Annotated in this window: 118 protein-coding genes (1 of these 118 running past the window's edge); 62 read left to right on the top strand and 56 right to left on the bottom strand. The window is 74.8% G+C overall.

From position 1 onward, the window contains the following. The 5 genes in view from ACI79D_RS12970 to ACI79D_RS12950 are tightly spaced (each overlapping or abutting the next) and all read right to left on the bottom strand, a layout consistent with a single transcriptional unit that may run on beyond the window. On the bottom strand, positions 1-975 hold the 5' portion of the coding sequence (locus ACI79D_RS12970; protein ID WP_456918829.1) for a lysylphosphatidylglycerol synthase transmembrane domain-containing protein. 57 nt of this gene lie to the left of the window's left edge; the window shows 975 of its 1,032 coding nt (coding positions 1-975); the start codon lies at positions 973-975; the stop codon falls past the left edge of the window. Further along, entirely contained in the window at positions 975-1,865 is an 891-nt protein-coding gene (locus ACI79D_RS12965; protein WP_456918828.1) for a hypothetical protein, read from the bottom strand. Before ACI79D_RS12965 ends, ACI79D_RS12970 begins: the two co-directional genes overlap by 1 nt. Next, complete coding sequence (locus ACI79D_RS12960; protein ID WP_456918827.1) at positions 1,820-2,911, bottom strand: glycosyltransferase family 4 protein; 1,092 nt, start codon at positions 2,909-2,911, stop codon at positions 1,820-1,822. The genes ACI79D_RS12965 and ACI79D_RS12960 overlap by 46 nt, the downstream gene beginning before the upstream one ends. Further along, positions 2,908-3,312, bottom strand: a complete 405-nt coding sequence (locus tag ACI79D_RS12955; RefSeq protein WP_456918826.1) for a 6-pyruvoyl trahydropterin synthase family protein — start codon at positions 3,310-3,312, stop codon at positions 2,908-2,910. Before ACI79D_RS12955 ends, ACI79D_RS12960 begins: the two co-directional genes overlap by 4 nt. Next, positions 3,309-4,289 carry a zinc-dependent alcohol dehydrogenase gene (locus tag ACI79D_RS12950; protein ID WP_456918825.1) on the bottom strand — a complete coding sequence of 327 codons (981 nt, stop codon included), beginning with the start codon at positions 4,287-4,289 and terminating at the stop codon, positions 3,309-3,311. Before ACI79D_RS12950 ends, ACI79D_RS12955 begins: the two co-directional genes overlap by 4 nt. A 107-nt stretch (positions 4,290-4,396) precedes the next feature. Between ACI79D_RS12950 and ACI79D_RS12945 the strand changes: the two genes are divergently transcribed. Continuing rightward, entirely contained in the window at positions 4,397-6,715 is a 2,319-nt protein-coding gene (locus ACI79D_RS12945; protein WP_456918824.1) for a CDP-alcohol phosphatidyltransferase family protein, read from the top strand. Here ACI79D_RS12945 and ACI79D_RS12940 read toward each other — a convergent pair. The 3 genes from ACI79D_RS12940 to fdxA are packed head-to-tail and all read right to left on the bottom strand — an operon-like array spanning position 6,712 to position 9,140. Beyond that, positions 6,712-7,671 carry an aminoglycoside phosphotransferase family protein gene (locus ACI79D_RS12940; protein ID WP_456918823.1) on the bottom strand — a complete coding sequence of 320 codons (960 nt, stop codon included), beginning with the start codon at positions 7,669-7,671 and terminating at the stop codon, positions 6,712-6,714. The genes ACI79D_RS12945 and ACI79D_RS12940 overlap by 4 nt on opposite strands. 24 nt (positions 7,672-7,695) lie before the next feature. Then, positions 7,696-8,781 (bottom strand): succinyldiaminopimelate transaminase, encoded by a 1,086-nt coding sequence (gene dapC, locus ACI79D_RS12935; protein WP_456918861.1) that lies wholly within the window; start codon positions 8,779-8,781, stop codon positions 7,696-7,698. Between the two features lie 32 nt (positions 8,782-8,813). Then, positions 8,814-9,140, bottom strand: a complete 327-nt coding sequence (gene fdxA, locus ACI79D_RS12930) for a ferredoxin (RefSeq protein WP_344689634.1) — start codon at positions 9,138-9,140, stop codon at positions 8,814-8,816. 158 nt (positions 9,141-9,298) lie between these two features. On the opposite strand from fdxA, the gene ACI79D_RS12925 reads away from it, so the two are divergent. Beyond that, positions 9,299-10,051, top strand: coding sequence for a GNAT family N-acetyltransferase (locus tag ACI79D_RS12925; RefSeq protein WP_456918822.1), 753 nt, complete (start codon positions 9,299-9,301; stop codon positions 10,049-10,051). Here the strand turns inward: ACI79D_RS12925 and ACI79D_RS12920 are convergent. The 7 genes from ACI79D_RS12920 to ACI79D_RS12890 all read right to left on the bottom strand — a co-directional run bounded on the left by ACI79D_RS12920 (position 10,008) and on the right by ACI79D_RS12890 (position 17,216). After that, positions 10,008-10,412 (bottom strand): hypothetical protein, encoded by a 405-nt coding sequence (locus ACI79D_RS12920; RefSeq protein ID WP_456918821.1) that lies wholly within the window; start codon positions 10,410-10,412, stop codon positions 10,008-10,010. The two genes, ACI79D_RS12925 and ACI79D_RS12920, sit on opposite strands and share 44 nt — an antisense overlap. Continuing rightward, the gene (gene mshB / locus ACI79D_RS12915) at positions 10,409-11,299 is read right to left on the bottom strand and encodes an N-acetyl-1-D-myo-inositol-2-amino-2-deoxy-alpha-D-glucopyranoside deacetylase (protein ID WP_456918820.1); all 891 of its coding nucleotides are present in this window, start codon (positions 11,297-11,299) and stop codon (positions 10,409-10,411) included. Before mshB ends, ACI79D_RS12920 begins: the two co-directional genes overlap by 4 nt. Positions 11,300-11,391: 92 nt before the next feature. After that, positions 11,392-12,459, bottom strand: a complete 1,068-nt coding sequence (locus ACI79D_RS12910; protein ID WP_456918819.1) for an ABC transporter ATP-binding protein — start codon at positions 12,457-12,459, stop codon at positions 11,392-11,394. A 55-nt stretch (positions 12,460-12,514) separates the two neighbouring features. After that, on the bottom strand, positions 12,515-13,567 hold the full coding sequence (locus ACI79D_RS12905) for an ABC transporter ATP-binding protein (protein WP_456918818.1): 1,053 nt from the start codon (positions 13,565-13,567) through the stop codon (positions 12,515-12,517). Continuing rightward, on the bottom strand, positions 13,564-14,535 hold the full coding sequence (locus ACI79D_RS12900; protein ID WP_456918817.1) for an ABC transporter permease: 972 nt from the start codon (positions 14,533-14,535) through the stop codon (positions 13,564-13,566). The genes ACI79D_RS12905 and ACI79D_RS12900 overlap by 4 nt, the downstream gene beginning before the upstream one ends. Beyond that, positions 14,528-15,451, bottom strand: a complete 924-nt coding sequence (locus tag ACI79D_RS12895) for an ABC transporter permease (protein ID WP_456918816.1) — start codon at positions 15,449-15,451, stop codon at positions 14,528-14,530. The genes ACI79D_RS12900 and ACI79D_RS12895 overlap by 8 nt, the downstream gene beginning before the upstream one ends. 145 nt (positions 15,452-15,596) lie before the next feature. Further along, positions 15,597-17,216 carry a peptide ABC transporter substrate-binding protein gene (locus ACI79D_RS12890; protein ID WP_456918815.1) on the bottom strand — a complete coding sequence of 540 codons (1,620 nt, stop codon included), beginning with the start codon at positions 17,214-17,216 and terminating at the stop codon, positions 15,597-15,599. A gap of 352 nt (positions 17,217-17,568) precedes the next feature. On the opposite strand from ACI79D_RS12890, the gene ACI79D_RS12885 reads away from it, so the two are divergent. Beyond that, entirely contained in the window at positions 17,569-17,739 is a 171-nt protein-coding gene (locus tag ACI79D_RS12885) for a CsbD family protein (protein WP_456918814.1), read from the top strand. 115 nt (positions 17,740-17,854) lie between these two features. Here the strand turns inward: ACI79D_RS12885 and ACI79D_RS12880 are convergent, their stop codons facing one another. Continuing rightward, complete coding sequence (locus tag ACI79D_RS12880) at positions 17,855-18,616, bottom strand: (deoxy)nucleoside triphosphate pyrophosphohydrolase (RefSeq protein WP_456918813.1); 762 nt, start codon at positions 18,614-18,616, stop codon at positions 17,855-17,857. A 26-nt stretch (positions 18,617-18,642) separates the two neighbouring features. Here ACI79D_RS12880 and ACI79D_RS12875 point away from each other — a divergent pair, with 26 nt between their 5' ends. The 5 genes from ACI79D_RS12875 to ACI79D_RS12855 all read left to right on the top strand — a co-directional run bounded on the left by ACI79D_RS12875 (position 18,643) and on the right by ACI79D_RS12855 (position 22,885). Further along, positions 18,643-19,125, top strand: a complete 483-nt coding sequence (locus tag ACI79D_RS12875) for an RrF2 family transcriptional regulator (RefSeq protein WP_456918812.1) — start codon at positions 18,643-18,645, stop codon at positions 19,123-19,125. Between the two features lie 44 nt (positions 19,126-19,169). Then, positions 19,170-19,721, top strand: coding sequence for an adenylyl-sulfate kinase (cysC, locus tag ACI79D_RS12870; protein WP_456918811.1), 552 nt, complete (start codon positions 19,170-19,172; stop codon positions 19,719-19,721). A gap of 234 nt (positions 19,722-19,955) precedes the next feature. After that, positions 19,956-21,626, top strand: coding sequence for a nitrite/sulfite reductase (locus tag ACI79D_RS12865; RefSeq protein WP_456918810.1), 1,671 nt, complete (start codon positions 19,956-19,958; stop codon positions 21,624-21,626). A gap of 168 nt (positions 21,627-21,794) precedes the next feature. Then, positions 21,795-22,505, top strand: a complete 711-nt coding sequence (locus ACI79D_RS12860) for a phosphoadenylyl-sulfate reductase (RefSeq protein WP_456918809.1) — start codon at positions 21,795-21,797, stop codon at positions 22,503-22,505. A 77-nt stretch (positions 22,506-22,582) separates the two neighbouring features. Beyond that, positions 22,583-22,885 carry a 4a-hydroxytetrahydrobiopterin dehydratase gene (locus ACI79D_RS12855; RefSeq protein ID WP_456918808.1) on the top strand — a complete coding sequence of 101 codons (303 nt, stop codon included), beginning with the start codon at positions 22,583-22,585 and terminating at the stop codon, positions 22,883-22,885. 22 nt (positions 22,886-22,907) lie between these two features. Here the strand turns inward: ACI79D_RS12855 and ACI79D_RS12850 are convergent, their stop codons facing one another. The 4 genes from ACI79D_RS12850 to ACI79D_RS12835 all read right to left on the bottom strand — a co-directional run bounded on the left by ACI79D_RS12850 (position 22,908) and on the right by ACI79D_RS12835 (position 26,469). Then, a complete protein-coding gene (locus tag ACI79D_RS12850) occupies positions 22,908-24,551 on the bottom strand; it encodes an endonuclease/exonuclease/phosphatase family protein (RefSeq protein ID WP_456918807.1) in 1,644 nt (547 codons plus the stop codon). Between the two features lie 156 nt (positions 24,552-24,707). Then, positions 24,708-25,220, bottom strand: a complete 513-nt coding sequence (locus ACI79D_RS12845) for a DUF3995 domain-containing protein (RefSeq protein ID WP_456918806.1) — start codon at positions 25,218-25,220, stop codon at positions 24,708-24,710. A 5-nt stretch (positions 25,221-25,225) separates the two neighbouring features. Then, a complete protein-coding gene (locus ACI79D_RS12840) occupies positions 25,226-25,618 on the bottom strand; it encodes a DUF3037 domain-containing protein (RefSeq protein WP_456918805.1) in 393 nt (130 codons plus the stop codon). Further along, entirely contained in the window at positions 25,615-26,469 is an 855-nt protein-coding gene (locus ACI79D_RS12835) for a HipA family kinase (RefSeq protein WP_456918804.1), read from the bottom strand. The genes ACI79D_RS12840 and ACI79D_RS12835 overlap by 4 nt, the downstream gene beginning before the upstream one ends. A 523-nt stretch (positions 26,470-26,992) precedes the next feature. On the opposite strand from ACI79D_RS12835, the gene ACI79D_RS12830 reads away from it, so the two are divergent. Next, complete coding sequence (locus tag ACI79D_RS12830; RefSeq protein ID WP_456918803.1) at positions 26,993-27,538, top strand: DUF1990 family protein; 546 nt, start codon at positions 26,993-26,995, stop codon at positions 27,536-27,538. On the opposite strand, the gene ACI79D_RS12825 is transcribed toward ACI79D_RS12830, so the two are convergent. The 3 genes from ACI79D_RS12825 to ACI79D_RS12815 are packed head-to-tail and all read right to left on the bottom strand — an operon-like array spanning position 27,535 to position 30,069. Next, positions 27,535-28,272, bottom strand: coding sequence for an ABC transporter permease (locus tag ACI79D_RS12825; RefSeq protein WP_456918802.1), 738 nt, complete (start codon positions 28,270-28,272; stop codon positions 27,535-27,537). The two genes, ACI79D_RS12830 and ACI79D_RS12825, sit on opposite strands and share 4 nt — an antisense overlap. A 23-nt stretch (positions 28,273-28,295) precedes the next feature. Continuing rightward, a complete protein-coding gene (locus ACI79D_RS12820; protein ID WP_456918801.1) occupies positions 28,296-29,198 on the bottom strand; it encodes an ABC transporter ATP-binding protein in 903 nt (300 codons plus the stop codon). A 58-nt stretch (positions 29,199-29,256) separates the two neighbouring features. After that, positions 29,257-30,069 (bottom strand): formate/nitrite transporter family protein, encoded by an 813-nt coding sequence (locus ACI79D_RS12815; RefSeq protein ID WP_456918800.1) that lies wholly within the window; start codon positions 30,067-30,069, stop codon positions 29,257-29,259. A 139-nt stretch (positions 30,070-30,208) separates the two neighbouring features. On the opposite strand from ACI79D_RS12815, the gene ACI79D_RS12810 reads away from it, so the two are divergent. Then, complete coding sequence (locus ACI79D_RS12810) at positions 30,209-30,907, top strand: monooxygenase (protein WP_456918799.1); 699 nt, start codon at positions 30,209-30,211, stop codon at positions 30,905-30,907. Between the two features lie 15 nt (positions 30,908-30,922). Here ACI79D_RS12810 and ACI79D_RS12805 read toward each other — a convergent pair whose 3' ends face one another. Next, positions 30,923-31,318 carry a VOC family protein gene (locus ACI79D_RS12805; RefSeq protein ID WP_456918798.1) on the bottom strand — a complete coding sequence of 132 codons (396 nt, stop codon included), beginning with the start codon at positions 31,316-31,318 and terminating at the stop codon, positions 30,923-30,925. Between the two features lie 72 nt (positions 31,319-31,390). Beyond that, positions 31,391-31,906, bottom strand: a complete 516-nt coding sequence (locus ACI79D_RS12800) for an N-acetyltransferase family protein (RefSeq protein ID WP_456918797.1) — start codon at positions 31,904-31,906, stop codon at positions 31,391-31,393. A 252-nt stretch (positions 31,907-32,158) separates the two neighbouring features. Between ACI79D_RS12800 and ACI79D_RS12795 the strand changes: the two genes are divergently transcribed. Next, entirely contained in the window at positions 32,159-33,451 is a 1,293-nt protein-coding gene (locus tag ACI79D_RS12795) for a BtrH N-terminal domain-containing protein (protein WP_456918796.1), read from the top strand. Between the two features lie 43 nt (positions 33,452-33,494). Here ACI79D_RS12795 and ACI79D_RS12790 read toward each other — a convergent pair whose 3' ends face one another. Beyond that, positions 33,495-34,211, bottom strand: a complete 717-nt coding sequence (locus ACI79D_RS12790; protein ID WP_456918795.1) for an FAD-binding oxidoreductase — start codon at positions 34,209-34,211, stop codon at positions 33,495-33,497. Continuing rightward, positions 34,204-34,812: a sulfite oxidase-like oxidoreductase gene (locus tag ACI79D_RS12785; protein ID WP_456918794.1), complete on the bottom strand. Its 609-nt coding sequence runs from the start codon at positions 34,810-34,812 to the stop codon at positions 34,204-34,206. Before ACI79D_RS12785 ends, ACI79D_RS12790 begins: the two co-directional genes overlap by 8 nt. Positions 34,813-34,981: 169 nt before the next feature. Between ACI79D_RS12785 and ACI79D_RS12780 the strand changes: the two genes are divergently transcribed. The 4 genes from ACI79D_RS12780 (at position 34,982) to ACI79D_RS12765 (ending at position 39,122) form a co-directional block, all read left to right on the top strand. Further along, complete coding sequence (locus tag ACI79D_RS12780) at positions 34,982-35,686, top strand: succinate dehydrogenase cytochrome b subunit (RefSeq protein ID WP_456918793.1); 705 nt, start codon at positions 34,982-34,984, stop codon at positions 35,684-35,686. Positions 35,687-35,700: 14 nt separating this feature from the next. Then, positions 35,701-37,647 (top strand): fumarate reductase/succinate dehydrogenase flavoprotein subunit, encoded by a 1,947-nt coding sequence (locus ACI79D_RS12775; RefSeq protein WP_456918792.1) that lies wholly within the window; start codon positions 35,701-35,703, stop codon positions 37,645-37,647. Continuing rightward, positions 37,644-38,468, top strand: coding sequence for a succinate dehydrogenase/fumarate reductase iron-sulfur subunit (locus tag ACI79D_RS12770; RefSeq protein ID WP_456918791.1), 825 nt, complete (start codon positions 37,644-37,646; stop codon positions 38,466-38,468). The genes ACI79D_RS12775 and ACI79D_RS12770 overlap by 4 nt, the downstream gene beginning before the upstream one ends. 117 nt (positions 38,469-38,585) lie before the next feature. Beyond that, the gene (locus tag ACI79D_RS12765; protein ID WP_456918790.1) at positions 38,586-39,122 is read left to right on the top strand and encodes a PaaI family thioesterase; all 537 of its coding nucleotides are present in this window, start codon (positions 38,586-38,588) and stop codon (positions 39,120-39,122) included. On the opposite strand, the gene ACI79D_RS12760 is transcribed toward ACI79D_RS12765, so the two are convergent. Continuing rightward, on the bottom strand, positions 39,119-41,410 hold the full coding sequence (locus tag ACI79D_RS12760) for a putative bifunctional diguanylate cyclase/phosphodiesterase (RefSeq protein WP_456918789.1): 2,292 nt from the start codon (positions 41,408-41,410) through the stop codon (positions 39,119-39,121). The genes ACI79D_RS12765 and ACI79D_RS12760 overlap by 4 nt on opposite strands. 127 nt (positions 41,411-41,537) lie before the next feature. Beyond that, a complete protein-coding gene (locus ACI79D_RS12755; RefSeq protein WP_456918788.1) occupies positions 41,538-41,999 on the bottom strand; it encodes a hypothetical protein in 462 nt (153 codons plus the stop codon). 178 nt (positions 42,000-42,177) lie between these two features. Between ACI79D_RS12755 and ACI79D_RS12750 the strand changes: the two genes are divergently transcribed. Then, positions 42,178-43,068, top strand: coding sequence for an acetoacetate decarboxylase family protein (locus ACI79D_RS12750; protein ID WP_456918787.1), 891 nt, complete (start codon positions 42,178-42,180; stop codon positions 43,066-43,068). A gap of 38 nt (positions 43,069-43,106) precedes the next feature. Here the strand turns inward: ACI79D_RS12750 and ACI79D_RS12745 are convergent, their stop codons facing one another. The 3 genes from ACI79D_RS12745 to ACI79D_RS12735 all read right to left on the bottom strand — a co-directional run bounded on the left by ACI79D_RS12745 (position 43,107) and on the right by ACI79D_RS12735 (position 46,432). Beyond that, positions 43,107-44,552 (bottom strand): M1 family aminopeptidase, encoded by a 1,446-nt coding sequence (locus ACI79D_RS12745; RefSeq protein WP_456918786.1) that lies wholly within the window; start codon positions 44,550-44,552, stop codon positions 43,107-43,109. 139 nt (positions 44,553-44,691) lie between these two features. Next, positions 44,692-45,690, bottom strand: coding sequence for an ABC transporter substrate-binding protein (locus ACI79D_RS12740; RefSeq protein ID WP_456918785.1), 999 nt, complete (start codon positions 45,688-45,690; stop codon positions 44,692-44,694). 121 nt (positions 45,691-45,811) lie between these two features. Then, a complete protein-coding gene (locus ACI79D_RS12735) occupies positions 45,812-46,432 on the bottom strand; it encodes a hypothetical protein (protein ID WP_456918784.1) in 621 nt (206 codons plus the stop codon). Positions 46,433-46,601: 169 nt separating this feature from the next. Between ACI79D_RS12735 and ACI79D_RS12730 the strand changes: the two genes are divergently transcribed. Beyond that, positions 46,602-47,867 carry a multidrug effflux MFS transporter gene (locus ACI79D_RS12730; protein ID WP_456918783.1) on the top strand — a complete coding sequence of 422 codons (1,266 nt, stop codon included), beginning with the start codon at positions 46,602-46,604 and terminating at the stop codon, positions 47,865-47,867. Positions 47,868-47,874: 7 nt separating this feature from the next. Here ACI79D_RS12730 and ACI79D_RS12725 read toward each other — a convergent pair whose 3' ends face one another. After that, positions 47,875-48,630: a hypothetical protein gene (locus tag ACI79D_RS12725; protein WP_456918782.1), complete on the bottom strand. Its 756-nt coding sequence runs from the start codon at positions 48,628-48,630 to the stop codon at positions 47,875-47,877. A 211-nt stretch (positions 48,631-48,841) separates the two neighbouring features. On the opposite strand from ACI79D_RS12725, the gene ACI79D_RS12720 reads away from it, so the two are divergent. Continuing rightward, positions 48,842-50,452: a M48 family metalloprotease gene (locus ACI79D_RS12720; protein ID WP_456918781.1), complete on the top strand. Its 1,611-nt coding sequence runs from the start codon at positions 48,842-48,844 to the stop codon at positions 50,450-50,452. A gap of 7 nt (positions 50,453-50,459) precedes the next feature. Here the strand turns inward: ACI79D_RS12720 and ACI79D_RS12715 are convergent, their stop codons facing one another. From ACI79D_RS12715 to ACI79D_RS12695, 5 genes are all read right to left on the bottom strand, one after another. Next, positions 50,460-51,227, bottom strand: coding sequence for a DivIVA domain-containing protein (locus ACI79D_RS12715; protein WP_456918780.1), 768 nt, complete (start codon positions 51,225-51,227; stop codon positions 50,460-50,462). After that, the gene (locus ACI79D_RS12710; protein ID WP_456918779.1) at positions 51,224-52,363 is read right to left on the bottom strand and encodes a globin domain-containing protein; all 1,140 of its coding nucleotides are present in this window, start codon (positions 52,361-52,363) and stop codon (positions 51,224-51,226) included. Before ACI79D_RS12710 ends, ACI79D_RS12715 begins: the two co-directional genes overlap by 4 nt. 270 nt (positions 52,364-52,633) lie before the next feature. Further along, complete coding sequence (locus tag ACI79D_RS12705; protein WP_456918778.1) at positions 52,634-52,957, bottom strand: PspC domain-containing protein; 324 nt, start codon at positions 52,955-52,957, stop codon at positions 52,634-52,636. A gap of 87 nt (positions 52,958-53,044) precedes the next feature. Continuing rightward, complete coding sequence (locus tag ACI79D_RS12700) at positions 53,045-53,314, bottom strand: hypothetical protein (protein ID WP_456918777.1); 270 nt, start codon at positions 53,312-53,314, stop codon at positions 53,045-53,047. Between the two features lie 55 nt (positions 53,315-53,369). Beyond that, positions 53,370-53,540: a hypothetical protein gene (locus tag ACI79D_RS12695; protein ID WP_456918776.1), complete on the bottom strand. Its 171-nt coding sequence runs from the start codon at positions 53,538-53,540 to the stop codon at positions 53,370-53,372. Positions 53,541-53,945: 405 nt separating this feature from the next. On the opposite strand from ACI79D_RS12695, the gene ACI79D_RS12690 reads away from it, so the two are divergent. Both ACI79D_RS12690 and ACI79D_RS12685 read left to right on the top strand, forming a co-directional pair. After that, positions 53,946-54,167 (top strand): hypothetical protein, encoded by a 222-nt coding sequence (locus ACI79D_RS12690; RefSeq protein ID WP_456918775.1) that lies wholly within the window; start codon positions 53,946-53,948, stop codon positions 54,165-54,167. 216 nt (positions 54,168-54,383) lie between these two features. Further along, positions 54,384-54,878, top strand: a complete 495-nt coding sequence (locus tag ACI79D_RS12685) for a hypothetical protein (protein ID WP_456918774.1) — start codon at positions 54,384-54,386, stop codon at positions 54,876-54,878. A 73-nt stretch (positions 54,879-54,951) separates the two neighbouring features. On the opposite strand, the gene ACI79D_RS12680 is transcribed toward ACI79D_RS12685, so the two are convergent. Beyond that, positions 54,952-55,749, bottom strand: a complete 798-nt coding sequence (locus tag ACI79D_RS12680) for an SRPBCC family protein (protein ID WP_456918773.1) — start codon at positions 55,747-55,749, stop codon at positions 54,952-54,954. A gap of 147 nt (positions 55,750-55,896) precedes the next feature. Between ACI79D_RS12680 and ACI79D_RS12675 the strand changes: the two genes are divergently transcribed. The 3 genes from ACI79D_RS12675 to ACI79D_RS12665 all read left to right on the top strand — a co-directional run bounded on the left by ACI79D_RS12675 (position 55,897) and on the right by ACI79D_RS12665 (position 59,289). Beyond that, entirely contained in the window at positions 55,897-56,724 is an 828-nt protein-coding gene (locus tag ACI79D_RS12675; RefSeq protein ID WP_456918772.1) for a hypothetical protein, read from the top strand. Between the two features lie 185 nt (positions 56,725-56,909). Next, entirely contained in the window at positions 56,910-58,364 is a 1,455-nt protein-coding gene (locus ACI79D_RS12670) for a hypothetical protein (RefSeq protein ID WP_456918771.1), read from the top strand. A 160-nt stretch (positions 58,365-58,524) separates the two neighbouring features. Then, the gene (locus tag ACI79D_RS12665) at positions 58,525-59,289 is read left to right on the top strand and encodes a hypothetical protein (RefSeq protein ID WP_456918770.1); all 765 of its coding nucleotides are present in this window, start codon (positions 58,525-58,527) and stop codon (positions 59,287-59,289) included. 41 nt (positions 59,290-59,330) lie between these two features. On the opposite strand, the gene ACI79D_RS12660 is transcribed toward ACI79D_RS12665, so the two are convergent. Continuing rightward, positions 59,331-59,534: a hypothetical protein gene (locus ACI79D_RS12660; RefSeq protein ID WP_456918769.1), complete on the bottom strand. Its 204-nt coding sequence runs from the start codon at positions 59,532-59,534 to the stop codon at positions 59,331-59,333. Positions 59,535-59,957: 423 nt separating this feature from the next. Continuing rightward, on the bottom strand, positions 59,958-61,031 hold the full coding sequence (gene ychF, locus ACI79D_RS12655) for a redox-regulated ATPase YchF (RefSeq protein ID WP_456918768.1): 1,074 nt from the start codon (positions 61,029-61,031) through the stop codon (positions 59,958-59,960). 235 nt (positions 61,032-61,266) lie between these two features. On the opposite strand from ychF, the gene ACI79D_RS12650 reads away from it, so the two are divergent. The 6 genes from ACI79D_RS12650 to ACI79D_RS12625 all read left to right on the top strand — a co-directional run bounded on the left by ACI79D_RS12650 (position 61,267) and on the right by ACI79D_RS12625 (position 66,056). Next, positions 61,267-61,458: a hypothetical protein gene (locus ACI79D_RS12650; RefSeq protein ID WP_456918767.1), complete on the top strand. Its 192-nt coding sequence runs from the start codon at positions 61,267-61,269 to the stop codon at positions 61,456-61,458. 39 nt (positions 61,459-61,497) lie between these two features. Further along, a complete protein-coding gene (locus ACI79D_RS12645; RefSeq protein ID WP_456918766.1) occupies positions 61,498-61,800 on the top strand; it encodes a hypothetical protein in 303 nt (100 codons plus the stop codon). Between the two features lie 61 nt (positions 61,801-61,861). Beyond that, positions 61,862-63,355 (top strand): AlkA N-terminal domain-containing protein, encoded by a 1,494-nt coding sequence (locus ACI79D_RS12640; protein WP_456918765.1) that lies wholly within the window; start codon positions 61,862-61,864, stop codon positions 63,353-63,355. Next, entirely contained in the window at positions 63,352-63,900 is a 549-nt protein-coding gene (locus tag ACI79D_RS12635) for a methylated-DNA--[protein]-cysteine S-methyltransferase (protein WP_456918764.1), read from the top strand. Before ACI79D_RS12640 ends, ACI79D_RS12635 begins: the two co-directional genes overlap by 4 nt. Before the next feature lie 58 nt (positions 63,901-63,958). Continuing rightward, entirely contained in the window at positions 63,959-65,065 is a 1,107-nt protein-coding gene (locus ACI79D_RS12630) for a DNA recombination protein RmuC (RefSeq protein WP_456918763.1), read from the top strand. Between the two features lie 229 nt (positions 65,066-65,294). Further along, positions 65,295-66,056: a DUF6542 domain-containing protein gene (locus ACI79D_RS12625; RefSeq protein WP_456918762.1), complete on the top strand. Its 762-nt coding sequence runs from the start codon at positions 65,295-65,297 to the stop codon at positions 66,054-66,056. A 25-nt stretch (positions 66,057-66,081) separates the two neighbouring features. Here ACI79D_RS12625 and ACI79D_RS12620 read toward each other — a convergent pair whose 3' ends face one another. Beyond that, positions 66,082-66,546, bottom strand: a complete 465-nt coding sequence (locus ACI79D_RS12620; RefSeq protein ID WP_456918761.1) for a nuclear transport factor 2 family protein — start codon at positions 66,544-66,546, stop codon at positions 66,082-66,084. A gap of 103 nt (positions 66,547-66,649) precedes the next feature. Beyond that, complete coding sequence (locus ACI79D_RS12615) at positions 66,650-67,609, bottom strand: 4-hydroxy-3-methylbut-2-enyl diphosphate reductase (protein ID WP_456918760.1); 960 nt, start codon at positions 67,607-67,609, stop codon at positions 66,650-66,652. A 132-nt stretch (positions 67,610-67,741) separates the two neighbouring features. On the opposite strand from ACI79D_RS12615, the gene ACI79D_RS12610 reads away from it, so the two are divergent. The 3 genes from ACI79D_RS12610 (at position 67,742) to ACI79D_RS12600 (ending at position 70,620) form a co-directional block, all read left to right on the top strand. Further along, complete coding sequence (locus ACI79D_RS12610; RefSeq protein ID WP_456918759.1) at positions 67,742-69,004, top strand: hypothetical protein; 1,263 nt, start codon at positions 67,742-67,744, stop codon at positions 69,002-69,004. A 97-nt stretch (positions 69,005-69,101) separates the two neighbouring features. Then, positions 69,102-70,322 (top strand): exodeoxyribonuclease VII large subunit, encoded by a 1,221-nt coding sequence (gene xseA / locus ACI79D_RS12605; protein ID WP_456918758.1) that lies wholly within the window; start codon positions 69,102-69,104, stop codon positions 70,320-70,322. A gap of 76 nt (positions 70,323-70,398) precedes the next feature. Continuing rightward, a complete protein-coding gene (locus ACI79D_RS12600) occupies positions 70,399-70,620 on the top strand; it encodes an exodeoxyribonuclease VII small subunit (RefSeq protein WP_456918757.1) in 222 nt (73 codons plus the stop codon). A 13-nt stretch (positions 70,621-70,633) separates the two neighbouring features. On the opposite strand, the gene ACI79D_RS12595 is transcribed toward ACI79D_RS12600, so the two are convergent. Continuing rightward, complete coding sequence (locus ACI79D_RS12595; protein ID WP_456918756.1) at positions 70,634-71,239, bottom strand: DUF4245 domain-containing protein; 606 nt, start codon at positions 71,237-71,239, stop codon at positions 70,634-70,636. Positions 71,240-71,358: 119 nt separating this feature from the next. On the opposite strand from ACI79D_RS12595, the gene glpX reads away from it, so the two are divergent. Beyond that, entirely contained in the window at positions 71,359-72,414 is a 1,056-nt protein-coding gene (gene glpX / locus ACI79D_RS12590) for a class II fructose-bisphosphatase (protein WP_456918755.1), read from the top strand. Between the two features lie 90 nt (positions 72,415-72,504). Here glpX and ACI79D_RS12585 read toward each other — a convergent pair whose 3' ends face one another. Both ACI79D_RS12585 and ACI79D_RS12580 read right to left on the bottom strand, forming a co-directional pair. Further along, positions 72,505-73,125 carry a DUF1707 domain-containing protein gene (locus tag ACI79D_RS12585; RefSeq protein ID WP_456918754.1) on the bottom strand — a complete coding sequence of 207 codons (621 nt, stop codon included), beginning with the start codon at positions 73,123-73,125 and terminating at the stop codon, positions 72,505-72,507. A gap of 133 nt (positions 73,126-73,258) precedes the next feature. Continuing rightward, positions 73,259-74,521, bottom strand: coding sequence for a hypothetical protein (locus ACI79D_RS12580; RefSeq protein ID WP_456918753.1), 1,263 nt, complete (start codon positions 74,519-74,521; stop codon positions 73,259-73,261). Between the two features lie 203 nt (positions 74,522-74,724). On the opposite strand from ACI79D_RS12580, the gene ACI79D_RS12575 reads away from it, so the two are divergent. From ACI79D_RS12575 to ACI79D_RS12555, 5 genes are all read left to right on the top strand, one after another. Then, positions 74,725-76,128 (top strand): class II fumarate hydratase, encoded by a 1,404-nt coding sequence (locus tag ACI79D_RS12575; protein WP_456918752.1) that lies wholly within the window; start codon positions 74,725-74,727, stop codon positions 76,126-76,128. Between the two features lie 144 nt (positions 76,129-76,272). After that, positions 76,273-76,992 carry a class I SAM-dependent methyltransferase gene (locus ACI79D_RS12570; protein ID WP_456918751.1) on the top strand — a complete coding sequence of 240 codons (720 nt, stop codon included), beginning with the start codon at positions 76,273-76,275 and terminating at the stop codon, positions 76,990-76,992. Continuing rightward, positions 76,973-78,682 (top strand): HAD-IIIC family phosphatase, encoded by a 1,710-nt coding sequence (locus tag ACI79D_RS12565; protein WP_456918750.1) that lies wholly within the window; start codon positions 76,973-76,975, stop codon positions 78,680-78,682. The genes ACI79D_RS12570 and ACI79D_RS12565 overlap by 20 nt, the downstream gene beginning before the upstream one ends. Next, positions 78,679-78,921, top strand: a complete 243-nt coding sequence (locus ACI79D_RS12560; RefSeq protein WP_456918749.1) for an acyl carrier protein — start codon at positions 78,679-78,681, stop codon at positions 78,919-78,921. The genes ACI79D_RS12565 and ACI79D_RS12560 overlap by 4 nt, the downstream gene beginning before the upstream one ends. Next, positions 78,911-79,507 carry a GNAT family N-acetyltransferase gene (locus ACI79D_RS12555; RefSeq protein WP_456918748.1) on the top strand — a complete coding sequence of 199 codons (597 nt, stop codon included), beginning with the start codon at positions 78,911-78,913 and terminating at the stop codon, positions 79,505-79,507. The genes ACI79D_RS12560 and ACI79D_RS12555 overlap by 11 nt, the downstream gene beginning before the upstream one ends. A gap of 25 nt (positions 79,508-79,532) precedes the next feature. Here the strand turns inward: ACI79D_RS12555 and ACI79D_RS12550 are convergent, their stop codons facing one another. Beyond that, on the bottom strand, positions 79,533-79,982 hold the full coding sequence (locus ACI79D_RS12550; RefSeq protein WP_456918747.1) for a VOC family protein: 450 nt from the start codon (positions 79,980-79,982) through the stop codon (positions 79,533-79,535). 62 nt (positions 79,983-80,044) lie between these two features. On the opposite strand from ACI79D_RS12550, the gene ACI79D_RS12545 reads away from it, so the two are divergent. The 6 genes from ACI79D_RS12545 to ACI79D_RS12520 all read left to right on the top strand — a co-directional run bounded on the left by ACI79D_RS12545 (position 80,045) and on the right by ACI79D_RS12520 (position 87,739). Next, positions 80,045-80,554 (top strand): sugar 3,4-ketoisomerase, encoded by a 510-nt coding sequence (locus tag ACI79D_RS12545; protein WP_456918746.1) that lies wholly within the window; start codon positions 80,045-80,047, stop codon positions 80,552-80,554. After that, on the top strand, positions 80,551-81,672 hold the full coding sequence (locus ACI79D_RS12540; RefSeq protein WP_456918745.1) for a DegT/DnrJ/EryC1/StrS family aminotransferase: 1,122 nt from the start codon (positions 80,551-80,553) through the stop codon (positions 81,670-81,672). The genes ACI79D_RS12545 and ACI79D_RS12540 overlap by 4 nt, the downstream gene beginning before the upstream one ends. Positions 81,673-81,781: 109 nt before the next feature. Continuing rightward, positions 81,782-83,680, top strand: a complete 1,899-nt coding sequence (locus ACI79D_RS12535) for a glycosyltransferase family protein (protein ID WP_456918744.1) — start codon at positions 81,782-81,784, stop codon at positions 83,678-83,680. A 71-nt stretch (positions 83,681-83,751) separates the two neighbouring features. After that, entirely contained in the window at positions 83,752-85,065 is a 1,314-nt protein-coding gene (locus ACI79D_RS12530; protein WP_456918743.1) for a citrate synthase, read from the top strand. A gap of 165 nt (positions 85,066-85,230) precedes the next feature. Beyond that, positions 85,231-85,434: a hypothetical protein gene (locus ACI79D_RS12525; RefSeq protein WP_456918742.1), complete on the top strand. Its 204-nt coding sequence runs from the start codon at positions 85,231-85,233 to the stop codon at positions 85,432-85,434. Positions 85,435-85,597: 163 nt separating this feature from the next. Next, positions 85,598-87,739 (top strand): NlpC/P60 family protein, encoded by a 2,142-nt coding sequence (locus tag ACI79D_RS12520; protein WP_456918741.1) that lies wholly within the window; start codon positions 85,598-85,600, stop codon positions 87,737-87,739. A 103-nt stretch (positions 87,740-87,842) separates the two neighbouring features. Here ACI79D_RS12520 and ACI79D_RS12515 read toward each other — a convergent pair whose 3' ends face one another. From ACI79D_RS12515 to ACI79D_RS12475, 9 genes are all read right to left on the bottom strand, one after another. Beyond that, positions 87,843-88,601: a hypothetical protein gene (locus tag ACI79D_RS12515; RefSeq protein ID WP_456918740.1), complete on the bottom strand. Its 759-nt coding sequence runs from the start codon at positions 88,599-88,601 to the stop codon at positions 87,843-87,845. Next, entirely contained in the window at positions 88,598-88,942 is a 345-nt protein-coding gene (locus tag ACI79D_RS12510; protein ID WP_456918739.1) for a hypothetical protein, read from the bottom strand. The genes ACI79D_RS12515 and ACI79D_RS12510 overlap by 4 nt, the downstream gene beginning before the upstream one ends. Before the next feature lie 131 nt (positions 88,943-89,073). Continuing rightward, complete coding sequence (locus ACI79D_RS12505; protein WP_456918738.1) at positions 89,074-90,174, bottom strand: flagellar biosynthesis protein FliA; 1,101 nt, start codon at positions 90,172-90,174, stop codon at positions 89,074-89,076. A 90-nt stretch (positions 90,175-90,264) separates the two neighbouring features. Next, positions 90,265-90,732, bottom strand: coding sequence for a hypothetical protein (locus ACI79D_RS12500; protein ID WP_456918737.1), 468 nt, complete (start codon positions 90,730-90,732; stop codon positions 90,265-90,267). Positions 90,733-90,934: 202 nt separating this feature from the next. Next, positions 90,935-91,240, bottom strand: coding sequence for a carbon storage regulator CsrA (gene csrA / locus ACI79D_RS12495; protein ID WP_456918736.1), 306 nt, complete (start codon positions 91,238-91,240; stop codon positions 90,935-90,937). A gap of 88 nt (positions 91,241-91,328) precedes the next feature. Beyond that, entirely contained in the window at positions 91,329-91,733 is a 405-nt protein-coding gene (gene fliW / locus ACI79D_RS12490; protein ID WP_456918735.1) for a flagellar assembly protein FliW, read from the bottom strand. Further along, positions 91,730-92,638 carry a flagellar hook-associated protein FlgL gene (gene flgL / locus ACI79D_RS12485; protein ID WP_456918734.1) on the bottom strand — a complete coding sequence of 303 codons (909 nt, stop codon included), beginning with the start codon at positions 92,636-92,638 and terminating at the stop codon, positions 91,730-91,732. The genes fliW and flgL overlap by 4 nt, the downstream gene beginning before the upstream one ends. A 4-nt stretch (positions 92,639-92,642) precedes the next feature. Further along, positions 92,643-94,079, bottom strand: coding sequence for a flagellar hook-associated protein FlgK (gene flgK / locus ACI79D_RS12480; protein WP_456918733.1), 1,437 nt, complete (start codon positions 94,077-94,079; stop codon positions 92,643-92,645). Continuing rightward, complete coding sequence (locus tag ACI79D_RS12475) at positions 94,076-94,561, bottom strand: flagellar protein FlgN (RefSeq protein ID WP_456918732.1); 486 nt, start codon at positions 94,559-94,561, stop codon at positions 94,076-94,078. The genes flgK and ACI79D_RS12475 overlap by 4 nt, the downstream gene beginning before the upstream one ends. A gap of 266 nt (positions 94,562-94,827) precedes the next feature. Here ACI79D_RS12475 and ACI79D_RS12470 point away from each other — a divergent pair, with 266 nt between their 5' ends. The 18 genes from ACI79D_RS12470 to ACI79D_RS12385 all read left to right on the top strand — a co-directional run bounded on the left by ACI79D_RS12470 (position 94,828) and on the right by ACI79D_RS12385 (position 111,022). Beyond that, the gene (locus ACI79D_RS12470) at positions 94,828-95,679 is read left to right on the top strand and encodes a sigma-70 family RNA polymerase sigma factor (protein ID WP_456918731.1); all 852 of its coding nucleotides are present in this window, start codon (positions 94,828-94,830) and stop codon (positions 95,677-95,679) included. A gap of 61 nt (positions 95,680-95,740) precedes the next feature. Beyond that, positions 95,741-96,814, top strand: coding sequence for a hypothetical protein (locus tag ACI79D_RS12465; protein WP_456918730.1), 1,074 nt, complete (start codon positions 95,741-95,743; stop codon positions 96,812-96,814). A gap of 173 nt (positions 96,815-96,987) precedes the next feature. Next, positions 96,988-98,175: a flagellin N-terminal helical domain-containing protein gene (locus ACI79D_RS12460; RefSeq protein WP_456918729.1), complete on the top strand. Its 1,188-nt coding sequence runs from the start codon at positions 96,988-96,990 to the stop codon at positions 98,173-98,175. A gap of 99 nt (positions 98,176-98,274) precedes the next feature. Continuing rightward, complete coding sequence (gene fliD, locus ACI79D_RS12455) at positions 98,275-99,639, top strand: flagellar filament capping protein FliD (protein ID WP_456918728.1); 1,365 nt, start codon at positions 98,275-98,277, stop codon at positions 99,637-99,639. Positions 99,640-99,707: 68 nt separating this feature from the next. Beyond that, positions 99,708-100,094: a flagellar export chaperone FliS gene (gene fliS, locus ACI79D_RS12450; RefSeq protein WP_456918727.1), complete on the top strand. Its 387-nt coding sequence runs from the start codon at positions 99,708-99,710 to the stop codon at positions 100,092-100,094. Beyond that, the gene (locus tag ACI79D_RS12445; RefSeq protein WP_456918726.1) at positions 100,091-100,462 is read left to right on the top strand and encodes a hypothetical protein; all 372 of its coding nucleotides are present in this window, start codon (positions 100,091-100,093) and stop codon (positions 100,460-100,462) included. Before fliS ends, ACI79D_RS12445 begins: the two co-directional genes overlap by 4 nt. Before the next feature lie 307 nt (positions 100,463-100,769). After that, complete coding sequence (gene flgB, locus ACI79D_RS12440) at positions 100,770-101,117, top strand: flagellar basal body rod protein FlgB (RefSeq protein WP_456918725.1); 348 nt, start codon at positions 100,770-100,772, stop codon at positions 101,115-101,117. 4 nt (positions 101,118-101,121) lie between these two features. After that, complete coding sequence (locus ACI79D_RS12435; protein ID WP_456918724.1) at positions 101,122-101,523, top strand: flagellar basal body rod protein FlgC; 402 nt, start codon at positions 101,122-101,124, stop codon at positions 101,521-101,523. Continuing rightward, the gene (gene fliE / locus ACI79D_RS12430; RefSeq protein WP_456918723.1) at positions 101,520-101,846 is read left to right on the top strand and encodes a flagellar hook-basal body complex protein FliE; all 327 of its coding nucleotides are present in this window, start codon (positions 101,520-101,522) and stop codon (positions 101,844-101,846) included. Before ACI79D_RS12435 ends, fliE begins: the two co-directional genes overlap by 4 nt. Continuing rightward, the gene (gene fliF, locus ACI79D_RS12425) at positions 101,846-103,432 is read left to right on the top strand and encodes a flagellar basal-body MS-ring/collar protein FliF (RefSeq protein ID WP_456918722.1); all 1,587 of its coding nucleotides are present in this window, start codon (positions 101,846-101,848) and stop codon (positions 103,430-103,432) included. The genes fliE and fliF overlap by 1 nt, the downstream gene beginning before the upstream one ends. Next, positions 103,429-104,514, top strand: a complete 1,086-nt coding sequence (gene fliG / locus ACI79D_RS12420) for a flagellar motor switch protein FliG (protein ID WP_456918721.1) — start codon at positions 103,429-103,431, stop codon at positions 104,512-104,514. Before fliF ends, fliG begins: the two co-directional genes overlap by 4 nt. Beyond that, complete coding sequence (locus tag ACI79D_RS12415) at positions 104,498-105,256, top strand: FliH/SctL family protein (protein ID WP_456918720.1); 759 nt, start codon at positions 104,498-104,500, stop codon at positions 105,254-105,256. The genes fliG and ACI79D_RS12415 overlap by 17 nt, the downstream gene beginning before the upstream one ends. Beyond that, positions 105,253-106,557: a FliI/YscN family ATPase gene (locus ACI79D_RS12410; protein ID WP_456918719.1), complete on the top strand. Its 1,305-nt coding sequence runs from the start codon at positions 105,253-105,255 to the stop codon at positions 106,555-106,557. The genes ACI79D_RS12415 and ACI79D_RS12410 overlap by 4 nt, the downstream gene beginning before the upstream one ends. 31 nt (positions 106,558-106,588) lie before the next feature. Further along, entirely contained in the window at positions 106,589-107,041 is a 453-nt protein-coding gene (locus ACI79D_RS12405) for a flagellar export protein FliJ (RefSeq protein WP_456918718.1), read from the top strand. Continuing rightward, the gene (locus ACI79D_RS12400) at positions 107,029-107,976 is read left to right on the top strand and encodes a transglycosylase SLT domain-containing protein (RefSeq protein ID WP_456918717.1); all 948 of its coding nucleotides are present in this window, start codon (positions 107,029-107,031) and stop codon (positions 107,974-107,976) included. Before ACI79D_RS12405 ends, ACI79D_RS12400 begins: the two co-directional genes overlap by 13 nt. Next, complete coding sequence (locus tag ACI79D_RS12395; protein ID WP_456918716.1) at positions 107,973-109,274, top strand: flagellar hook-length control protein FliK; 1,302 nt, start codon at positions 107,973-107,975, stop codon at positions 109,272-109,274. The genes ACI79D_RS12400 and ACI79D_RS12395 overlap by 4 nt, the downstream gene beginning before the upstream one ends. 12 nt (positions 109,275-109,286) lie before the next feature. Continuing rightward, on the top strand, positions 109,287-109,736 hold the full coding sequence (locus ACI79D_RS12390; RefSeq protein ID WP_456918715.1) for a flagellar hook assembly protein FlgD: 450 nt from the start codon (positions 109,287-109,289) through the stop codon (positions 109,734-109,736). 68 nt (positions 109,737-109,804) lie between these two features. Then, positions 109,805-111,022: a flagellar hook protein FlgE gene (locus ACI79D_RS12385; protein WP_456918714.1), complete on the top strand. Its 1,218-nt coding sequence runs from the start codon at positions 109,805-109,807 to the stop codon at positions 111,020-111,022. Positions 111,023-111,128 lie beyond the last annotated feature (106 nt).

The following is a 111,128-nucleotide window of genomic DNA, read 5'->3' as shown; positions in this document are numbered from 1 at the left end:
CGCGGCCACGGACAAGGGGAGCCGTGGCGGCGGGTCCTCGTCCGTCGCGGGACCGGCGGGACGTCGCAGCAGCAGCACCGCGGCTCCGGGGAGGCAGGAGACCAGGCTGAGGACGCCGTACACGAGCGCGACGGTGAACCCCGTCGTCGCGCCGAGGCCGGTCGCCCCGAAGCCGAGCGCGGCGACGGCCTCCCGCGGGCCCCAGCCGCCGACGCTGAACGGCAGCGCCATCGCCAGCAGCGCGAGGACCAGCAGCGGCAGCAGGTCGCCGAGCCCGGCCCGCGCTCCCGCGGCGCGCGCGGCGACGACGAACAGCGCGAGGTGCGCGGCCGTCGCGGCGGCCGACGCCAGGACCACCCCCGGCCAGGTGCCGAGGGACAACACCCCGCTGCGGACGGCGGCCAGGCCGGTCCCCAGCGCGGCCCGGGCCCGGACCGCGCGGCCGCCGCGCACCGCCGCGACCCCCAGCACCGCGGCGACGGCGAGGACGACGGCCAGGGTCGCAGCGGCCCCGCGGCCGGGGACCAGGGAGCCGGCCGCGGCCACGAGCAACTCGGGCCGGGTGAGCAGCACACCGACGGCGACGACCACCGTGACCACCAGGCCGGCCGACCGCTCCAGCGCCACCGCCAGGACGCCTCGCCCGACGTCGCCCGCCCGCCGGCCGGAGCTGACCGCCCGGTGGACGTCGCCGAGCACCCCGCCCGGCAGCACGGAGTTGAGGAACAGCGCCCGGTAGCAGTCCGCGACCGCTCCCGGCAACGGCAGGGTCAGCCCCAGACCGCGGGCCACCAGGCACCACCGGCACGCGCTGAGCACCGTGGTCAGCAGGCCGATGCCGAGCGCGGCGAGCACCGCCCTGGCCCCGATCCCGCGGAACCCCTGCACGACGGCGTCGCTGCCGAGGCGCACGAGCAGCGCCGCGACGATGCCGGCGCCGACGAGGAGCCTCAGGTACGGCCAGAGCCGGCGCATCACGGCGTCCGCGCCGGGAGGGCCAGCACGTCGACGTGGCCGACCTGCACCCGCAGCCTCCCGGCGGCGCAGGCGTCGAGCCGGCGGTGCAGGTAGGCGCCGGCGACCCGCGCCAGGTCCGGCTGCTGGGCGCAGGCGGCGCCGATCCACCCGCGCAGCCACTCCTCGGCCAGCGCGGCCCGGTCGGCGCCGAGCAGCCACGGGCTGGGGCGACTCGCCACGGCCGCGCCCCGCCGGACGAAGGCGTCGACGACTGCCGGGCCGGCGTCGGGCCCGAGCAGGCGCCGGCCGCCGGCCTCGCGCCGCTGGTGGGCATCGAAGGCGGCGGCGAACGCGGCGTCGAGCGGATCGGCCGGGGTCAGCCGCACGCGCCCGGTCACCGTCAGGGTGAGGAGGGCGGGGGCGCCCGCCTGCGCGCACGCGGCGGCGAGCGCGTCCACCTCCGCGGCGGTCAGCAGGTCCAGCAGGGCGGAGGCGGTGACCAGGGCCGTGCCGGACAGGTCGGACCCGCGCAGGCCGGTGAGGTCCCCCCGCGACGTCCGGACGGTGACCGGGGCGCCGTCGGCCGCCGGGCCCGGCGGGCGCGTCGCCGCGGCGGCGAGCAGGTCGGGGTCCCGGTCGTGCAGCACCCACACCTGCGGGCCGGGCAGCCGACCGGCGAGCCAGCGGCCCATCGAGCCCGTGCCGCAGCCGAGGTCCCGGACCAGCACGGGAGCGCCGGGCCGGGCCGCGGCCGCCAGGTGTGCGCGCAGCGGCGCGACCAGGTCCGCCGCGCGGGCCGCGGCGTCGGCGTCCTCGCGCAAGGCCAGCCAGGCCGGCGCGCACTCGGGTGCGCCCGGACGGCTCAGCCGGGCGTCCCACGCAGCCGTTCCAGCACCCCGGTCAGGCATCCGACCGTCGCCTCCCACCCGCTGAGGCCGGCGCGGCGTGCCCGCGCGGCCGAACGCAGTTCCTGCCGCAGGCCCGCCTCGCCCAGCCAGCGGCGCACGGCGGCCGCCAGGGCCGGGACGTCGGCCGGTGGCACGAGCAGGCCGGGCACCCGGCCGTCCGGGTCCCGGCCCAGCGACTCCAGCACCCCGCCGGCGGCCGCGGCCAGCACCGGGATACCCCGCGCGAGCGCCTCGGTCACGACCATCCCGTAGGACTCGGCGCGCGAGGGCAGCACCAGCAGGTCGGCGGCGGCGTAGGCCGCCGCCAGGTCCGCCCCCGTCCGCGGCCCGGCCAGCCGCACCCGCCGGTCCAGCCCGGCGCGCTCCACGGCCCCCCGGACGGCGGCGACGTGCGCCGGGTCCCGGCGCAGCGACCCCACCAGCTCGCAGGTCCAGGGCAGGTCGGCGGTGGCGGCGAGGGCCTCGACGAGCAGGTCCTGGCCCTTGGTCGGGGTGACCGCGCCCACGCACAGCAGCCGGCCGCCGCCGTCGGTGCCGGGAGCCGGCGGCGCGGGGTCGACGCCCGGCGGGGCGACGCAGACCCGCCCGGCGTCGAGTCCGTGCTGCTCGACGAGGCGCTGCGCGGTCCACCGGCTGGGCGCCACCACCGCGGCGGCGGCCTGCAGCGTCCGTCGTTCCAGCGCCGCGAGCTCCGCCGCGGACCCGGCCGGCTGCCCCACCTCGTCGCCGAGCGGCAGGTGCACGAGGACGGCGAGGGCCAGCCGGCGGGCCTGCGGGACGACGACGTCGGGGACCCCGCAGCCGACCAGGCCGTCGACGAGCACGGGCGCGCCGTCGGGCAGGGCGGCCAGCGCGCCGGCCAGCGCCGCCCGCGCGGCCGCGTCCGGCCGGGGCCACGTCCCGGGGACGGCGCGCTCGTCCACCGACCAGCCGGCGGCGGCCAGTCCGCGGCCGGCGCGGCGGTCGTACACGTTGCCGCCACTGGGCACCTCCCCGTCGTCGACGTCCCCCGGGACGACGAGGCACACCGAGCGCGGCGCGGTCACAGGGCGCGCTCGTAGCTGGCCCACGCCAGGTGCGACTCGTGCAGCACGACGGTGATCCCGGCCAGGGCGCTCGCGCCCTCCCCGAGGGCGCCCGCGTGCACCCTCTCGGCGAGCCGGTCGGCGACCACCCGGGCGAGGAACTCGGTGGACGTGTTGACCCCGGCGAAGGCCGGCTCGTCGTCGAGGTTGCGGTAGTCGAGGTCGGCCAGCACGGCGCGCAGCTGCGCGGTGGCCAGCCCGATGTCGACGACGATGCCGTCGGCGTCGAGGTCGGCGCGGCGGAACGTCGCGTCCACCACGTACGTGGCGCCGTGCAGCCGCTGGGCCGGGCCGAAGACCTCGCCCCGGAAGCTGTGCGCGATCATGACGTGGTCGCGAACGGTGATCCCGAACACCGTCACCCCTCTCCGTACGTGACCCGCACGCACAGCGCCCGGAGCCCGCCGTCGGCGAGGCGGGGCATGAGCGCGGGCAGGTCCTCGAACCGGCACTCCTCGCTGATCAGCGCGTCGAACGCCGGCTCGGCCAGCAGGCGGAGGGCCAGCGCCAGCCGGTCGCCGAGGCTGCGCCGCGCCCGCCGGGCGGGGGCCACCGCACCGACCTGGGTGCTGCGCACCGCCAGCCGGCGGGAGTGGAACGCCTCGCCCAGCGGCACGGCCACCCGGCGGTCGCCGTACCAGCTCAGCTCGACGACCTCGCCCTCGAAGGCGAGGAGCTCCAGGGCCCGGGCGAGCCCGGCCTCCGTGGCGCTGGCGTGCACCACGAGGTCGCACTCGCCGACCGCCTCGTCCGGGAGGGCGAAACGGACGCCGAGGGCCTCGGCGACGGCCGCCCGCGCGGGGTCGACGTCGACCAGCTGCAGCTCGACCCCCGGGAAGCGGGCCAGCAGCGCGGCGACGCTGCACCCCACCATCCCCGCACCGACGACGGCGATCCGGTCGCCGATCCGCGGAGCCGCGTCCCAGAGCGCGTTGACCGCGGTCTCCACGGTCCCGGCGAGGACGGCGCGCTCCGGTGGCACCCCGTCGGGGATCGGCGTCACCGCCGCGGCCGGCACCACGTAGCGCGTCTGGTGCGGGTACAGGCAGAAGACCGCCCGGCCCCGCAGGTCGGCGGGGCCGTGCTCGACCACGCCCACGTTGAGGTAGCCGTACTCCACCGGCCCAGGGAACTCGCCGACCTGGAACGGCGCCCGCATCGCCGTGTGCTGGCTCTCCGGGACCCCGCCGCGGAAGACCAGCGTCTCGGTGCCCCGGCTCACCCCCGACCACAGGGTCCGCACCTCGACGTCGCCGTCCGCGGCCGGGGGGACGGCGACGGTGCGGATCTCGCCCTCGCCGGGGGCCCGGAGCCAGAAGGCGCGCGCCGTCCGATCCACGTCGCTCCTCCCCGGAGGGGTCGTGGACCCACGCCTCGGATCCGTGTCCGGCAGTGTGTCCGTGCCGACGCGCTGTGACTAGAGTCACACCGATGATGCCCGGCCGGGTGCGGACGGAACTGCAACTGTCCGCCGCGGTCGGCGCCCTGGGGGTCCTGCTCGCCGCGCTCTCGGCCGGGGCCGGGCTGGGGCCGGCGGGGTGGGTGGCCGGCGGCGTGTACGGCACCGGCCTGTGGGTGCTGCTGGCCGCCGCCGCCCGGCGGGCCGGCACCGCCACGCTGGGACCGGCCGACCTGGTCACGCTGGCGCGCGCGGTGCTGGTGGGGGGCGCCGCCGCCCTGGTCACCGACGGTCTCCGGGACGGCGACGTCGCTCGCGCGGCGCTCGTCCTCGTCTCCTCGGTCGCGCTGGCCCTCGACGCCGTGGACGGCCGGGTGGCGCGGCGCAGCGGGACGACGTCGGCCCTCGGCGCCCGCTTCGACATGGAGGTCGACAGCGTCCTCGTCCTGGTCCTCAGCGTCGTCGTGGCCACGGTGCTCGGCCCGTGGGTGCTCCTCATCGGCGCGATGCGCTACGCCTTCGTCGCGGCGAGCTGGGCCGCGCCGTGGCTGCGGGCGCCGCTGCCGACGCGGCACTCCGCCAAGGCCGTGGCCGCGCTGCAGGGCGTCGTCCTGGTGACCGCCGCCGCCGACGTCCTGCCCCGTCCGGTCGCAGCCGCGCTGGTGGGGGTGGCGCTGGCGCTGCTGATCTGGTCCTTCGGCCGGTCGGTCCGCTGGCTGCGGCGGCACACCCGTTCCCCGGCGCCCGCCGAGGACCCTGGGCCCGCGGTGTGGCGCCGGTTCCTGGCGGTGGCGGTCACTGCGCTGGCCGCCGGCCTCGTGCTCGTTGCCCTGGTGGCCCCGCCCGAGCCGGCGTCGCTGACCCCCGGTGCCTTCGTGCGCATCCCGGTCGAGGGGCTGGTCGGCGCCGCCGTCCTGCTGGTCGTGCCGGGCCGGTCCCGGCGGGTCGTCGCCGTGCTCGGCGGGCTGGCCCTCGGTGCGCTGGCCCTGCTCAAGGTCCTCGACGCGGGGTTCACCGCCTTCCTCGGGCGGCCGTTCGACCCGGTCGTCGACTGGACGACGATCGGCCTGGCGGTGGCCTACGTCGACGGGTCGAGCGGCCGCGCCGCGGCGACCGGCGCCGTGGTGGCCGCGGTCGGCACCGCCGCCGCGGTGCTCGTGCTCCTGCCGGCCGCGGTGCTGCGGCTCTCGCGGCTGCTGCGCCGTCGGCGGTCGGCCGCGGCGCGGACCCTGGCCGCGCTGGGCACCGCGTGGGTGGTCTGCGCCGTGCTGGGCGCCCAGCTCGTCCCCAACGTGCCCGTCGCGGCCGCCACCGCGGCGGCCATGGTCCACGACCGGGTGGCGCAGGTGCGGGCGGACCTGCGGGACCGGCAGGCCTTCGCCGCGCAGGTGGGGGTGGACGCCTTCGCCGGCGTGCCCGGCGACCAGCTGCTGACCGCGCTGCGCGGCAAGGACGTCGTCCTGGCCGTCGTGGAGAGCTTCGGGAGGGACGCGGCCCAGGACCCCGGCGTCGGCGCCGCGCTGGACGAGGGCACCGGGCGGCTGGCCGCGGCCGGGTTCTCCGCCCGGAGCGCCTTCCTCACCTCACCCACGACCGGCGCCTACAGCTGGCTGGCGCACTCCACGCTGCAGTCCGGCCTGTGGGTCGACGACGAGGAGCGCTACCGCACGCTGGTGGCCGGCGACCGGCTCACCCTGACCGGCGCCTTCCACCGCGCCGGCTGGCGCACCGTCGCGGTCATGCCGGGGACCACCCGGGCGTGGCCGGAGGCGGCGTTCTACGGCTACGACCGGGTGTACGCCGCTGCCGACCTGGGCTACCGCGGCCCGGACCACGGCTGGCCGACCATCCCCGACCAGTTCACCCTGGCCGCCTTCGAGCGCCTGGAGCACGCCGCGCCGGACCGCCCGCCGCTGATGGCGGAGGTCGTCCTCACCACCAGTCACGCGCCCTGGCAGTTCATCCCCCGGATCGTCGGCTGGGACGAGGTCGGCGACGGCTCGGTCTTCGACGGCATGCCGGCCGAGGGCGAGCCGGACGTCCTCTGGCGGGCCGACCGGGCCCGCCTGCAGGACGCCCACCGCCGGTCGGTCGAGTACACCCTCGGCTGCCTCGTCTCGTTCGTGACCGCCCGCGGGGACGACGACCTCGTGCTCGTCGTCGTCGGCGACCACCAGGCCCCGCTGGTCACCCCCGCCGACGGCGACGCGGACGTGCCGATCACCGTCGTGACCCGGGACCGGGCCGTTCTGGACCGGGTCGCCGGCTGGGGGTGGCAGGAGGGGCTGCGGCCGGGGCCGGGCGCGCCCGTGGCGCGGATGGACACCTTCCGCGACCGGTTCCTCACCACCTTCGGCCCCGGCTAGTTGAAGGACCCCGTCCTCCCCACCCCTCGCAAGCTCGGGGCGGTGCCCTGGACGGGGCCACCACCGCGCCGGCTCAGCGCGCCGGCCAGGGCCGCCAGGTGCGGGTCGGCGCGGCGGTGGTCCTGCGCGGTCCACACCAGCCCCACCGCGGCGCTGACCAGCCCCCAGCCCCGGGCCCGCTCCGCCGGCACCCCCAGCGCCGCGGCCAGCAGCGCGACCCGGCGGTCCACGAGCGCGGCGAGGTCGGGCAGCGCGGCCCACGGTCGCGGTGGGTTGAGCAACGCCGTCCCCGCGTCCAGCGCGGGCTCGGCCCACACGCCGTGCGGGTCGACCGCCACCCAGTCCTCCCCGTCGCGCAGCACGTTGGCCGGGTGCAGGTCGCCGTGGCAGAGCACCGGGGCGGCCGCGGTGGCCAGCAGCCGCTCGAGCACGTCGGCCGCCCGCGCGGTCAGCCCCGCGGGCACCAGCGGGTGGCCGTCGCGCAGCAGGGTGATCCGGCGCCGGGCGTCGGGCACGCCGTCCGGTCGTGCCGCACCGCTGCCGTGCAGCCGGCGGGCGACCGCGGCCAGCACGGGCAGCGCCCGGTCGTCCGGCAGCGCGCACAGGTCCGTGCCGGGCCGGGCGGCGCGCAGCAGCAGCGACGCGGTCCCGCCGTCGTCGGGCACGGCGGCCAGCAGGTCGACCGCGCCGCAGCCGCGCCACGCGGCCAGCGTCGCCGCCTCCGGGTCGAGCGCACCGGCCGGGGCCAGCTTGAGCACGACCGCCGCGCCGTCGGACCGGACGGCGGGGGCCACCCAGGCGGAGGTCGCCGGGTAGGGGAGCCCCACGTCGAGCGCCCAGCGCGCCGCCGCCCGCCCGACCGCGGCGGGCAGGCCGGCGAGCCACGCGCGCCCGGCCGCACCGTGGACGTCGCCCACCGCCGCGGCCAGCGCGGGCGGGACCACGACGGCGGTCATGCCGTCAGGCTCGCCCCGCGGAGCTCAGCCCGCCAGGCGCTCCACCGCGGCGGCGATGCGGTCGTCGGTCGCGGTCAGCGCCATGCGCACGTGGCGGGCCCCGGCCGGCCCGTAGAAGGTGCCCGGAGCGGCGACGATCCCGAGACCGGCCAGCCAGTCGATCGTCGTCCAGCAGTCCTCGTCCCGGGTGACCCACAGGTAGAGGCCGGCCTCGGAGTGGTCGATCCGGGCACCGGCCCGCCGGAGCGCGGCGGCCAGCTGCTCCCGGCGCGCCCGGTACCGCTCCCGCTGCGCGTCGACGTGCGCGTCGTCGGCCAGCCCGGCGGTCATGGCGACCTGCACGGGGGTGGGCACCAGCAGGCCGAGGTGCCGGCGGACCTCCCACACGGTGCGCACCAGCGCCGGGTCCCCGGACAGCAGCCCGGCCCGGTACCCCGCCGCGGTGGACTGCTTGGACAGCGAGTGCACCGCCAGCAGGCCGGTGTGGTCGGGCCCGGCGACGTCGGGGTGCAGGATCGAGCGCGGCGCGACGTCCCAGCCGAGGGTGATGTAGCACTCGTCGGCGACGACCGGGATGCCGTGCGCCCGGCCCCACGCCACCCACGCCCGCAGCTGGTCGTCGGTCAGCACCCGCCCGTGCGGATTGCCCGGGGAGTTCAGCCAGGCCAGCACGATGCCGGTCGCGTCGTCCGGCGGCGTGTCGGTGCGGCGCACCGCGAGGCCGGCCAGCACCGCGCCGACCTCGTAGGTCGGGTAGGCGACCTCGGGGACGACGACGGTGCCCCCGCCGCGCAGGCCCAGCATGGTGGGCAGCAGCGCGACCAGCTCCTTGGAGCCGATGGTGGGGATCACCGAGGGGTCGGCGCCCAGCGGGTCGGCCAGGTGGACGCCGAGCCGGCGCCGCAGCCACTCCGCCGCCGCCGTCCGCACGTCGGTGGTGCCCAGCGCGGTCGGGTAGCCCGGGGCGTTGCCGGCACCGGCCAGCGCCGCGGCGAGCACCTCAGGGGTGTCGTCGACCGGCGTCCCGATGGAGAGGTCCACGACGCCGCCCGGGTGCCGGGCTGCCTTGGCCCGCGCCCCGACCAGGGAGTCCCAGGGGAAGTCCGGCAGCCTGCCGGCCGCCGTCCCCTCGACGGTGGTCGTCAGTGCCCTTCCGCCTGGGGCGGCAGCGCGGCCACGAGCGGGTGGTCCTTGGCGATCTTGCCGGTCTTCGCGGCGCCGCCGGGGCTGCCCAGGTCGGAGAAGAACTCCACGTTGGCGTTGTAGAAGTCCTTCCACTTGTCCGGGACGTCGTCCTCGTAGTAGATGGCCTCCACCGGGCACACCGGCTCGCAGGCGCCGCAGTCCACGCACTCGTCGGGGTGGATGTAGAGCATCCGGTCGCCCTCGTAGATGCAGTCCACCGGGCACTCGTCGATGCACGCCTTGTCGAGGACGTCGACGCAGGGCTGGGTGATGACGTAGGTCACGGTGGTTCCCTCCCGGGGACGCGCAGGCAGTGACCGCCGGATCGCCGGGGTCGTCGTTCGCGAGATCAGTATGGCGCGTCGCCTGCGTGCCGGGCGCGACGGGTGGTCCGCCGCACCCCCGCGGGGGGAGGCCCGCCGCGGGGCAGCAGGATCGGGCCATGGGACAGAGCCGCTCGCCCCTCGACGTCGCCGACCTCGAACGCCTCGCGGCGCGGGGCTGGCGCGCGCCGGAGGAGGCCGCGCTGGGCGAGTGGCTGCTCCGCGCCGCCGGGGGGTTCACCGGCCGGGCCAACTCCGCCCTGGTCGTGGGCGACCCCGGGCTGCCCCTGCCCGACGCCGTGGCCGCCGTCGCCGCCTGGTACGCAGAGCGGGGCCTCCCCGCGGTCGCGATGCTGCCCGGCCGCCAGTCCCGGGCCGCCGACGCCGCGTTCGCCGACGCCGGCTGGGACCGGGACGAGGACGTGCTGGTGCTGACCGCGGCGCTGTCGGTCCCCCCGGCGGACGGCGTCCCCGTCGACCTCTCCCCCACGCCCGACGACGCCTGGCTGGCCGGCTACCGGCACCGCGGCCGGCCGCTGCCGCCGTCGGCCCCCGCGGTCCTCACCAACGCCGAGGACGTCGTCTTCGCCTCGGTCCGGCTCGACCCCGCGCCGGCACCGCTGGCCGCCGTCGCGCGCGGGGTGCTCACCGACGGGTGGCTGGGGGTCTCCGCGGTCACCGTCGAGGAGGAGCACCGCCGACGCGGCCTGGCCACCGCGGTCATGGCCGCCCTGCAGCGCTGGGCCGCCGGGCGCGGCGCCCAGTGGGTGTACCTCCAGGTCTCGGCGGACAACGCGCCCGCCCGGGCTCTCTACCGGAAGGCCGGCTTCATCGAGCACCACCGCTACCACTACCGCTCCGCGGCCGGCTGACCGGCGCGGCGAGCACCCGCCCCACGGCGAAGGCGGCGGCGACCACGCCCAGCAGCAGGAACGCGAGGTTGACGAAGCCGGAGAACCCGCCGCCGGTGATCAGCAGGTCGCCCTCGGGGCGCCGGATGCTGGCCGCGACGGCGACGGTGAGCCAGACCAGCGCCGGCAGCGCCGCGAGGACCCGGGACCCGGTGAGCCGGGCGGCCAGCGGCACGAGCAGCAGGTTGCCCGCGACGGCGGCGGCGACCGACACGGGCACCAGCACCCCGGCCACCCGAAGCGGCAGCCAGAACACCTCGACCAGCGCCAGCCACCCGGCGAGCACCGCGACCAGCAGCGCGCTCCCGGTGCGGCGGATCATCCGGGGAGACCGGCGAACAGGTCGTCCTCCCAGCCGTCGGGTCCGACCGGGCCGCGCTCCCCGCGGACCAGCCGGTAGTACTCGGTGCCCAGGACCTCCTGGCCGAGGTTGTTCGACAGCGCGAAGAACGGGCCGTCGACGGTGATCTGGGTGGCGTGCGCGCGCATCGCGGCGTCCTTGCGGTCGGCGTACGCCTTGCCGTCCACGGCCGCGGCGACCAGCTCGTCGGGGACGGCGAACGGGATCTCGTCGACCTCCCCGAGCGAGTCGAACGGGGACGCCTCGCCCAGCGCCCGCATCGCCTCGATGCCCTGGCGCAGCACCGAGCGCGGCATGCAGCACCAGTAGACCTTGGCGACCTCCCACGCGGGGCCGAGGTCGGGGCGGAAGCCGGGGTCGGCGGCGGCCTCCACCGCGCGCATGGCGACGCGGTGGGCCTGGATGTGGTCGGGGTGGCCGTAGCCGCCGTTCTCGTCGTAGGTCACCACGACCTGCGGCCGCACCTCCCGGACGACGGCGACCGCGTGCCCGACCGCCTCGTCGAGGTCGGCCCGCCAGAAGGCGCGGGGCTTGTCGTTCGCCGGCGTCCCCATCATCCCGGAGTCCCGGTAGCGCCCCGGGCCGCCGAGGAAGCGCCAGTCGGTCACCCCGAGGGCCGCCATCGCCGCGCCGAGCTCGCCGATCCGGTACCCGCCGAGCTGGTCGGCGTGGTCGGGGGCCAGCAGCTCGAGCTCGGGGACGAGCACCTCGCCCTCCTCGCCCAGGGTGCAGGTCAGCAGCGTGACCGCGGCCCCCTCGGCGACGTAGCGGGCCATCGTGGCGCCGTTGTTGATCGTCTCGTCGTCGGGGTGGGCGTGCACGAGCAGCAGGCGTCGGTCAGCGGTCACGGTCGGCCATTCTCCCCGGGTCCAGACGAGCCGCGATCATGGCCCCGGGACCACCCCGGGAGTGGTTCCGGCGCCGTGATCGTCGGGTACTGCTACTCCGCGTCGACGGGGACGACCATGCGGGCCTCGGCGAAGTGGCACGCCGACGGGTGGCCCTGGCCGCGGTCGACCAGCGCCGGGGCCTCCTCCGCGCAGATGTCCTGGGCCTTCCAGCAGCGGGTGCGAAACCGGCAGCCCGAGGGCGGGTTGGCCGGGCTGGGGACGTCGCCCTGCAGCAGGATCCGGTCCTTCTGCCCGCGCAGGGCCGGCTCGTGCAGCGGCACCGACGACAGCAGCGCCTGCGTGTAAGGGTGCGACGGCGAGGTGTAGACCTGCTCGTCGGTGCCCTCCTCGACGATGCTGCCGAGGTACATCACCGCGACCCGGTCGGAGATGTGCCGCACCACCGACAGGTCGTGCGCGATGAACAGGTAGGACAGGCCGAAGTCGTCCTGCAGGTCCTCGAGCAGGTTGACCACCTGCGCCTGCACCGAGACGTCGAGGGCCGACACCGGCTCGTCGCAGACGATGATCTCCGGCTGCAGTGCGAGGGCCCGCGCGATGCCGATGCGCTGCCGCTGGCCGCCGGAGAACTGGTGCGGGTAGCGGTTGACGTAGTCGGGGTTGAGCCCGACCCGGTCGAGCAGCTCCTGGGTGCGCTGCAGCCGGCCCTTGCGCGGGGCGACGTCGGAGTGCACGGCCCAGCCCTCGGCGACGATGTCCCCGACGGTCATCCGCGGGTTCAGCGACGCGTACGGGTCCTGGAAGATGATCTGGACCTCGCGGCGGTAGTCCTTGAGCGCCCGGCCGCCGAGCTTCGCGACGTCCTTGCCCTTGTAGAGGATCGACCCGGCGGTCGGCTTCTCCAGCGCGACCAGCAGCTTCGACACCGTCGACTTGCCGCAGCCGGACTCCCCCACCAGGCCGACGGTCTCGCCGCGGCGCATGGTCAGGTTGACGCCGTCGACGGCGCGGACGTGACCGATGGTCCGCTTGAAGACCACGCCCTGGGTGAGCGGGAAGTGCTTCTTCAGGTCGCGGATCTCCAGCAGCGTCTCGCCGACGGCGCCGCGCCGGCCCGCGGGCGCGGCGGCCGTGCTCCCGGAGCCGTCGTCAGGCACCGCGCTCCGGTGCGCTCCTCGCTCGTTGCTCGCTGCGGTGCTCCCGGAGCTGGCGTCAGGCACCGAGGACCTCCTCGCTGTAGTGGCAGGCCGCCTCGCGGCCCGGGACGACCAGGCGCAGCGGCGGGACGTCGGTGGCGCACTCCCGGCCGGGGGCCGCGTCGGCACCCAGCCGGCGGCGCGAGCACCGCGGGTGGAACGGGCAGCCGCTCGGGATCGCGGCGAGGTTCGGCGGCTGGCCGGCGATCGGCAGCAGCCGCCCGCCCTTGGCCTCCACCTGCGGCACCGAGCTCATCAGCCCGTCGGTGTACGGGTGCGCCGGGTCGGAGAAGACGTCGTCCACGGTGCCCCGCTCGACGATCCGCCCGGCGTACATGACCGCGACGTTGTCGGCGACCTCGTTGACCACGCCCAGGTCGTGGGTGATGAGGATCAGCCCCATCCCGGTCTCCCGCTGCAGGTCCTTGAGCAGGTCCATGACCTGCGCCTGCACGGTGACGTCGAGGGCGGTCGTGGGCTCGTCGGCGATGAGCACCCGGGGGTCGAGGGCGATCGCCATGGCGATCATGACCCGCTGGCGCATACCGCCGGAGAACTGGTGCGGGTAGTCGTTCACCCGGGAGGCGGCCGCCGGGATGCGCACGCGGTCCATCAGCTCGACGGCGCGCTTCTTGGCGTCCTTCTTCGACATCCCGCGGTGGGCGCGGAACATCTCGCCGATCTGGTAGCCCACGCTGTACACGGGGTTCAGCGACGACAGCGCGTCCTGGAAGATCATCGAGATCCCCGGGCCGCGCACCTTCCGCTGCTCCTCGGGGGACTGCTCGAGCAGGTCCTTGCCGTCGAACCAGATCCCGCCGCCGGTGATCACCGCGGGCGGGGTGTCGAGGATGCCCATGATCGCCTGCGCGGAGACCGACTTGCCGGACCCGGACTCGCCGAGGATGGCCAGCGTCTCCCCCGCCGCCAGGCTGTAGCTGACGCCGTTGACGGCGTTGACCACGCCGGACCGGGTGCGGAACTCGACGTGCAGGTCGTCGACCTCGAGCACCGGGGCCCCCGCCCCGGGCGCCGGGGCGGTCGCGTCGGACAGGTCGGAGTGGGTCATGCGCGCTGCCTAGGGTCCAGGGCGTCGCGCAGGGCGTCGCCCATCATGATGAAGGCCATCACGGTCAGGGTCAGGACGATGCTGGGGAACAGCACCAGGTGCGGGGCGCTGCGGATGGAGTCCTGGCCGGTCGCGATCTGCAGCCCCCAGGAGATCGCCGGCCGCTGTAGCCCGACGCCGAGGAAGGTCAGTGTCGCCTCGGCGGCGATGAGCACCCCGATGGTGATGGTCGTGTAGACGAGCACCGGGGCGACCGCGTTCGGGAGGATGTGCCGGACCAGGATCCGGCTGTTCGACGCCCCCATGGCCCGGGCCGCGGCGACGTAGTCGGAGCTCTTCACCGCGATGACCTGCGAGCGCACCAGCCGCATGGCCGTCATCCAGCCGAACAGCGCCAGGGCCAGCGCGACCGCGCCGGGACCCCGGCTGTTGATGATCGGGATGCTCGTCTCGGGGCCCACGCGCAACAGCACCAGCGCGCCGAGGATGAGCGGCAGCGCGTAGAAGATGTCGGCGATCCGCGACAGCACCCCGTCGGTCAACCCGCCGAAGTAGCCGGCGATGGCCCCGACGATGACGCCGAGCACCAGGACGACGAGGACGGCGAACACGCCGATGATCAGCGAGTTGCGGGCTCCGTAGACGACGTTGGCCAGGTAGTCGCAGCCCTGCACGTCGTAGCCGAACCAGTGGTCGGCCGAGGGCAGCGCCTTGGAGTTGGCCAGGTCGCAGGCGCGGGGGTCGACGCCGCGGGCGAACAGCTGCGGCACGATCGCCATGAGGACGAAGACCAGGCACAGCACGGCGCCGATCCAGAACAGCGGGTTGCGCTTGAGCTCGCCCCAGGCGTCGCTCCACAGGCTGTTCTGCCGCGACTCGGTGACGTCGACCGACGGCGCGGCCAGCCCGGTGGTGGTGCCGGCCTCGACCTCGTCGTGCCGCAGGTCCATCTGCTGCTGATCAGTCATAGCGGATCCTCGGGTCGAGGACGGCGTAGAGCACGTCGACCACCAGGTTGAAGAAGATGAAGAAGAAGACCATCAACGTCACGATGCCGACGACGACCGCGCCCTCCTGGGAGCGCACGGAGTCGAAGACCTCGCGCCCGATGCCGGGCAGGTTGAAGACCGTCTCGGTGACGATCGCGCCGCCGAGCAGCGTGCCGATGTCGGCGCCGATGAAGGTGACCACCGGGATGAGGCTGTTCCGGAGCGTGTGCCGGACGATCACCGTCCGGTTGGGCAGGCCCTTGGCCTTCGCCGTCCGGACGTAGTCGGCGCGCAGGTTCTCCGCGACGCTGGTGCGGGTCAGCCGGGCCACGTAGGCCAGCGAGCCGGAGGCGAGCACCAGGCCCGGGAGGATGTAGCTGTAGAGGCCCTCGCGGGTGCCGGCGATGGGGAACCAGCCGAGCTTGAGGCCGAACAGCAGCTGGGCGATGAAGGCCAGCACCAGGATGGGGATCGAGACCACCAGCGTGGTGGACACCAGCACCAGGTTGTCGAAGAAGCTGTTGCGGCGGATGCCGGCGAGCACGCCGGCGACGAGGCCGATGACCGCCTCGAAGACCACGGCGACGACGGCGAGCTTGACGGTGACCGGCAGGGTCCGCTCGATCGTGTCGAGGACCGGCCGACCGCGGAAGTCCGTGCCCAGGTCGCCCTGGAAGAGGCCCTTGAGGTACTCCCAGTACTGCACCCACAGCGGGTCGTTGAGGTGGAACCGCTCACGGAGGACCTCGACGACCGCGGGTGAGACGGGGCGGTCCCCGGCGAGGGCCCGGATGGGGTCGCCCGGGAGGGCGTACACCATCCCGAAGATCAGGAAGGACGCGCCGAGCAGTACCGGGATGGTGAGCAGCAGGCGGCGCGCGACGTAGCGGCCCATGTTCCCCCTCGCGTTGTCGTGCCAGCGCGGGATCGGCCGGTGGCACGGGGTCCATCGTGCCCCGGTACGGGGCACGTGCGCCGCCGGGGGCGACCGTCCTGCTCGGACGGGCGCCCCCGGCGGGTGGTGCGGTCCTGCTCGGGTGTCAGCCGGTGACGGTGACCTCCGACCACACCGGCCGCTGGAACAGGTCGATCCGGACGTTGTCCACGTTCTCGGTGTGCACCGTCTGGATCTTGGTGAAGAACATCGGGATGTTCGGCATGTCCTCGGCGATGAGGTCCTCGGCCTGCTGGTAGGCGGCGATGGCCTCGTCCTCACTGGCCGCCGAGTCGCCCTGGGCGATCAGGGCGTCGACCTGCGGGTTGGAGTAGAAGCTGTAGTTCGAGCCGATGGGCGGGAACGACGACGGCGAGAACAGCGGGGTCAGGTAGCTCTCCGCGGCCGGGTAGTCGAAGCTCCAGCCGTACCGGAAGGGACCGGTGAAGCCCTTCTGCTCACCCAGCGGCAGGTACTGGGCGAAGTCCAGGTTCCCCTGCAGCTGGAAGTCCACGCCGAGGTTCTGCCGCAGCTGGTTGCCCACCGCCTCCATCCACGCGTCGTGGCCGGCGCCGGCGTTGAACCACAGGTTGACCGGCTGGCTGCGGTCGAACCCGGCCTCGTCGAGGAGCTGGTTGGCCCGGTCGACGTCGAAGGTGCAGTAGGCGCAGGCGCCCTCGCGGTAGCCGTCGACGACCGGCGGGACGAACGAGTCCGCCGGGGACCGGGTGCCGGAGAAGATGGCGTCGGAGATGGCCTGCCGGTCCACGGCCATCGAGATGGCCTGGCGGACCCGCTTGTCGGCGAAGCGCGGGTCGTAGGTCGGCATGCCGAGGTAGGTGATCTGCGAGACCTCGGTCTCGATGAACCCGTCCCCGAACGCGTCCCGGGCCGACTCGATGACATCCGGCGGGATGACGTCGACGATGTCGACGTTGCCGTCCTGCGCGTCGGTGTAGGCGGTGGCCGAGTCCGCGTAGACGACGAACTCCATGCCGTCGGCCTGGGCCTTGTCGTCACCGGCGTAGTCGTCGTACCGGGTCAGGGTGATGCCCTGGCCGGGGACGTACTCGCTGTCGGCCTGGAACGGGCCGTTGCCGATCGGGCGGGTGCCGAAGGCCTCCGGGTCCTCGAAGAAGGCGTCCGGCAGCGGGTCGAACGAGTTGTAGCCGACGACCGCCGGGAAGAGCCGGAACGGTGCGCTCAGCGCCACGGTGAAGGTGCGGTCGTCGACGACCGACAGCCCGCTCAGCTGCTGCGCGGCACCGTCCTGGAGCTCCTGGAACCCGGCGATGCGGGACAGGTAGGAGCCGCCGTCCTGCGCGTTGGCGGGGTTGGCGGTGTAGTTCCAGGCGTCGACGAAGGACTGCGCGTCGACCGGCGTCCCGTCGTGGAACGTCCAGCCGTCCTTGAGCGTGATCGTCCAGTTCTGGTTGTCGTCGGACTCGATCGACTCCGCGACGCCGTTGTACTCGACCTCACCCTCGGCGGAGTACGTGACCAGGCCGGTCCAGAGCGCGGCGATGACCTTGGCGCCCTCGCTCTCGGTGGTGTTGCCCGGCACGAGGGGGCTCTTGGGCTCACCGATGTAGGCGGTGAACGTGCCTCCGCCCGCGCCGCCATCGCCGGATCCGCCACTGTCGTCGCTGCCGCCACAGGCGGACAGGACCATCGCGCCGGTCAGACCGACGGCGATGAGCGCAGCAGAGCGCTTGCTCAACTTCACGTGCAATGCCTCCCTCGTCCCGCTGCGCGGGGGGAACGGACTGGTTCTCCAGCAGCCAGCGCCTCAGGCCGGCCGCCGGGGGTAGTGCTGACAGGTACCGAGAGTCTGGCCGGTACGTCGCCGGACCCTAGGCGGGCCCCGCGAAGAGCGTCCACGACCGTCATCGACTTGTGACCTCTGCTCAGGATCTCACAGGGTGGAATCTCACTTGCAGAGACCAACCCCCTCTCCACCCACAGGAGTTGCGGCCGAGGACCGCCGCCGCCGCAAGACTTACGCCGCGCAGGCGCCCGGGTGTCGGGATCGCCCGGTCGGGGTAACACCCCCACTCGACCGAGGAGAGGAGACCGACATGAGCGGCATGGACAAGATGAAGAACAAGGCCGAGGAGTTGTCCGGCAAGGGCAAGGAGGCCGTCGGCAACGCGACCGGCGACCGGGACCTCCAGGCCGAGGGCCAGGCCGACCAGGCATCGGGCAACCTCAAGCAGGCCGGCGAGAAGGTCAAGGACGTCTTCAAGTAGCAGGAGGACCCCGCGGCCCCCCACGCCTCGCAGGCTCGGCGCGGGTCCCTGCAGCGGGGCCGTTCCGGCACGTCACCAGGGCGCCGTTCCTCACCGGGACGGCGCCCGCGGCGTGTCAGAGGCGGGCGAGGAGGGCGCGGACGGCGGGCAGCAGCGGGCGGTCGGCCGGGATCCAGTCCAGCCCCTCGAGCTCGCCGGCGGTCAGCCAGCGCAGCTCCGCGTGCTCGTGCGCGGTGAGCTCCTGCCCCTCGGCGATCCGGCCCCACCACACCCGCAGGGTCGACGCCCCCGGCAGCCCCCCGGCCACCACGCCGTCGAGGACGACCTCGCCGAGGAACGCCTGGGGGACGACGGCCACCCCGAGCTCCTCGGCGATCTCGCGCACCAGCGCCGCGAGGTCGTCCTCCCCCGGCTCCACCTTGCCCCCCGGGAACTCCCAGAAGCCGTCGTAGGGCCCGCCGGAGCGCTGGGCCACCAGGACCCGGTCGCCCTCGACCAGCGCGGCCCCGACCACCTGGACGACGTCGAGCGCCCGCCGGGCCGCCGCGGCCGCGTAGGCGTCGAGGTGCGCCTGCATCGCGCGCAGCACCCGCCGCCGCAGCAGCCGGTCGAGCACCCAGCCCAGCGGCCCCGGCAGCGTGGTCGCCCAGTCGACCTGCTCGTCGACGCGCGTTCCCGCGCCGGTCGCGGTGAACCGCCGCGAGTGGGTCAGCCAGCGCCATCCCCGGCCGGGGGCCGCGGCGTACACGTCCCGCAGCGGCCGGACCGAGACGACCTCCTCCAGCGGCTCGCGCCACGGGCGGCCCAGGGAGCGGGCGACGTCGAACGCCACGGTCAGCGGCGCCTCCACCAAGGTGGTGAATCGCAGCTGGGACACGGGTCAACACTGGCAGACAGGGCAGGATGGCCCTCGTGCGCATCACCGCCCGGGTGGACTACGCCGTCCGCGCCGCCGTCGAACTGGCTGCGGCGGCGCCTGGCGCCCTCACCTGCGACCGCATCGCCACCGCGCAGGACATCCCCGGCCGCTTCCTCCAGTCCATCCTCGGCGACCTGCAGCACGCCCGGCTGGTGACCAGCCAGCGGGGCCGGGAGGGCGGCTACCGGCTCGCGCTGCCGCCGGAGGAGATCTCCATCGCGCGGGTCATGCGGGTCGAGCAGGGGTTCCTCGCCGAGGTGCACGGTCAGCGGCCGGAGGACGTCGAGTACCCGGGCCACGCCGCGCCGCTGGCGTCGGTGTGGGTTGCGGCGCGCGAGGCCTACCGGCGGGTGCTGGAGGAGGTCACCCTCGCCGACGTGGTCGCCGGCAAGCTGCCCGGGCCGGTCGCCGAGCTGGCCGCGCTGGAGGAGGCGTGGCGGTCCTTCGCCCAGGACCGCCCCGAGTGAGCCCGGGTCCACGGCCCTCCCGGCAGCTGGGTGAGACTGACGGCATGGCAGGCACGCAGCAGCGCGGCGTCACCGTGTTCCTCACGGGGCTGTCCGGCGCGGGGAAGTCCACCATCGCCGACGCGCTCGTCGCCGACCTGGAGGCCGAGGGCCGACCGGTGACCGTCCTGGACGGCGACGTCGTCCGCACGCACCTGTCCAGCGAGCTGTCCTTCTCGCGCGAGCACCGGGACCTCAACATCCGGCGGATCGGCTTCGTCGCCGGCGAGGTCGTCAAGCACGGCGGGACGGTCGTCGTCGCGGCCATCGCCCCGTACGAGGCGGCCCGCGAGGAGGCCCGTGCGCTCGTCGAGGAGCACGGCCGGTTCGTGCTCGTCCACCTCGCCACGCCGCTGGAGGTGTGCGAGGGCCGCGACGTGAAGGGCCTGTACGCGCGCGCCCGGGCCGGGGAGATCCCGGGCTTCACCGGGATCGACGACCCGTACGAGCCGCCGGTGCGCGCCGAGGTCGTCATCGACACCTCGGTGACCCCGCTGGCGGAGTCCGTGGCCCGCATCCGTGCCGCCCTCGACGAGACAGCCGCGACTGTCTCCTGAGTCACACTCCTCCGGTCCCGCCGGGTGTGGGACCATGGAGTGCGTGACCGATCGCCGCCTCCTGCTCGTGGCGCGCCGTCACATCGATCTGGCGCTGGTCAGCAGCGCGGTCTGTCGCCTCGCGCGCTGACCCCGGCTCCCCGCGCAGCGATCGGCTGCGCCCCCGATCTGGCAGCGCCCACCCCCCGTCCCGGTCCCGGCGCCCGGACGGACGGCGCAGAAGGAAGTGCCCTCGTGACCACCCCCCGCACCAGCAACCGCCCGCAGCGTGGCCAGGGCCAGTGGGCACTGGGCTACCGCGAGCCGCTCAACCCCAACGAGCGGATGAAGAAGGACTCCGACGGCCTCGAGGTCCGTCAGCGCATCCTCGACATCTACGCGCACACCGGCTTCGGGGGCATCGACCCGAGCGACCTGCGCGGCCGCATGCGCTGGATGGGCCTCTACACCCAGCGGGCGCAGGGCATCCCCGGCGGCAAGACTGCCGTGCTGGAGCCCGAGGAGCTCGAGGACTCCTACTTCATGATGCGGGTGCGCACCGACGGCGGATCGCTGACCAGCGCGCAGCTGCGCACCATCGGGGGCATCAGCACCGAGTTCGGCCGCGACGTCGCCGACGTCACCGACCGGCAGAACATCCAGTACCACTGGATCCGCATCGAGGACGTGCCCGAGATCTGGCGCCGGCTCGAGGCGGTCGGCCTGACCACCACCGAGGCGTGCGGCGACACCCCGCGCGGGATGCTCAACTGCCCGCTGGCCGGCGTCCTCGAGGACGAGGTCATCGACGCGAGCGACGTCATGGCGCAGACCGTCGCCAAGTACGTCGGCAGCCCCGAGTTCAGCAACCTGCCGCGCAAGTGGAAGACGTCGATGTCCGGCTGCGTCGACCACTGCACCGAGCCGGAGATCGACGACGTCTCCTTCGTCGGCGTCCGCAACGAGGCCGGCGAGGCCGGCTACGACCTGTGGGTCGGCGGCGGCCTGTCCACCAACCCCATGTTCGCCCAGCGGGTCGGCGTCTTCGTCCGGCCCGACCAGGTGACCGAGGTGTGGGCCGCGTGCACCTCGATCTTCCGCGACTACGGCTACCGCCGGCAGCGCAACCGCGCGCGGATCAAGTTCCTCATGGCCGACTGGGGCCCGGAGAAGTTCCGTCAGGTGCTGGAGGAGGAGTACCTCCACCAGCCCCTGCCCGACGGCCCGGCGGCCGCGGCCCCGAAGCACGCCACGCGCGACCACGTCGGCGTCGCCCGGCAGAAGAACGGCCTCAACGCCGTCGGGTTCGCGCTGCGCACCGGCCGGATCAGCGGCAGCCTGCTGACCCGCATCGCCGAGCTCGCCGACGAGCACGGGCAGGGGCGGACCCGGACGACGACGCAGCAGAAGATGGTCATCCTCGACGTGCCCGACGAGCGCGTGGAGGCCCTCGTCGCGGCGCTGGCCGAGCACGACCTGCTGGTGCGGCCGAGCGCATTCCGCCGCGGCACCATGGCCTGCACCGGCCTGGAGTTCTGCAAGCTCGCGATCGTCGAGACCAAGCAGCACGCCCAGGACCTGTACGCGGAGCTGGAGAAGCGGCTGCCGGACTTCGACGAGCCGATCGGCATCAACGTCAACGGCTGCCCGAACAGCTGCGCCCGGTTCCAGACCGCCGACATCGGGTTCAAGGGCTCGATGGTGCGCGACGACTCCGGCGAGATGGTGGAGGGCTTCCAGGTGCACCTGGGCGGCCACCTCGGCGTCGGAGCCTCCTTCGGCCGCAAGTTCCGCGGCCACAAGGTGACCAAGGCCGAGACCGCCGACTACTGCGAGCGCGTGCTGCGCGGCTACCTCGAGCGGCGGGAGGACGGCGAGACCTTCGCCGCCTACGTCGCCCGTGCAGAAGAGGCCTGGCTGCTCTGAGATGGAGGAGCAACCGCGGGAGGGAAGGACACGGGACCTGCCCGTGTTCTTCTGCCCGTACTGCGGGGACGAGGAACTGACCCCGCACGGGGACGGGAGCGAGTGGCACTGCGCCGCCTGCCTCCGGACCTTCACCGTCCGCCTCACCGGGACAGGAGTGCACCACCCATGACGACCGCCGTCCGGCCCACGCCGGAGCTCGCCGCCGAGGCCGACGCCCGCTTCGAGGGCATCGCCGACCCGGTCGAGCAGGCGCTCGCCGTGCTGCGCTGGGCCGGGGAGACCTTCGGCGACGACTTCGCCGTCACGTCGTCCATGGCCGACGGGCTGCTGGCCCACCTGGCGAGCCGGGCCGCCCCCGGGGTGCACGTGGTCTTCCTCGACACCGGCTACCACTTCGCCGAGACGATCGGCACCCGGGACTGGATCAGCGCCGTCCTGCCGATCACGCTGGTCAACGTCACGCCGCCGCAGACGGTCGCCGAGCAGGACGCCGCGCACGGACCGCGGCTGCACGAGCGCGACCCCGATCTGTGCTGCTCGCTGCGCAAGGTCGCCCCGCTGGCCCGGGTGCTGGCCGGGTACACCGCGTGGGGCTCGGGCGTGCGCCGGGACGAGGCGGCCACCCGCGCGGACACCAAGGTGGTCGACTGGGACGCCAAGCGCGGCATGGTGAAGGTCAACCCCCTCGCCGCCTGGACCCAGGACGACGTGGACGCCTACATCGCCGAGCACCAGGTGCCGGTCAACCCGCTGCAGGAGATCGGCTACGCCTCGATCGGCTGCGCGCCCTGCACCCGTCCGGTGGCCCCGGGAGAGGACCCGCGCGCCGGTCGCTGGGCCGGCCGGAACAAGACGGAGTGCGGCCTGCACCTCTGACGAAGGACCTCGTTCCACCCCGCGCCACGCTCCGCGCGCCGCGGGACCCTGGAACGAGGCCGTTCCAGCACGGCAGGATGACCGGCGTGCCCCGACCGCCGCGCCTGTCCCCCGACGAGCTCACCGCCGCGCTCCCCGCACTGCCGCTCTGGAGCGGGGACGGCGAGGGCATCCGGCGCAGCGTCGAACTGCCCGGCTTCCCGGACGCCGTCACCGCGGTCGTGCGCATCGGCTTCGTGGCCGAGCAGATGGACCACCACCCGGACGTCGACCTGCGCTGGCGCACCCTGCACCTGACGCTGGCCACCCACTCCGTCGGCGGGGTGACCGAGCTCGACCTCGAGCTGGCCCGCCGGATCGACGCGCTCTACCCCGGCTGAGGGCCCACTCCCCCGCGAGGCGTCAGCGGATGCCGACCTCCGCCCACTGCAGGTTGTGGTCCGACCCCTGGTAGGCGCGGTCGAAGCGGCCGTCGACGAGCACCAGCTGGTTGCTGTACTTCCACGCGCCCGGCGAGTTCTTGATCATGATGTAGTCGATGCGCGGCGCCGGGTACTGGTAGACGTAGGGCCGGGTCGGGTAGCCGCGGATGCCCAGGTTGTCGACCTGCCGGGTGATGTTGGCGGTGCTCACCCGCGGGTTGGCCCGGCTGGGCGCCGCCGAGGTGTCGTAGTAGCCGCGGGCGCGCAGCTGCTGCTCCGGCCCGGTGGGGACCTCGGCGAAGCTGGAGTTGAGGTCGCCCATGAGCAGCACCGGCCGGCCGCCCGCCAGCCCGGTCAGGTAGCGGTCGATGGCCACGGCCTCCCGGTTCCGCAGGGCGGCGTAGCTGGTCGTCCCCGCGTCGGCCGGCAGGTGCACCGCGGCGGCGTAGAAGGTCGCGCCGGTCGCCTTGACCCGGAACCGGGCCCAGGAGAAGTACCGGTCGGTCAGGCCGGACGGCCACGCGATGTCCAGCTCGTCCCGCGGCGAGACGAACCCGCCGGCCTCCCGCGCCACGACGTCGGGGTCGTAGAACAGGTGCGCGCCGACGGTGGTGTTCTGCGCGCCGTTGCGGGTCGCGCTGGTCACGCTGTTGGCGATGGCGTAACCGCCGTTGGCGGGCTTGGCCAGCAGGTCGCGCAGGTCCTCCCACTGCCGGAGACCGTTGCCCAGCCCGGCGTCGGCCGTGGTGGCCTCGAGGGCCGCGACGACGGAGGCACGCGAGTAGGCGATCTCCGCCGCGACCCGGCCGCGCCGGTCCTTCCAGGTGTAGCCCCGCAGCGACGCGCTGGCCGCCACGCTGTGGACGTTCAGCGACGCCACCCGGAGCCGCGCCCCGGTCGGGGTCGTGGTGCCCGCGTAGGCGTACGTGCCGGCCGGCGAGAGCCGGTAGGAGGCGGCCTCGTTCTTGACGGTCGGCATCGCGGTCCCGGCCGTCATCGAGTTGTAGACGGCGACCTTCACGAAGATCGGGTTCCCGGAGCCGGTGCCGAGCTCTTCGCGCAGGGCCGTGGGCACGGTGACCACGACCGACGTGGTGGTCGCGGGGTACCAGCCCGTGTGGAACGGCATCCGCGTCAGGCTGCCCTCCGCCCCGGCCAGCACGCCGACCTTCGTCGCCCGGCCCTGACCGGTCCAGCTGACCCGGATGGCGTGGGCGCCCGCCGGGACCGCGGTGACCTTGAGCTCGGCGGGGTAGCCGTCGTCCGGCACCGCCGACAGCACCCGGCTCACGGCCTTGGCCGTCCCGGCGCGCGCGACGACGCGCGTGTAGTACCTGGTGCCGTTGCGCAGGTTCTTCACGAACAACGACGAGCGGGTCCCGGCGTCGAGCGTGACCGGCCGGCTGAACGACGAGCTGGTGCTGTACTGGACCTGGTACCCGGTGGCGCCGGTGACCTTGCCCCAGGCCACGGTCAGCGAGCGGTCCCCGTAGGCCAGCTTGATCGACGGGGCCGCCATCGCCGCCGCCGCGGGGGGCGCGGTCGCCAGGGTGGCCGCACCGCCCACGACGAGCAGCACCAGCACCAGGCCGAGCCGGACCGCGACCTGTCGCAACCGGGTCATGACACTCCCTCACCGCACGAGACTCGTTCTCGGGTCTCGTCGGCACGCGAGGGCGCCGACTGGAGCGCCGGCGGGCACACTCACCCGTTGGTGGGCACCGCCGCCCCCCGGATGCGTCCGAGGAGACGCCGGGAGCGGGATCGGCGCGCGGCGGGGTCAGGCGCTGCCGCCGTCCTCACCCCTCCCCGGTCCGGGGAGGGGCCGGGGGCCGCGCCGCACCGGCAGGGCGGCGGCCACCAGCAGGACGCCCCACAGGAAGAACCACGGGTCCCAGAGCGCGACGTGCCAGCGCAGCGGGGAGGGATCGGATGGCAGCGGGCCGAACACGCCGGCCAGCGCGAGCCCGCCGACGAGCACCAGGACGCCGCCGTAGAGCGCGAGCAGGGCGCCGCCGAGCAGCGCGGTCCCGCGCAGCAGCCGTCCGGGCAGCCGCCGGCCCCACGGCCGGACGAGCGCCAGCGCCAGGGCACCGCCGGCCAGCTTGAGCACGACGGTGAGCGCCCCGACGGCGACCGCGGCCGCGCTCCGTTCCCGGGCCAGCTCCTCCACGCCGCCGCCGACCGTGGCCAGCAGCGCGGTGCCACCGGCGGTCCAGTAGGCGCTGACCAGTGCCGAGGTCGCGGCCAGCAGCGCCGCGCCGTGGGCGGCCACCGCGCGCCCCCGGACCACGACGGTCAGGCCTGGACGGGGAGCACGAGCAGCCGCAGCAGCCGGTCGGCCTCGGCGGCCGGGTCCTCGGTCAGCCCGGTGTGCACCGGCCCCGGCTGGACGACGGTGCTGCGCGGCGCGGTCAGCCAGCGGAACCGCGACCCCAGCGCCTCGCGGCCGGCCGCGCCGGACGCGGGGTCGGCCGCGCAGACGTCGGCGGCAGCCTGCAGCGCCCCGCGGATCGCATCGGCGTCGGCGGTGGGGTCCAGCGCGCGCAGCCGGTCGACGTCGAGGTGCACCCGCGACCCCAGGTAGTCGCGCTGCCGGCAGTAGACCAGCACCCCGGCGTTGAGCGACTCGCCCCGCTCCACGCGCGGGACCACCCGCAGCACCGCGTACTCGAAGGTCTCCCGGCTCATCGCTGGGTGACCCCCTCCGGCGGCGGCGGACCCAGCCAGGACGGCCGGTTCTCCCCGCGCGGCGTCCGGCGGCGGGACCCGCCCGCGGCCGCGGTGGCCACCAGCGGCGGCAGCCAGGCGTCCCGGGCGGCCAGCCGCGCCAGCAGCTGGTCGGCGTAGCGGGCGCGGACGGCGTCCGGGCCCTCCTCCGGCGTCGGCCCCTCCAGCCACTCGTCGGGCACCTGCCGCAGCACCGCCTCGAGCACCGGCCGGGTGACCCGCGGCGCGAGGGCGGCGTCGGCGTCGGCCACCTGCGGCTCGCACTCGACCAGCGCGTGCTGTCCCGCGTCGTAGGGCCGGGCGACCGCGGCCGCGGCACCGGGCCAGTGGTGGTGGAAGGTGAGCGCGGCGCCGTGGTCGATCAGCTGCAGCCGGCCGTGCCAGAAGAGCATGTTGGGGTTGCGCCAGGAGCGGTCGACGTTGCCCACGAGTGCGTCGAACCACAGCACCCGGCCGGCCAGCTCCGGCTCCACCGAGGCGACGCCGGCCTCGAAGTCCAGCGCGCCCGGCAGGTAGTCCAGGCCGAGGTTGGTCCCGGCCGAGCGCTGGAGCAGCTCCTGCACCTCCGGGTCGGGCTCCCCCACGGCCAGCTCGGGGGCGACGTCCACGGTGACCAGCGCCGGCACCGGCAGCGACAGCGCGCGGGCCAGCTCGCCGCACACCACCTCGGCGACCAGGACCTTCACGCCCTGCCCGGCGGCCCGCCACTTGACCACGTAGGTGCCGAGGTCGTCGGCCTCCATGAGCCCGGGCAGCGAGCCACCCTCGCGCAGCGGGGTGACGTAGCGGGTGGCGGTGACGGCGGGCAGCACAGTGAGCCCAACCTACGGGATTCCGCCGGGACGTCCCGGCGCCGGACGCCGGCCGGCGCCGCGAGGCAGAGGACGGCGGTCAGCAGCACCAGCCCGATCGGTGCCGCGGCGCTCAGGGCCTCGGTCGGCAGCGCCCCGACCTGCCGCAGCACCAGCCCCGCGTCCCCGCGGACGGCGGCCGCCATGACGCCGGTGCTGAGCCCGGCGGCGGTCGGCAGCAGCGCCGAGGCGGCCGCCGTCACCACGAGCCCCCTACCCCGCCGGCGCGCCCGGCTCACCCCTCTGGCGAGGACCAGTTCGGCCCGGCCGGCCTCCTCCCCGCCGGGCAGGCGCAGCACGGAGGCGACCGCGTCGGCGGGGGAGCCGGAGACCACGCCGAACAGCAGCAGCGCTGCGGCCCGGCCGGTGACCGTCGCCCGGTGGAGGCGCGCGGGCAGCCCGGTCGCGCCGGAGAGCCGTGCGGAGGCGGTCGCCGGGCCCTGGCACGGCAGACTGACCGGGTGACCGACGGCGAGCTCCGTTGATGGCCCTCCTCCGCGCCGCCGACCCGGCCGCGTACGCCACCACCCCGCTGACCTATCCCGAGGTCGGCGCGACACGGCACGCCGACCTGCCGGCGGGGTACGACCACGTGGAGCGCTCGGTGGTCGTCGGCTCGGGCCCCGACGTCTTCGAGCGGGCCGTCGCCGCGGTGTTCGACTGGCGGGCGCAGCGCGGCGTGGGCCTGCGGGTGCGGGCCACCGGACCGGCGTCCCAGCCCGGCACCGTCGTCGTCCTGACCGCCGGCCTGCCGCGGCTGGGCTACGACATCCCCTGCCGGGTGGTCTGGGCGCAGACCACCGGGGACGAGCGGGGCTTCGCCTACGGGACGCTGCCCGGTCACCCGGAGAGCGGCGAGGAGGCGTTCGTCGTCCGCCGGACGCCCGGCGGGGAGGTGGTGTTCGGCCTGCGGGTGTTCGCCCGGCTGGCCTCTCCGCTCGCGCGCCTGGGCGGCCCGGTCAGCACGGTCGTGCAGCGGCTGGCCACGGCCCGGTACCTGTCGGCGATCCGCGCGGCCGCCCGGGGCTAGACGTCGCGGCGCTCGAGCAGCACCGCGCCGATCGCCCAGGCGCCCACCGCCCACGCCCCGCAGACCACCAGCCCGACCGGCCAGCTCGTCGGGACGGCGAGGAACGGGTCCTCCCCCACCCGCAGCGCCGGGAGAGCCTGCGAGGCACGGGAGGCGACCGCACCGCCGGCCAGCGCGAGGATCGGCGGGAGCATGAAGACCAGCGCGACTCCGAGCCCGACCCCGCCGGCGGTCGAGCGCAGCACCGCACCCAGGCCCACCGCCAGCACCGTCACCAGCGCCGCCGAGGCGACCTGCAGCCCGAGCGCGCGCAGCACCGCGGGGTCGGTGAGCGGCACGCCGCCGGGGACGGCGGTGAGCGTGCGGGCGGCCAGCCAGCAGGAGACCGCGAGCACGGCGCTGAGCAGGACCACCCACGCCGTGACGACGACGGTCTTGGCGGCCAGCAGCCGGGTGCGCCGCGGCACCGCGGTGAGCGAGACCAGCGCCGACCCGGTCGCGAACTCCGCCGAGACCGCCAGCACGCCGAGCACGACGAGCACCAGCTGGCCGAACCCGAAGCCGGTGAGCGCCACGCCCACCGCGAGGTCGGCGCGCACCGACGACGCCGTGCTCGCCGCCGCGAGCCAGCCGAAGGCCGCCACGACGAGCAGGTAGACCACCGTGCACCACCACGTGGAGCGGACCGAGCGCAGCTTCGTCCACTCGCTGCGCAGCACCGCCCGCACCGGCACGCCCCGCCTCGTCCCGGTGGGGCTCACGCCACACCCGCCCGGTACTCGACGTCCTCGCCGGTCAGCGCCAGGTAGGCCGCCTCCAGGGAGGCCACCACCCGGGTCAGCTCGTGCACCCGCACCCGCGCGTCGAACGCCACGTCGCCGACCTCGGTCAGGCCCAGCCCCTCGACCCGGAGCGCCCCGTCCAGCTCCAGGGAGACGTGCGCGCCGGCCTCCCGCAGCGCCACCGACAGCAGCGGCGCCTCCGGACTGCGCACCCGGACGGCGGCGTGCGCGCCGAGCAGGTCGGCCATCGACACGTCGGCCAGCAGCCGGCCGCGGCCGAGGACGACGAGGTGGTCGGCGGTGTCCTCCATCTCGCTCATCAGGTGGCTGGAGACCAGCACCGTGCGGCCCTCGGCGGCCAGGCCGCGCAGCAGCCCGCGCACCCAGCGGATCCCCTCCGGGTCCAGGCCGTTGACCGGTTCGTCGAGCAGCAGGACCTCCGGGTCGCCGAGCAGCGCCGCCGCGATGCCCAGCCGCTGCCCCATGCCGAGGGAGAAGCCGCGCACCCGCTCGTGCGCCACGCTGCCCAGGCCGACCAGCTCGACCACCTCGTCGACCCGGCGCATCGGCAGGGCGTTGCTCTGCGCCAGGACGGCCAGGTGCGCGTACGCCGTCCGCCCGGGGTGGCGGGCCCGCGGGTCGACCAGCGCGCCGACCCGGCGCATCGGGTGGTCCAGCTGCCGGTAGGGCACGCCGAGCACGGTCGCCGTCCCGGCGGTGGGGCGGGTCAGCCCGAGAACGCAGCGCATCGTCGTCGTCTTGCCCGAGCCGTTGGGGCCGAGGAACCCGGTCACCCGGCCGGGCTGGATGCGGACGGTGAGGTCGTCGACGGCCACCCGGTCGCGGTAGTGCTTGGTGAGGCCGTCGACTTCGATCACGGGCGACAGCATGGCGATTGCGAGCCCTCCCGCGCGGGAGGCTCGGCGGACGGCGTCGTCAGCCGGCGTGGGCCGCCCGCTCGCGCTGGATGAGCTCCTTGCTGCGCACCAGCCGCAGAAAGGTGACCACCAGCAGCCCGCCGGCGACGTTGAGCAGCGTCGTGTACCAGAACCAGGCCAGCCAGTCGCCGTAGCCGTATGGCGCTCCCGCGTGCAGCGCGCCGAACAGGATCAGCGAGTCGAGGATCGAGTGGAACAGGACGAGCCCCGCCAGCAGGAACGCCCCGGCGACCGCCGCGGCGAGCTTGCCCGCCTCGGACGCCGCGCCGTGCTGCATCCGGGTCATCAGGGTGATGAAGGCCCCGGCCAGCACGGCCAGGCAGACCGCCCGCAGGTCCAGCGGGGCCTCCACGAAGGTCCGGCCCGACTCGATCGCCGCCGTCCCCAGGCTCGGCAGGGCGTGCACGACCAACCACATCACCAGCCAGCCGCCGACGAGGTTGGCGACCAGCGTGCCCGCCCACAGCTTGCCCAGCTGGCCCAGGCCGGCCCGCCCCGCGGCCACCGCGGTGACCGGGACCAGGAAGCCCTCCGTGAACAGCTCGCTCTTGGCCAGCATCAGCGCGACGAAGCCGATGCTGAACGCCAGGCCGGCCAGCAGGTGGCTGCCGGTCTCGGTGTAGACGGCGAGCAGCGCGACCACGCCGGTGGCGACCTCCAGCCCGCCGGCCAGCCCGGTCGTCAGCACCTCTCGCCAGGAGCGGTGCAGCCGCTGAGCGCCCTCGTCGACGATCCGGTCGAAGGCCAGGGCGACCTGGTCCTCGGCGGGGGCGTCGGTCTCCCCCAGCTGCTCCCGCACCGACTGCGCCACGGCGGCCTCCCTGTCCGGCGGCCCGCCGCCCGCCCGGCTGCTCGAGTGCCGGCAGGACCGCGCCGGGGCTACCCCGCCGACCTGCGGGTCCACACGTCCGGGACGGGCGCGCCGGGGGCGGCGCGGGGAGGATCGAGGCGTGACGTCGCGACGGGTGGCCAGCCTGCACGTGTGGGGCGTACCGCGCCGGGCGGTGCCCGCGGCCCTGGTGCGGATGGCCGCCGACCGCCGTCCGCTGCGCCGCACCCCCGGCCTGCGCTTCGCCAAGCTGCTGGGCACCGGGTCCGGGCGCACGTTCACCCTCCGGGACGCCGACCCCCGCCGCTGGGCGCTGCTCGCGGTGTGGGACGACGCCCGCGCGGCCGACGCGTTCGCGGCCGACCCCCTCGTCGCTCGCTGGCAGCGGATCGCCGACGAGCAGTGGACCGCCCGGCTGCGCCCGCTCACCTCCCGCGGCCGCTGGTCGAGGGAGGAGCCGTTCGGCCGGCCGTGGCCGCAGCGCTGGGACGGCCCGGTCGCCGCGGTCACCCGCGCCCGGCTCACCCCGCGCAAGGCGGTGGCCTTCTGGCGCGCCGTCCCGCCGGTCTCCGCCGACCTGCACGCCAGCCCCGGGCTGCGCCTGGCCCTCGGCATCGGTGAGGCGCCCCTCGGCCTGCAGGGCACGTTCAGCGTCTGGGACTCCTCCGCCGCGCTCAACGCCTTCGCCCACGCGCGCGCGCCGCACGTCGACGTCGTCCGGCGGACCGCCGAGGAGGGCTGGTACGCCGAGGAGCTGTTCGCCCGCCTCGGCGTGCTCGCCGCCGACGGGACGATCGGCGGCCGCGACCCGCTGGCCTGAGCCGGCGCCCGGCGGTCAGCCGTCCGGCGGCTGCAGGGTGTAGAAGCGGACCTCGATGCCGTCCGGGTCGTGCAGTCCCGGCAGCAGCGAGAGCCCGTGCCCCTCGACGATCTCGCCGTGCGGCTCGCCGAGGTCGTCGAGCCGTCGTCCCCAGGCGACGAGGTCCTCCCGCGCCGGGACGCCGAGGGCCAGGGGGTCGAACCCGGCCAGGGCTGCGGCCCGCTCGGGCTCGTGGCGGACGGCGATCGCCAGCGTGCGGCCGCCGTCCCGCAGCGCCACCCCCATCAGGACGCCGTCCTCGACGAACTCCAGGTCGACGGCCAGCCCGAGGACCTTGCAGTACCAGTCCCGGCTGCGGGCGACGTCGCTGACCGGGAGCTTGACGTGGTGGAACCCCTGCAGCGCCGGCACGGCCACCTCCCCGAGGTCTTCCCCAGCAGGGTCCGGCGGGAGCGGGCCCGCCGACAAGCCCCGGCCGGTCCGCTACAGCCGGCAGGTCAGGTGGATCTCCTCGCGGTCGTCACCGGGCGCGACCCGGATGGCACCGGGCATGCGGCCGAACTCGGTGTAGCCCAGGCCCTTGTAGAACTGCTCGAGCCCGGTGCCGCCGCGCGCGGTCAGGTGCAGGAACTCCAGGCCGCGCTGCCGTGCGATGTCGTGGACGCCGGTCATCAGCACCCGGCCGAGCCCCTGCCCCTGCCGGCTGGGGTGCACCTGCACCCGCAGCACCGTGGCCCAGTGCTGCCGCAGCGGGCTGACCGACAGCGACAGGACGGCGAACCCCGCGACCTCGCCGTCCACCCGGAGCAGGGCGACGATCTCGCGCCCCTCGTTCACCCGGGCGACGAGGGCGTCGAGGAACGGCGCGACCTCCTCCTCCGTGACCGGCGGGACGAAGCCGACCGCGCCGCCGGCGTTGGTCACCTCGGTCCAGCAGCGCAGCATCCGGTCGCGGAGCTCCGCGTCGACGCACTCGACCGGGGCGACCTCGCTGCGCATGGGCCCATTGTCCCGCCGCGCCTCGGCCGTCCCGGACACGGGGAGGTCGGCGGCCGGCGGGGCGGTAGCCTGACCGGGCGGCGTACCCCACGCCAGACCCTCTGACCGGTTGCCCACGCCTCCGGCCGTGCGAGGGCGCAGGGGATCGAAGTCCTCGGGGAGCTCGACCTGCGGCAGACGAGCCTCTTCGCAGCGGCCGGGCCGGGTGACGCGTGGGGTCGGCCGGACCCACGCCGCGCCGAGGAGCTCCCGATGACCCGCCAGAAGCACCTGAAGGCCGCCGTCCGCGCCCGCATGGCCCGGACCGGCGAGCGCTACACCACCGCCCACCGCAACCTCACCGGCGCCGCCGCGGCGGCCACCGCACCCCCGCCCGAGGTGGGCGGCGGGCGGCTGCACGACAGCGCGGTGCTCACCCGGGTGCTGGCGGCCGCCGGCGTCGTCGCCGACACCGACGGCCGCCCGCTCGACGAGCCGGTCGTCGCCGGTCTCGCGGGCGGCATCGGGTTCATGTACTTCTCGTTCTCCTACGCCGGCGCGCTGCCCACGATGACGATCGTGCCGCGGATCCACCCGCGCCCGTTCGTCGTCGGCGCGCTGGAGCGGGCCGGGGTCGGCCACCGGGTCGTCGAGACCACCAGCGCGGCCAAGGCCGCCCGCGAGCTCGACGCCGCGCTGGCCGCGGGGCGCACGCCGGTCTGCACCGTGGACCGCGCCGCCCTCCCCGCCCAGGCGTGGGCCGACGACCTCGCCGGCGGCGCGCCCCACGACGTGACCGTGCTCGGCCGCCGCGACGGCACGGTGCTGCTCGACGACGACTGCCTGGCCCCCGACGCGCTCCCCGAGGATGCCTTCACCGCGGCGCGGTCGGCCCACCGGCAGAGCCGCCACCGCATGGTCGTCGTGGAGCCGACCGGTGCGCCGGTCGCCCTCGCGCCGGCGGTCCGCGCGGCGCTGGAGGTGACCGTCCACGACCTCACCGAGGACGTCATGCCGAACGACTTCGCCGGCAACTTCGGCCTGCGCGGCCTGGCGAAGTGGGCCGACGCCGTGGCCGACCGGCGCCGCAGGACCGGGTGGGCGCGGCTGTTCGGCAGCGGACCGGCGTTCGGCACGGCGATGCGCCGGCTGCACGACTGCCTGACCACCGACCACTCCTCACCGGGCGCCGTCCGGCCGCTCTACGCCGACTTCCTCGACGCGGCGGCCGGGCTCCTCGACGTCCCCGCGGCCGCGGAGTGCGCCGGCCTCTACCGCCGCGCCGGAGAGCTGTGGAGCCGCATCGCCGAGGAGGCCGTGAGCGGCGGGATGGCGCTCTACCGGGAGCTGGTCGAACGCCGCTGGGAGCTGCTGTTCGAGCGCGGCGGCGCGGCGGCGGCCGACCTGCAGGAGCTCGCGCGCCGGGCGAGGGCGCTGACCGACGCCCTCGACGTGTCCGAGGGCGACCGGCGCGCGCAGCTGGACCGGATCGCCGCCCTGGCCGCCGAGGTGCTCGCCGTCGAGCGCGAGGCCTGCACGGTCCTGACCGAGGTCGCCCGCGGCTGAGCCACCCCGCGGCCGCCCGGGGCACCCTCGCCCGGGGCGGTCCTCAGCCGCTGGGGCCGAACCGCTCGACGCGGATGTCGGCGGCCGGCACACCGGTGTCGACGAGCAGCTGGCTGGCCGCCTCGGCGAAGGACGGCGACCCGCACACGTACGCCGTCCGCCCCGGCTCCCACAGGTCGGCCACGTCGGCGGCGGTGATCCGGCCGGCCGCGCGCCCGCCGTGCGGCTCCCGGGTGGTGACCACCCGGGCCCCCGCCGCCAGCAGCTCCTGGGCGTAGGGCAGCTCGGCCAGGGTGCGGGTGGAGACGGCGGTCCGCAGCCGGTCGGTCGTGCCGAGGGTGTGCCCCGTGCGCAGCATCGACACCAGCGGCACCACGCCGGTGCCGCCACCCACCAGCAGCGCCGGCATCGCGCCGTCCCACACGAACCAGCCGCCGATCGGGCCGCGCACCTCGAGCTGGTCGCCGGGCTGCACCACGTCGGCGAGGTACGTGGAGACCTCACCCTCGTGGAGGCGCTCGACGAAGAGCTCGACCTGCGGGTCGCCGGGCGCCGACGCCACGGAGTACGACCGCTGGGCGCGGTACCCGTCCGGGGCGGTGAGCCGGACGACGTAGTGCTGCCCGGCCATGTGCTCGACCCGGTCGGCGACGTCGAGCCGCAGCCGGACGGCGTCCGTGAGGGGGTGCTCCACGTCGGTCACGGTCGCCGTCCGCCAGCCGCCGCTGGGCGCCTGCGGACGGTGCGGGAGCTCAGTCACCCTGGTAGCGCTGCTCGCGCCAGGGGTCGCCGCGGTCGTGGTAGCCGTTCTGCTCCCAGAAGCCGGGCTGGTCGCGCTGCAGCAGGGTCAGCCGGGTGACCCACTTGGCGCTCTTCCAGAAGTACAGGTGCGGCACGAGCAGCCGCACCGGGCCGCCGTGCTCGGTCGGCAGCGGACCGCCGTCGTACTCCCACACCACCCAGGCCTTGCCACCGGTGACGTCCTCCAGCGGCAGGTTGGTGGTGTACCCGGTCTTCGACGTCGCGATGACGAAGTGCGCGTCCGCGGTCGGGCGGGCCGCCTCGAGCAGGGTGTCGACGCTGACCCCGGCGAACCAGGTGTCGAACTTCGACCACGTCGTCACGCAGTGGATGGCGCCCCGGTACTCCGACCGGGGCAGCCTGTGGGCCTCGTCCCAGGTCCAGGTCGTCGGGTTCTCGACCCGCCCGTCGACGGTGATGCTCCACGTCGCGGGGTCGATCCGCGGGGTCGGCTCGGCGGTGAGCACCGGCCAGTCCCGGCCGGCGTCGTACTGCCCGGGTGGGAGGCGGGGATCGCGGTTCTGGCGGCGGCCGAGGAAGCCGCGGGTGGGTCCGACCATGTGGTTGTCCTCCCCCTCTGGGGTGCCCGGGAACCACCGGTCGGGCAGCTCCGAGCGGCGCGGCCGAGCGCACCTTAGCGGTTCTTCGCGGTTAGGGCACCCTTACGAGAGCTGAGTCACCTCGCGTTAACTTGGCCGTCTCAACGGCAACGACCTAGCGTTGGCACACGTGGCAACGGTGACGCAACCGGGTCAGCGCCGGACCCCGAAGGCGGCGAAGACCAGTTCGGTCTTCAAGAAGATCGTGATGGCGATCAGCGGCATCATCTTGGTGCTGTACCTGATCGCTCACATGATCGGCAATCTCAAGGCCTTCACGGGCCGCGAGGGCTTCAACCACTACTCCGAGTGGATCCGCACGATCGGTGAGCCGGCGGTCCCGGCGCAGACGACGCTGTGGATCATCCGGGTGGTCCTGCTGGTCGCGGTGGGCGCGCACATCTGGGCGGCGATCTCGCTGTGGCGCCAGGCCAAGCGCGCCCGTCCCAACGGGTACGTCACCAAGAAGCCGGTGGCCCAGAGCTACGCCTCGCGCACCATGCGCTGGGGCGGCGTGATCGTCCTGGCCTTCATCATCTACCACATCCTGGACCTGACGCTCGGCGTCGCGAACCCGGACGGTCCGGGCACGACCCCCTACGACCGCGTGGTCGCCGGCTTCTCCAACCCGATCGTGGTCATCGCGTACGCGATCGCGCTGATCCTGCTGGGTATGCACCTGCGGCACGGGATCTGGAGCGCCACGCAGACCCTCGGCCAGAGCAACCGGCGCCGTGAGAAGACCGTGAACCTCTTCGCGCTCGCGTTCTCCGTGGTCCTCATCGGCGGCTTCCTCCTCGTGCCGCTCTCCGTCCTCTTCAACATCATCGACTGAGGAGCTCCACCGCGATGCCACTCGACCTCTTCACCGTCGGTGACCCGATCGCCGACACCAAGGCACCCATGGACGTGCCGATCGGCGAGCGCTGGAGCACCCGCCGCTTCCGCGGCCGGCTGGTCAACCCCGCCAACCGCCGCAAGATGACCGTCATCGTCGTCGGCACCGGCCTGGCCGGCGGCTCGGCCGCCGCCACGCTCGGCGAGGCCGGCTACAAGGTCAAGTCCTTCTGGTACCAGGACAGCCCGCGCCGCGCGCACAGCGTCGCCGCGCAGGGCGGCATCAACGCCGCCAAGAACTACCGCAACGACGGCGACAGCGTGCACCGGCTGTTCTACGACACCGTCAAGGGCGGCGACTTCCGCTCGCGCGAGAACAACGTGCACCGGTTGGCCGAGGTCAGCGTCAACATCATCGACCAGTGCGTCGCCCAGGGTGTCCCGTTCGCCCGCGAGTACGGCGGCCTGCTCGACAACCGCTCCTTCGGTGGCACCCAGGTCTCGCGGACCTTCTACGCCCGCGGCCAGACGGGCCAGCAGCTGCTGTACGGCGCCTATCAGGCGCTGGAGCGGCAGATCGCGGCCGGCAACGTCGAGCAGCACGCCCGCACCGAGATGCTCGACCTGATCGTCGTCGACGGCCGGGCCCGCGGCATCGTGGCCCGCGACCTGGTCACCGGCGAGATCAGCACGCACTTCGCCGACGCCGTCGTCCTGGCCTCCGGTGGGTACGGCAACGTCTTCTACCTGTCGACCAACGCCAAGGGCTCCAACACCACGGCGATCTGGCGGGCGCACAAGCGGGGCGCGTACTTCGCCAACCCCTGCTACACCCAGATCCACCCGACCTGCATCCCGGTCAAGGGCGACTACCAGTCCAAGCTCACGCTGATGAGCGAGTCGCTGCGCAACGACGGCCGCGTGTGGGTGCCCAAGGAGCGCGGCGACACCCGCGACCCGCGGGACATCCCCGAGAGCGAGCGCGACTACTACCTCGAGCGGATCTACCCCTCGTTCGGCAACCTGGTCCCCCGCGACATCGCCTCGCGGCAGGCCAAGAACGTCTGCGACGAGGGCCGCGGCGTCGGCCCCGGGGGGCTGGGTGTCTACCTCGACTTCGCCGAGGCCATCCAGCGGATGGGCCGCCCGGCCGTCGAGGCCAAGTACGGGAACCTGTTCGACATGTACGCCCAGATCACGGGCGAGAACCCGTACGAGACGCCGATGCGGATCTACCCGGCGGTCCACTACACGATGGGCGGCCTGTGGGTCGACTACGACCTGCAGTCGACGATCCCCGGCATGTTCGTGATCGGTGAGGCGAACTTCTCCGACCACGGCGCCAACCGGCTCGGCGCCAGCGCCCTCATGCAGGGCCTGGCCGACGGCTACTTCGTGCTGCCGGCGACCATCACCGAGTACCTGGCCGACGCGCCGTTCGAGCGGATCGACGACAGCCACCCGGCCGCCGTCGAGGCGCTGCAGGGCGTCCAGGCCCAGGTGCAGAAGCTGCTGAGCATCAACGGCACCCGCAGCCCCGCCTCGTTCCACCGCGAGCTCGGCAAGCTGATGTGGGACCTGTGCGGCATGGAGCGCTCCGAGGAGAGCCTGCGCAAGGCGCTGGACCGGATCCCGGAGATCCGCCAGGAGTTCTGGACCAACCTGAAGGTGACCGGCACCGAGGGCTCCTTCAACCAGACCCTCGAGCACGCCGGCCGGGTCGCCGACTTCATCGAGCTCGCCGAGCTCATGTGCGTCGACGCGCTGCACCGCAACGAGAGCTGCGGCGGCCACTTCCGCGCCGAGAGCCAGACCCCCGAGGGAGAGGCCCTGCGCGACGACGAGAACTTCGCCTACGTCGCCGCGTGGGAGTGGACGCCGGAAGGCGCTCCGCCGGTCCTGCACCGCGAAGCCCTCGAGTACGAGTACGTCCACCTCGCCCAGCGGAGCTACAAGTGACAGTCACCGACCAGGGCGCCATCCGCACCGCCGGCGCCACGGGTACGCCGAGCGAGAAGCGCGGCATGACGCTGACCCTGCGCATCTGGCGGCAGAACGGCCCGCGCGACAAGGGGAAGGTGGTGACCTACAAGGTCGCCGACATCTCCCCCGACATGTCGTTCCTCGAGATGCTCGACGTGCTCAACGAGCAGCTCATCCAGAACGGCGACGACCCGGTGGCCTTCGACCACGACTGCCGCGAGGGCATCTGCGGCATGTGCGGCGTCATGATCAACGGGATGGCGCACGGTCCGCAGCAGACCACCACGTGCCAGCTGCACATGCGGTCGTTCAAGGACGGCGACACGATCACCGTCGAGCCGTGGCGCGCGACGCCGTTCCCGGTGATCAAGGACCTCGCCGTCGACCGGCGGGCGTTCGACCGGATCATCCAGGCCGGCGGCTACATCAGCGTCCCGACCGGGACCGCCCCCGAGGCGCACTCGGTGCCGGTGCCGAAGAAGGACGCCGACGCCGCGTTCGACGCCGCGACCTGCATCGGCTGCGGCGCCTGCGTCGCGGCCTGCCCGAACGCGTCGTCGATGCTGTTCACCGCGGCCAAGGTCACCCACCTCGGGCTGCTGCCGCAGGGTCAGCCCGAGCGCAACGAGCGCGTGGTGAACATGGTCGCCCAGCAGGACCGCGAGGGCTTCGGCGGCTGCACCAACATCGGCGAGTGCTCCGCGTCCTGCCCGAAGGGCATCTCGATGGAGACCATCTCCCGGCTCAACCACGACCTGCTCGGCGCCCTGCGCGCCGGCGCCCGGCCGAAGAGCTGAAGAAGGACCCCGGCCTCCTCCGGCCGGGGCGGTGGGCGACAGTGGGCGGGGACCCTTCGGGGTCCCCGCCCGCTGTCGTCTGCACCACCGCTGGGTTCGATGTGCGAACCTAGACCGGTGACGATCGAGGAGACCGGGACCCCCTCCCCCGCCGCCTGGGGCGAGCCGCGCTCGCGCACGGTGAGCTGGCACGACCCGCGGGTCGTGGCGGCCGGCGCCCTGGAGCGCAGCGGCCTGCAGACACTGGAGGCCATCCGCGACGGCGTCCTGCCCCCGCCGCCGATCGCCCGGCTGTTCGCCATGGACGTCGTGGCGGTCACCGAGGGGCGGGTGGAGTTCCGCTGCGCGGTCGACGAGTCGGCCTACAACCCGATCGGCGTCGTCCACGGGGGCCTCGTGTGCACGCTGCTCGACACCGTGGCCGGCTGCGCAGTGCACTCCACCCTGCCCCGGGGCACCGGCTACACGTCGATCGAGATCAAGGTCAACTACCTGCGGTCGGTGCACGCGGCCAGTGGGCCGCTCACCGCCGTCGGCACGGTGGTCAAGCCGGGCCGGCGGGTGGCGTTCGCCGAGGGCGAGGTGCGCGACGCCGAGGGGCGGACGGTCGCCACGGCGTCCAGCTCGCTGCTGGTCTTCCCGCTCCCGGGCTAGCCGACCAGGTCCGCGGGCCGCCACTCGTCGAGCCACTGCTCGAGGCGGTCCGCAGGCAGCGGCCGGCTGAGGTGGAAGCCCTGCACGACGTCGCAGCCGAGGGCGGCCAGGGCGTCCACGGTGGCCTGGTCCTCGGCGCCCTCGGCCACGAGCGACAGGCCCAGGGCGTGCGCCAGCTGCAGGGTCGAGGTGACGATCGCCGCCGACCGCGGGCTGCCGGTCAGCGCGGCGACGAAGCTGCGGTCCAGCTTGAGCTCGGTCACCGGGAGCACGGCGAGGTAGGCCAGGCTGGAGTAGCCGGTGCCGTAGTCGTCGATGGAGACGCCGACGCCGGCCTCGCGCAGCCGGGTGAGCACGCCGACGGCCCGCTCCCGGTCCTGCACGAGCAGGCTCTCGGTCACCTCGAGGACCAGCGCGTCCGCCGGGACGCCGTGGCGGTCGAGCAGCCGGGCGACCGCGTCCGGGAATCGCTCGCAGACCAGGTCCGAGGGGCTGACGTTGACCGACACGGTGAGCTCGCGGCCGGCGTCGGCCCAGGCGCGGCGCTGGGCGAGGGCCAGGTCGACGACCGTCGTCGTCAGCTCCGACATCAACCCGGCGGACTCGGCCAGGTCGATGAAGGCGTCCGGGTGCAGGAGCCCGCGCGTCGGGTGCTGCCAGCGCACCAGTGCCTCCACGCCGTCGACCCGGCCGGTCGCCAGGGTCAGCTTGGGCTGGTGGTGCAGCACCAGCTCGCCGCCGCTGATCGCCCGGCGCAGCTGTTCGACGGCCTCCAGCCGGTGCCGGCCCTCGCCGTGCCGCTCCTCGTCGTAGACGGCGGCGCCGCTGCGCGTGCTCTTGGCGCAGTACATGGCCAGGTCGGCCATCTGCAGCAGCTCCTCGGCCGACCGGGAGTGCTGCGGGCCGACGGCGATGCCCACGCTGGCGTCGACGGGCAGCGCCATCCCGCCCAGCCGGATCGGCTGCTGCAGGGCCCCGCACAGCCGGGCCGCGAGGGCGAGGGCGCCGGTGTCGTCCAGGTCGTCGGCGAGCACGACGAACTCGTCGCCGCCGAGCCGGGCGAGCAGGTCGCCGCCACGCAGCTGCGCGGACATCCGCCGCCCCACCTCGCGCAGCAACCCGTCGCCGACGGCGTGGCCGAGGGAGTCGTTGATCTCCTTGAACCGGTCGAGGTCGACGACGAGCACCGCGGTGGTCCCGCCGGCGGCCAGGTGCGCCTCGACGCCGGCCATCGCCTCGAACACGTGCCGACGGTTGGGCAGCCCGGTGAGGTCGTCGGTGCGGGCCTGGCGGCGGCTGTCGGCCAGCGCCCGCACGTCGCGGAAGGTGAGGGCGGTCCGGGCGAGGGCGGCCAGGACCGCGCCGAGCGCGAGCACCCCGGCCAGCCGGTCGTTGGCCTGCGAGTAGCCGGCGAAGAGCAGCCCGAGCGCGACGAGCGAGCAGACGCCCGGGACGGCGAGCGCGCCCAGCCCCTCCAGCCGGCTGGTGGCACCCCGGCGCGGCGGGTAGCAGGCGGCCAGCCCGAAGCAGCCGAAGGCCAGCCCCCAGCCGACGTCCAGCGCGGAGCCGGGCGTGAACGAGTCGTGGACGATCTCGTAGGCGTACACGGTGTCGGTCACGACGAACAGCGCCATGCCACCGGTCAGCCACCACCACACGCCGCCGGCGCCGCGCCCGACGACCGCCAGTGCGCCGGCGAGGAGCACGAGCAGCAGGAGGTCGGCGACCGGGTAGGCCGCCGCGGTGACGGCGGCCGCGGGGGGACCTTCGGCCATCCGCAGGAGCCCGCCCAGCGCGAGCGCCGCCCCCAGCGCCGCGGCGGTGAGCCCGCTGACCACGCCGTCCAGCCACATGCTCGACGTCAGCCGGCGCACCCGGGCCCGCAGCAGGAGGAACAGCCCGACGTAGGCGAACGGGTACAGGCCCATCCAGCCGAGGTCGGCCCAGGAGGGCCGCGGCACGACCGGCAGGTCCGCGTAGTGCACCTGGTGCAGCAGGGCGCCGGTCAGGTAGGAGGCCACCGCCGCGGCGAAGCAGAGCCAGGCACCCCGGTCCCGGGGCGAGACGGTCGCCCGCACCGCCAGCAGCGCGGCCAGCCCGGCGAGGAACACCAGCTTCCCGTTCCCGGCCAGGACGGCGAGCCGGCCGGTGGCCCCGAGCGCCGAGGTGACCAGCGACGCCGCGTAGGTCGCCCCGAGCACGGCCGCGGCCACGCGCACCACCCGCAGCGACCGGTCGGTGCGCTGGCGGCTGCGCGCGCGTCGTTGCGCGTCCGGGGCGTGCTCCACCACGTCCATGGCATCGGCCGCGGGGGCGCCGCACTCCACCCCAGACGCGAGCCGGACGCCTCGGTTTCCTCCGCCGGGGGGAGATCACGCCCACGACGGGGCGTCGGACTGCCGTCGCACACGGGGATCAGCCGCGGGGAGGGTCGGCCTCCACCACGTGCTCGACCGGCAGGCGGGCGGCCCGCTCCAGCCGCCCGGGCAGGTCCCGGCGCAGCCACCGGGACAGGCCGAGCGGCAGCGTCGAGACGATGACCGAGTCGGCCGGGAAGCGGGCCAGTGCCGCGGTCGCGGCCACCAGCGGGTCCGGGTCGCCGACCTCGCCGGCGGCCTCCGCCCCGAGGTCCCGGAGCTGCGCCAGCGCCCGGTCCAGCCGTTGCTGCGCGAGCGCGAAGGCGCGCTGCGAGGCCGCCAGCACGCCGTCCTCGGGGTCCTTGCCCGGCGCCGGGCGCTGGTCGCTCAGCGGCGTGGCCGGCACCACGACGAGGAACTCGTGCTCGGCGTCGGCGATCCGCCGCCGGACGGCGTTCATGAGCCCCTCGCCGCACAGGGTCTGGTTGGCCAGGACGAGGCACCGTCGCTTCTCCGCCACCCGCCGCTCCCTCTCGAGCACCCGAAGGTGCCCTCACCGTTGCCCGGCCGGGTCACGGACAGGCGAACGACCGGCATCCGGCGGGCGCCCGGCGGGTGAACAACGAGACGGCGACCGAGCCCACTGGACACGGCGGCGCGGCCGGGCAGGCTGGGGGCAGCCGCCGGAGGGAGCCGCCGTGACGCACCGGGACGACCCCGACGGGTGGGCCGGGCCGACGCCGGAGGTGCGGATCGGCGACCGGTCGTTCCGGCTGCCGCTGCGCTACTCCGACAACGCCTGTATCGCGTCGGTGCACACCGCCTCCTACGCGGCGGTCGCCGCCGCCCTGCCCGCCGGTCCCCTGCGGCCGGTCCGCTGGGCCGACGGACGAGCCCTGCTGTCGGTGACCGCCTTCCGCTACCGCGCGGTGACCACCGCCGACGACCCGCCCGGCCTCCTGGCCCCCTACGGCGAGCTCTCGGTCGCGGCCGTGGTGACCCGGGGCCCGGCGCCGCGGGTGCTGCCGCTGCTGCGCCGCCGGCTGCCGCTGTTCGTGCTGCACCTGCCGGTGACCACCGCCGAGGCCCGGGACGCCGGGGCCACGCTGTGGGGGTTCCCCAAGTTCGTCGCCGACATGGACTTCACCGAGCACCGGACGACCCGCGGGGTGGCCGTGGCCGACGGCGGGGCCGCGCTGCTGTCCCTGACCGTCCGGGCCGCCGGGCCGGTCCTCCCCGACCGCCGGCCCGCGGTCGTGTACAGCGAGCGCGACGGGCAGCTGGTGGAGACACGGGTGCCGATGGCCGGCCGGCTGCGGCTCGGGATCGGGCCCGCCTCCGGCGAGCTGCAGCTGGGCGAGCACCCCGTGGCCGGGCAGCTGCGCCGGCTGGACGTCTCACCGGCACCGCTGGCGGTCTTCGACTACCTGGAGCACCGGAGCCTGCTGCCGGCGGGGCGGGCCGTCGGGCCGGTCGCGGCGTACCAGGGGCACCGTGGCGAGCAGCGGACCCGCGGCCGGCTCACCGTCGGCTACCCCGGCACCCCGCCGCTGGACCTGTACGCGCCGCCGGCGCCCGCACCGGCCTGATCCCCCCGACGCCGGCGCCGGACCCGGTGCCGTGCCGGTCACCTCCCGGCGGCCTCCACGTCCGCGCGGTCCAGCGCCCCGGCCTCGACCAGCACGTCCACGGCCGGCTGGAGACCGGCCAGGGCGCGGACGAGGTCCTCGGGCCGGGCGATGGTCCACGCCTGGGTGTCGACGTAGCAGCGGACCGCCTCGTCGAAGGCCGCCGCCCCGGCCGCGTCCCGGGCCGCCAGCAGCGCAGCGGCGCCCTTCGAGTAGACCCGGCGCTCGTAGTCGTCCTGGTCGGCGAACTCGGCCATCGTGCCGGCGACGTCCCCGCCGCGGTCCAGGTCGTCCTCGTCGTGGCCCCCGTCGTCGGCGACGGTCTCGGCGTAGGTCGCGAACGCCTCGTCGAGCCAGGGGTCGCGGAACTGGGAGTTGCCGACCATGCCGTAGAACCACATGTGGGCGACCTCGTGCACGACCAGGCCGAAGTTCGCACTGCCCAGCAGTATCGACGAGGCATACTCCTCGCCGCCGCCGTCCCGGCCGTCGGAGACCAGCGGCACGGTGAGGGTCGGGTAGGGGAAGGGCCCGAAGCGGGCCTCCAGCAGCGTGATCGCCGCGGCGGTGTCCTCGGCGAGCTCCTCGGCGGAGGTGTCCGCACCGGGCAGCACGGCCGCGGTCACCGTGGTGTCCCCCGCCTGCGCCTGCGCGCTCTCGAACTCCCCCGCCGCCACGCTGACGTCCCGGGCGACCGGTTCGTGCGACTCCCACACCCGGCGCCCGCCGGCCTCCGGCCGCGGCGGCTCCTGGGCGCCGCTCATGACGACGGTGAGCTCCTCGGGCGCCGAGACACGGATCGTCGTGTCGGCGACCGTGGCCGCCGTCGTCTCGCCGCTGATCTCGCTGAACGGGTCGCGCGCCCAGCCGTGCCCGGGCTCCCAGGTCAGCAGCGGGAAGCCGCTGGCCCACCAGGTGACGTCGTCGTCCACGCCGAGCCGGTCGAAGCCGGCCGGGGTCCGGCCCGTGGTGAGCCGGAGCGTGAAGTCCAGCTCGACCGACACCGTCCGCCCGGCCTCGACCGGTGCCCGCAGGTCGACCCGGTAGAGGCCCCCGGGGGTGCCGGGCGCGGCCTCGGCGTCGACGTGCCGGCCGCCGGCCACGTCCTCGCCCCGCACCGCGTCGACCCGCAACTCGTGGCCGGCCGACTGGGGGGCGTTCGGGATCAGCCGGAACCACAGCTCCTCGACCTGCCGGTCGGGGGTGAAGGCGACCGTCTCCGTCCCGGTCACCGTGCGGCGGTCGTCGTCGAGCCGGAAGTCGAGCCCGACGACCGGCCGGTCGGGGTCGGGGGCCGCCCGCTCCGCCGTTCCGCAGTCGGCAGCCGGACCGGCCTCCTCGGCCTGCTCGGCGGGGGACGCCGTGCAGGCGGCCAGGAGGAGGACGGCGCCGCAGCCTGCGGCCCACCGGCGTCCGGACGTCCGGCGGTCGGTCCCGTCGAGCATGGTCTCTGCCCACCCGTCAGGTGCGGCCGGGCCCGCGCTCGACGGGTCTGCTCGCGACCGTCCCCGCTGCGACGCAATCTAGGCAGTTCCCGTGCCGACCGGCACCCCGATCGGCACGGGAACTGCAATCGTCAAGGAGTCAGCTCTCCGGCTGCCAGAAGAACTCCTCGATCGAGGGCACCTCGCCGTCCAGGATCCCGTACTCGGCGGCCTTCTCCGGCGCCGCCCGGAACTCCTCCTCGGTGAGGTCGGACTTGAACAGCGGCATCGTCAGCCGCGCCACCAGCGAGGGGTCGATCTCGGTGTACTCGGGGATCTGCGCGCGCCACTCGTCGGGGTGCTCGCGGGCGTAGTCCAGCGACTCGAGGATGCCGGCCCGGATGCCCTCGAACAGCTGGGGGTCGGCCTCGATCTGGTCGGTCGTGGAGAAGTAGACGCCGGAGAGGCCGATGCCGTCGGGCACCAGGTCGAGCCAGTCGTCGGCGATGACCCGGGCGCCGGCGTCCTGGGCGAGGGTGCAGAACGGCTCGCCGCACACGAAGGACTGGATCTGGCCGCTGCCCAGCGCGGTGACGGCGTCGGGCAGCGACATCTCGACGAAGTTGACGTTGTCGGGGTTGCCGCCCGCGACCTCGATCGAGTTGCGGGCGAGTGTCTCGACCTGGCTGTTGAGGATGTTGAGGGCGACCGTCCTCCCCTCGAGGTCGCCGGCGTCCTGGACGGCCGGGTCGCTGGCCATGAGCGCGTTGATGTGCTGTCCCTGCTGGCCGTTGCTCCACGACGTGGGCGCGATCGCGGTGACCGGGAGGCCCTGCTCGCGGGCCTGCAGGATCGAGACGATCCCGCTGAAGCCGAAGGCGTACTCGCCGGTCACGACGGCGGGCACCAGTGCGGCGCCGCCCTGGCCGAGGTTGAACTCCAGGCGGATGCCGCGGTCGGCGAAGAAGCCCTGCTCCTGGCCGAGGTGCAGGATCGCGACGTCGCTCACCGGGATGATGCCCACCTGGACGGTCTGCACCTCGCCGTCGGCCTGCCCGCCGCCGCCGTCGGCTGCCGGGTCGTCCCTGCCGCACGCGCTGAGCAGCAACGCCAGCGCGGCGGTGAGGGAGGCGGCACGGGTCCTGGTCGATGTGCGCAACGGTCCTCCTGCGGTGCGGGAACGTGTGCGGCATCCGAACGCGAGTGCGCTTCCCGGACGCCCGAGCGATCGGAACTTAGGTGATGGCCATCACACGGTCAACCGCCCGCGCCGGTGGGCGTCAGCGGCTCTGCAGCGCGTCCAGCGCCACGGCCAGGGACGCCGCCACGCGGAAGTCCAGCCGCGGGTCGGGCACCGTCACCAGGTAGCGGTCCCGGATGCTCTTCTGCCGCTCGCTGACCAGCACCGTCGCCCCGGTCGTGGCGTCGACGAAGTCGAAGTGGAAGACGAACGGGATCCACACCTCGCCGACGTACGGGATCAGCTCCCAGATCCGGCGCAGGATCGCGATGAGCGGGCGACGCTCCCGGCCGACGGCGGTGATCCCCGGCGCGGTGAGCTCCCACGTGGAGCGCAGCAGGCTGGCCCCGAACCGCTTGCGGAACGTGCCGAGGGGGGTGCCGTGCTCGTCGAACACGTCGTGCTCGGCGCGGACGTCGAGCCGCTGGCGCGCCTTGAACGAGAAGACCCGGCGGCTCCTGTTCGCGTCGGCGTAGAAGACGACCTCCTCCTTGAGCTTCATGCGCTTCTGCTCGGCGAAGGCCAGCGTGCGGGTCTCGGTGCCGTCCGGGTCGGCCGCGATGACCTCGTAGCGGTTGACCACCAGCGTCACCTGCTGCTTGACGACGAACGCCGGCACCGCCATCGGCGCCGGCAACGGGGATCCTGGGGCAGCGGTCACGACGGGCACTCCTGGGGTCGGCCGGGCGGAGGGACGCCCATCCTGGCCCACCGCTGGACGGCGAGGGCGACGCGCGGACGGGCGGAATGCGCGGCGGGCCGGCCGACTTGTCGACGTCGTACGTGGCCGACGAGGGCCGTGTCGACGCCGTCCGAGACGAAGGACCCCCGTGACCGCCACCCAGGACCCCACCCGCGAGACCCCGGCCACCCTCGCCCCCGCGACCCCGCCCATGGGCCGCGGGCTGCTGGCCCTGGTCCTCGGCGCCTTCGTCGCGGTGGGCCCGCTCACCATCGACATGTACCTGCCGGCCCTGCCGACGATCACCGCCGACCTGCGGACGACGTCGGCGACGATCCAGCTGACACTGACCGGCACCCTCGTCGGGCTCGCGCTCGGCCAGCTGGTGCTCGGGCCGGTGTCGGACGCCCTGGGACGCAAGCGGCCGCTGCTGGCCGGGACGGCGCTGTACGTGGTGGCCTCGCTGCTGGTGCTGGTCGCGCCGAACATCGCCGTCCTCGGGGTGCTGCGCGTGCTGCAGGGCGTGGGCAGCGCCGCCGGCGCGGTGATCGCGATGGCCGTCGTCCGCGACCTCTACACCGGGCGCCCGGCGGCGACCATGCTGTCGCGGCTCTTCCTGGTCCTGGGCGCAGCACCCGTGCTGGCCCCGACGATCGGCGGCGAGGTGCTGCGCTTCACCTCCTGGCGGGGGATCTTCGTGCTGCTCGCCGTCTACGGCCTGCTGCTGCTCGCCGTGGGGGCGCTGGCGCTGCGCGAGACGCTGCCGGTGGAGCGCCGGTCCAGCGCGGGCCTCGCCGGGACGCTGCGCACCTACCGCGGGCTGCTGCGCGACCGCACCTACGTGGGGCTGGTCCTCGTCGCGGGCCTGACCATGGCCGGCCTGTTCAGCTACGTCTCCGGCTCGTCGTTCGTCTTCCAGCGCCAGTTCGGGCTCGACGAGCAGCAGTTCGGGCTGCTGTTCGGGGCCGGCGCGTTCTGGCTGATCGCCGCCACCCAGCTCAACCCCCTCGTGCTGCGCCGCTGGAGCTCCGCCCAGGTTCTCGTCGCGGGGATCCTGACCGGCGCGGTCGCCGGCGCGGTGCTGCTCGTGCTCGCGCTCACCGACACCGGCGGGCTGACCGGGGTCGTGGTGCCGCTGTGGGCGGTCCTGTTCGCCGGCGGCCTCGCACTGCCGAACGCGCCCGCCCTCGCGCTCACCCGGCACGGGGAGTCGGCCGGCGCGGCGGCGGCGCTGCTGGGCGCCGTCCAGTTCGGTGTCGGCGCCTCGGTGGCCCCGCTGGTCGGCGTGCTCGGCAACGACGCCGCCGCGATGGGCACCGTCGTGGTCGGGGCCCTCCTCGTGGCGATCGCCGTCCTGGTGACCGTCGTCCGGCCGTGGCGGCTGGCCGAGCCCGAGGGCGCCCCCGTCGGCTGACCGAGGGTCAGGCCTGCTGCTGGGCCGCGAAGGCGTCCTCGAACAGCCCGGTGAAGGCGGCCTCGTCCAGCGGCGCGGAGTTCGTGCCGGTCTGCTGAAGGAACAGCGCCCGCTGCCCGTCGATGGCCACGGCCATCAGCGAGGGCACGGTGATGCTGGTGCCGTCCGCCCCCTGCACGGCGGTGGTGAACGCGATCCCGTCGCTGGCGTCCCCGAGGGCTGGGACCTCGAAGTCGCTGAACGTGACGGTGGCCGTCGAGCCGTCGGGTGCCGCCACCGTCACCTCCGGGCACTGCTCGAGCAGCTCGCCGAACTGCGCCGCCTCGCCGTCGACCTGCTCGCTCTCGGCCAGCACCTGGGCGGTCACCGCGGCGGAGGAGGTGGCGGTCTGCGCCACCATGACCCCGAAGTCCTCCGGGGTGAGCTGGGTGGACCCGACACTCTGCCCGCACTCCGGCGGGGTGATCGACCCGCCGGGCGGCAGCCCGCCGGTCCCCGAGGAGGCCAGCTGGCGGACGTCGACGGTGAGGACCTGGGCGTCCGGCCCGAACGCCTCGGGCGGTAGCAGCCCGGCGGCCAGCTCGTCCTCGGTGCTCAGCTCGGCCTCCTCGGCCGCCGGGCTGGTGGCGGCCGGGCCGGCACTCGAGGACGGGGCCGCGGCCTCGCCGCCGCGCTCGGCGCAGGCGGAGACGGCCGTCAGCACCCCCAGTCCGGCGAGCACGACCGGCAGGCTGCGGCGGCGGGAGCGCATCGAGGCGATCATGTTCCGACACTGGCGGATGCCTCCGGCCGTCGCGCTCCGTGACGTGGGCGTTCGCCCGATCGGGTGACGTCGCCTCGCCGGGGTCCTGGGGCGGTGGTCTCCTGGCCCGGCTCCCAGGACCCGGAGGCGTCGTGACCGGCTACGTGCTGGCCGCTCGGCGCTCTCGCTCGGACTGCTGACGGCGCTGCTCGCCGCGGCCGGTGCCCTGCTGGTGGCGTGGGGCGCCCCGGTGTGGCTGCCGTTCCTGCTGGCGGTCGTCGTGGTGACCGCGCAGTGGGCGCTGTCGCCCTACCTCGTCGCGTGGCTCGTCCCGGCCACGGAGCTGCCCCGGCGCGGCGACGGCTACGACACCGGTCGCGCGCCCTCCGCGGAGCGGCTCGCCGGCATCGTCGCGCACCGCTGCCGCGAGGCCGGGGTGGCCCCGGTGCGCCTCGGCGTCGTGGACGACGGCACGCCCAACGCGTTCACCTTCGGGCACACCCGGGGCAACGCCCGGATCTACGTGACCCGCGGGTTGCTCGAGCGGCTCGACGAGCGGGAACTCGACGCGGTGGTCAGCCACGAGGTCGGGCACGTCCGGCAGAACGACGTCCTGGTCATGGCGATCGCCGGGACCGTGCCGCTCGTCCTCTACTACGCCTTCCTCGCGCTGCGGGACAGCCGCAACCAGAGCACGGTCGTGCCGGCGATCGTGGCCTACGCCGGCTTCCTGCTCTCCCAGCTCGTGGTCCTCGCCCTGAGCCGGGCGCGGGAGCTGGCCGCCGACCACCACAGCTGCCGGGTGACCGGGCACGGCGACGCCCTGTGCAGCGCCCTGGTCACGGTGGGCTACGGCATGGGCCAGGTGGACGCCGAGCGGGCCGCCCGCGCCGCCGCGGCCCGCGAGGGCAAGGACGAGGACGCCCAGCGGGCCGCCGCCAAGGAGGAGCGGCACGCGCACCGGATGCGGGCGGCCGGGGTCCTCGGCATCGCCGACCAGCGACAGGGAGCGACCGTGCTGGCCGCGGCCGAGCGGGGCCTGGAGGCGCGGGAGGTGGTCGGCGCGCTGCGCTGGGACACCTGCAACCGCTGGGACACCTGCAACCCCTGGGCGCGGTTCAGCCAGCTGTTCTCCACGCACCCGCTCGTCGTCCGGCGGATCGCGGCCCTGGAGGACAGCGGCCTGCCCGGGGCGCCGCGGAAGTGGAGCGCGCGGGAGGTCGAGTCGTCGTGCGAGGGACCCGACCTCGCCCGGGCCCGCCGGCGGTTCCTCCCCGAGCTGCTGGTGCGGTACGCGCCGGTGGCCGCGCTCGTCATGGGCCTGGTGGCGTGGTCGCAGGACGCGTACCTGCTGCTCGCGCAGGCCGCGACGGTGCTCGGGGTCACGCTGTTCCTGCGGACGTCGCTGCAGCGTCCGCTGCGCGCGGCCGTGCCGGTGCCGCGGGTGGCCGGGCTGCTCCCCCGCCTCGACGCCGGCCCGGTGAGCGGGCTGCCCGTCGAGGTGCGGGGACGCGTCATCGGGCGCGGCACCCCGGGCTACGTCTTCTCCCCCGACCTCGTCGTCCAGGACGACTCCGGCTTCGTCCCGGTGCTCTACCAGCAGCCGTGGCCCTTCGCCCGCAGCCTGTTCGGCCTGCTGCGGGCACCGGACCTGCTCGACCAGGACGTCACCGTCAGCGGCTGGTACCGCCGCAACCCCGCGCCGGTCCTCGAGCTGCGGCGCCTCGTGCCCGCGGAGGGGCGCCCGGTCCGCGGGTTCGGCTGGGTGGCCGCGTACGTGCTCTCCGTCGTCCTCGCGGTCGTGGGCGGCGGCGCCTGGCTGGTGCTCGCCCTCGCCGCCTGAGGCGCGCTCAGGTGCGCCGGCTGACGACCCCGCCCCCCTCGCCCCCGCTGACCTGCCGGTGCTCGCTGGTGCTGTCGTCAAGCGGCACCTCACGGGCGACGTTCCGCGAGATCGCCGGGGTCTCCGTCCGCGCCCCCGGGCCGCGCGCCGGCAGCTGCTGGAGCGACGCCGGGTCGGCCTTGCCCCACTCGGTCTCGACGTCGACGAGCAGGGCCTCCAGGTAGGCCCGCAGCTGCACCCGGCAGGCCTGCGCGAAGGCCTTGAGGTAGGCGACCTGGTCCTCGAGGTCCTGGGTGGTCGCCCGCTCCCCGGCCTCGGCCGGGACCGGCTGCCCGCTGCCGCCGACCATCCGCGCCGCGGCCTCCTGCGCCGCCTGGATGATCTGCCCGGCGTTCTCCCGGGCCCGGCGCAGCGCCTCCTCGTACTGCGCGCGGGCGTCGGCGGTCATCTGCCGGCTGAAGTCCTCCGCCTCCGCGACGTAGCTGTCGGCGGTCTGCTGCGCGGTGGCGAGGATGCGCACGGCCTGCTCGCTCGGCGGCGCCACCTCCTGGACGTCGGCCGCCTGCTCGCGCAGGGCGTTGAGCTCGTCGCGCAGCTCCGCCTTCTCGGCGTGCAGGGCGGCCAGCTCCTCGGCCACCCGGTCGAGGAACCGGTCGACCTCGACGTCGTTGTACCCGGGACGCAGCATGGTGCCGCGGGCGAAGTCCACGGCGCGGACGTCGCCCGGGCTCAGCCGGCGCTCCCGGTGCCCCGGTGCGGACTGCTCGGTGGTCATTCGGTCACCTCTCCGTCGAGACTGGGGCCCAGTCTGCTCGGTGCGAACACCTCGCTGCGGATGCGCTCGGGCCGGACGCCGTCCTTGACCAGCCGCGTGGTCGTGTCCTCGACCATCGGCGCCGGCCCGGCGACGTAGACGTCCCGGCTCGTCCAGGGGCCGTGCCGGGCGACGACCTCACCGACGTCGCCCTGCTCCAGGTCGGACAGGTCGTCGCCGGAGACGGCGAAGGTCACGGTCAACCACGGGTGCTCGGCGGCGAGCCGCTCGAGGTCCGCCCGATCGTAGATGCGGTCCTCGGTGCGGGAGCCGACGAACAGGTCGACCCGCCGGGGCGGCCCGTAGCGCGCGACGTGGTCGACCAGCGCCTTCAGCGGCGCGAGCCCGGTGCCGCCGGCGACCAGCAGCAGGTCGCGGTCGGACTCGGCGTCGTAGTGGATGTGCCCGATCGGCGGCCCGAGGTGCAGCACGTCCCCCGGCCCGACGCGGCGCACGAGCGCGGTGCTCACCGGGCCGCCGTCGTAGGCCCGCACGTGGATCTCCAGCAGGCCGTCGGGACGCGGGGCGCTGGCCGGCGAGTAGTAGCGCCACAGCTTGGGGCGGACGTCGCTCTCCACGGAGACCGACTGGCCGGCCTCGAACGGGAACTCGGGCTGCGGCCGCAGCCACATCACCGCGGTGTCGATGGTGCGGCGCTCGTGGGTGACGACCTCGGCGTCCCACCACGGCGGTGAGTCCGCGGCCTCCTCGGCGGCGTCGATCATCACCTTCGCGACCAGCTGGTAGGCCGCCGTCCAGTCCTGCTCGAGTGCGGGGTTCCAGCCGGGGTCGAAGTGCTTGAGGGTGGCCAGCAGGCTGGCGCCCACCGCCGGGTAGTGGGCGGCGACCGTGCCGAACTTGCGGTGGTCGCGGCCCAGCGCCTGCAGGATCGGCACCAGCCGGTCGAGGTCGTCGACGTAGGCCACGACGTCGCCCAGCGCGCTGAAGAGCCGGTCGCGCTGGTGGGCCATCGAGACGGGGAACAGCTTGCGGGTCTCGGGATGGCTCAGGAACAGGTGGGAGTAGAAGTACAGCGGGGCCTCGTCGCCGGCCGCGGCGGCCTTGGCGAAGCAGGCCCGCATCGCGGGGATGTCCATGCGCGGTCCTCGTGCGGCTGCTGCGACCCGGGGGTCTCAGCGGGCCTCGCGGGTCCGGGCCCCTGCGGGCCGTGCGTGGATGGACATCAGCACCTCCGTTCCCCCCGTGCCGGTCCGGGTACCGCGGGAGGTGCCGCCTGCGCGGGGCGCGACGGCGGCCCTCCCCCGGTGCACGGTCCAGCCTCGCTCGCTGCTCTACGAGCGGTCACTGGACTGTGGCTGTTGGCAACCGTAGCGAGCGGCGGGCCGGCCCGCGATCTGCGGGGTCGCTCAGCTGTGCGGCGTCCTCGCCCGGGAGCCGTTGATCGCGGCGTGCAGCCGGCGGACGAGCTGCTCGATCGGGCTCAGCGCCTCGTCCGGGCGGGAGGGGCCGGCGGGCACGAGCACCCACAGCAGCAGGTAGAGGACGACGCCCGCACCGCCGGCGAGGGTGAGGCCGACGAAGCCGACCCGCCACAGGACGGGGTCGACGCCGGAGTAGTCGGCGAGGCCGCCGCAGACCCCGCCGGCCATCCGGTCGGTGGTGCTGCGGCGCAGCTGCGGGCGGGTGGGGTGCGGGGTCGGGGCGGCGGGGACGGACGGTGTCGATGTCATGACACGAGCCTGTCGGCGCCGGCCGTCCCGTTCCATCGGGGAAGGCCCGGATCCGACCCCGGTTCCGCCACTCGGGGAGGCCCCCGGTCAGAGGCTGAGGAAGTGGCCGAGTGCGCCGGTCACCACGCCGATGACCAGCAGGACGACGGCGGCCCCGCGGTCGAACGAGCTGCCGAGCAGGTCGCCGACGAGGCCGGGGAGCTCCGCGCGCTGCCGCGGGTCGGCCTCCTGCCAGCGGCGCAGGACGCTGCTGCTGCGCCGTCCCTCCCGGGCGAGGAGGGCGAGGGCGGTCAGCTGGGCGAGGGCCGCCACGGCGTAGCAGACGACCGTCAGCGCGACCTGCGCGGTCTCGTTCATGGCCGGAGCGTGCCCGATCGCGGGCGCTCCCGGTCGGCGCGACGGCGGGCCGACCTCAGCCGGCCGGCGGTGCCGCCCGCCACCGGGCCCGCCACTCGGGTGCCGCCCAGGGGTCCATGGCGCAGGCCGTCTCGCGGACCACCCGGTCGCCGCGGAACTCGAGGATGTCGACGCCGTTCTCCCAGGGCCCACCGTCGTAGCGGAGCCGCAGTTCGACGACCCACACGTCGCCCTCCCCGCGCACGCGCCGGATCTCGAAGTCGACCTGCGACGGGTACTCCGCCCGCCACGCCAGGGAGTTCGCGACGCCGTCGAACCGCTCCCCCGACTGCGGGAACTCCAGGACGGCGTCCTCGCGTGGATCCGGTGCGCGACCTCGCCCTCCCCGGCCGCGGTCGAGTCGATGTAGTGCTGCAGCGCCGCCCGCGCGCCTGCCTAGTCCATGCGGGGACCCTGCCACCGCAGGACGGCGCCGCACGTGTCGCGCGATCCGGTACCGCGAACGGACCGCGACGACGCGCCCGGGAGACCACGACGCGCCCGATCGGTGTTGACGCTCGTCCCCGGAGGCGGGTTGGGTTCTGGGTGTCGGGTGCCGATCAGGGGCACCCCGAGCCCGGGGGAGCATTGCATGCCGGTGTGGGCGGTGCAGGTCGCGATCGGCGACGACGAGCGGGTGGAGGCGGAGGTGCTGGTCACCGAGGGCGGCGCGCTGGTCGCCCTGGAGGAGGACGGCCTCCTGGTGCGCGCGTGGGCCCCCGGCGAGTGGCGGACCGCGCGACACGTGGACCCCGATCCGCTGGACGCGGTCCGTGACCGGGACGGCGTCCTGGTGGGGCTGCCCCGCGCCTGACCTCGACAGCCTCCGGGCGCACGGCGGTGCGTGCCGGCGCAGGCCCCGAACCCGCGCCGGCACACGGCACCGCCGCAGGCCCGCTGCGCCCTCCGCTCCCGGCACGTCTCCTCCCCGCGCGAGCCGATCCGCGTCCCCCCGCCGACGGCGGTGCGGCCGCTCCCCCACCGACGCTCGTCGCCGAAACCGCGTTGACCCGCGGCCGACACTGCGGTCGTGCGGATGACGTTCCGGCGGATGGCCGACCGCCGTCCGGTGGAGACGCTGGTCGAGCGGGACGACGGGGTCGTGTTCGCGATGCGCGGCGCGGGCGGCGGCGCCGACCTGCCGCACGACCTGGTGCACGCGGTGGTCGAGGCCGCGCTGCAGGTGCGGGACGGGATCTGGGGCTGCGTGGCCGACGGCGTCGTCTGGCGGAGCATGCGGCACGTCTCCGGGCGCCGTCCCCCGCACGCCGCCGAGCGATCCGAGCGGCTCAAGCGCGAGCGGGCGGCGCGGATCCAGCACGCGGAGGGGCTGGCCGACCTGGTCGGCCGGCTCGCCTCCGGCGGGGAGGTGGTCCCCGGCGAGCTGGCCGCCGCGGCGTTCCCGCGGGAACGCCTGGACGCCGCCGCCGGGGCACTGCGGGAGGCGTCGCACCGGTGGGCCCGCCTCGCACCGGGCGAGACGTGGGTGGTCGACTGGCCGCGCCGTCCGGGTCGCCCGCGCTGAGTTCTGTCGGACCCCGCGCTCCGTCCGGCTGGGGAGACGCGCCCACTCCCGGTCCCCCCGCCGGCCGCAGGGGTCAGCGGTTGCCACCCCCGATCATCGGGTCGTCCCCGGTCGGGCGCGTCCCCTGCTCGACGCCCTCCGTGGACGGCGGAGCGGTGTAGCCCTCCGGGTTCGACTCCTCGATCAGCACGTCGTCCCTGATCACCCCCGCGGGTGGCTGCCGGACGACGGTGACCTCCTGCTCCTCCTGCTCGGCCTGCTGACCGCTCGTCGAGGTGGCCGCTGCCACACCCGCCACCGCGGCACCGGCCACGGCCGCTGCACCGGCCGCGACGGCCTTGCCCGACACCCCGGCTTTGCCGCTGTCGCCGTGGGAGGCGAAGGCGGTGTCGGCCGTGGGGGTCCCGACGTCGATGTGCTCGTTGATCGCGCCCCGCCAGGCGCCGCTTTCGTAGCCCTCGCTCTCGACGAGCGCCTTGAACCGCTCGAGGTCCGACCGGACCTGCCGTTCGACGATGCCGAGCTTGTCGCCGACCTGCTCCACCAGGCCCTCGGGCTCGTAGTCCAGGGACAGGTACACGATCGTCGATCCCGCGCCTGCCGGCTGGAACCGGACGGCCCCGGCGTTGGTCGCGCCGCTGGTGGCCGCCCAGGCGATCTTCTGGTCGGGCACCTGCTCGAGGATGGACGCCTCCCACTCACGCCTGACGCCCGCGATCTCGGCGACCCAGTGCAGACGACGGTCGTCGAGCTGGCGCACCTCCTTGACCCCACCCATGAAGTGGGGGAAGTCCTCGAACTGGGTCCACTGGTTGTAGGCCGTGCTGACGGGCACGTCGACCTGGATCGACTTCTCCACCTGAGTGCTCATGCCTGGTCCTCCCTCGTCGCAGGACACCGCTCGGACAACGAGCCACGGCGTTACCCGCACTCCGGACGGGTGAAGCCCGCGGCCGCGGTGCACCGGTCCTGTCGGACCCTCCGCCTACCGTCCGCCCCGGAGGCTGAGGAGGGCGGAGTGGCGGGCGAACTCGTGTGGGCGGTGACCGACGGGCCGGTGGGCACGCACGCGGTCGAGCTGCCCGGGAGCCCCGCCGAGGCGCGGCGGCTGGAGCGGCACTACGGCGGCGGGTTCTGGTGTGCGCGGGAGGCCGGCGGGTGCGGCTCGCGCCTCGTCGTCTCGGTGACCGACGGCCGGCCGTCCTTCCGCCACGTCGGGGAGGCGCCGTGCGCCTTCACCCACCGGGAGTCCGGCGCCGGTCGTGCCTACGAGCACCTGCGGTACCAGCACGGCCTGACCGCGTGGCTGGCCGGACAGGGCCACGGCCCGCGGGTCACGCGCGTGCCCGGCCCCGACGGCGTCGCGGACCTGCACGTCGTCGTGCAGGAGCTGAGCCACGCGATCGAGGTGCAGCTCTCGCCGCTGTCGGACACCGCCTGGCGGGCGCGCGACGACCGCTCCCGCGCCGCGGTGCGGCACGTCACCTGGCTCTTCGGGCCCGCCGCCGAGGCCGCCTGCGCCACCGAGGCCGCGGTCCGTGGGGTGTCCCTCGCGGTCCGGCGCCAGGGTGCGGGGCTGTCGGTCGGCGTCCGGGACGTCGACGACCGGACCCGCTGGGTACGGCTGGGCGCCTGCCGGCTGACCGCGGACGGCCTCGCCGCGCCGGGCACCGACGAGGCCCGGGAACTGCACGCGCTGCGTGCCGCCGAGCGGCAGGAGACGGCCCGACGGGTGGCGCGCCGGGCGTCGACCGGGTCGCGGGCGCTTCCCGGCCACGGGGGCAGGCGGCCGGCCGGGCCCGCGCCGTGGGACTCGCTGCTGACCCCGCTCCCCTTCCCGGGGTAGCCCACGAGTGGGACGGGGGCCGTGGTCGCGGCGGGGCGTCCGTGGCCCGCCGGCGCCTGAGCGGCCGGGCTGGTCCCGGTGTCCGGCCGACAGCGCGAATCGACGCGCCAGGTACCGGGTAGCTGCGGGCAACGGACGTCGACGCGGCGACCCGGGCGCCCGGCGGCTCAGACCAGGGAGCAACGATGACACTGCCCGATCGGGACGCGACGATGGACTGGATCGGCCGGACGGTGGTCGACCCGAGCGGCGCCGAGATCGGGGTGTGCGCCGCCCTGTTGGCTGACGAGGCCACCGGGTTGCCGGAGTGGATGTACGCCGAACGCGACGAGGTCACCGTGGTGGTCCCGCTTCTCGACGCGACCGAGAGCGGTGGCCGGGTGCAGGTCACGGTCGCCCGGGCCGACGTCGACGGCGCCCCACGGTTCGGTCCCACGCGTCAGCTGTCCCAGGCCCAGGAGGCATCGCTCTACCGCCACTACGGGATCGAGTACTCGACCGCCATCTCGGACAGTGTCCTGCCCGCGGAGGCAGAGCCGACCGGGGTCGAGCCGACCGAGGCGGAGTCGGTGGCGGCCGAACCGACGGAGGCCGTACCGGACGCGGTCGTCGGTCCGTCCGCCCAGCGCGGCGCCCCGCGGCGCGGTCGCTGGGTGGCGGCTGCCGTGGTCGTGCTCGCGGGCGTGGCGGCAGCCGTCGTCGCGGCGGTCCGCCTGCGCCGGGCGCCGACCCTCGGGTCGCAGTGGCTGTTCCGACGCGCGGCTCCCCCGCCGAGGTCGGCCACGCGCCGTCCTCTCGCCGGCACGCGCGCCGCCCGCGCTCGAGCCGTGCAGGTCGCAGCGGCGGCCGGGCCGGTGATGGGAGCCTCGAGCCGCCTGGCACAGCGTGCAGCGTCCGCAGGTGCCCGGTCGGTCCACCGAGTGGCCGTGGATGCCACAGGGTGGGGCCGCGCGGCGTCGACGGCGGCGAGGACCTGCACCGACGTGGCCACGGCGCGGGTGGCACCGCAGCTGGCCACGGCCGGACAGGCGGTCTGGCGTGCCGCCCGTGCCGGAACGGACTCGGCCCTGCAGGTCACCGATGCAGCGACCCGGGCGGTCGTGGCAGCCGTCCCGCGTGTGGCCGCGGGCGCCGTCCGGGCCGGGGGGACGGGTCTGCGTGCCGTGCTCACGGTGGGCGCGGCAGCCGAGGCGGTGCCCGAGGTGGTGACCGAGGCGGGTGAACGACTGGAGAAGGGCTGGCGAAGAGGCATGGGCAGGTTGTCGTTGGGGCTCGGCTTCGGTCTCGGCTACGTGCTGGGCGCTCGCGCCGGACAAGCCCGGTACGAGCAGATCAGGCGGGCCGCAGCCGGAGTGGTGGAGCGACCGGAGGTCCAGCAGGTCCTCGAGAAGGCCAGGACCGCCGCTCCGGCCCCACTGCAGGGCAGCATCGACAGACTGTCCGGTCGTGCGTCCGGCCGCCGGGAGCCCGATGCTGACACGGTCGCCATCGACGCGGTCATCGTCGAGGAGGTCGACGTCGTCGTGACGCCACCCCCACCGGCGTCCGGCGCGGGCGCCCCCCGCGGAACGGACGCTCCCCTGCCGGACCCGCTGATCCCACCCGCCAAGTCGGGCGACGACCCCACCGGACAGCCGTGACCACGGTGTAGCCGTACCGGCCGTCGCGGGTCCCGACCGCCATCCACACCGTGCGGTCGAGGGGTGTGCTCGCCGGCGCCGCGCGTCGGATCGGCGAGGACGTCTCAGTTGCCCTCGTGGCCGTGCCGGCGTGGACCGCCGACGGACAGGAGACCCACACATGACTGGCGGTTTCAGCTTCCCGAAGCCGGAGTTCGACATCGAGTCGACGGTCGAGCGTGCCATGGCGGTGATCAACCGGACTCTCGAACCGTCCCTCGAGGAAGCCCAGAAGGTCGTCGACAAGGCGCGTGCGAGCAAGCCGCTCGTCGCGCCGAGGGACCTCGTCAACCAGGTGACGCGCGGAAACCGGATCAGGGCGGCGCGGGCGGTCTCCTACTCCCTGCCCTCGATCCTCCCGGGTTACGGCACGGCGATCTCGGCTGCCGCGCTCCCCGTCGCCTTGAGGGAGGTCCTGAAGGAGGCGGTGAGTGCGGCGATCAAGGTCGGGCTGCTCCACGACAGGGACCTGGCCGACCCTGAACTGACCCGCATCGCCGTCCTCCTGGTCCTCACGGAGGGGGCGGTCAAGCTCGACAAGACCGGCAGGATCCGTCCCGACGCCATCCTGGGACCCCACGCGTCGCTGTTGGGGGAGGCCGCTTCGTACGACGCTCTGGCAGCCCTGACGGCGGAGCAGCGGCAGGAGGTCGCCGCCTCGCAGTCGGAGATCCTCCGGGCATGGGCGTTGGCGGTCGGACCGCCGCTCCTGGCCGGGCTGTTGCCCTTCGGCCTGGGTCCCATGGCCGCCGCGAACTACCTGCAACACGTCCTGAAGGGCACGATCACAGCCGCCGCGAGGGTCTTCGGGCCCGCTGCACCGGTGCCGGTTGCCGTCGACGACGTCGCCGAACGCGAGGTCCGGCAAGACGGTCCCGGAGCCTGAGCCGGCACGTCAGCCGTTCCTGGCGAGGTCCGGCGAGAGGATCACTGGTCCGACGTGGCCTGCGAGACCGGTCCACCGCACAGCGCGGTGGCGTCAGGCGAAGGCCTCGTCCATGACGTCCGGGTCCGCCAGGGCTCGTGCCAGCGCACGTGCTCCCCGAACAGGTCGTCGAGGGCGGTGAAGTCGCCGTTCGCAAAGGCCGCGTCCCCGTCCCGCAGGTGGGCGACGTCGGGGTGCTCGGACACGGCTGCCTCCTCGCTCTCACTTCGGTGCGGGTAGGGAGGACCACCTGGGTGCGTCGGCCAGCGGTCCTGACGGGATCGCCGGCGACGCCCGCACTGCGAGAGCGTCGACCCACCGGACAACGGTCGGAACAGGTACGGCGACCGGCCGGTGTGGCCGTGGCTCGTGGTCAGGGCGGGACACGAGGGGGCCGGCGGCGGGCACGGCGCACCGCCCCCGTCCGCGCCCCCGGGAGCCGGGACCCATCGGGACCAGCCAGGTCCGGTGAGCGGAGGTTCTACAGGGCCGGAGACCGCGACGGTGGTCCCCCCGACGTGCGGCCACCTCGTGCCGGACGCGGAGGAGCGCACCCTGGGAGCTGTCGATGAGGCGTGGTGCGCCCTCACCGTGCCACCGGAGCAGGCAGCTGGGAGAACAGGCCACGATCAGACGTTGAAGCGGAACTCCACGACGTCGCCGTCCTGCATGACGTAGTCCTTGCCCTCCATGCGGACCCAGCCACGGGACCGCGCCTCCTGCAGGGAACCGGCCTCGACCAGCTGGTCGAACGACACGATCTCGGCCTTGATGAAGCCGCGCTGGAAGTCGGTGTGGATGACGCCGGCGGCCTGCGGGGCGGTCGCGCCGACCGGGATGGTCCAGGCGCGGGCCTCCTTGGGGCCGGCGGTCAGGTAGGTCTGCAGGCCGAGGGTGGCGAAGCCGACCCGGGCCAGCTGGTGCAGGCCGGGCTCCTCCTGGCCGATGCCGGCGAGCAGCTCGGCTGCCTCGTCCTCGGGCAGCTCGGCGAGCTCGGCCTCGATCTTGGCGTCCATGAGGATCGCCTCGGCCGGCGCGACCATGGCCCGCAGCGAGGAGATCAGCTCCTCGTTGGCCAGCTCCTCCTCGTCCACGTTGAACACGTAGAGGAACGGCTTGGTCGTCAGCAGGGTCAGCTCGCGCAGCGGCTCGGGGTCGACGCCGGCGGCGAAGAGGGTCTTCCCCTCGTCGAGCACGGCCTGCGCGGCGCGGGCGGCGTCGAGCAGCGCGGCGCGCTCCTTGTCCTTCTTCGCCTCCTTCTCCAGCCGCGGGATCGCCTTCTCCAGCGTCTGCATGTCGGCGAGGACGAGCTCGGTGTTGATCGTCTCGATGTCGTCGGCCGGGCTGACCTTGCCTTCCACGTGGACGACGTCCGGATCGCTGAACACCCGGATCACCTGGCAGATCGCGTCGCTCTCGCGGATGTTCGCCAGGAACTTGTTGCCCAGCCCCTGCCCCTCGCTGGCGCCGCGCACGATGCCGGCGATGTCCACGAACGACACCGTCGCCGGGATGACCTTCTGCGAGGAGAAGACCTCCGCGAGCTCGTCCAGGCGGGGGTCCGGGACGCCGACCACACCGACGTTGGGCTCGATGGTGGCGAACGGGTAGTTCGCCGCCAGGACGTCGTTCTTGGTCAACGCGTTGAACAGCGTCGACTTGCCGACGTTGGGCAGCCCGACGATGCCGATGGTGAGACTCACGGGAGTCCAGGGTACGGCCCCGCTCCCGCGCTCGGCCGGGGCCGACGACCCGCGGGACGGACGCGGCGGTGTGCACCTGCGGCGCACCGCCTGCCCGGAGTGCGCCACCCCCGCACATCACCCGCGCGGCGGACAACGGAACACGACCGCTGGTCACGACGGGGGCACACCGCTACGGTCCGTGACCCGCACCACAGGTCGGGGGGCCTGCGGGCGGCGGTCGGGAGGACGCGACGTGCAGCGAGTGATGTGGGCGGCGCCGGCGGCGTGCGTCCTGGCGATCGGCGGCACGGCCAAGCTCCTCCACGCGGTCTTCCTCCCGGAGACCCGGCCGCTGACGCTCGTCGGCGGCGCCGGCCTGGTGCTCGTCGCGCTCGCTCTCGGCCTCTCCGCGCGGTGGAGACGCCGGGGGCGGGCCACGCGCTGACGCGCTGCCGACGACGCGCCGCCGTCCTAGCCTGCCCAGGTGGCCGACAACGCGCTCCAGCAGCTCGTCCGGAGGCGCCTGGCGGAGCTGGGCGGGACGGTCGAGGAGGCCTCCCGGCGCTCGAGCTGGGCCATCGCGCCGCAGACCATCGCCCGCATCGCCTCCGGCCGGCACTCCGGGATGGTCAGCGAGCGGCTCGCAGCGGCCCTGGCCCGCGCGATCGACGTCCCCGAGAACCGGGTCCGCCGGGCGGCCGGCCTGCCGTCGGTCGAGGACTCCCGCGCCGACGTCGCCACCGGCCCGCACCTGCGCGTCGTGGGGGACGACGGACGGCTCCACTAGCCCGCACGGCGGCGTCCGAAAACCGCCAGTCGTCGACGCCCCGCGGTGCCATGCTCGCTGTATGACACCGCCGCTGGACCCCGAGCGCTGCTACCGCGCGGTCGCCAGCCGGGACGCCCGCTTCGACGGCTGGTTCTTCACCGCCGTCGCGACCACCGGCATCTACTGCCGCCCGTCGTGCCCGGCCCGCACGCCGCTGGCCCGCAACGTCCGCTTCTTCACCACGGCGGCCGCCGCCCAGGGCGCCGGCTACCGCGCCTGCCGCCGGTGCCGCCCCGACGCGGTGCCCGGGTCACCGGAGTGGGACGTGCGCGCCGACGTCGTCGCCCGCGCCATGCGGCTCATCGCCGACGGCGAGGTCGAGCGCTCCGGCGTCCCGGGCCTGGCCGCCCGGCTCGGCTACTCCGACCGCCAGCTGCACCGGCTGCTGGTCGGCGAGCTCGGCGTGGGGCCGCTCGCCCTCGCCCGCGCCCAGCGCGCCCAGACCGCACGGCTGCTCATCGAGACCACCGACCTGCCGATCGCCGACGTCGCCTTCGCCGCGGGCTTCGCCAGCATCCGCCAGTTCAACGACACCGTCCGCGAGGTCTTCGCCACCACCCCCACCGAGCTGCGCCGCGGCGCGCCGGGTCGGAACGGGGCGGCGCCCGGCGAGCTGACCCTGCGGCTGGCCGCCCGGGCCCCCTACGACGCCGCGGAGGTGCTGCTGTTCCTCGGCGCGCACGCCGTCCCGGGGCTCGAGGAGTGGGACGGCACGACGTTCTCCCGCGTGCTCGACCTGCCGCACGGCCCGGCCGTCGTCCGGCTCTCCCCCGCGGCCGGCGGCGGCCCCGCGGTGACCGCGCGGCTGCGGCTCACGGCGCTGCGCGACCTCGGGGTCGCCGTCGCCCGCTGCCGCCGGATGCTCGACCTGGACGCCGACCCGGCCGCGGTCGACGACGTGCTGTCCGCCGACCCGGCCCTCGCGGCGCTGGTCGCCGCCGCACCCGGCCGGCGGGTGCCCGCCTCGCCCGACGCCGCCGAGCTCGCCGTCCGGGCGGTGCTCGGTCAGCAGGTGTCCGTGGCCGGCGCCCGCACGCTCACCGCCCGGCTGCTGACCGCGGCCGGCACCCCGCTGCCCGAGCCGGTCGGCACGCTCACCCACGCCTTCCCCCGGGCGGCCGCGCTCGCCGCAGCCGACCTCACCACGGTCGGGCTGACCGGGGCGCGGTGCCGCACGGTCGCCGCACTGGCCGGCGCCCTGGACCGCGGTGCCGTCGCGCTGGACGCCGGAGCCGACCGCGAGGAGGCCGTCGCCGGGCTGCGCGCCGTCCCCGGCATCGGCCCGTGGACGGCGGCGCTCGTCGCGATGCGCGGCCTCGCCGACCCCGACGTGTGGTTGCCCGGTGACTTGGCGTTGCGGCGCTCGCTGGGACAGCTGGGCAGCTCCGACACCGATGCCGCCACCCGCTGGCGCCCGTGGCGTTCGTACGCGGTCATGCACCTGTGGGCAGTGGCCGTCCCCGACCTCTTCCGACGCCGCCCACCGTCTCTTCCCGATCGGAGCGCCTCATGACTCCTCCATCCGCCCGGTACGCCACCGTGGAGACACCTCCCGGGCCCTTCACCGTGGTCGTGACCTCCGACCCGCACCGCCCCGACACCGTGCTCGCCGCCGGCTGGACCGACGACGCCTCCGACCTGCTCCCGCTGGTGCACCGCGCGCTGCGCCCGACCTGGGTGGAGCGGGCCGACCGGCTGCCCGTCCTGGACGCCGTGGACGCGTTCGTCGCCGGTGACGTCCGCGCGATCGACGACGTGCCCGTGCGGCAGCGGTCCGGCCCGTTCCTCGAGGACGCGTGGGAGGTGCTGCGTACCGTGCCGCCGGGCGAGCCGGACACCTACACCGAGTTCGCCGCGCGCTGCGGCCGTCCCTCCGCGGTGCGCGCCGCGGCCAACGCCTGCGCGCGCAACGCCGCCGCCCTGTTCGTGCCCTGCCACCGCGTCCTGGGCTCCGACGGGGGGCTGGGCGGCTTCCGCTGGGGGACGCCGGTCAAGCGCTGGCTCCTCGACCACGAGGCGGCGTCGGTCGCCCGGCCCGACCTGACCCTGGTGGTCTGAGCCGCCGTCCGCCCGGCCTCCACGGAACTGTCGGACGCGTCCTGCACCCTCGTTCCCCGTGGACGCCGCCTCCCTGCTCATCGGACTCCTCGTCGGCGCGCTGCTCGGCGCCGCCGTCGCGCTGGGCGTCGTCGCGCTGGTCTCCCGGCGACGCCCGGCCGACGACGGCCTGGAGCCGGTGCACGAGTCGCTGGACCACCTGCACCGGCTGCTGGCCGGCATCGAGCGGGCCCGGGCCACGGCGCACGGGGAGCTCCGCGAGCAGATGGGCACCGTCGGGCAGGTCTCGACGCAGCTGCGTCAGGAGACCGCGGCGCTGGTCACCGCACTGCGCACCCCGCACGTGCGGGGCCGCTGGGGCGAGGTGCAGCTGCGCCGGGTCGTGGAGGTGGCCGGGCTGCTCGAGCACTGCGACTTCGTCGAGCAGCCCAGCAGCACCAACGACGCCGGCGCGGGCGTGCGGCCCGACCTGGTGGTGACGCTGGCCGACGGCCGGCAGGTGGTCGTCGACGCGAAGGTGCCGTTCACCGGCTACATCGAGGCGGTCCAGGCCGAGGACGTCGCGGTCCGCGCGGAGCGGATCGCCGCCCACGCCCGCCAGCTGCGCGCCCACGTCGACGCGCTCGCCGCCCGCCGCTACCCGACCGCGTTCCGTCCCGCGGCCCCGTTCACCGTGCTGTTCGTCCCCTCCGACGGGTTCCTCACCACCGCGCTGGAGGCCGAGCCCGGCCTGCTGGAGTACGGCTTCGCCCGGGACGTGGTCCTGGCCACGCCGAGCACCCTGCTGGCGCTGCTGCGCACGGTGGCCTACTCCTGGCGGCAGGAGCGGCTGGCCCGGGACGCCGACCAGGTGCTGGAGGTCGGCCGCCGCCTGCACGCCCGGCTGGGCACCCTGTCGGGCCACCTCACCCGGCTGGGCTCGGCACTGAGCTCGACGGTGACCCGGTTCAACGACGCGGTCGGCTCCTACGAGAGCTCGGTGCTGGTGGCCGCCCGCCGCTTCGACGACCTCGGCGTGGCCGAGACGCCGGTGCCGAGCCCCGCGCCGATGGAGGCGACGGTCCGCACCCTGCGCCCGACCGAGCTGCCGCCGCCCCCCGAGCTGCCGCTGCCCGGCGAGTGCGCGGCCGAGGTGACCGGCGACCGCGACGGCACCACAGGTTGACTCGTCAGCTTTTCGCAACTCGACCCACATCAGCCGTCGCCGCAGTACCGTTTCGTCACAGAGGCACCCGGAGACACGGGGTGTCCTCACGGGCGGTGGTCGACATTGGCACTTCTGCACAGCACTCCGTCGCTGCGTCCTCCCCGCTCCGGCCTTCCACCGTCGTTACCGTTGCCCGAGACAGCGGCCCCCTCCACGGGGGTCCAGCACGAGGGACGGGAGGTGCGCCATGGCGGCGAGCACGGCCGACACCTGGCGGGAGTCCGGGGTCCGCGCCGAGCGGCGCGCCCCTGCCCGGGCCGGCCGGCCCGAGGGCGACGAGCACGTCGCGCGCGTCCCCCGGCCCCCGGTCCCGCCGCTGCCCCCGCTCCCGGCGCGGGGCGGTGCCGCCCGGCCGGTGCGCTCCACCGACATCCCGCCGCTGCCCGAGCACCTCGCCCGGATCAGCCGCGGCCCGTCCGACGAGGAGCCCCCCATGGCTGCCCGGAGCTCCGCCGTCCGCGCGTCCGAGCACGGCCGGCACGAGCGCCGGCCCGTCGAGCGCACCCGCCGTCCCGCCGAGCGCGAGGACGTCGAGGCGCGGCGCGGCAGCGCCCGGCCGGCCGAGGCCCGCGCGGCCGGCCGGGAGGCCCGGCAGCCGGAGAGCGGCCGCCTGCGCGGCGCCGTGGCGGTCCTCGCCGTCTTCCTGGTCACGCTGGCAGCGGCCTGCCTCGAGTCCGTGCTGGGCGCGGGGCTCGGGCTGATCACCCTGGTGGCACTGGCCGGCGCCACCGCGGGCGCCGCCCTGACGGTGCGCCGCCGCGACCTGGTGTCGGTGGTGGTGGCCCCGCCGCTGCTCTACGTGCTCGCCGCGTCGATCACGACCGCGCTGTTCGGCACGTTCACCCTCGCCGGCGTGGCCACGCTGCTGATCCGTGGCTTCCCGGCGATGGCCGTCGGCACCGGGGCCGGCCTCGTGGTCGCGCTCATCCGCTGGGCCGCCCGCCGCTGACGAAGGGCCCCTGCAGGGGCCCGGGTCACTCCCCCGGCGTCGCCCCGCCGCGGCTCACGGCGATGTGCTTGGCCGTGTCGGCGTAGTGCCGGAAGCGGGCCACCCGGCCGGTGTCGTCGAAGGTCCACAGGTGCAGTTCCTCGTCGTCGAGGCGCGCTCCGTTCGGCAGCTCGAACGACCCGCTGATCTCCGCGACGACCTGACGACCGTCGCCGACGATGTCGAGCACCTCGAAGCGCAGCAGCGTCCAGGTGCCGACCAGCTCGAAGAAGCCCGCGACCTCCGCCGGTCCCTGCCGGGGCGTCAGGTGCTCGACCCCGGCCCGCTGCGCGGTGTTGTCCGCCCACTCCTCCCAGCGGACGTCCTCGGCCAGCGCCGCAAGGATCGCGGGGACGTCGCCGCGGCCGAAGGCGGCGTAGATCCCGGCGACCGTGGCGGCGTTTCCGGGCCCGGTCGTCTCGGTGGACTGGGTGGTCGGGCTGCTGCTCATGACGGGCACCTCCGGGCGGGCCGACGCACGCACGCGAGCCTTGCGTCAGCCCACTCTCGCCGACCAGGGACCTCCGACCCTGGTCAGGCCCGCTCCCGTTTGGTCAGGCCCGCTCGGCCCGGCCGGGGCGCAGCTCGTGCGGCAGCGCGAACACCAGTCGCTCCTCCGCGGCCTTGACCGTCTCGACGTCGGCGTAGCCGCGCTCGGCGAGCCAGTCGAGCACCTCGCTGACCAGCACCTCGGGCACCGACGCGCCGCTGGTGACGCCCACGGTGGCGACGCCGTCCAGCCAGGTGGGGTCGATCTCGGAGGCGAAGTCGACCAGGTGGGCCGCGCGGGCCCCGGCCTCCAGCGCGACCTCGACCAGCCGCACCGAGTTCGAGGAGTTGGTGGAGCCGACCACGACCACCAGGTCGCAGGAGGGCGCCATCTGCTTGACCGCCTGCTGCCGGTTCTGGGTGGCGTAGCAGATGTCGTCGCTCGGCGGGGACTGCAGCGTCGGGAACCGCTCCCGGAGCCGGTCGACGGTGCTGAGCGTCTCGTCGACCGACAGGGTGGTCTGCGACAGCCACACGACCTTGTCCGGGTCGCGCACCTGCACGGCGGCGACGTCGTCGGGGCCGTCGACCAGCTGGATGTGCCGGGGCGCCTCACCCGAGGTGCCCTCGACCTCCTCGTGACCGCGGTGGCCGATCAGCAGGATGTCGTAGTCGTCCTTCGCGAACCGCTTCGCCTCGGAGTGCACCTTGGTCACCAGCGGGCAGGTCGCGTCGATGGTCCGCAGCTGCCGCGCGGCGGCCTCCGCGTGCACCGCCGGGGAGACGCCGTGGGCGCTGAAGACGACGACCGCGCCCTCGGGCACCTCGTCGGTCTCGTCGACGAACACCGCGCCCCGGCGCTCGAGGGTCGCCACCACGTGCTTGTTGTGGACGATCTGCTTGCGGACGTAGACCGGCGCCCCGTGGATCTCCAGGGCCCGCTCGACCGCGACCACCGCCCGGTCCACGCCGGCGCAGTAGCCCCGGGGATCGGCCAGCAGGACGCGTCCGCGCTGATCAGCCATGGACCCATGGTAGGTGGGCAGCCCGTCCCGCCCCGGCGGCGCGAGGAGACGCCCGTCACCTCCTGCGCCCGACCGGGTGGCGTCGGTCGAGGTGAGGCTGCCATCCGCGCACGGCTGGGGCAGGCTTGGTGCATGTCGCGTGAGATCCCGCAGGCCATCCGAGCCGTCGCCGGCCTGGCCGCCACCGTCCTCGACGAGGCCCGCCGGCTGCCGCAGACGCTGCCGGCCCTGCCGGTCCGGGTGATCGGCCTGGCCATGCAGGCCACGATGAAGATCCAGCAGCACTACGCCGGCCTGGTGGCCCGGGGTGACGAGGTCTTCACGGGAGTGCGCGGCGAGGACGAGCCGGGCCTGGCCACCTTCGACGAGGACCTCCCGGCCACCTCGGGCAACGGGGTCCGGACGTCGGCCTTCGACCGCGCGGCCGAGACCGTCCCCGACGAGGAGCTCGCCGAGGAGGTCGCCCAGCTCATCGACGACGAGGTCTCCGGCCTGCCGCCGGAGCCGGCGCCCGAGGAGGTGGTCGAGGCGCTGCAGGACATCACCGACGAGGTCACGGCCGCGCAGCTGGACCTGGCCGAGCCCGGGCTGACTCCCGAGGACGCCCTCGAGACGGCGCTGCTGGAGGCCGACGGCGCCCCCGACAGCGCCCTCGTCGACGGTGGCACGACCGAGGGGTCGGTCGACACCGACCTCATCGCGGAGAGCCCCGCGCCGGTCAGCGAGGAGGCCCCGGAGTCCGCACCGGCCGAGCCGATCGCCGACCTCGACGCCGCGCCCACCGTCGAGACGGCCGACGTCGCGACCGACGTCGACGTGATCACCCCGGACGGCGAGATCGCCACGGTCGAGGCGACCGTCACCGACGAGGGCGTCGCCGCCCCGGAGACCGCCGAGGAGGCACCCGCGACCCCTGCCGGGACGACCGGGACAGCGACCGGGACCCCCGAGACGCTCGCCACAGAGGCGACCGAGACGGCCGAGGCGGCTGAGGCACCCGCCGCGGAGCCCGAGGCGCCCGCCGCGGAGCCGGAGGCCCCCGCGGACGCCACCGAGCAGGTGCTCGCCACCGACGAGGGCGGTACCACGGTCGCCGCGGCCACCGGCCACCGCACCGACGTCGAGGAGACCACGCCTGCCGAGGCCGACGAGGCCGCGGACACCGCCGGCGCCGCGGCGGCCGGGGCCGCGCCGGTCGAGGGCTACGACAACTTCACGATCGCCCAGCTGCGCGGCCGGCTGCGTGGCTACCAGCTGGCCACGGTGCAGGACCTGGTGGCCTACGAGGAGGCGACCCGCAACCGCGAGCCGTACCTGCGGATGCTGCGCAACCGCCTGGAGAAGCTCGAGCGGCAGGCGGTGGAGGCCAGCCCGCTGGCCCCGCGCGGCATGTGAGAGGCAGGACCCCGTCCTCCTCGCCGCTCGCGAGCTCGCGGCGACCCTCTGGGCGTGGCCACACGGGCCGTCGTCCCTGCCTGGCACCCTCGGGGGCATGACCGCGCCGTCGTCCCCCGAAGCCCCCTGGCCGGTCCGCACGGTGGCCCGCAAGGTCGCCGAGTGGATCGGGCGGCTCGGGGAGGTGTGGGTCGAGGGGCAGATCGCCCAGCTGTCCCGGCGCGGCGCGGCGACGGTCTTCCTCACCCTGCGCGACCCCGCCGCCGACCTGTCGGTGCCGGTCACCTGCGCCCGCGACGTCGCCGACCGGCCCGGGCTGGAGCTGACCGAGGGCGCCCGGGTCATCGTGCGGGCCCGGCCGGACTACTACATCGCCCGGGGCTCGTTCTCCCTGCGCGCCACGGAGATCCGCGCCGTCGGCCTCGGTGAGCTGCTGGCCCGCATCGAGCGGATCCGCCGGCTGCTCGCCGCCGAGGGCCTGTTCGACGCCGCCCGCAAGAGGCCGCTGCCCTTCGCCCCCGCCGTCGTCGGGGTGGTCACCGGCCGGGACAGCGCCGCCGAGCGGGACGTGCTGGTCACCGCGCGGCGCCGGTGGCCGGCCGTCCGCCTCGCCGTCCACCACAGCCTGGTGCAGGGGCCCAGCGCGGCCGCCTCGGTCATCGACGGGCTGCGCCGGCTGGACGCCGACCCCGCGGTCGAGGTCATCGTCATCGCCCGCGGCGGGGGCTCGGTGGAGGACCTGCTGCCCTTCTCCGACGAGGGTCTCGTGCGGGCGATCGCCGCCTGCCGCACGCCGGTGGTGACCGCCGTCGGGCACGAGACCGACACGACGCTGGTCGACCACGCCGCCGACGTCCGGGCGGCGACGCCCACCGACGCCGCACACCGGGTGGTCCCCGAGATCGGCGAGCAGCGGCGGCTGGTCGACGGGCTGCGCGCCCGGTCCCGGCACCTGCTGGCGACCCGGCTCGAGCAGCAGGAGCGGTGGCTGGAGAGCGTCCGCAGCCGTCCGGTGCTGGCCTCGCCCGACCGGCTGCTGCACGGCCGCGAGGAGGACGTCGCGCAACTGCGCACCCGGGCCCGGCGCACGCTCACCCACCGGCTGGAGGCCGCCGACCGCGACCTCGAGCACGCCCGCGCGCGGGTGGCGGCGCTGTCGCCGGCGGCGACGCTGCAGCGGGGCTACGCCGTCGTCCAGCGGGCCGACGGTTCACTGGTCCGCGACCCCGCCGAGGTGGCCGACGACGAGCGGCTGTCCGTGCGCGTGGCGGGTGGCCGGCTGCCGGTGCGCGTGGACAGGGAGGATGGGCGACCGTGAGCGGACAGGCGCGCAAGCACCGCAGCGCGGCACGAGCGAGGAGCGGAGCGCTCCGCGGAAGGGGACCGAGGACAGCGTGAGCGAGGCGACCGAGCAGCCGACGACGACCTACGAGCAGGCCCGCGAGGAGCTCGCCGACGTGGTGCGGCGGCTGGAGGCCGGCGGCCTGACGCTCGAGGAGTCGCTGACCCTCTGGGAGCGCGGCGAGCAGCTGGCCGAGCTGTGCCAGCACTGGCTCGACCGTGCCCGCGAGCGGCTGTCCGCGGCCGCCCCGGCCGACGGCGCCGACCGGGGCTGACGCCGGTCCGGGCTCAGCCGGCCGGGACCGGCTGCACCGCCGCGGCGACCTCCTGCAGCTCGTCGTCCTCCGCCGAGCCGGTGACCAGCACGGTGACCCCGCCGTCCGCGCGCCACAGCACCGTCTCCCCGCGCTCGGTGGTGGAGCGGGTCCACGACTGCCCGGCGAGGTCGACCGTCCCCTGCTCCTGGGCGCCGCCCAGTACCCGGGTGACCGGCTCGGCCCGGGCGTCGTCGCTGACGACGAAGCCGGCGTACTCCTCCGCCGGCGTCAGGTAACCGATCTCGAGGGTGACCGGGTCGCCGACGGCGGCCCCGCCGGCGTCGGTGCGCGCGCTGGTCGGGCGGTAGCCGTCCGCCAGCCCGGTCGGGGCCACCAGCGGGTAGTCGGCGCGCTCGGCGGCCAGCCGCACGCTGGTGCTGGGGTCGACGACGAGGACCCGCTCCTCGCCGGACTGCCGGAAGGTCACCCAGCCGACGATCAGCAGGCAGATCACGACCAGCGGCGCCAGCGACCGGACCATGTTCGCCGCACTCATCCGGTTGGCCCGCTCGATCGCGGGGGACGGGGCGGGTCGGTCTTCCGTGGGGCGCTCGGTCGTCGGGCGGGGTCCGGTCATCCCCCTAGGATGGCAGGACTGCTCCCCCATCCCGCCGCCCCGGCGCTCGTGGCCGCCTCCAGGGCGTCCGCGAGCCAGCGAGGGAACCAGGAGGGGGGACCGTCCACCTGGAGGTATGCGTGTCCCTGCCCCTGCCCGACGGCCCCACCAGCAGCGGGAGCACGTTCCTCGCCGACCGTCCCGCGCCCGACCGCAACCTCGCCCTGGAGCTCGTCCGGGTCACCGAGGCGGCGGCGATGGCCGCCGGCCGCTGGGTGGGCCGCGGCGACAAGAACGGCGGCGACGGGGCCGCGGTCGACGCGATGCGCGCGCTCATCGGCACGGTGAGCATGAAGGGCGTCGTCGTCATCGGCGAGGGCGAGAAGGACCAGGCACCGATGCTCTACAACGGCGAGCAGGTCGGCGACGGCAACGGCCCGGAGTGCGACGTCGCCGTCGACCCCATCGACGGCACGACGCTGATGGCCAAGGGCATGCCCAACGCGATCGCCGTCATGGCGGTGGCCGACCGCGGGGCGATGTACGACCCGTCGGCCGTCTTCTACATGGAGAAGATCGCCACCGGCCCGGCCGCGGCCGACGCCGTCGACATCACCGCCCCGGTCGCGGAGAACATCCGCCGGGTGGCCCGGGCCAAGCACTGCTCGGTCGAGGACGTCACCGTGTGCATCCTCGACCGCCCGCGGCACGAGCGGCTGGTGCACGAGGTCCGGGAGGCCGGCGCCCGCATCAAGTTCATCACCGACGGCGACGTCGCCGGGGCCATCGCCGCCGCCCGCGAGGGCACCGGCGTGGACCTGCTCATGGGCATCGGCGGCACGCCCGAGGGGATCATCGCGGCCTGCGCGCTCAAGTGCATGGGCGGCGCGCTGCAGGGCCGGCTGTGGCCCAAGGACGACGACGAGCGGCAGAAGGCGATCGACGCCGGCCACGACCTCGACCGGGTGCTGCAGATCGACGACCTCGTCCGCGGCGACGTGTTCTTCGTGGCGACCGGCATCACCGACGGCGAGCTGCTGCGCGGCGTCCAGTACCGGGCCGGGGGCTGCACCACGCAGTCGCTGGTGATGCGCTCCCGCTCGGGCACCATCCGCTCGATCGAGAGCCTGCACTCGCTGCAGAAGCTGCGCGCCTACTCCGCGGTGCCCTTCGACCGCGGCCCGCACGAGGACTGAAGAAGGACCCGTCCTCCCCACCCTTCGCAGGCTCAGGGTGGGGCCGGGGACGGGGCCGCGGGGCGTCGGGGAAGCCGGGGCCGGCCGGGGTCAGGGCAGGGGCGGTACGGGCGGCGGGGGCGGGAGGTGCCGCTGGGCGAGCCGGTCCATGATCGCCCGCCAGCGGCTCGGCGACTCCCCCGGGGCGAGGCTCCGCAGCCGCAGGTCACCGAAGACCGTCCGGGCGCGGACGACGACCCGCGGCGTCCCGGCCACCCGCGGTACCGGCGCCAGCTGCGTCCTCCGGTCGCCGAAGACGGTCCACCCGGAGATCTCGGCGTCCACCCCCTCGGCGACGATCACGTCGACGTCACCGAAGACCGTGCCGAGGACCAGGTCGATCCGGTCGGCGTCGGTGCGCACGTTGCGCAGGTCCAGCCGGATGTCGCCGAACACCGTGGAGGCCTGCCGCGGGACGTCGGCGGTGCCCTCGACCTGGACGTCGCCGAAGACCGAGGTCAGCGTCTCGGGCACGCGGGTGCCGACGATCTCGACCGGCGGCGGGGCGTCGGCGGGCAGGTCGGCCACCAACCGGTCGAGGTCGGCGGTGCTGACGGCGGCGTAGGCCCCCTCCACCCGCTCCCCGAACTCGTGCAGGTCGATCCGCCCCTCGCCGAGCGCCTTCTGCAGCCGGGTGACCACGGCCTCGCGGTCGGTGTCCGAGGCCCGCACGGGGGGCTGTCCTGGGTCGGGAGCGGCGTCCGGGATCACGGCCCGAACCTAACCGAGCGGCGGGCACCCCCGGGACGACGGCGGCCCCGCCTCGCCGTGCGTCCGGGACGAGCGCGGCCGTCGTCGGGGCGGGTCAGGCCGGGTAGAGCTCGACGCAGGAGGTGTCGGTCGGCTCGTTGCGGCCGCCGCAGGTGAGCCCGTACTCGCCGTAGGGCTGCAGCGACGGGTCACCGCCGACCGCGGCCAGCCGCAGGATGTCGCAATAGGCCACGATGCCCTGCTCGCAGCCGTCCGCGACGGCCTGGACGTCCTCGTCCGTCGTCCCGGTGGGCGCCGGGGTGGCCGGCGGCAGGTCGGCCGGTATGCCGCCGGGGACACCGCCGGCCCCGCCCGGGGCGTAGCGGTCCTGGCAGCCGCCGAAGACCGGCTCGTTGCGCCCGCCGCACGTCTCGCCGTAGCTCTCGTACTCGCTGCCGACGTCGCTGTCGGCGTACAGGGTGTCGCAGGCGGCCCAGTCCCCGGTGAAGCAGGCGTCGGCCAGGCCGTCGAGCACCGGGTCGTCGCCGAGCGTGCCCGGCGGCTGCCCCGGCGGCGCTTCCTGCGCCCCACCGGAGGAGGGCTGCGGGGCGGAGGGCCCCTCCGACGCGGACGGGGCCTCCTCGGAGGGCTCGGTGGAGGACGGCGGGGTCTGGGACGCCGGGGTGTCGGTGGCGCTCGGCGCCGTGCCGGGGTCGTCGCCCCGGAGCAGGAAGAACAGCCCGACCGCGACGGCGGCGAGCACGACCACACCGGTGACGACCAGGGCGACCACCTTGGTCCGCCTGCCGGCTCCGGGGCGGCGGCCGGAGCCCGGTCCGCCGGGGCTCCCCGGGCCGCCGTGGCCCGGTGGACCGTAGGGGGGCTGGCCGTACGGCGGCTGACCGTAGGGCGGCTGGCCGTAGGGCGGGGGCTGACCGTAGGCCGACGGCTGACCCCAGCCGGGATGCTGGCCGTACTGGGACGGCGGGCCGTAGGGCGATTGGCCGTAGCCGGGCGGCTGCCCGTACGGCGGCGGCACGCCGTACCCGGGCGGCGGGGCGCCGTACGGGGGCTGCCCCTGCTGCGGCGACTGACCGTAGGAGGGCTGCTGGCCGTAGCGAGGCTGTTGGCCGTAGGGCGGCTGCTGGCCGAACCATGACTGATCGAGCCGGCGGGTGTCCTGGCGCTCCCCGGCCGTCGGCGGCGGGCCCAGTTGCTGCGTCGTGTCGTCCGGCCCGCCGGGGACGCCCGGCTGTGCGGCGTCGTCCGGCCGGCCGGGCCGGCCCCGGTCCCGTGGACCGATCTCCCGGGTGGACTCGTCGGGCCGGTCGCCTGACGGGCCCTGGCCGCCCTGCGGCGGGTACGGCGGCTGGGACATGCTCGGGAGGCTCCTCGGTCCGGGTACCGGACGTCGGCATGGTAGGGGTCCCCCACTGCCACGACCAGGACCGTCGGCCCGGCGCTGACCGGCTTCCCGGCGGCCCGGGTCACGGCCCGCGCCGGAGCGGTCCTGAGGCGGCCCTCAGCGGCATCTAGGGTCGGCGCAGCACTGGTCACCACACACCACACCGGGAGCGCAGCGTGGTCGCACAGCAGGACGGCACGGACTACCGCGTCGAGCACGACTCGATGGGCGAGGTACGGGTCCCCGGGTGGGCGAAGTGGCGGGCGCAGACGCAGCGCGCCGTCGAGAACTTCCCCATCTCCGGCACGCCCCTCGAGCGCGAACTCATCGCCGCCCTGGCCGCGATCAAGGGCGCGGCCGCGGAGGTCAACGCCTCGCTCGGCGTGCTGCCGAAGGAGACCGCCGAGGCCATCGGCACCGCCGCCGCCGCCGTCGCCCGCGGCGAGTGGGACGAGCACTTCCCCATCGACGTCTTCCAGACCGGTTCCGGGACGTCGAGCAACATGAACACCAACGAGGTCCTCGCCTCGCTGGCCACCGAGTCCCTCGGCTCGGCGGTGCACCCGAATGACCACGTCAACGCCTCGCAGTCGTCCAACGACGTCTTCCCCTCGGCGATCCACGTCGCCGCGACCAAGGCGATCGTCCGCGACCTCATCCCCGCGCTGCGGCACCTCGAGGCCTCCCTGGCCCGCAAGGAGGAGGAGTTCGCCGAGGTCGTCAAGAGCGGCCGCACCCACCTGATGGACGCCACCCCCGTCACCCTCGGCCAGGAGTTCGGCGGCTACGCGGCAGCGATCCGCTACGGCGTCGAGCGGCTCGAGGCCTCCCTGCCGCGGATCGGCGAGCTGCCGCTGGGCGGCACCGCCGTCGGCACCGGCATCAACACCCCGCCCGGGTTCGCCGCCGCGATCATCGAGCGGCTCGCCGCCGACCTGGACCTGCCGCTGACCGAGGCGCGCAACCACTTCGAGGCGCAGAGCTCCCGGGACGCCCTGGTGGAGGCGTCGGGCCAGTTCAAGACGATCGCGGTCGGCCTGGTGAAGATCGCCAACGACCTGCGCTGGATGGGCTCGGGGCCGCGCACCGGCCTGGGCGAGATCTTCCTGCCCGACCTGCAGCCGGGCAGCTCGATCATGCCGGGCAAGGTCAACCCGGTGATCCCGGAGGCGACGATCCAGGTGGCCGCCCAGGTCATCGGCAACGACGCCGCGGTGACCTTCGCCGGCTCCACCGGCAACTTCGAGCTCAACGTGACGCTGCCGCTGATGGCGCGCAACGTGCTCGAGTCGATCCGGCTGCTGGCCAACGTCAGTCGGCTGCTGGCCGACCGCTGCGTCGACGGCATCACCGCCAACGTCGACCGCTGCCGGGAGCTGGCCGAGTCCTCCCCCTCGATCGTCACGCCGCTGAACAAGTACATCGGCTACGAGGAGGCGGCAAAGGTCGCCAAGCAGTCGCTGGCCGAGCAGAAGACGATCCGCCAGGTCGTCGTCGAGCGCGGCTACGTCGAGCAGGGCAAGCTCACCGAGGCCCAGCTCGACGAGGCCCTCGACGTCCTCTCGATGACCCACCCGTGACCGGGGGCCGGTGGGACCGGACCGGACGGTCCCGTCCCACCGGCCGGGCACGTCCCGGGACGCCCGTGGCGGGTGTGGCGGGCTGCCCGCGCGTCGGCCGCCGGCCTCCGGAGCGGGACGGCCGGCGTTGGCACACTCCGATACGTGACAGTCACGGACCGAAGTGAGCTGGAGCGGCTGGAGTCCATCGCCGAGGACAGCTGGTACGCCGCCGGCCCGATGCCGACCAGCCTGCGGTACCTCACGGGCGTGTTCCGCCGGCACTGGCGCGGTGAGCGGTGCCTGGAGCTCGGGCCGGCCGAGGGGCTGATGACCGAACAGCTCGCCGAGGCCTTCCCCCGCCTCACCCTGGTCGACGGGTCCAGCGCCTTCTGCCGCGACCTCGCCGCCCGGTTCCCCGCGGCCACCGTCGTCCACGCGCTCTTCGAGGAGTACGCCCCGGAGGGGCAGTTCGACACCGTCGTCCTCGGCCACGTGCTCGAGCACGTCGTCGACCCGGTCGGGCTCCTCGCGCGGGTGCGGCAGTGGCTCGCCCCGGGTGGCGTGGCGCTGGCCGCGGTCCCGAACTCGCACAGCCTGCACCGGCAGGCCGCGGTCCTCATGGGTCTGCTGCCCACCGAGGACGCGCTCAACGAGACCGACCTGCACCACGGGCACCGCCGGGTGTACGACCTGCCCGGCCTGCAGGCCGACTTCGCGGCCGCGGGCTGGACCGTCACCGCGACCGGGGGCTACTGGCTCAAGACGCTGTCCAACGCGCAGACCGCCGAGCAGTGGACCCAGGAGATGCTCGACGCCTACATGCAGCTCGGGGAGCGCTACCCCGAGTCCGCCGCGGAGATCTATGTTGTCGCCGAGCCCTGAGATCGTCCTGGAGGACTCGCTCCGCCGGGTCGAGTGGCAACCGGTCGTCCTGAGCGAGACGCCGCGGCGGCTGGACCTGCTGTCGCTGGCCGCCTCCTGGCCGACGCGCGAGCTGCGCGTCCGGGTGCACCGGAACACCGCCGTCGAGTACGTCGTCTCGCTGCTCCCGCCGTTCCTGGCCTACGCGGGCCTGTCCGCCACCGTCGAGTACAGCGACTACGACGACTCGCTCAGCACCGTGGGCTCCGGGGACGCGCGCGCGGACGTCGAGGTGGTCTGGCTCGACTTCGAGCGCTACGCGGGCACCGATCCGGCCAAGCTCGCGGACTGGCTGCGGGAGCGGCTGGCCGCCCTGCGGGCGCGGACGGTCGCGCCGGTGCTGGTCGCGGACTGGCCCGGGACCAGCACCGCCGCCGCGGCGTTCAACCGGCAGCTGGAGCGGTGGCGCCAGGACGTCCCGGGGCTGGCCGTCGCCGACCTCTCCGCGATCGCCGAGCGCGTCGGTCCGGGCTTCGTCGACCTCCGGGGCAGGGACGTCGCCGGCACCCGGATGAGCGCCGGCGCCGCCGTCCTCGCCGCGCAGCGGATGGGCCTGCGCTGGCTGCCCGCGCTGGTCGCGCCGCGCCTCAAGGCCCTGGCCGTGGACCTGGACATGACCCTGTACCAGGGCGTGCTGGGCGAGGACGGGCCGGCCGGCGTGGTCCTCACCGACGGACACCGGGCCCTGCAGCAGCGGCTGCGCGACCTCGCCGACGACGGCGTGCTGCTGGCGCTGGTCTCGCGGAACGAACCGGCCGACGTCGAGGCCCTGTTCGCCACCCGCACCGACTTCCCGCTCCGGCTCCAGGACTTCTCCGCGCGGGCCATCGGGTGGGGCCCCAAGAGCGGCGGGGTCGCCGCCGCGGCGGGCGCCCTGCGGATCTCCCCCGAGGCGGCGGTCTTCGTCGACGACAACGTCGGGGAGCTGGCCGAGGTCGCCGCGGGCGTGCCCGTCGGCGGACTGCTGCACGCCGCCGACCCCGGGGCGACGGCCACGGCGCTGGCCCTCTTCCCCGGGCTGCACGGCCACCCCCGGACCGACGAGGACGCGTTGCGGGCCGCCGACCTGGCCGCCGCGACCGAACGCGTGCGGCCGTCCGGTGGCGACAGGGACGCCTACCTGCGGTCCCTGCGGGTGCGCCTCCGGCTCGCCCTGGACGACCCCGGTCAGGTCGCCCGGATGGCCGCGCTGGCGGCGAAGACCAACCAGTTCAACACCGCGCTGCGTCGGACGGCCCCCGCGGAGTTCGGCTCCTGGCTGGCCGGCGGCGACGTCCACGTCGTCACGGCCGCGCTGGGTGACCGGCTCTCCGACAGCGGCGTCGTCGCCGTCGTCGCCGGACGCCGCGGCGCGGGTGACCGCCTCCTCGTCGAGGAGCTCTGCATCAGCTGCCGGGCGCTCGGGCGGGACGTCGAGGACGTCCTGCTGGCCGCCGCCCTCGGCCGGCTGATGGAGGCGACCGGCACCGGGTCCGCGGCGGTGGTCTACACGCCCGGTCCCCGCAACGAACCCGCGCGCGCCTGGCTCGAGGAGCACAGCAGCACACCCGTGGACGCGCCCGGCGAGGTCTCCCTCCCGTGGGACCCGGCCGCGTGCCGCGCTCTCGTCAGCGGCTCCCCCGTCGCTGTGACCTGGGAAGGACAGGAATGACCCGCCACGACGTCGAGGCACGCGTCAACCACGTGCTCTCGCTGGTCCTGAAGCTGCCGAGCCCGCCCGAGGCGCCGCTCGTGCGGACCGAGGTCCCGGAGTGGGACTCGCTGAGCCACATCGAGATCATCTACGCCGTCGAGGAGAGCCTCGGGATCACCTTCTCCGAGGAGGAGATGGCAGCGCTGGACGGCTCGGCCGCGATCGTGACGGCGGCGGAGCGGCACCTTGCGGCATGACCTCCGGCTGGAGGGGCCGGCGTTCCGGCTGAGACCGGTCGAGCTCTCCGACGCCGCCGAGATCCTGCGGCTGCGCAGCGACCCGAGCCGGTCCCGCTTCATCCACACCACGGCGCCCTCGGTCGAGGCGCAGGAGCGGTGGCTGACCGACTACTTCGCGCGCGACGGCGACCTCTACTGGGCCGTCGAGCGGCACGACGGCGACGTCGAGGGCTTCGTCGGCATCTACGACATCGACGGCCCGACGGCCGAGTGGGGTCGCTGGGTGCTGCGCACCGGCTCCCTGGCGGCACCGGAGAGCGCCTGGCTGGTCCACGAGGCGGGCTTCACGCTGCTGGCCCTGGACACTCTGGTCACCCGCACGCTGGTGGAGAACCGTCCGGTCGTCGCGTTCCACGCCCGCTACGGAGCCGAGGTCGTGCGCACCATCCCCGGCTACGCCCGGATCTCCGACGAGGTGCACGACGCGGTCGAGGCCCGCATGACCGCGCAGCGGTGGGCGACCGCCGGCCCGCGCCTGATGACCATGGCCGAGCGGGCCGCCGGCCTGCTCCGCCGGACGGCGCCCCGCCTGCACGAGGTCTGACCGTGCGCCGTGCCGCGCCCGGTGGTCAGCGCTGCAGCAGCTCGACCAGGCCCCGGCTGCGGAGCATGGCGAAGGCCACCGGGCGGCCGTCGAAGGCGACGGCGGGCGCGGGCGCGGACACCACGCGGTGACCGGCGCTGCGCAGCCGGGCCAGCGCGCCGTCCAGGTCGTCGGTCTCGTAGCAGACGTGGTACATCCGCACACCGCGGTCCAGCCAGGCGATGACCGGCGACCGGTCGTCGAGCGGCTCCAGGAGCTCGACCCGGAACGCGCCGAGGACCTGGAAGGAGCCCCGGATCCGCTGGTGCCGGTCGACGAAGACCGGTCCCTCCGGCGCGTAGCCGAGCTCGGCGTGCGCGGCCGCCTCCGCTGCGAGGTCGCGGCAGGCCAGCCCGACGTGGTGGAACGACAGCCCGGCCAGCGGTGCGGGACCCGTCGCCCCGGCGTCCTCGTCCCCCACCCGTAGCTCCCTCACCGGCCGGCTCCCGTCCCCCGTCGTCCGTGCCGGTAATCCTGCCCCCTGCCGATGGAGAAGCTGTGACGTCCCTGTTCGACACCCGCCACGACCGGCGCACGCGCCTCCCGGGTCGCCGGGCGACCGACTGGAACCCGCCGCGGGAGGGCAACGGGGCCGGTTGCCGGATCGTCGACCTGCCGCGGGTGACCGACCCCCGGGGCAACCTGACCTTCCTCGAGGGCGGCTCCCAGGTGCCCTTCGACATCGCCCGCGTCTACTACCTGTACGACGTCCCGGGCGGGGAGTCGCGCGGCGGGCACGCCCACCGGGAACTCGAGCAGCTGATCATCGCCGCGGCCGGCAGCTTCGACGTCGTCGTCGACGACGGCACCGAGACCGCGCGCTTCCACCTGAACCGCTCCTACTACGGCCTCTACCTCCCCCGCCTGACCTGGCGCGAGCTGGGCAACTTCTCCAGCGGCAGCGTCTGCCTCGTCCTGGCGTCCCAGCGGTACAGCGAGGACGACTACTACCGCGACTACGACGAGTTCCTCGCCGCCCGTCGACTGGCCGACGGGGGCGGGCGGTGACCGGGGCGCTCACCCGCCGGACGGTGCCGTTCCTGGACCTGCGCGCCCTCCACGACGAGCTGCAGGCCGAGCTGGACGACGCGGCGCTGCGCGTGCTGCGCAGCGAGCGCGTGCTCCTCGGCCCCGAGCTGGACGCCTTCGAACAGCGGTGGGCCGGGTACGTGGGCGCCGCGCACGCCGTCGGCGTGGGCAGCGGCCTGGACGCGCTCACCCTCGGGCTGCGCGCCCTCGGCGTCGGTCCGGGGGACGAGGTCCTGGTCCCGTCGCACACGTTCGTCGCCACGTGGCTGGCCGTCGTCCACGCCGGGGCGGCGCCCGTGCCGGTGGACGTCGACCCCGTCACCGGCGCGTGGGAGGCCGACGCGGTCGAGGCGGCGATCGGCCCCCGCACGCGGGCCCTCCTCCCCGTGCACCTCTACGGCCACCCCGTGGACCTCGACCCACTGCTGGTGGTGGCCGAACGGCACGGGCTGGCGGTCCTGGACGACGCCGCCCAGGCGCACGGCGCCCGCCACCGGGGGCGCCGGGTCGGGGCGCTGACCTCCGCCACGGCGTGGAGCTTCTACCCCGGCAAGAACCTCGGCGCGGTTGGCGACGGCGGTGCGGTCACGACGTCGGACCCCGGCGTCGCCCACCGCCTGCGGTCCCTGCGCAACTACGGCTCGACGGAGAAGTACGTCAACGACGAGGTCGGCTGGAACAGCCGGCTCGACGAGCTCCAGGCCGCGTTCCTGTCGGTGAAGCTGTCCCGGCTGGAGGAGTTCAACGCCCGGCGGGCGCACGTGGCGCGGCGGTACGACGACGGCCTGTCCGGAACGGAGCTGGTCCTGCCGTCGACCGCGCCGTGGGCCACCCCGGTCTGGCACCTGTACGTCGTCCGGACACCGGAGCGCGACGCGCTGCGTGCCCATCTCGCCGAGGCGGGCGTCGAGAGCGGGGTCCACTACCCCGTTCCCCCGCACCGGCAGCCGGCCTTCGCCGGGACCCCGCTCGCCCGGTCCTCCCTGCCGGCCGCGGACACGCTGGCCCGCGAGGTGCTCAGCCTGCCGATGGGGCCGCACCTGTCCGAGGCGGACCAGGACCACGTGATCGACGCCGTCAGGTCGTTCCGCCCCTGACTGGCGCCGGGACGGACCCGTTCCACCTGACGGGTCCCCTGCCGATATCAGCAGGAGAAGGCGGCAGGGCGTCCGCCGATGCCGCCGTGCCGACAGGAGGCAGACCACGATGCACCGAGCTCCATCCGGGGCCCTCGCCCGCCTGCGCGAGAACCGCGAGCGGTACCTCCAGGCCGTCCGGGTCGTCCGTCACCGAGCGGAGGACGCTGATCTGGAGGGGGTCCTGCGGAGCGCCACCCTGGCCGCCAACTTCGCCTGGCGGGCACCCATCGGGATGCTCAACGACCCGGAGCTGGAGCAACTCGTCGTCCGGTCGGTGGGCGGCGGAGCAGGCCGGACGCAGGTCGACGGGAGCCGGACGACCGGCCGGGTGCTGCACGTGCTGTCGGAGGCCTACGAGCTCGGTGGGCACACGCGGCTCGCATGGCGGTGGATCGCCCGCGACCCCCGACGCAGCGACGTCGCCCTTACCAACCAGCAGACTCCGCTGCCGGAAGGGCTGCAGTCGGCTGTGACCGCGGCCGGCGGCCGGATCCACGACCTGCGCAGTGAGTTCCCCCAGCTCGCCGCTCGGACCGCCGAGCTGCGGGCGTTGATGGCCGACGCCGACGTCGTCGTCTACCACGTGCACCCGTACGACGCCGTGGCGTTGGCGGCGGCGAACCTGCCCGGAACGCGGCCGCCAGTGGTCTACGAGAACCACGCCGACTTCGGCTTCTGGCTGGGACTGGGCTGCACCGACGTCGTCAGCGACTTCCTCGCCCGGGGTCAGGAGTGGTCCCGCGCGTTGCGCGGCATCCGCGCCGACCGCCTCGCGTTGCTGCCCCTCCCGGTGGACGAGGTGTCCCCGGCCATCCCGGCCGCTGAGGTCCGCCGCCGCCTGGGCGCGCGGCCCGACGACGTGGTCGCGCTCTCGGTCTCTTCCGCGGCCAAGATGACACCGGTCTGGGGCCAGGGCTTCGACGGGCTGCTCGCCCAGGTCCTGGCCGCTCACCCCCGGCTCAAGGTGGTCCTGGCGGGAGTCGCGCCGACAGGGCCCTGGGTGCCCCTGGTACGCCGCTTCCCCGGGCGGCTGGCCCTCCTCGGACCCGTCGCGGACCCCTACTCCCTGTACGCCGCCGCCGACATCTACCTCGAGTCCTACCCCGTGCCGGCCGGGACGTCAGTGCTCGAGGCCGCCGTGGCGGGGCTGCCGGTCCTGAGCCTGCGGGATCTCACCGAACGGCACGGTCTCGCGCAGATGTTCCACGCCGACTCCCCCGGTCTGGCCGAGATCTCCCATGCCGTCGCCACCGAGGACGACTACCTGAGCCGGCTCCGTAAGCTGATCCGAGACCCGGCGCTGCGCTCGCAGCGTGGCGCGGCGGCGCGGGAGGCGGTGCTGGCGGCGCACGCCGGGACCGGCTGGGCGTCCGCGCTGGAGGAGCTGTACCGGCGGGCGCGCGCTGCGGTCGCGGCGGACCTCGACGAGTACCCGGAACCGATCGTCGACCTGGACTACGGGGCGATGCTGCTCGGGTTCGTCGCGCAGGCGGGTCCGGCGCCGGAACTGGTCGAGATGGGGACGACGCTCGGACCGCAACTGGACGACCGTCTGGTCTGCGACCTGTTCGTGGCGAGCAACCAGGACAGCGGGTCCACCTTCTCTGTCCGTGTCAGCCCTGGTTGGGAGGACCGACCCGACTGGACCAGGCGGCTGCTCGCGCTCGCCGCGCGGCATCCGCGCCTCGCGGTCAGCCTGCCCTTCACGGCGGGGGACGACGCGTCCGGCTCGCGGAGCGTGGCGCACGTGACGCAGCTGCTCTCACTGAACGGCAACACCACCGAGGACTGCGGCAGCGTCAGCCTGGACGCCCGTGCGCCCTCCTTCCCCGGCCTGTGTGCGACGGGAGAGCTCCCGCTGACGCTCGACGCCCTGGACAGGGTCGAGGCCGTGGTGTCGTCGCCCCTGTGGGACACCGCGGCCGAGGAGGCGCTCCGCGTGGCCGCCGTCGCTCCGGCCACCTGACGCCGGCACCGGCCCAGAATTCGGTGGCCGCCGTGCCGCCAGGAACGAGAAGGCAGTAGCGTCCGGGGTTGATGAGCGAGACAGCGAGCGCACCCGCCGGCACCGCCGACGTATCCCTGCGCTATCCCGGTGGAGAACTGCCCCTGCGCGTGGTCCCGGCCACGGAAGGGGCCGACGGAATCGACACAGGCAAGCTGTTGTCGACGACCGGAACGGTCGCCCTCGACATCGGCTTCGTCAACACCGCGTCCTGCACGTCGGCCATCACCTACATCGACGGCGACGCCGGTGTCCTGCGGTACCGCGGGTACCCCATCGACCAGCTCGCCGAGAAGGCCAGCTTCATCGAGGTCAGCTACCTGCTGATCTACGGGGAGCTGCCCACGGCCGAGCAGCTGGCCGACTTCGACTCCCGGATGCGGCGGCACACCCTGCTGCACGAGGACCTCAAGCAGTTCTTCAAGGGCTTCCCCCGCGACGCGCACCCGATGCCGGTGCTCTCCTCGGCGGTCAGCGCCCTGTCGACCTTCTACCAGGACTCGCTGGACCCGTTCGACGACGAGCAGGTCGAGATCTCCACGCTGCGGCTGCTGGCCAAGCTGCCCACGATCGCCGCGTACGCCTACAAGAAGTCGGTCGGCCAGCCGTTCCTCTACCCGGACAACTCCCTGGGCCTGGTGGAGAACTTCCTCCGGATGACCTTCGGCTTCCCCGCGGAGCCCTACGAGGTCGACCCGGACATGGCCAAGGCGCTGGACATGCTGTTCGTCCTGCACGCCGACCACGAGCAGAACTGCTCGACCTCGACCGTGCGGCTGGTGGGCTCCTCGCAGGCCAACCTGTTCGCGTCGGTCTCGGCCGGCATCAACGCCCTCTTCGGGCCGCTGCACGGCGGCGCCAACCAGTCGGTGCTGGAGATGCTCGAGGCCATCCAGCGCGACGGCGGGGACGTCGACCGGTTCGTCGAGCGGGTCAAGAAGAAGGAGCCCGGCGTCAAGCTGATGGGCTTCGGACACCGGGTCTACAAGAACTACGACCCGCGCGCGGCGATCGTGAAGAAGACCGCCGACAACGTGCTGGCCAAGATGGGCGGCAACAACGAGTTGCTCGACCTGGCGCAGCGGCTGGAGGAGATCGCGCTCAGCGACGACTACTTCATCCAGCGCAAGCTCTACCCGAACGTCGACTTCTACACCGGGCTGATCTACCGGGCGATGGGCTTCCCGACCCGGATGTTCACCGTCCTGTTCGCGCTGGGCCGGCTGCCCGGCTGGATCGCCCAGTGGCGCGAGATGATCGCCGACCCGGCGACCAAGATCGGCCGGCCCCGGCAGGTCTACACCGGGGAGAAGGAGCGGTCGTTCGTGGAGATCGCCGACCGCTGAACCGGCCCTGCTGCAGGGTCCCGCCGCGAGCTTGCGAGCGGTGGGGGGCAGGAGGGTCCTTCCGCCGAGGTCCCGTCGTCCGCCCGGACGGCGGGACCTCGGCGTCTGCGCACCCGCTCTGCCAGCATGAACGACGCCTCGCCGCTGCCCCCGGGAAGGAGTCCCATGGCCTCGTCCGACGACGACCTGGTCCTCCCGCCGGTGCCGCTCGCCACCGGCGGCGTGGTCCGCCTCGACGGCGCCGACCGGCGGGTCGCCTCCGTCGAGCTCGTCGTCTCCACCGAGGACGGCGGACAGCTGCGCATCCCCCTCGAACACCACCACGGCGCCTGGTGGCCGCCGCAGGACCCGACCCCCGGCACCGACTGACGCGTACGCCGAACGGGTGTCACCACTGATCCACCCTCCCCCGGAGGGGTGAGGCCGTCCCCCGGCCCTCTCCGGCGCCACCCCCGCTCCGTCGATACGACGGCCGAGAGCTCCGCACGCCGCGGAGCGGCCGCGTACGACGAGACCGCCCGGGGGACCCACAGTGCCTGCACCACGCACGAAGGCGTCCCGCCCGGGCACGGCCCGCGCGACCACGGCCCGGGAGAGCACGGCCCGGGAGAGCACGGCCCGTCAGGCGGCCGTCCGCGAGGCCGCGCTGCGCCAGACCGCGCTCCGCCAGGCCGCCCTCCGCCAGACCGGCACCGCCGCGGCGCCCGCGAAGGCCGGCTCGCCGTCCCGCGGTGCCGCCCGGCGACCGGTTCCCCGGGCCGGGATCACGGCCCGGCCGCCGCTCACCGCCCAGGAGGCCGCGGCCCTGCGTGCGGCGCTCGCCGCCCGCACCGCCGGCACCGCCTCCGGGACACCCGCTCCGGGCACCCACCCGGCCCTCCGTCCCGGCGCGACGGCGGCCCGTCGTCCCGGTCCGTCCGCGGCTCGCCGTCCCGCCGCCGGCTCTGCGGCCCGTCGGAAGGCCGCCGGCACGCGCCCGCGTCGCCGCCGGACCCCGGTGGACCGGCGCCGCTGGTCGACCCGCGTCGCCCTGGCCGCCCTGGGGCTCGTGCTCCCCGTGCTGGCCGGGCTCCTCGCGCCCGGCACCCAGCCGGCCGGCACCGCGGCGGAGCCCGCCGACACCGCGGGCCTCGCCCTGGCCGCCCAGGGGTCCATGCTCGACAGTGCCGACCGCTACCGGAGCCTCCAGCAGACCCTGGCCGACCGGCGGGCCGAGCTGGACCGCGCCCGGGAGGCCGAGGACACCGCGCGGGAGCACCTGGCGACCGCGCAGGCCGCCGTCGGTGCGCGCGCCGCCACCCTCTACCGGGCCTCGGCCGAGCAGCGTGCGCCGCTGCTCGGCCTCAGCGCGGACCGCCCCGCGGCGACCTCCGACGTCCTGTACGCGCAGGGCGTCGCCGACCTCGACCAGCGCGACCTGGCGACCACCGTGGCCCGGGCCGACCGCGCTGCGGCCGACGTCGCCGTGGCCGTGGACCGGGTGACCACCGCCGAGGCCGCCGTCGCCGCCGTCTCGGGGCAGGCCACCGCCGTCCTCGACGGGCTCCGGAGCACCGTGGCCGGGCTGGGCACGGACGTCGTCGCGGCGCTCGCCGGCCTGGGCACCGGCCCGGCGACCGGCGCCCAGCAGGAGACCAACCAGCGGGCCCTGCGCCGGTGGCAGGACTACCTCGCACAGCTGTCCGGCGCCGGGATCGAGCCGCCCTCGGCAGCCGACCTGGCCGACCCGGCGGCCCTCCCGGCGGGCCTCTCCCCCGCCCTGGACGGCTCCGGCCGGCCGGTCCCGGGGGTCGCGTGGGCGGTCGTGGGCAACCAGCCGGTGACCGTGCTGCCGGCCGAGACCATCGCAGCGGTGAGCAGCGCCCTGGCCCAGGTGGGCGAGCCCTACGTGCCCGGCGTCGCCGGTCCCGACGCCTACGACTGCGGCGGGCTGGCGTCCGGCGCCTGGCTGCTCGCCGGGTACGCGCTGCCGTCCTGGCCGGCCGACCAGTGGGCGGCCGGCGCGGCGGTGCCCCTCACGGAGCTCCAGGTGGGCGACCTCGTCTTCGCCGACGGCGGCACCGACGTCGGCATCTACCTCGGCGCGGGCCAGGTCGTCGCGGCCTCCGCGGCCGGGTACCAGGTCGGCGTCCGGACCATGTCCGACGTGACCGGGGCGGTGCGGGTCACCCTGCCGGCGCCCGCACAGCCGAACGGCCTCCTGCCCACCGGGACCGCCGGCCGGGGCGCGTGCGGCGCTCCCCCGGCGCCGGCGGGTGGTGCCAGCCCGGCGTGGGGCGGGTGGTCCAACGGGCTGATCCCGTCGGGTGCGCTGTGCTCGATCGCCCGGGGCCACGCGCTGCGCTGCGACGCCGCCGCCGGCTACGCGGCGCTGGCCGACGCCTTCGCGGCCGCCTTCGACCGCCCGCTGTGCATCACCGACAGCTACCGTTCCCTGGCCGTCCAGGAGACCGCGTTCCGGGTCAAGCCGGAGCTGGCGGCGGTGCCCGGCACGTCCAACCACGGGTGGGGCCTGGCCGTCGACCTGTGCGGCGGCATCAACGTCGCCGGGACCCCCCAGTCGGCCTGGATGGCCGCCCACGCCGAGCGGTTCGGGTTCATCCAGCCCGACTGGGCCCGGCCGGGCGGCGAGAAGCCCGAGCCCTGGCACTGGGAGTTCGGCCACCTGGCCTGAACGCCCCCGCTGCAGGGCCCCGCCGCGAGCTCAGGAGCGGTCGGTCGGCCCCGCTGCAGGGCCCCGCCGCGAGCTTGCGAGGGGTGGGGGGCAGCGGGGTCCTTCAGAGCCAGCGAAGGGTGGCGAGCTGGCGCCAGGGCAGGCGCACGCACGCCTCGCCGGTCTCGCCGGCCAGCCGGGCGGCGACGGCGGCCCCGGCACAGGCGACGGGGGAACCCGGCGTGACGACGACGTGGACGTCGTCCGCCTCGAGGCCCGCCGCCGCGATGCGGTGCAGCAGGGACTCCGGCGCGGCCAGGAGTGCGGAGGCGAACAGCGGCACCTCGGGGTGTGACCACAGCGCCACGGGCCCCTCGACGCGCAGCACGCCCTCGACCGCGGCGGCACGGCCGGCCGCGGCGCGACGGACGCGCTCGACGGTGCGCCGGTCGGCGCCGGGCGACGGGGTCCAGGGCAGCGCCGAGCGACCGCGACGGACGGCGACCCGCCAGCCGACGGCGGTCTGCCTGCGGTCGGTCCAGTCCAGGACGGCCACGCCGGCCTCCGCCGCGACGGTGTCGGGCACCGGGCGGGTGTCCAGCCAGGCGACGAGGGCGGCGGCGACCGCCTCGGGCCCGCCGCCCACGCGGGCGTCGGTCAGGTCCTCGGCGAGGTCCCGCAGCGGCACGCGCAGCCGCCGTTCGGCCTCCTCGACCACGAGCAGCGGCCCGTCGACGCGGTCGTCGACGACGGCCAGGCGCAGGTGCGCCGTGGCCAGTGCCGGGACCACCTCGTCGGCGGCGCGGCGCAGGTCGGCGACGGTCACCGGCGCGGGCCGCAGCCGGGCGAGCAGGCCGGACCCGCCGAAGGAGCCCGGGGTCACGCGCGTCCCCGGCCGAGCGCGCGCGCCAGCGGCGCCGGCAGCCCGGGGAGTCCCAGCACGCTGGCCAGTTCGCGCGCCGACAGGCGGACGGGCAGCACGTCGGCCGCCCAGCCGGTCACCCGGCGCACGCGGGCGGCGGTGTCCGGCCAGACCGCGTCGCGCGCCGCGGCGACGTGCAGCTCGGTGAGCACGTCGGCCAGGTGGACCGCGGCGACCGGGTGCACGGAGGCGTCGTCGATCGCGGTCCGGACCACCTCGGCCAGCAGCTCCCGGTCGGCGCCGGTCAGCCAGTGCGGCACGAGGACGTCGGGCACCGGCTCCCCGGCGGCGAGGGCGCTCACCGGGCGCCGTCCCGGGCCGGCACGGTCCCGCTCGCTCGGCGGTTCCCCGTGCAGCTGCTCACGGAGGACTTATCGGCAGGCGCGCACCGCAATCGACCCGTGTGCCGGCCATTTCGGCCCAACGGAACGAGTCAGTCCGCGAGCTCGGCCAGCCGGTGCTTGAGCGCCTTCTCCACCCGGTCGGCGTGCACGTTCATGTTGCGCACCGAGGTCCCCAGGTCGGCCGACAGCTGCGTCTTCGTCCGGCCGCCCCACGTGGTGAGGTACCAGGTCGCCCAGCCCAGCACGTTCGGCTGGCCGGCGCGCTGATCGGGCCGCGCGGTCGGGTCCGGCGCGCAGGCGGCGGTCAGCGCGTGCGACAGCATCGTCTGCTCGGCCTCACCCATGATCTCGTCGGGCGCCTCGTGCGCGTCCGGCAGCATGATCTCCGCGGCGTCGGGACCGCCGTCGAGGGTCTGCAGGTTGCGCAGCCCGTTGAGCGTCGCCACGGTCTGGGAGTTGCGCCGCAGGGTCGCCACGCTCTGCCCCATGTACGCGGCCAGCTCCTTCTCGCTGGGCTTGCGCTGGTTCTCGGCGAGGAAGGCCGCGATCGCCTTCTGCTGCTTGTTCTCCGTGTCCGCCGCGGTCCGGCCGTGCGCGTTGCGCCCCAGGTCGTGCACCCACTTGGACAGCTGCGTGGCCAGGAACGCGCCGAAGGGCACGCCCTTGGTCTCGTCGTACTGGCCGACGGCCTTGAGGATCCACTCGCTCACCTGCTGGGTGAGGTCGTCGGGGTCGGGCAGGTGCAGCCGGATCGTGCTCATGTTGCGCTGCAGCCGCTTGAGGCTGACCGGCAGGTAGTGCCGGCACAGCTCGTCGAGGTAGGCCGGCGGCAGGTCCCGCGGGGCGCGCCGGCGGACGTCGGTCTCCGCGCGCAGCCCCACCGTGGTGCAGCCGCGGCCGGCGCACCAGGCGCGCACCCAGTCGGCGAGCACCTGCGCGGTGCCGCAGGCGCCGTCCACCCGGTACAGGCCCTCGCCCTCGTCGTAGCTGACCGTCACGCCCTCGGGGAGCTCCCGGCGGAACTCGGCGATCGGCACCTCGCGGTCGACCCGGAAGTGCACCCGGTCGCGGGGGGTGATCGGGGCGAGGGCCCAGCCCTCGGCCTCCGGGATGCCGCCGAACACCAGCGGTGCGCGGAGGCGCGCGGCGGTCGGGTCGGTGGGGACGTCGATGGTGGTGCGGTGGTTCACCGGGACTCCTGGGCGACTGTGGGGAAGACAGGCGACAGCACCGTCCAGAGGCTCACCGCGGGCCTGCGAGCCTCAGGACGGCGTCCTTCTCTACGCCGGGATGCGCTCGGCCGCGGCGGGCTGCCGGGGCGCGGGGACGACGGCCTCGCCGCCGGTGGACCCGTCGAGCCGGGCCATGAGGTCGGCGGCCGCGGCGCGCTCGGTCTCGCTCGGCTCCACGGTGTAGACCGGCATGTGGTCGTACAGCGTCGTGAAGACCTCGCTGACGAAGGCGTAGGCGGCCTGGGCCTGCGGCGAGAACCGGGCGACCGCGGCGCGCGGGCCGAGCTCCACGCCGACGGTGACGCGGACGACGCGGTCGTCCTTGCTCAGCCCGGTGAGGGAGAACGACACCGAGGGGTGCTCGCCGGCCAGCTCGGCCAGTGCGGCCAGGCACCGCCGCGTCGAGCCACGGCGCGGCCGCAGCTGGACGTGGACGACCACGGTGTCGGCGTCGAGGCCGAAGCCGTCCGTCGTCGGGACGTCCGCGCCGGACCCGTTGACTGCGCTCTGTTGCATGCTGATTGCCCCCTGTGACGTGCTTGGGGCAACTCTCGCGCATCGGGTGCGCGGCAAGGGCACAACACTCGCTGTGCCGAACGCGATTGTCAGGCCATGTCTTCGGCAGGTCTTGCCCGTGTCGCGCCCTGGCCAGAGGGCGCCGATGAGGTCGTCGGCAGGATCCGCCAAGCAGGAGGGGGCGGATCCCGGTCAGTTCTGCTCAGCCCGCGGCGTCCTCCGTGACCGGCTCGTGACCTGCGGCCTGACCGGCGGGGGCCGCCGAATCCTGGGCCGGGGCCGCCGCGGGGGCGAAGGCGGCCAGTGCGCCCAGCGTGTCGGCGGTGACCTGCGCCGCCAGGAGGTTGGCCTCGGCGATCTGCCGGTACACCTCCTCGCGGTGGATGGTCACCTCCCGGGGGGCCTTGAACCCCAGTCGGACGGTGCCGCCCCGGACCTCGACGACATGGACCTCGATGTCGTCGCCGATGCGGATCGTCTCGCCGACGCTGCGGGTGAGTGTGAGCACGTGTACCCCTCCATGGGTGTGTGGTGGCCGTCCGTGGCGTGTGGGTGGGAACGGCTGGTGCGGGCGGCCGACGGGGCCGCCAGTCCAGTTATCGGCGCAGCGGACGCCGGATGGGATGGGCGCTGTCGAGCAGCACGACCTGCGTGGCCCGCCAGTTCGTCGGGTTGACCACGATCGGCGCGCGCAGGTTCGCCGTCGCGGCGGCCGGCCCCTCCGGGGGCACGGTGAGCAGGCAGTACACCCGCGCCTCGGCCGGGTCCTCGAGCTCCAGGTCGGCGCAGACCGTCCGCGGCAGCACCGGCGCGTACTCCGGGAAGTACCGGGCCGGGTCGACGGCGAGGAACCGCGGCCCCTCCGGCGCCATCGACTGGAGCCAGAACAGCCGGCCGTCGCCGTCGGCCGTGACGAGCACGTAGTCCCGGTGACCCGGGAACCCGGGCAGGGCCTCGGTGAGCGACAGCAGCGGCAGCGTCGCGACGGCCGACAGCGTCATCGCAGGAAGTCCACGAGGGTGGGCTGGATGACCTTGGCGGTGGCCTGCAGGGCGGCCTGGTAGGCCACCTGCTGCTGGCTGACCTCCATGATCGTCCTGGTCAGGTCGATGTCCTCGACGTCGGTCAGCTGCGACTTCAGGGTGAGCTGCAGGTCGGTGTTGACCTGCGCGGCGGCGTCCAGCCGTGCCGACCGCGCACCGACCGCCGACGTGGCGCTCAGCAGCCGGTCGTAGGCGGTGTCGAGGTCGGCGAGGTCGCTCGACAGCGCGTCGGGGTCCGTCAGCACGTTGTCGGCGATCCGCGCGATGACGGCGAACAGGTCGTCCCCGTCGGCCGGGTCACCGAACGCCTCCGGGCCGGTGATGTCGATCCGCACCTCCTGCGTGTTCGACACCCGCCGCATGGTGGGCACGACGTCGACCCCGTCGGCACCGCCGACGCCGACGTAGGCGCCGGTCACGGTGTCGTAGGCGGTGCCGCCCGTGGTGACCCCGCCGAAGAGCGGCCGCCCGTTGAGGGTCTGGTTGGCCACCCCCAGCAGGCTCTGCCGGAGGGCCTCGACCTCGACCTTGATCGCCTCGGCGGAGCTCCCGGACGTGGAACCGGTGTTCATCCCCTGCACGGTCAGGTCCCGCACCCGGCGGACCTGGCTGATCATCGTGGTCAGCGCCGTGTCCGTGGCGTCGAGCCGGCTCTGCCCGTCGGAGATGTTGCGCGCGTGCTGCAGCGTCGCGCTCTGGTCCTGGCGGACCTGCATCGCCTTGTTCGTCCCGGTCGGGGAGTCCGACGGGGCGCTGATCTGCTTGCCGGAGGTCAGCTGCTGCTGGAGCTTGCTCAGCGCCGACTGGTTGCTGTTGAGGCCGAGCAGCGCGGTCTGCGTGACGGCCCGGTGGGTGATGCGCATCAGGTCACCGCCCCACGATGCCGGTGCCGTTGATGAGCTTGTCCAGGGCCTCGTCGATCGCCGTCACCATGCGGGCGGCAGCGCTGTAGGCGTGCTGGAACGAGAGCATGTTCGTCATCTCCTCGTCGAGGTTGACCCCCGACACCGACTCGCGGGACGCGTCCACCTGCGTGGAGATCACCGACTGCACCGTGAGGTCGCGCTCGGCGACGGCGGACTCCACGCCGAGCGCGACGACGAGCGCCCGGTAGGTGGTGTCCACGCCTGCCGGGTCCAGGCTCAGCCGGAAGAAGGCGTCGGCGTTGCCGCCGTCCCCGGACACCGCCCCGTTCAGGTCCGCGGGCGACTTGGTGGCCGCGGCCAGCTGCTCCGGCTCGGTGATCCGGAGGGTGATGGACGCGGCGGTCACCTTCGACAGGTCGACCGCAGCGGGGCCGGGGCCGTCGCCGAGCAGGGGCTGCCCCGGGTTGCCGGCGGCGTCGAAGCCGGTGGTCTGGACGCCGTTGAGGCTGGTCACGAGCTGCTTGGCCACGCCGTCGAGGGCGGCGCGGTACTTCGGCAGGATCCCGGTCAGGGCCTCCGCCTGCCCGCCGCCGGTGCCGCCGAGGTCGAGGGCCGTGCCGCCGGGGACGGTCACGACCCGCGGGTCGTTGCCGGCGCCGACGGCGTCGAGCGAGTCCACCCCCGCCAGGGCCAGCGAGAAGGAGTCCCCGCCGGAGACCACCGTGGTCCCGCCGACGAGGACGTTGAGCATGCCGTCCTTGCCCGGCTGGGTGGTGCCGCCGACCTTCTTGGCCAGGTCCATGACCAGCGCGTCCCGGCGGTCCGACAGCTCGTTGACCGGCAGCCCGGCCTGGCCGGCGGACCGGATCTCGCGGTTGAGGTCGGCGATCGACCGGGCGGTGCTGTTCACCTCGGTGACCAGGGCCTGCAGGTTGTCGCGGGTCTGCGTCCACTGCTGGTCCAGCGTGGCGCTGGTGGTGCGCAGGCCGGCCGCGAGGATGTCCAGCCGCTCGAGGACCTGGCTGCGCGCGGCCGGCTCGGTCGGGTTGTTGGCCAGGTCGCTGAAGCCGCTCCAGACGTCGGCCAGCATGCTCTGGATGCCGCTGTTCCCGGGCTCGCGCAGGGCCGTCTCGACCTGACCGAGCGCGTCGCTGGCCACGGTGAGCCGGGCGGTGCGCGCCGACTCGACCTGCGCGCGGCCCTCCAGGAACGCGTCCCGGATGCGGACGATCTCGTCGGAGCTCACGCCCGACCCGACCTCGCTGGCCGTCGACCAGATCGCCGGGACGGCGGTGCCACCCACGGCCTGCAGCGAGACCCGCTGGCGGGAGTAGCCGTCGGTGTTGACGTTGGCGATGTTCTGGCCGGTGACGTCCATGCCGCGCTGAGCGGCCCACAGCGCCGTCGTCGCCGTGTTCAGCCCGCTGAACGTGCTCACAGGGCACCGTCCAGGGTCACCGCGCGGTGGGCGCGCTCGTCGCTGCGACCCGTGGCCCCGTAGGTCCCGGCCGAGGGGGCCTTGACCGACAGCAGCGCATCGCCGATGGCGGCCAGGCCGCCCTCGATCAGCTCGCGGTTGGCGTCGGAGAGGCTGCGCAGCTCGGTGACGAGCACCAGCAGCGCCTCGTGGTGCTTGGCGTACAGGTCGTTCCACGGCGCCGGCGCGGCCTCGACCAGCTTTCGCAGTGACGGATTGGCGCCCACCCCCAGACCCTCGGCGAGCACCTCGGTCGTCGCGGCGCGCTCGACCTCGAGGGTGCGCAGCTGGTCGAGGATCACCTCGATCTCGTGCGCGATGCGCGCCAGCCAGCGGGTCTTGCCCGTGACGATGAGGTACTGCTTCTCCTCCGCCTTGAACAGCAGCAGGTCGAGCAGTTCCTGCTCCCGCCACAGCAACGTCGACAGGTGCTGGTAGTCCACGGCCCTCACCGTCCTCCCGATCTCTCCCCGGCCGGCCGTCGTCCTGGTGCTGCCAGCGGGTTCTCAGGGACAGCCATCGGCACCTCCGGGGGACCCCTCAAGCCGAGGCACTCAAGTCGGGCGTGATTCGTGCCGAGGAGTAGGTCCCGTCCGCGCCCCGGGCTGCCGAGAGAAGGGGCGTGAGACCATCGCGCGCTCCGGCGATCGAGCGGCCCGCCGCCCCGCGGCCCCTCCCCGCCCCTGAACGGGACCTCCCGGTTCGCGACGTGCCCACCCGGGACGTCGACGCCCTCGTGACCGAGCACCTGCCGCTCGCCGCGTTCGCCGTCAACGCGGTCGCGTCGCGGATCTCGCTGCCGGCCCACGTCAGCCGCGAGGACCTCCTGTCCTGCGCGAGGGTGGCGCTGGTCGAGGTGGCGCGCCGCTTCGACCCGTCGGCGGGCGCCTCCTTCGCGACGTACGCGCTGGCCCGGCTGCAGGGCGCCGTCCTCGACGAGCTGCGCTCGGGTGACTGGGCCAGCCGCTCGGTCCGCGCCGCCGCGCGCCGGACCGACGCCGCGGCCGACGCCCTGGCCATGCAGCTGGGGCGTCCCCCGACGCGCGAGGAGCTCGCCGGCAGCCTGGGCATGGCGACCAGCGAGCTGGACTCGCTGCAGGTCGACGTGCACCGGGCGGTCATGGTCAGCATCGACGCCGACACCGGCCCGGACGGCGCGTCGCTGGACCTGCCCGACACCGGCGAGTCCCCGGAGCGCGCCGTGCTGCGCGGCGAGCGCAGCCGCTACCTGCACGAGGCGATCCGCGCGCTGCCCGACCGCCTGGACGAGGTGGTGGAGCGCAACTTCTTCGGCGGGGAGTCGCTCACCGACATCGCCGCCGACCTCGGCGTGACCCTCTCCCGCGTCTCGCAGATGCGCGCCCGCGCACTGACCCTGCTGCACGCGGCGATGAGCGAGGTCTGGGAGGGCACGCCGGTGCCCGCCGGCGGTGGGGTGCGGGCGCGCAACCAGCAGCGTTCCTACGTCGACCAGGTCGCCGGCCGCAACGCTCCCCCGCCGCTGCCCCACCCGCGCGGCGCGCAGGTCGCCAGCCGGTACGGAGCGGCGCGCCCCGCCTGACCCTGGCAGCCGCCGTGCTCCCCGCCCTCCCGGGGCGACCACCGACAGAGAGGACAGCCCCGTGAAGGTGCTGATCATGCACGCTGGGCAGGACGCCCAGGACTACTACCGGGTCCGTGAGCCCGCCGCGGCCATCGAGGCGGCAGGCCTCGGCGTGGAGATCGAGACGACCCGCGGCATCGAGACGATGGTCCGACCGTCCCCGGACGGTGGTGAGGGCGAGGTCTACGCCGCCGATGCGCGCGGTGCCGACGTCGTCGTCCTGCAGTTGCCGAAGACCGTCGCGATGCTGCAGACCATCCGCGTCCTGCAGGCCGACGGTGTCGCCGTCGTCGTCGAGATGGACGACCTGCTCACGAGCATCCCGTTCGGCACCCCGAGCCACGAGCTCCTCGTCCGCAAGGGCATGGCCCGCCGGGCTGCCGAGTGCGCCCGCGAGGCGGACCTGGTGACCACGACGACGCCGGCGCTGCTCCAGGAGTACGCGTCGCACGGCCGGGGTGCGGTGATCCCGAACGCGGTGCCGCGCCGCATCGCCGAGCTGCCCCCGGCCTACGCACGGGACCCCGAGGTGGTCACCGTCGGCTGGACCGGCAGCGTCTTCTACCACCCCTACGACCTCGAGGAGGTCGGGTCCGGGCTCCAGCAGGCGCTGGACCGCACCGCAGGGCGGAGCCGGTTCACCGTGCTCGGCCAGAAGGGCAACGCCCGCACCCGCCTCGGCCTGTCCGAGGAGCCCGGCGAGGTGCCCTGGATCGACGGCGTCGACGCGTACGCGACGGCGGTCGGCGAGCACTTCGACATCGGGATCGCGCCCCTGCGGCTCGACCGCTTCAACACGTCCAAGAGCTGGCTCAAGGCACTGGAGTACTCGGCCCGGGGGGTCTGGTTCGCCCGCTCCCCCAGCGCGGAGTACGAGCGGCTGGGCCTCGGCTGGCGGGCCCGGAACGCCAAGGACTGGGCCAAGGCCCTCACGGCCGCGATCAACGACCCGGACCGGCGCCGCGAGCAGGCCGCGCAGAACCGCGACGCCGTCCTCGCCGGCCACCTGACCGAGCACACCGCCGAGCGGTGGGTGGCCGCCTGGCGACAGGCGCTCGACGTCGCCGCCAGGAGCCGGCGCCGGTACGCCTGACCCCGCGTGCGTGCCCCGGCCGGACCGGCACCCGCCCGGTCGGGTGACCCCACGGAGAAATCCCGTCCCGTTCGCCTCAAGTCCCGGGCAGCCGGAACCGAAAGAACGAGGGCAAGGCCCGCAGCACGGATGCAGCGGGATGAACACCAGGACCCCGTCCAAGGAGGAACACCATGGGTCTCAGCGTCAACAACAACATCGCGGCGATGAACTCGTACCGCAACCTGTCGATCACCGACGGGCAGATGAGCAAGTCGCTGGAGAAGCTCTCCTCCGGCTTCCGCATCAACCGTGCGGCGGACGACGCCGCGGGCCTGGCCATCTCCGAGGGCCTGCGCTCGCAGATCGGTGGCCTCAAGGTCGCCGTCCGCAACACCCAGGACGGCGTCTCGGTCGTGCAGACCGCTGAAGGTGCGCTCACCGAGACGCACAAGATCCTGCAGCGCATGCGTGACCTGACCGTCCAGGCCAGCAACGGTGGTGGGCTCAACGACGACGCCAAGAAGAACATCCAGTCCGAGATCAGCCAGCTCAAGAACGAGCTGACCCGGATCCAGGACACGACGACCTTCAACGGCACCAAGCTCCTGGACGGCAAGTACGACGGCAAGTTCCAGGTCGGCGCGAACGTCGGCGAGGCCATCAACGTCAAGGTCGGCACCGGCATGGGTGCCAAGGGCCTCGCCGTCGACGGCGTCGACATCACCAAGACCGGTGTCGGCAACGTCAACGTCACCCCGACGACGGCCGTCGCCGGCTCGGCTGCGGGCGCCAACGGCACCGCCGCCTCGGCGACGATCTCCTCGCTGGACCTGACCAAGTCGGAGAACTTCGCCAAGCTCGACGGCTCGCTCACCTACAACGGCAAGACCCTGGACCTCTCGTCCATCGTCTACAAGGCCGACGCGGACGTCGCCGCCCGCAAGACCGCCGTCGAGAACGCCGTGAGCAACGTCTTCGGCACCTCGGTGAGCGTGGACTGGGCCACCTCGGCCAGCGGTGTGGTCTTCAAGGGTGAGACCCCGGTGGGCACCGACGCCACCGAGCTCGCCAAGAAGCAGATGACCTTCACCCAGGCCACCGGTGCCGACGACGCTCTGAAGAAGATCGACGCCGCCATCAAGACCGTGTCCAACACCCGCGCCGATCTGGGTGCCATCCAGAACCGGTTCGAGCACACGATCAACAACCTCAACGTGGCGGTCGAGAACCTGACCGCCTCGGAGAGCCGGATCCGCGACACGGACATGGCCCAGGAGATGACCAACTTCACCCGGAGCCAGATCCTGACCCAGGCCGGCACCGCCATGCTGGCCCAGGCCAACCAGGTCCCGCAGGGTGTCCTGAGCCTGCTCCGCTGATCCACCCGCACCACCTGAGCACCACCAGGTGAAGGGGGGAGGCCTCCGGGCCTCCCCCCTTCCCGCTCGATCACCCCCCTCAGCCCAGGAGGCCCCGGCATGGCAGGCATGAGCACGAGCGTCGGCCTGATCTCGGGCATGGACACCGCCAGCCTCATCAGCCAGCTGATGCAGGTCGAGGCGAACCCGCAGACCCTCCTGAAGAACAAGCTCGTCTCCACCAACAGCGACGCCAACGGCTACCGCGCGGTCAACCTCCGGTTCGACTCGCTGCGCAGCGCGGCCGCAGCGCTGTCCGGCGACGCCGCGTGGACGGCCGCCAAGGCGACCAGCTCCAACGCCACCGTCACCGCCTCCGCCGGCTCGAGCGCGCTCGCCGGCTCCCTCACCTTCACCGTCGAGCAGCTGGCCACCACCCACTCGATGCGCAGCGACACCGTGTTCGCCGCGCCGGCCGGGAAGACCGCTGCCGACACCGACTTCACCGCCACCTCGATCGCCGTCAAGGTGGGCACCACCACCACGACGATCGACCTCGACACCGACGACAACGGCACCGCGACGCTGACCGAGGCGGCCGCCGCGATCAACGCGAAGAAGGACCTGGGGCTCACCGCCTCCGTCGTCCAGGTCGCCGAGGGCAAGTACCGGATGCAGCTGACCACGGCGACCTCCGGCGCCGCCGGGACGTTCTCGATCACGAGCGGCCCGGCGTTCAGCGACCTCACGACCGGAGCGGACGCGAAGCTGAAGATGGGCTCCGGCACCGGCGCCTACGAGGTCACCTCGTCCAGCAACACCTTCACCGGCCTGCTGCCCGACACCTCGATCACGGTGTCGAAGGCCGGGGAGACGTCGACGGTCTCGGTGGGGCGCGACACCGACGCGACCGCGGCCAAGGTGCAGGCCCTGGTCGACGCTGCCAACAGCGCGCTCCAGGTGATCTCCGACTACACCTCGAAGGACAGCACCACCGCGACGCTGCAGGGCGACAGCACCCTGCGCGACCTGGCCGGCCGGGTCCTGGACATCGTCTCCTCCGGCATCGGCGGGAAGTCCGCCGCCACCTACGGCGTCCAGCTGACCAAGGACGGCCAGCTGAAGTTCGACAAGGCCACGTTCACCAGTGCGCTGGCCGCGGACCCCGCCGCCACCCGCACCTTCTTCACCGCGACCACCGGCTCGGGCGCCACCGTCAAGCCGGTGGGGCTGGCCGCGCAGATCGAGGCCATGGCCAAGGCTGCATCCGATGCCACGACCGGCTCGCTGACCCTGCTGGCCAACGGCAGCGACAGCGTCGCCAAGGACCTCGAGGACCGCATCGCCGACTGGGACGTCCGCCTCGCCCTGCGCAAGGAGACACTGACCCGCCAGTTCACGGCGATGGAGACCGCCCTCGGCACGCTCCAGAACCAGTCCTCCTGGCTGGCCGGACAGATCAGCAGCCTGCCGTCCTGGTCCTGAGCCGTCCGCTCCCCCACGTCCCCCACCGACGCCGCTCCCCCGACGTTGTCCCTGGAGACCCGCACCCCATGAGCACTGCCTCGCTCCGCGCCCGCTACCTCGGTGACACCGTCACGACGGCCTCCCCGCAGCGGCTGCTCGTCATGCTCTACGACCGCCTCGCCCTCGACCTCGAGCGGGCCTCCGGCGCGTTGGCGACCGGCGACCGCGAGCAGGCCGGCGAGCAGCTCCAGCACGCGCAGGAGATCGTCCTCGAGCTGCGCACCAGCCTGAAGGTCGACGCCTGGGAAGGCGGTCCGCGGCTGGCCGCGCTCTACACCTGGCTGCTCGGCGAGCTCGTGCAGGCCAACGTCAAGGGCGACCGCAACCGGGTCGCCTCCTGCCTGCAGGTCGTCGAGCCGCTCCGGGACGCGTGGCGGCAGGCCGCGGAGTCCTTGGCCGCCGCGTCGGCATGACCGGCGCACGCCCGCCCCGCGGCGGGGACGGGGCGAAGCCCGGCGACTGGGCCACGGTCCTCGACGACCTGGAGGCCGACGTCCTCGCCGCCGAGGCGACCATCAGCGGGAGCGACCTGACCGACGAGCAGGCCGACGCGGTGGACGCCTGGCGGCGCGGCGTCCAGGACTGGGTCCCCCCGTCCGGGCTGGGCCCCCTCCCCCACGACCTCCGTGACCGCGCCGCGCGGCTCCTCCAGCACCAGCTGGCCGTCGCCGAGGAGCTCGTCGAACGGATCATCCAGTCGCGCCGGCAGCGCGACGTCGCCGCGCGGATGTCCTACGCCCCGTCCCGTCCCGTGGCCGGCTTCATCGACCAGGCCCTCTAGCCCCGCCTCCCCCGCACCCGAGCCCCCGTCGCGCCTCCCGGCGCGACGGGGGCTCTCGCGTTCCCGCGCCGGGCGCGGCGCCGTTCCGACCGGTCGTCACACCAGTCCCTGCCACCCCGTGCGCCGACACCGGTCACTCCCGTCGGGGACGCCGGTCAAGGGAGCCCACGGGGCCGCCGATGAGGGGGGAGCACGGACAGCACCACCTTCGCCACGGATCGGCGGCCCCCTCACTCGCTCGCGAGTGTCTCCTGCGTACCCGGAGGCCGATCGTGTCCTGCTGCCCTGCCCACGTGGCCGTCGCCCGATGATCGGCGACGTCACCGCGACGACGCTGCACGCCGCCCTGTCCGGGCTGGCCCAGCGGCAGCGCGTCACCACGGACAACATCGCGAACGTCAACACCCCGGGCTTCCTGGCCGGCCGCGTCGACTTCGAGTCGAGCCTGCGCAGCCAGCTCACCAGCGGGCAGACCCCGACGGTCAGCGGCGGCACGGTCGCGCGCTCGCTGGAGCCGACGAACACGAACGGGAACAACGTGAACCTCGACAGCGAGACGGTCATCGCCACCGAGACCGGCCTGCGCTACCAGCTGGCCCTCAACGCGCTCGACGGCAAGTACAGCGTCCTGCGCACGGCCCTGCGGACGGCGTGAGCCCGTGTTCGACAGCATCAACGTCGCCGGTTCCGGCCTGCTCGCGCACCGCAAGTGGCTGGACGCCGTGTCGGACAACATCTCCAACGTCAACACGGTGACCAGCGCCGACGAGGACGCCTTCCAGGAGCGCTTCGTCGTCGCGCAGGCCGTGGACTACGGCTCCGGTGAGGGCGGCGTCCGCGTGGCCCGGGCCGAGCTCGGCAGCGCCGAGGGCCGGCTGGTGTACGAGCCGGACAACGCGCTCGCCGACGCCGACGGCTACGTCAAGTACCCCGACATCGACCTCGGTGAGCAGATGACCAACCTGATCATGGCCCAGCGCGGCTACCAGGCGAACCTCGCGACCATGGAGCGGGCGACGAACGCCTACCAGGCCGCCCTGCAGCTCGGGAAGGGCTCATGACCTCGCCCATCGGGGGAATCTCGTTCCCCACCGTGTCGATCCCCGCCGTCGGCGAGGTCACGCCCGCCGCGGAGCCGACCACCGGCACGTCGGCGGTCTCCGGCTCCGGGTTCGCCGACGTCCTGACCTCGGCGCTGGACCAGGTGCAGGCGGCGCAGTCGACGTCGGACGCGCTCGCCGTCCAGGCCGCCACCGGCGACCTGCGCGACGTGCACGACTACATGATCGCCGCCAACGAGGCGAAGCTCGCGACCGAGATGGTCGTGACCATCAAGAACAAGGCCGTTGAGGCCTTCACCGAGATCATGAGGATGCCGGTCTGATGCCTGCCGCCCTCGCCGGGCCGCTCGGGCGCCTGCGCTCCGCGCTGTCCACGATCAGCCTCGGGCAGAAGGTCGTCATCGGCCTCCTGGTCGTCGGGTTGCTCCTCGGCGGCTTCTTCTTCTACCGGTGGATCACCGCGCCGACGTACGCCCCGCTGTTCTCCAACCTGGCCTCGACCGACGCCTCCGCGATCGTCGACGAGCTCAACGCCTCGGGCGTCGCCTACGAGCTCGCCGACGGCGGCGCGACGATCATGGTCCCCAACGACCAGGTCTACGACCTGCGGCTGTCGATGAGCGGCAAGGGCCTGCCGGCCGGCTCCGACACCGGGTACGCGCTGCTCGACGAGTCGGGCATCACGACCAGTGAGTTCCAGCAGCAGGTCTCCTACCAGCGGGCGCTGGAGGGCGAGCTGGCCAAGACCCTGGAGGCGCTGGACGGCGTCCGCTCCGCGGTGGTGCACGTGGCGCTGCCCGAGGACGAGGTCTTCGTCTCCGACCAGAAGGAGCCCACCGCCTCGGTGCTGCTCGACCTGGCCCCGGGCACCGACCTCTCCGGTGAGCAGATCCAGGCGGTGACCAACCTGGTCTCCTCCAGCATCGAGGGCATGGAGGCCGACCAGGTCACCGTCGCCGACTCCACCGGCGCGGTGCTCTCGGCCCCGGGCCAGGGCGTGACGGCCGCGGCCGGCGACGCCCGCTCGCAGCTGGAGCAGGAGTACGAGGCCCGGCTGGCCGGCAACGCGCAGGCGATCCTCGACCGCGTCCTCGGCCCCGGCAACGTCCAGGTGTCGGTGCGCGCCGACCTCGACCTGAGCCAGCGCGACACCACCTCGAAGACCTACACCTACGAGGACGGCACCCCGCCGATCTCGGAGAGCACCACGACCGAGGAGTACTCCGGCACCGGCGCCGCCGTCGGCGGCGTGCTGGGCCCGGAGAACACCGCGGACGCCGGTGGCGAGGGCGACTCGGCCTACAACAAGGAGTCGACCACCGCGAACAACGCCGTCGGGGAGACCACGGAGACGGTCACCGGCGCGCCGGGGACCATCAACCGGCTCACCGTGTCGGTCGTCATGGACCAGGCGGTCGCGGGCAACCTGAACCAGAACCAGGTGCAGGACCTCATCGGCAACGCCGTGGGTCTGGACCCGGCGCGCGGTGACGACATCACCGTCGCCTCCATGCCCTTCGACACCACCGCCGCCGACCAGGCCGCGGCCGAGCTGGACGCCGCGCAGGAGGCCGAGAAGCAGGCCCAGATGTGGTCGATGATCAAGACCGGCGGCATCGCCCTCGGCATCGCCCTGCTCGTGCTCGTCGTCTGGCTGCGGTCGCGCCGCCGGCAGGACGCCGAGGAGGACTACGAGCCGCTGGAGCTGCCCGACGACGTGATGGCCGAGCTCGACCGGATCCGGATCGAGAGCACCCGGGAGGCCGCGGTCGACGACGCCCAGGCCGAGCTGGAGGCGGCCGAGCGGGCGCGGGTGCGCGGCGAGATCGCCTCCATGGTGAGCGAGAAGCCCGACGAGGTCGCGGCCATGCTCCGCGGCTGGCTGAGCGAGAGCGGAGCTAAGTCGTGACATTGGCCAGCGTCGAGCAGATGGTCGGCATCGAGTCGGCCGCCGCCCAGACCGCCGTCCTGCCCGCGGTGCGCCAGCGCCCGGACATGCCCGGCATCCGCAAGGCCGCGGTCTTCATCGCGCAGCTGAGCAAGGAGGAGGCCGGCACGCTGCTGGCCAAGATGCGGCCGCGCGAGGTCGAGCAGATCACCCGCGAGCTCATGAAGCTGGGCACGGTGGGGGCCGACGACGTCGACGGCGTCCTCGAGGAGTTCCACCACCTGATGACCGCGCAGCGGTTCGTGGGGCGCGGCGGCGTGGACTTCGCGCGCGAGATCCTCGCCGCGGGCCTGGGCGAGGAGAAGGCCGACGGCATCCTGTCCCGGCTCAACGTCGTCTACACCGAGGTGCCCTTCGCCTCGCTGCGCAACGTCGACGTCCGCCAGCTGGTCACCTTCCTCAAGGACGAGCACCCGCAGACCATCGCGCTGGTGCTGGCCCACCTGACGGCGGCGCAGTCGGCGGAGGTGCTCTCCGGGTTCGCCCCCGAGCAGCAGGCCGCCGTCGCCCACCGGATCGCCACCATGGACCGCACCACGCCGGAGATGGTCCGGCTGGTCGAGGAGGAGCTCGGCCGGCGGATGGGCTCGCTGCTCGCCCACCAGGACATGAGCACCGTCGGCGGCGTCGAGACCCTCGTGGAGATCATCAACCGCTCGCCGCGGCCGACCGAGCGGTCGATCCTCGAGTGGCTGGACAGCACCGACCCCGAGCTGGCCGAGCAGGTCCGGGCGCAGATGTTCGTCTTCGAGGACATCGTCACCATCGACGACCGCTCGCTGCAGCTGGTGCTGCGCGAGGTCGAGGCCAACGACCTGGCCACCGCGCTCAAGGGCGTGCGCCCCGACGTCCGGGACAAGGTGGTCCGCAACCTCTCCGAGCGCGCCGCCGAGAACCTCGCCGAGGAGATCGAGCTGCTCGGCCCGGTCCGCACCCGGACGGTCGAGGAGGCCCAGGCCAAGGTCGTCGGCGTCATCCGCACCCTCGAGGAGCAGGGCGTCCTGACCATCTCGCGCGGCGGCGACGATGACTTCGTCGCCTGAGGCGCCGGGCCGTCGGGTCACCCGCGAGTCGGCGCTGCTGCGCGGGGACACGGCGGCCAAGCCGGCGCCCTACACCCGTGCGGTGCCGGTGCAGCAGACCACCGAGCGGCGGACGACGATCCGCCGGGCCGCGGACATGCCGGTCCCGGCCAACCGGACGTCGTTCCGGCTCGGGGACGTCTACGCCGAGGAGCTGGCGCGGCTGCGCGAGCACGCCCGGCAGGAGGGGTTCGCGGCCGGTCACGCCGAGGGCCTGCAGGCGGCCGCGAGCGTCGTCGCCGAGGCCGAGCGGGCCGCCGAGGAGCGGCTCGCCGAGGTGCAGGCCCGGTGGGAGCGGCGGCTGGTCTCGGCCACCGCGGCGCTAGGCGCGGCCGTCACGCAGCTGGAGCAGTCCGCGCTGCCGGTCGCCGAGGACGTCCGCGACTCGGTCATCTCGATCGTGCTCACCCTGGTCGAGGACCTCCTGTGCCGGGAGCTCGCGGTCGCCGACTCCCCCGCGCTCGACGCCGTCCGGCGCGCGCTGACGCTGTGCCCGGCCGACGCGCCGGTCGTCGTCCGACTGCACCCCGACGACCTCCGCGAGGTCCCGGCCGAGGCGCTGGCCGAGCTGCCGAACACCGTCCGCGTCGTCGCCGACGCCGCGGTGGAGCGGGCCGGTGCGATCGCCGAGACCGGCCCCTCCCGCGTCGACGCCCAACTGGGCACCGCGCTGCAGCGGGTCCGGGCGGTGCTGGCCCCATGACGGTCGGGCTGCTCGACCGCGCCCGCGCCGCGGCCCGCCCGGAGCTGACCGGGCAGGTCGTGGGCGCCATGGGACTCACCCTGTCGGTGGAGGGCATCGTCGCCTCCGTCGGCGACCTGGTGGAGGTCAACCCCGGCCCCCGCGGGCTGCTCGGCGAGGTCGTCGCGGTCACCCGCGACCGGCTGACCTGCATGCCGCTCGGCGAGCTGTCCGGCGTGCACGCCGGCGCCCCGGTGCGCGCCACCGGCATGCCGCTGCAGGTGCCGGTCGGCGAGGCGCTGCTCGGCCGGGTCCTCGACGGCCTCGGCCGCCCCGTGGACGGCGGCCCGCCGCTGGACGCCGGGCTGGAGTTCGTCGACCTGGCCAGCGAGACCCCGCACCCGCTCACCCGCGCCCGGGTCGCCGAGCCGCTGACCTCGGGCGTCCGGGTCCTGGACACGATGGTGCCGATCGGCAAGGGGCAGCGGCTGGGCATCTTCGCCGGCTCGGGCGTGGGCAAGTCCACGCTGCTGTCCCAGATCACCCGCGGCACCGACGCCGACGTCCGGGTGATCGGCCTGATCGGCGAGCGTGGCCGCGAGGTCAAGGAGTTCCTCGAGGAGAACCTCGGCCCCGAGGGGATGGCCCGCACCGTCGTCGTGGTCGCCACCTCCGACGAGCCGCCGCTGGTGCGGCTCAAGGCCGCGTTCGTCGCCACCCGCATCGCCGAGGGGTTCCGCGACCAGGGCCGCGACGTCCTGCTGCTCATGGACTCCATCACCCGGACGGCGATGGCCCAGCGCGAGGTCGGGCTCTCCGCCGGGGAGCCGCCGGCGACCCGCGGCTACCCGCCGAGCGTGTTCGCCATGATGCCGCGGCTGCTGGAGAAGGCCGGCACCGCCGCCACCGGGTCGATCACCGGCCTCTACACGGTGCTCGTCGACGGCGACGACCACAACGAGCCGATCGCCGACACCGCCCGCTCGATCCTCGACGGGCACGTCGTGCTCACCCGCAAGCTCGCCACCGCCGGGCACTTCCCGGCCATCGACGTCCTCGAGTCGATCTCGCGGGTCGCCACCGCCGTCGTCCCGCCGGCGCAGATGGCCGACGCCCGCGAGGTCCGGCGGCTGATGGGTGCGCTGCGCGACGTGAAGGAGCTCATCGAGATCGGCGCCTACCAGGCCGGCAGCGACCCCCTGGTCGACCGCGCCCGGCAGCTCGCCCCCGCGATCGACTCCTTCCTCCAGCAGCCCACCGGGGAGCTGACGCCGGCGGCCGAGTCGTGGAACTGGCTGAACCGCATCGTCCGGTCGGCGTGACGCGGCTCGCGCGGTCGCGCGGGAGCGCGCGGTGAAGCGGGCGGCGTTCCGGCTGCAGCCGGTCCTGGAGCTGCGCCGCACCGAGGAGCGGGCCGCCGCCCTGGCGGCCGCGGAGGCCGCGCGCGCGGCGGCCGAGGCCGACCGGCGGGCGAGCGAGGCCGAGGCCGCGCTGGGCTCCGTCGTCCCCACGGGGCCCACGTCCTCCGGCGCCTTCCGCGCCGCGATGGTGCTCGCGCGGGTCGCGGCGGACGACGCGGCGTCGGCCCGCGCGCTGGCCACCGCCTCCGCCGAGCAGGCCGAGCTGGTTCGCGCCGCCTGGACGGCAGCCGCCCAGCGGACCAAGGGCCTCGAGCGGTTGCGGGAACGACACCTGCAGACGGTGCGACTGGCCGAGCAGGCTGCCGAGGAGAGGACCGTGGACGACCTCGTCACCGGCCGCTCCGGCCGCCGCGCCCCCTCCGGGGAGGTGCCGTGGACGGACTGACCGCCGTGCAGGCCCGGATCAGCGAGATCCAGGCCCGCTTCGTGTTCCCGGTCCGCACGTCGACCAACGCCGCCTGGACGTCGGCGGCGACCGCCGCGGGCCTCACCGGCACGACCGCGACGACCGCGGCCGCGGCCGGCACCGCGTCGGCGGCCTCCGAGCGGGCCGTCGTCGCCGAGGCGCAGAAGTACCTCGGCGTGCCCTACCTGTGGGGCGGCACCGACCCCGCGAAGGGACTGGACTGCTCCGGGTTCGTGCAGCTGGTCTACGGCAACCTCGGCGTCGACCTGCCCCGGACGTCCTCCCAGCAGGCCACCGCCGGCACCGCCGTCGCCTCGCTGGCCGACGCCCGCCCCGGCGACCTCGTGTTCTTCGACCACTCGTCCCGGCCGGGCATCGACCACGTCGGCATCTACCTCGGCGACGGCAAGATGATCGCCGCCCCGCAGGAGGGCGAGACGGTCAAGGTGCAGTCGGTCGGCGACCCCGCCGTCATCCGCCGGGTGCTGCCCGCGCAGACCGCCGCCACCGGCTCGGCGTCGAGCGGCTCGCTGGCCGGCGTCCCCTACGCGAACCTCTTCACCGCGGCCGGCGCCCGGTACGGCGTCGATCCCGCGCTGCTGGCGGCCGTGGCGTCGCAGGAGTCCGGCTTCGACGCCTCGGCGGTCTCCCCCGCCGGCGCCCAGGGCCTCATGCAGTTCATGCCGGCGACGGCGCAGGACCTCGGCGTCGACGCGTTCGACCCGGCGTCCGCGGTGGACGGCGCCGCCCGCTACCTGAGCCGGCTCACCGACCAGTTCGGCTCGACCGAGCTGGCCCTGGCCGCCTACAACGCCGGGCCCGGGACGGTGCGCCGCTACGGCGGCGTCCCGCCCTACTCCGAGACACAGGACTACGTCCGCTCCGTGACCAGCAAGGCGGAGGCCTACCGATGACGACTCCCGCTGTGACGGCGGCTCCGCTGCCCGCCACCCCGGCCGCGCCCGCCACCGCGGCGCCGGGCGGAGCCGAGCGGTTCGCCTCCGCCCTCGACGACGCCGTCGCCGACGGGCGGGGCGGCGCCCGCGACCGGGCGACTCCCGGAGAGGTGGACGGCTCCGCGGAGACCCCCGCGGGCGACGCCGGGACGACCGCGCCCGACGAGCAGGCGCCGGCCGACGCGCCGGTTCTCCCCGCCGGCATGCCGCCGGGGCTGTGGGCGCTGCTCACCGGCCTCGGTCCCGGCGCGGCCGCGCCGACGCCCCCCGGGCAGGCGGCGGCCTCGGCCGTTCCCGGGGTGGGGGCTCTGTCCGGCGCGGGAGCACCTCCCGGACCGGCCGCGACCGCCGGAGTGGTCCCCGCCGGGGCGGCGCTGCCCGGCGGCGGCACCCCGGCGGGCACGGTCCCGCTCCCCACCGCACCCTCGGGCGCGGGTGTCCCGGCCGCGGCGCTGCCCGGCGCCACCCCGTCCTCCGACGGCCTCCCCGGCGCGGCGACGGCTCCGCCGGCCGCCCAGCTCCCCGCCGGGGTGGTCCCGGTGGCGACCGGGCCGGTCGTCGGGGCGGGCGCCGCCCTCCCGCCGGGCGTGGTCGTCGTGATCGCGCACGAGGACGGGACGCCGGCCCCCAGCCCACCCCCGGCCGCCGCGGCCGCACCCGCCACGGCGCCCGCGGACCACGCGGTCGCGTCCGGCCCGGTGCCCGCCGCGACCGAGGAGGGCGAGCCGGTCGCCGCGTCGCCCGCCACCGGGCTCGTCGCACCGGGTGCCACGCCGACCGCGCCGGTCGGTGCCGCGGCCGCGCCGGGTGCCCAGCCCGCGCCGGCGGGCACGCAGGTCGCCCAGCACGTCGCCGTCCTGCGGAACGGCCCGGACGGTGCGCACACGATGACCGTCGTCCTGACGCCGGAGGCCCTCGGCACCGTCGAGGTGCAGGTGACCCTGACCAACGGCGCGGTCGACCTGACCCTGCGCGGCGCGACCGAGGCCGGCCGGGCCGCCCTGCTCGACTCGCTCCCCGACCTGCGGCGCGACCTGCAGAGCGCCGGCCTGACGTGCACCAACGCCTCGGTCGACCGGGACCCCGGCAGCGCCTGGACCTCGGCCCAGCAGCAGGCCGCCGGTCAGCAGGGCGGCCGGCAGGGCCCGGGCAACGGCTGGGCGCAGCCGCGGCCGCGGTCCGCAGACACCGGCGAGGGCCGACCGGCCCCCGCCCCGACCTCGTCCGCGTCCACCGGCGTGGACGTCCGCGTCTAGAGGGAGCGACGGATGACGAACCCCGTGAGCGGCACGAACGCCACGTCCTACACGGCGCCCACCAGCACGATGAACCGCACGGACCAGATGGGCAAGGACGTGTTCCTCAAGCTCCTGGTCGCCCAGATGCGCTACCAGGACCCGTCCAACCCGGTCGACAGCAGCCAGATGATGTCGCAGACCGCGACGTTCACCCAGGTCGAGAAGCTCGAGCAGCTGGCCGACCAGAACGCCTCGCTGCTCGCCCTCCAGCGGGCGACCAGCGCCGGGGCGATGGTCGGCCGGACGGTCACCTACACCGACTCCACCGGCGCGAGCGTCACCGGGACGGTGAGCTCCGTGCGGCTCGGCACCGACACCTCCGAGGCCGTCGCGATGGTCGGCGGGATGGCGGTGCCCATGGGCCGGGTCACCGCGATCTCCGAACCCCCGGCGTCCGGCTCCGCCTCGACGTCGTCCTGACGCCCCGCCCCCCGAGCTCGTCCCCCACCAGCGACCTCCCCCACCCGACAGACCACGAGGAGAGCCCCATGCTCCGCTCCATGTTCTCGGCCATCTCCGGCCTGCGCGCCCACCAGACCAAGATGGACGTCACCGGCAACAACATCGCCAACGTCAACACGGTGGGCTACAAGACCCAGACGACCGTCTTCGAGGCCGCCCTGTCCCAGATGCTGCGGGCCGGTGGTGCGCCGGCCGAGGGCAGCGGCGGCAGCAACCCCGCGCAGGTCGGCCTCGGCGTCAAGGTCGCCGGCATCAGCACGAACTGGTCGCAGGGCGCCACGCAGACCACCGGCCGCTCCACGGACTTCATGATCGAGGGGGACGGCTTCTTCGTCGTCCAGTCGGGCAACCAGCAGCTGTTCACCCGCTCGGGGTCGTTCGGCTTCGACGCGGCGGGCAACATGATGACCGACGGGGGCTCGATCCTGCAGGGCTGGTCGGCCGACGTCGACGGCGTGATCGACGCGAACGGCCCCATCGGGCCGCTGAGGATCCCGTTCGGCCAGGGCACCGCGCCTCAGGGCACCGGCGCCGGCACCGTGCAGGGCAACCTCTCCGCGGCCGCCGAGGTCGGCAAGCAGGTCGAGAGCTCCATCACCATGTACGACAACCTGGGGCGGGAGGTCCCGGTCACCTTCCTCTTCGAGCGGACCGCCACCGGCTGGTCGGTCAGCGCCACCGGTCCCGGCACGCCGCCGGCCGACCTGATGACCGCGCCGGTCGCCCTGACCTTCGACGGCGCCGGGAACCTCACCGCCCCCACCGCCGTCGCCCTGAACGACCTCCCGGCCGGCTGGACCGGGCCGGTGAGCATCGACGTCACCGGGGTGACGCAGTACGGCAGCCCCACCACCGTCTCGGCGGTCGACCAGGACGGCTACAGCGCCGGTGTCCTGGAGTCGTTCAGCCTCGGCAACGACGGCACGATCACCGGGGTCTTCTCCAACGACCAGACCAAGGTGCTCGGCCAGCTGGCCCTGGCCACGTTCGCCAACCCCGGCGGCCTGGAGCAGGCCGGCAGCACCACCTACCGCCCCGGGTCCAACTCGGGCCTCGCGCTGATCGGCCAGGCCGGCACCGGGGGCCGTGGTGTCCTCAACGCCGGTGCGCTGGAGATGTCCAACGTCGACCTGGCCGAGGAGTTCACCGGGCTGATCGTCGCCCAGCGCGGCTTCCAGGCCAACAGCCGCGTCATCACCAGCAGCGACGAGATCCTGCAGGACCTGGTCAACCTCAAGCGCTAGTTCGTCGGCCCGCTCGCAGGGCCGTTCCCGTACGTCACCCGGCGGGGGGGGCGGGGGGCCCGGGGGGGGGGGCGGGGGGGGGCGCGGGGGGGGGGGGGCCCCGCGC

This window comes from Geodermatophilus sp. SYSU D00708 (assembly GCF_054050115.1).
Note: the sequence above shows the minus strand (reverse complement) of the source record. Positions and strands in the feature narration are given on the sequence as shown.

Excerpts from the sequence above, each read along its gene's own strand:
- ACI79D_RS12965 (WP_456918828.1), bottom strand. The coding sequence starts at position 1,865 with ATGCCTGACCGGGGTGCTGGAACGGCTGCGTGGGACGCCCGGCTGAGC.
- ACI79D_RS12940 (WP_456918823.1), bottom strand. The coding sequence starts at position 7,671 with ATGACCGCCGTCGTGGTCCCGCCCGCGCTGGCCGCGGCGGTGGGCGAC.
- ACI79D_RS12925 (WP_456918822.1), top strand. The coding sequence starts at position 9,299 with ATGGGACAGAGCCGCTCGCCCCTCGACGTCGCCGACCTCGAACGCCTC.
- ACI79D_RS12920 (WP_456918821.1), bottom strand. The coding sequence starts at position 10,412 with ATGATCCGCCGCACCGGGAGCGCGCTGCTGGTCGCGGTGCTCGCCGGG.
- ACI79D_RS12905 (WP_456918818.1), bottom strand. The coding sequence starts at position 13,567 with ATGACCCACTCCGACCTGTCCGACGCGACCGCCCCGGCGCCCGGGGCG.
- ACI79D_RS12900 (WP_456918817.1), bottom strand. The coding sequence starts at position 14,535 with ATGACTGATCAGCAGCAGATGGACCTGCGGCACGACGAGGTCGAGGCC.
- ACI79D_RS12895 (WP_456918816.1), bottom strand. The coding sequence starts at position 15,451 with ATGGGCCGCTACGTCGCGCGCCGCCTGCTGCTCACCATCCCGGTACTG.
- ACI79D_RS12885 (WP_456918814.1), top strand. The coding sequence starts at position 17,569 with ATGAGCGGCATGGACAAGATGAAGAACAAGGCCGAGGAGTTGTCCGGC.
- ACI79D_RS12875 (WP_456918812.1), top strand. The coding sequence starts at position 18,643 with ATGGCCCTCGTGCGCATCACCGCCCGGGTGGACTACGCCGTCCGCGCC.
- cysC (WP_456918811.1), top strand. The coding sequence starts at position 19,170 with ATGGCAGGCACGCAGCAGCGCGGCGTCACCGTGTTCCTCACGGGGCTG.
- ACI79D_RS12860 (WP_456918809.1), top strand. The coding sequence starts at position 21,795 with ATGACGACCGCCGTCCGGCCCACGCCGGAGCTCGCCGCCGAGGCCGAC.
- ACI79D_RS12855 (WP_456918808.1), top strand. The coding sequence starts at position 22,583 with ATGACCGGCGTGCCCCGACCGCCGCGCCTGTCCCCCGACGAGCTCACC.
- ACI79D_RS12850 (WP_456918807.1), bottom strand. The coding sequence starts at position 24,551 with ATGACCCGGTTGCGACAGGTCGCGGTCCGGCTCGGCCTGGTGCTGGTG.
- ACI79D_RS12840 (WP_456918805.1), bottom strand. The coding sequence starts at position 25,618 with ATGAGCCGGGAGACCTTCGAGTACGCGGTGCTGCGGGTGGTCCCGCGC.
- ACI79D_RS12830 (WP_456918803.1), top strand. The coding sequence starts at position 26,993 with ATGGCCCTCCTCCGCGCCGCCGACCCGGCCGCGTACGCCACCACCCCG.
- ACI79D_RS12800 (WP_456918797.1), bottom strand. The coding sequence starts at position 31,906 with ATGCGCAGCGAGGTCGCCCCGGTCGAGTGCGTCGACGCGGAGCTCCGC.
- ACI79D_RS12795 (WP_456918796.1), top strand. The coding sequence starts at position 32,159 with ATGACCCGCCAGAAGCACCTGAAGGCCGCCGTCCGCGCCCGCATGGCC.
- ACI79D_RS12785 (WP_456918794.1), bottom strand. The coding sequence starts at position 34,812 with ATGGTCGGACCCACCCGCGGCTTCCTCGGCCGCCGCCAGAACCGCGAT.
- ACI79D_RS12775 (WP_456918792.1), top strand. The coding sequence starts at position 35,701 with ATGCCACTCGACCTCTTCACCGTCGGTGACCCGATCGCCGACACCAAG.
- ACI79D_RS12745 (WP_456918786.1), bottom strand. The coding sequence starts at position 44,552 with ATGCTCGACGGGACCGACCGCCGGACGTCCGGACGCCGGTGGGCCGCA.
- ACI79D_RS12725 (WP_456918782.1), bottom strand. The coding sequence starts at position 48,630 with ATGATCGCCTCGATGCGCTCCCGCCGCCGCAGCCTGCCGGTCGTGCTC.
- ACI79D_RS12715 (WP_456918780.1), bottom strand. The coding sequence starts at position 51,227 with ATGACCACCGAGCAGTCCGCACCGGGGCACCGGGAGCGCCGGCTGAGC.
- ACI79D_RS12710 (WP_456918779.1), bottom strand. The coding sequence starts at position 52,363 with ATGGACATCCCCGCGATGCGGGCCTGCTTCGCCAAGGCCGCCGCGGCC.
- ACI79D_RS12705 (WP_456918778.1), bottom strand. The coding sequence starts at position 52,957 with ATGACATCGACACCGTCCGTCCCCGCCGCCCCGACCCCGCACCCCACC.
- ACI79D_RS12700 (WP_456918777.1), bottom strand. The coding sequence starts at position 53,314 with ATGAACGAGACCGCGCAGGTCGCGCTGACGGTCGTCTGCTACGCCGTG.
- ACI79D_RS12690 (WP_456918775.1), top strand. The coding sequence starts at position 53,946 with ATGCCGGTGTGGGCGGTGCAGGTCGCGATCGGCGACGACGAGCGGGTG.
- ACI79D_RS12680 (WP_456918773.1), bottom strand. The coding sequence starts at position 55,749 with ATGAGCACTCAGGTGGAGAAGTCGATCCAGGTCGACGTGCCCGTCAGC.
- ACI79D_RS12670 (WP_456918771.1), top strand. The coding sequence starts at position 56,910 with ATGACACTGCCCGATCGGGACGCGACGATGGACTGGATCGGCCGGACG.
- ACI79D_RS12665 (WP_456918770.1), top strand. The coding sequence starts at position 58,525 with ATGACTGGCGGTTTCAGCTTCCCGAAGCCGGAGTTCGACATCGAGTCG.
- ACI79D_RS12640 (WP_456918765.1), top strand. The coding sequence starts at position 61,862 with ATGACACCGCCGCTGGACCCCGAGCGCTGCTACCGCGCGGTCGCCAGC.
- ACI79D_RS12635 (WP_456918764.1), top strand. The coding sequence starts at position 63,352 with ATGACTCCTCCATCCGCCCGGTACGCCACCGTGGAGACACCTCCCGGG.
- ACI79D_RS12625 (WP_456918762.1), top strand. The coding sequence starts at position 65,295 with ATGGCGGCGAGCACGGCCGACACCTGGCGGGAGTCCGGGGTCCGCGCC.
- ACI79D_RS12620 (WP_456918761.1), bottom strand. The coding sequence starts at position 66,546 with ATGAGCAGCAGCCCGACCACCCAGTCCACCGAGACGACCGGGCCCGGA.
- ACI79D_RS12615 (WP_456918760.1), bottom strand. The coding sequence starts at position 67,609 with ATGGCTGATCAGCGCGGACGCGTCCTGCTGGCCGATCCCCGGGGCTAC.
- ACI79D_RS12610 (WP_456918759.1), top strand. The coding sequence starts at position 67,742 with ATGTCGCGTGAGATCCCGCAGGCCATCCGAGCCGTCGCCGGCCTGGCC.
- xseA (WP_456918758.1), top strand. The coding sequence starts at position 69,102 with ATGACCGCGCCGTCGTCCCCCGAAGCCCCCTGGCCGGTCCGCACGGTG.
- ACI79D_RS12595 (WP_456918756.1), bottom strand. The coding sequence starts at position 71,239 with ATGACCGGACCCCGCCCGACGACCGAGCGCCCCACGGAAGACCGACCC.
- ACI79D_RS12580 (WP_456918753.1), bottom strand. The coding sequence starts at position 74,521 with ATGTCCCAGCCGCCGTACCCGCCGCAGGGCGGCCAGGGCCCGTCAGGC.
- ACI79D_RS12565 (WP_456918750.1), top strand. The coding sequence starts at position 76,973 with ATGTTGTCGCCGAGCCCTGAGATCGTCCTGGAGGACTCGCTCCGCCGG.
- ACI79D_RS12560 (WP_456918749.1), top strand. The coding sequence starts at position 78,679 with ATGACCCGCCACGACGTCGAGGCACGCGTCAACCACGTGCTCTCGCTG.
- ACI79D_RS12535 (WP_456918744.1), top strand. The coding sequence starts at position 81,782 with ATGCACCGAGCTCCATCCGGGGCCCTCGCCCGCCTGCGCGAGAACCGC.
- ACI79D_RS12530 (WP_456918743.1), top strand. The coding sequence starts at position 83,752 with ATGAGCGAGACAGCGAGCGCACCCGCCGGCACCGCCGACGTATCCCTG.
- ACI79D_RS12525 (WP_456918742.1), top strand. The coding sequence starts at position 85,231 with ATGGCCTCGTCCGACGACGACCTGGTCCTCCCGCCGGTGCCGCTCGCC.
- ACI79D_RS12500 (WP_456918737.1), bottom strand. The coding sequence starts at position 90,732 with ATGCAACAGAGCGCAGTCAACGGGTCCGGCGCGGACGTCCCGACGACG.
- fliW (WP_456918735.1), bottom strand. The coding sequence starts at position 91,733 with ATGACGCTGTCGGCCGTCGCGACGCTGCCGCTGCTGTCGCTCACCGAG.
- flgL (WP_456918734.1), bottom strand. The coding sequence starts at position 92,638 with ATGCGCATCACCCACCGGGCCGTCACGCAGACCGCGCTGCTCGGCCTC.
- ACI79D_RS12460 (WP_456918729.1), top strand. The coding sequence starts at position 96,988 with ATGGGTCTCAGCGTCAACAACAACATCGCGGCGATGAACTCGTACCGC.
- fliD (WP_456918728.1), top strand. The coding sequence starts at position 98,275 with ATGGCAGGCATGAGCACGAGCGTCGGCCTGATCTCGGGCATGGACACC.
- fliS (WP_456918727.1), top strand. The coding sequence starts at position 99,708 with ATGAGCACTGCCTCGCTCCGCGCCCGCTACCTCGGTGACACCGTCACG.
- ACI79D_RS12445 (WP_456918726.1), top strand. The coding sequence starts at position 100,091 with ATGACCGGCGCACGCCCGCCCCGCGGCGGGGACGGGGCGAAGCCCGGC.
- flgB (WP_456918725.1), top strand. The coding sequence starts at position 100,770 with ATGATCGGCGACGTCACCGCGACGACGCTGCACGCCGCCCTGTCCGGG.
- fliE (WP_456918723.1), top strand. The coding sequence starts at position 101,520 with ATGACCTCGCCCATCGGGGGAATCTCGTTCCCCACCGTGTCGATCCCC.
- fliF (WP_456918722.1), top strand. The coding sequence starts at position 101,846 with ATGCCTGCCGCCCTCGCCGGGCCGCTCGGGCGCCTGCGCTCCGCGCTG.
- ACI79D_RS12415 (WP_456918720.1), top strand. The coding sequence starts at position 104,498 with ATGACTTCGTCGCCTGAGGCGCCGGGCCGTCGGGTCACCCGCGAGTCG.
- ACI79D_RS12410 (WP_456918719.1), top strand. The coding sequence starts at position 105,253 with ATGACGGTCGGGCTGCTCGACCGCGCCCGCGCCGCGGCCCGCCCGGAG.
- ACI79D_RS12395 (WP_456918716.1), top strand. The coding sequence starts at position 107,973 with ATGACGACTCCCGCTGTGACGGCGGCTCCGCTGCCCGCCACCCCGGCC.
- ACI79D_RS12390 (WP_456918715.1), top strand. The coding sequence starts at position 109,287 with ATGACGAACCCCGTGAGCGGCACGAACGCCACGTCCTACACGGCGCCC.
- ACI79D_RS12385 (WP_456918714.1), top strand. The coding sequence starts at position 109,805 with ATGCTCCGCTCCATGTTCTCGGCCATCTCCGGCCTGCGCGCCCACCAG.